The following is a 113063-nucleotide window of genomic DNA, read 5'->3' on the forward strand; positions in this document are numbered from 1 at the left end:
CACGATGCTCTGCGCCATCCCGTCGCTGCCGGTCAACATCGATCACTCCACCGACCAGCACCGCAGCATCGTGCGGGCCGTGCTGGCCGGCAACCCCGCCCGGGCGCGCCGCGCCATGGAACGCCACTGCGACGACACTGCCGCGCTGCTGCGCGGCTTCCTCGGCTGAGAGAGAAGGCACGCCATGACCGCGACCGAACCCGCCCGGACCAATCCCCGCATGCTCGACCTCGCCGCCCTACGGTCCGCCGTGGACGAGGGCACCATCGACACGGTCGTCGTCGCCTTCACCGACATGCAGGGCCGGCTGCAGGGCAAGCGGCTGCATGCGGCGTACTTCCTCGACTTCGCCCTCGAACACGGCACGGAGGGCTGCAACTACCTGCTTGCCGTCGATGTCGAGATGAACACCGTCGACGGGTACGCCATTTCGTCCTGGGAGCGGGGCTACGGCGATCTCGCCTTCGAACTCGACCTGAGCACCTTGCGCCGGCTGCCGCACGAGCCGGCCTCGGCGATGGTGCAGTGCGACCTGACCTGGCTGGACGGGCGGCCCGTGGAGCAGTCGCCGCGCCGGATCCTGCGCCGCCAGCTCGACCGGGCCGCCGCCCTCGGCTACACCGCGCTCGCCGGCACCGAGCTGGAGTTCGTGATCTTCCGGGACAGCTACGAGGAGGCGCAGCGGCGCGACTACCGCGAGCTGACGCCGGCCAACCTCTACAACATCGACTACTCCCTGCTCGGCACGGCGCGGGTGGAACCGCTGTTGCGCGCGATCCGCAATGCCACCTATGCGGCCGGGATGAACGTGGAGAGCGCCAAGGGCGAGTGCAATCTCGGCCAGCACGAGATCGGCTTCCTCTACGACGAGGCGATGGTCACCGCCGACAACCACAGCGTCTACAAGACGATGGCCAAGGAGATCGCCGCCCAGCACGGCCAGTCGATCACCTTCATGGCCAAGCCGAACGAGCGCGAGGGCAATTCCTGCCACATCCACCTGTCGCTGCGCGGGAAGGACGGCGAGCTGGTCTTCGACACCGGCGACGGCCCGACCCCGATCTATCGCAGCTTCATCGCCGGGATGCTCGCCACGATGCGCGACCACACCCTGCTGTATGCGCCGAACATCAACTCCTACAAGCGTTTCGCCGATGCCTCCTTCGCGCCGACGGCCATCGCCTGGGGCGAGGACAATCGCACCTGTGCGATCCGGACGGTCGGCCACCGCGGCTCGGCCCGGCTGGAGAACCGCGTACCCGGCGGCGACGTGAATCCCTACCTCGCGCTCGCCGCGATGCTGGCGAGCGGCCTCGACGGGATCGAGCAACAGCTCGAACTCGAGCCCGCCCTGGCGGGCAATGCCTATGCCGCGGGCCGCGAACGGGTGCCGGGCACCCTCGCCGAGGCCCGCGACGCCTTCGCCGGGTCCGCCGCGGCCCGGGCGGCATTCGGCGACGCGGTCGTCGACCACTACGTGAACATGGCCGATGTCGAGCTGGCGGCCTTCGGCGCCGCCGTCACCGACTGGGAGCTGCGCCGCGGCTTCGAACGCCTGTGACCGTCCGACCAACCCATTCGATGAGGAGCGCATGTCCACCCACCAGGTGATCAATCCCGCCACCGAGGAACTGGTCGCGGAGATCCCGTCGGCCGACGAGGCCGGCGCCGACCAGGCCGTCGCCGGCGCGGCGGCGGCCGCGCCCGCGTGGGCCGAGGTAGCGCCCGGCGAGCGGGCCCGGCTGCTGCGTTCCTTCGCCGCCGTCGTCGACGCGCATCTTGACGAGCTGGCCGAGCTCGAGGTGCGCAATGCCGGCCATACCCGGGGCAATGCGCGCTGGGAGGCCGGCAACGTCCGCGACGTGCTCAACTACTACGCGGGTACGCCGGAACGCCTGCTCGGCAAGCAGATCCCGGTGGCGGGCGGCGTCGACCTGACCTTCCACGAGCCGATCGGCGTGGTCGGGATCATCGTCCCCTGGAACTTCCCGATGCCCATCGCCGGCTGGGGTCTGGCGCCGGCGCTGGCGGCCGGCAACACCGTCGTCCTCAAGCCAGCCGAGCTGACCCCGCTGACCGCGATCCGGCTCGGCGAGCTGGCGCTGGAGGCCGGGATGCCCCCCGGGGTGCTCACCGTCGTGCCCGGCCAGGGCTCGGTCGTCGGCCGCCGCTTCGTCGAGCATCCGGACGTGGGCAAGATCGTCTTCACCGGTTCGACCGCCGTCGGCAAGTCGATCATGGCCGGCTGCGCCGACCGAGTGAAGCGGCTGACCCTGGAGCTCGGCGGCAAGAGCGCCAACATCATCTTCGCCGACGCCGATCTCTCCGCGGCGGCCGCGGCGGCACCCGGCGCGGTCTTCGACAATGCGGGGCAGGACTGCTGCGCACGGTCGCGGTTGCTGGTCCAGCGCAGCGTCTACGAGGAGTTTCTCGGCCTGCTCCGGCCGGCGATCGCGAACGTCCGGGTGGCCGACCCCGCGGCCGACGCCGGGGCGGACATGGGGCCGCTGATCTCCGCACAGCAGCGCGATCGCGTCCGCGCCTATCTCGATCATGCCCAGATCGACCAGCAGGCAGCCGTGCCCGACGGGCCCGGCTTCTGGGTGGCGCCCACGCTGGCCCGGGTGGACAGCACCGACGAGCCCATCTGGCGCGAGGAGGTCTTCGGCCCGGTCCTCTCGGTGCTGCCGTTCGACGACGAGGACGAGGCGATCGCGCTGGCCAACGACACCGAGTACGGCCTGTCCGGTTCGATCTACACCGGCGATGTCGGGCGCGCGCTGCGCGTCGCGCGCGGTGTACGCGCCGGCAATCTCAGCGTCAACTCCCACGCCTCGGTGCGCTACTGGACCCCGTTCGGCGGATACAAACAATCGGGGCTGGGCCGCGAGCTCGGGCCGGACGCCGCCCACGGATTCACCGAGGAGAAGAACGTCTTCATCGCCACCGACCGGAAGGATGATCATGAGTAGTGCCGCGACGGGCCGGGTGGCCGGAAAGGTGGCGGTGATCACCGGCGCCGCGTCCGGGATCGGCCGGGCCAGCGCCGAACGTCTTGCGGCAGAGGGCGCCCGCGTGGTGCTGGCCGATGTCGACGACGGCGCCGGCAAGGAGCTTGCCGAACGCCTGGGCGGCAGCTTCTGCCACACCGACGTCACCGATCCCGAGCAGGTTTCGGCGCTGTTCGATCATGCCCAGCAGACCTGGGGCAGCGTCGACATCGCGTTCAACAACGCGGGCATCTCCCCGCCCGAGGACGACTCGATCCTCGACACCGACCTCGAGGCGTGGAAGCGGGTGCAGGAGGTCAACCTGACCAGCGTGTACCTGTGCTGCAAGGCCGCGCTGCCGTACATGATCGAGCAGGGGCGCGGGTCGATCATCAACACCGCCTCGTTCGTCGCGGTGATGGGTGCCGCAACCTCACAGATCTCCTACTCGGCCTCCAAGGGCGGGGTGTTGTCGATGAGCCGTGAACTCGGCGTGCAGTTCGCGCGTCAGGGCGTGCGGGTGAATGCGCTGTGCCCCGGCCCGGTGAACACCCCGCTGCTGCGCGATCTGTTCGCCGCCGACCCCGAGCGAGCCGAGCGCCGGTTGGTGCATGTGCCCATGGGCCGCTTCGGCGAGCCGGAGGAGATGGCCAATGCCGTCCTCTTCCTGGCCTCCGACGAGGCCAGCTTCATCACCGCGAGCACGTTCCTGGTCGACGGCGGCATCTCCGCTGCCTATGTGACGCCACTGTGAGCGGCGTACCGCCCGTGATCGGGCTGACCAGCTACCGCGAACCGACCCGCTGGGGCGCCTGGCACGAGGTGGCCGACCTGCTGACCGGGAACTACAGCGCCACCGTGACCAAGGCCGGCGCGATACCCGTGCTGCTGCCCGCCTCGGACCCAACGGTCCTGGACCGGCTGGACGGCCTGGTGATCAGCGGCGGGCCCGATGTCGATCCCGCACGCTATGCGGCCCGGCCGCACCCGCGCGCGGGTGAGCCCAGAACCGTGCGAGATGCGTGGGAACTGGACCTGCTGGACGGGGCGGCCGCGCGTGGCATGCCGGTGCTCGGCGTGTGCCGCGGGATGCAGGTGATGGCCGTCCACGCCGGCGGGTCGCTCGACCAGCACGTGCCCGACCTGGTCGGCCACGAGCGGCACTCCCCCGGCCCGGACGCCTTCGGCGACACCGAAGTGGTGATCGACGCCGGGTCGCGCCTGGCGGAGGTGCTGGGCGAGGCCCGGACGATCGTGTCGTGTCACCACCACCAGTCGGTCGCCGCACACCCGGGACTGAACCCGGTCGCGCGGGCCGCGGACGGGTTGCTGGAGGCGATCGAGCATCCGGACCGGGAGTTCTGGCTCGGCATCCAGTGGCATCCCGAACATCGGGAGGAGGACGCCCTCTTCCGCGGCCTCGCGGCGGCCGCGCGGGCGTACCGTCACTCGAACGGTGCGGGATCGCCCGCCCCGTAGCGCGCGATCACCACCTCCTCGCCCGAGAGGTCGACGACCGTCGTCGGCTCCACGCCACAGTCACCGGAATCGACCACGGCGTCGAGCTGATTGCCGAGCTCGTCGTTGATCACCCAGCCCTCCGTCAGCGGGTCCTCCTCGCCGGGCAGCAGCAGCGTGCTGGAGATCATCGGCTCACCGAGCGCCTCGACCAGCGCGAGCGTCGTCGTGTGCTCGGGAATCCGGACGCCGACCGTGCGCTTCTTCGGGTGCAACATCTGCCGCGGCACCTCCCGGGTCGCCGGGAGGATGAAGGTGTACTTCCCCGGGGTGGCGGCCTTGACCGCCCGGAAGGTCGCATTGTCGAGCTGGACGAACTGCCCGAGCTGAGCGAAGTCCTTGCAGACCAGGGTGAAGTGGTGCTTGTCGTCGAGCTGGCGGATGGCCCGGATCCGGTTCAGCCCATCGGCATTGCCGAGCCGGCAGCCGAGCGCGAAGCAGGAGTCCGTCGGGTACGCCACCAGCCCGCCGTCGCGCACGATGTCGATCACCTGGCCGATCGCGCGTGGCTGCGGATTGTCGGGGTGCACGTCGAAATACCTCGCCATGTCCGGATCCTAGACCGCCGGACCGACGCCCGGCGGGGTGTCACATAGGGTGATCGGGTGGCGATATTCGACCTCACCCTGGCGGAATTGCGGCGGCGCACCAGCATGAAGTGGCGCCGCTACGGCCCGGACGTGTTGCCCGCCTGGGTCGCGGAGATGGACTGCCGCCCCGCGCCCGCCGTCCGGGAGACCCTGGTCGCGGCGATCGAGTCCGGCGACACCGGCTACCCGGAGGGCTCGGACTACCAGGCGGCCTACGCCGACTTCGCCGCGACGCGCTGGGGTTGGGACTTCGACCCGAATGACGCCGTAATCGTGCCGGACGTGATGCAGGGTGTGGCGAAGGTTGCCGAGCTGCTGACCCCGCCGGACACCGCGGTGGTGGTCAACAATCCCGTCTACAACTGCTTCTACGGCTATCTACCCTGGGCGAAGCGTCGGGTTCTCGAGGTTCCGCTGGGCGCCGACGGGCGGCTCGACCTCGACGCCCTGGCCGCCGCCTTCGCCGGGCCGGAGCGGCCATCGGCGTACCTGCTGTGCAATCCCCACAACCCGACCGGCACCGTGCACAGCCCCGCCGAGCTCACGCGCGTCGCCGAGCTCGCGGCCGAGCACGGCGTCGCAGTGATCAGCGACGAGATCCACGCGCCGCTGGTCCCGGCAGACGCCGGGTTCGTGCCCTACCTGTCGCTGCCCGCCACCGAGGACGCCGTGACGGTCACGTCGGCGTCGAAGGCCTGGAATCTGGCCGGGCTGAAGGCGGCCGTCGCGATCGGCGGTACGCGAGCGGCCGCGGCCCTGCGTACCCTGCCCAACGAGGTGACCGGCAGCGCCAGCCATCTCGGCATCCTCTCCCACGTCGCCGCGCTCGAGAAGGCCCGCGACTGGCTCGACGAGGCAATCGACGAGATCGCGGCGAATCGGGCACTCTTCTCCGAGCTGCTCGCGCGGGACGTGCCCGGGGCGGTGTATCGGCCGGGGGCGGCGACCTACCTGGCCTGGGTCGATGCGCGCAGGCTGGGCCTGGACCGTCCGGTGCAGCAGTTCCGGACCCGAGGCCAGGTCGCGCTCAGCGACGGAGCCGCGTTCGGCAGCGGCGGCGAAGGGTTCGTCCGGGTCAACCTCGCCACCTCGCCCGAGATCCTCACCGAGGTGGTGGCGCGGATGGGCCGCGCCGTCGCCCCGGCCTGACCGGCTGGCCTAGGCTCGCAGGCGTGCCCGACCGGAACTCCCTGTCCATCGGCGAGCTCGCCGAGCGATCCGGCCTCGCCCACTCGGCGCTGCGGTTCTACGAGCAGCACGGCCTGCTCAGCCCCGAACGCAATGCGGCGAACCAGCGCCGCTATCCGCGCAGCGAACTGCGCCGGATCGCGTTCATCCGCTCCGCCCAGCGCGTCGGGCTGACCCTGGGCGAGATCCGCACCGCGCTGGCGTCCCTGCCGAGCGGCCGCACGCCGACCCGCGCCGACTGGCGGCAACTGTCGGAGTCGTGGCGGCCGCGCCTGAACGAGCAGATCAGGCGGCTGGAGGAACTGCGGGACCGGCTGGACACCTGCATCGGCTGCGGCTGCCTGAGCCTGTCCACCTGCGCCCTGAGCAATCCCGAGGATCGCGCCCATGCCGACGGCCCCGGGGCCGTCTACATGGAACACCGCATCGAGCGCGGCTGAGCCGCCCCCGGCCGGACCGATAGGGTGCGGCCACCGAGTCCCCTGCTGGAAGGATCACGATGGTCGCCAAGGTTGCGTTTCTCACCGCCGGGGGCTTCGCACCCTGCCTGTCGGCGTCGCTGGGATACCTGATCCGGCGCTGGAGCGAGGTCTCGCCCGACACCGAACTGATCGCCTACCGCAATGGCTATCACGGCCTGCTCAGCGGCAACTCGGTGTCGATCACGCCGCAGGTCCGGGAGCGGGCCGAACTGCTGACCGAGTACGGGGGGTCGCCGATCGGGAACTCCCGGGTGAAGCTGACCAACGCCCAAGACCTGGTCAAGCGCGGCCTGGTGGCCGAAGGCCAGGACCCGCTGCAGGTGGCGGCCGACCGGCTGACCGCGGACGGCGTTGACGTGTTGCACACCATCGGCGGGGACGACACCAACACCACCGCCGCCGATCTCGCCCGCTTCCTGGCCGAGCAGGGCCACGACCTCACGGTGGTCGGCCTGCCCAAGACCATCGACAACGACGTGGTGCCGATCAAGCAGACCCTCGGGGCGTGGACCGCCGCCGAGATGGGTTCGCGGTTCGCCCAGAACGTGCTCGCCGAGCACAATGTCGGCCCGCGGATGTTGATCATCCACGAGGTGATGGGCCGCAACTGCGGCTGGCTGACCGCCGCCACCGCGAGGGCGTACCGCGATTGGCTGGATGGCCGGGAGTGGCTGCCCGAGATCGGGCTCTCCAAGGAAGCCTGGGACGTGCACGCGGTGTGGATCCCGGAGGCGCCGATCGATCTCGAGTCCGAGGTGGCCCGGTTGAAGTCGATCATGGACGAGCAGGGCAATGTGACGATCTTCTTGTCCGAGGGCGCAGGCCTGGACGCGATCGTGGCCGAGATGGAGGCCGCCGGCGAGGACGTGCCACGCGACCCGTTCGGACATGTGCGACTCGACGAGATAAACCCCGGCGCGTGGTTCGCCGACCGGTTGAAGAGCAAGCTCGGCGCGGAGAAGGTGCTGGTCCAGAAGTCGGGCTACTACTCGCGCTCGGCGGCGGCCAATGAGGCCGATCTGGCGCTGATCTCGCGGATGGCCGACACGGCCGTCGAGGCCGCGATCGCTGGCCGGCCCGGGGTGATCGGCGAGGACTACGAGCGCGGCGACGAGCTGCGGCCCATCGAGTTCGACCGGATCGCGGGCGGCAAGCCCTTCGACACCTCGACCGACTGGTACCTCGCCACCCTCGATGCCATCGGCCAACCGCGCCCGAGCTGAAGCCCGAGCGCGGCGACTCGCTCCGAGCGCCGCTCCGGGGTCACGAAGGAAGCCGCACATCTCTCCCGCAGGTGATGCCGCTCCGGGGCGCCCAAAGCGGGCATAACTACGGAAACAATCGGGGCGGACGGGTGGGATCGTCGCCCGGGGGGCCGGTCAGCGGCGGGCGATCTTGCTGACCACCGCGGTGATCAGGGCGCCGATGCCGAGGCCCGAGCCGATCCCGACGAGCCAGCCGCCCGCCATCCCGACCCGCACCCCGCGGGCGGCGACATCGGCGCGGACCAGTTCCTCGGATTCGCCCGGCTCGCCGTCGAAGGACACCGGCTTCGGATAGCTGGGCGGGGTCCAAGCCTGGGCGCTCGGGCGGCGTACCCGCGCGGCCCGGGGTTCGTCGACCTCGTCGTCGCGATTGCGCCCGGTCTCCTCCTCATACGCCTCCGGCGTGAGGATCGGGTCACCGCTCTCCTCCAGCGGTTCGTCCACCAACTGGTGCTCGCCCGCGACGGCCGGTTGGTTGGCAGTCGCGATCCAACCCGCCAACCGCAGGATCAACTGCGCGAACAGATTGAAGAACAGCATCAGGGCAATGACCGGCCCGAACAGGCTGGCCGTCGGGCTGTTGCTGAAGAGCTGGATCAGGTAACCGAGCAGGTACTGCAGGATCGCCAGGCCCACGGCGCCCGCGACGGAACCTCGCACCAACGCATTCCGCGGCGGCCGGTACTCCGGAAAGACCCGGAAGATGAACCAGAACAGCACGAAGCCGGCCACCAGCGATGCCGCGATCGGGACCAGCCGAACCAGCGCGCCGATGCCCGGTACGCCGTCCAGCCCGAGCAGATCGATCACCGTCGCGGCGAGTGCGGTGGCGACGCTGGAGAGCGCGAAGGTGATCAACAGCATCAGCAAGAAGATGATCAACGTGCCCAGATTCGCCAGCGTCTCGACCACGATGTTGCGCTTGTTCTCGGTCATGTCGAAGACCGGCCGCATCTGCGCCCGGATGGCGCTCTTGATGTTGCCGATCCAGTTCGCACCCGAGTACGCCCCGGCGAGCACCGCGAAGATGCCGACCGCGGCCCAGTTGTTGAAGGCATTCAGCACCGTCTCGCTGAGCTGACCGGCCATCGGCGCGCCGCTCATCGCCCGCGTGATCTGATCGGCGACGGCCTGCTGCAGCCCCTGATCCCGGCTGACGATGAACCCCGCCGTGGCAAACGCGAAAGAGATGATCGGCACCAGCGACAGCACCGAGAAATAGGTGATCGCCGCCGCGAACTGGGCGCCCAGGCGCGATCCGTAGCGCGCATTCGACCGCAACAGGTGCGCCACCCAGGGCCGGCGCTGCAGCTTCTCGATCCTGTCCGACACGACGCCTCCTCCGCCTCGTGGGCGACCTTAGCGGGTCGGGGAACGACAGGTACGCAGCACCGGGTTCGGCGCGCGCGCCGGACTCGCCCGCGAGCCGGCGGGCTCACCTCACTCGAAGGCCTCCGGCGGCGGGCAGGAGCAGACCAGGTTCCGATCGCCGAAGGCGCCGTCGATCCGCGCCACCGGCGGCCAGTACTTGTCGTGCCCGGCTCCCGCGATCGGGCCGCGGTGCAGCCCGGACGGGTACGCCGCGATCCGGCGCGGGTACGGGTGATCCCACTCGTCGGCACTCACCTGGTCGGCGGTGTGCGGGGCGTTGACCAGCGGATTGTCCTGCGCCGGCCACTCCCCCGACTCGACCCGGGTGATCTCGCCGCGAATGCTGATCATCGCCTCGCAGAACCGGTCCAGTTCGATCAGGTCCTCCGACTCGGTCGGTTCCACCATCAGCGTGCCCGCGACGGGGAAGCTCATCGTCGGGGCATGGAAGCCGTAGTCGATCAGCCGCTTGGCGACATCGTCGACGGTGATCCCGCTCGCCTTGGTCAGCGGCCGGAGATCGAGGATGCACTCGTGGGCCACCAGACCGCCGCGCCCGGCGTACAGCACCGGGTAGTGCTCGCGCAGCCGCGCGGCCACGTAGTTCGCCGCCAGCACCGCATGCTCGGTGGCCGACCGCAGCCCGTCGGCGCCCATCATCGCGATGTAGGCCCAACTGATCGGCAGGATGCCAGCCGACCCGTAGGGTGCGGCCGAGATCGGGCCCACTCCCGATTCCGGCCCGGCCTCGCTCGCCAACGGGTGATTGGGCAGGAACGGGGCCAGGTGCTCGCCCACGGCGACCGGTCCCACGCCCGGACCGCCGCCGCCGTGCGGGATGCAGAAGGTCTTGTGCAGATTCAGGTGGCTGACGTCGGCGCCGAACCGGCCGGGCAGCGCGTGCCCGAGCAGGGCGTTGAGGTTGGCGCCGTCGACATAGACCTGACCGCCCGCATCGTGCACCAGCGCGCACAACTCGGTGATCGTCTCCTCGTAGACGCCGTGCGTCGACGGGTAGGTGACCATGATCGCCGCCAGCTCGTCGCGGTGGGAGTCGATCTTGGCCCGAAGATCGGTCAGGTCGACCGAGCCGTCGGCGGTGGCGGCGACCACGACCACCCGCATCCCGGCCATGGCGGCGGAGGCCGCATTGGTTCCGTGCGCCGAGGACGGGATCAGGCAGACGACGCGTTGATCATCGCCCCGGGATCGGTGGTACGCCCGGATCGCGAGCAGGCCCGCCAACTCACCCTGGCTGCCGGCATTCGGCTGGACCGACACCTTCGCGTAGCCGGTAACCCGCGCCAGCCAGTCCTCCAGCTCGGTGATCAGCTCGCGATATCCCCGCGCATCCTCGGCCGGGGCGAAGGGATGGAGTTCGGCGTACCCGGGGTAGGAGATCGGCTCCATCTCCGCCGTCGCGTTGAGCTTCATCGTGCACGAACCCAGCGGGATCATCCCCCGGTCCAGCGCGAAATCGCGATCGGACAGCGCCCGCAGGTAGCGCAGCATGGAGGTCTCGCTGTGGTGGCTGTTGAACACCGGGTGGGTCAGGTACTCGGTGTCGCGCGTCTGTCCCGCAAGATCACCCAGCTCGCGCCCGGTCAGCTCGGCGCCGAAGGCCGCGGCGACCGCGGCCAGGTCGGCCTCTTCGGCGTCCTCACCGACGCTGATCCCGACATGATCGGCATCGATGCGCCGCAGGTGCACGCCGCCGTCGCGGGCGGCCGCGATGATCGCGTCCGCCCGGCCGGGCACCTCGACCAGCAGCGTGTCGAAGAACGAGCGGTGCACCGGCGGATGCCCCGCCGCATCGAGGGCCGCGGCCAGCCGTCGGGTCCGGTGCATGATCGTCTCGGCGATCCGGGCCAGGCCGCTCGGGCCGTGATAGACGGCGTACATGCCCGCCACCACCGCGAGCAGCACCTGCGCGGTGCAGATGTTGGAGGTGGCCTTCTCCCGCCGGATGTGCTGTTCGCGGGTCTGCAGCGCGAGCCGGTAGGCCGGCGTACCGGCCGCGTCCTTGGACACGCCGACCAGGCGTCCCGGCAGCGTGCGCTCGAGCTTGTCCCGGACGGCGATGTAGCCGGCATGGGGGCCGCCGTAGAACAGCGGTACGCCGAAGCGCTGCGTCGAGCCGACCGCGACATCGGCACCCCAGGTGGCGGGGGCCCGGGTCACCGTGAGAGCCAGCAGGTCGGCGGCGGCAATCACCAGCGCGCCGTTCTCGTGCGCCTTGTCGGCGATCGCGCCCAGCTCATCGGCGGCGCGGACCAGGCCGTCGGCGGTCGGCGTCTGGACGACGACGGCAAAGGCCTCGTTGGACTGCAGCGCCGCGACGAGATCGTCGGCGACCACGACGTCGATACCCATCGCCTCCGCGCGGGTACGCAGCACCGCCAGGCTCTGCGGCAGGATCCCGGCGTCGACCACGGCGACGCTGCCCTTGCGGACATTGCGGCGGGCGAGCTGGACGGCCTCGGCGACGGCGGTGCCCTCGTCCAACAGGCTCGCCCCGGCGGTCGGCAGGCCGGTCAGATCGGCGACGACGGTCTGGAAGTTGAGCAGTGCCTCGAGCCGGCCCTGGGAGATCTCGGGCTGATAGGGCGTGTAGGCGGTGTACCAGGCGGGGCTCTCCAGGACGTTGCGGCGAATCACGGGCGGAGTGATCGTGCCGTGATAGCCGAGGCCGATCATCGCGCGCAGCGGGTTGTTGAGCGCGGCGAGCTCGCGCATCCGGGCCAGCGCCTGCGCCTCGGTCAGCGGGTCGGGCAGGTCGAGCGCCTCATGCAGCCGGATCTTCGCCGGCAGCGCCCCGTCCACCAGGCCGGCCAACGAGTCGTGCCCCACCGCCCGCAGCATCGTCGCGCGCTGGTCGTCGTCGGGCCCGATGTGGCGGGCGGCGAAACCCGGATTGGCGCTGTCGGCGGCGGTGGTGTCGGCGACCTCGTCGATGGGCTGGTCGGCGAGTTGCTGGGCCACGGCGTACTCCTCGGTGCAGGCGGGATCCGGGCAGTGCTGCCCGCTCCCCCTCTGTCACCGGTGCTCCAGAGTTGCCAGCCCCGTTGCGGAGCGCCGACGCGGTCTCGGGTGCCTGAGAGGTTCCGGGGAGGTTGCCCCTTCGGCGCCGCCGCTGCGGTCTCTCCCGCGCCGGTTGTCGCGCCGCCAAGGTTACACGCGACGGCTGTGCACCGATGCCGGATCGGTGGCGCGTCCCGAGCGGTCAGTTGTGCACAGGTACGCGGCGGCCTCAGCCGGCGGCGCGGCGCTTGGCTGCCCGGCGCTTGGCGAGTTCGTCGCCCTCGAAAGCGACCATCGGCTCCTCGGACTCCTCCTCGGCCGCGGCGCGCTCGGCGGGCAGCTCGTGCAGGCTGCCCCGGACGTCCTTCCACACGCTGCCCAGGCCGATCGCGAACATCCCCTGGCCGCCGGCCAGCAGGTCGCGGATCTCGTGGTCCTCGGTGCACTCATAGACCGAGATTCCGTCGCTCATCAAGGTGACCTGCGACAGATCCTCGACGCCGCGGGCGCGCAGGTGGTCGATAGCGACCCGGATCTGCTGCAGCGCGATGCCGGCGTCGAGCAGGCGCTTGATCACCCGGAGCAGCAAGATGTCGCGGAAACTGTACAGGCGCTGGCTCCCGGAGCCGGACGCGCCGCGCACGCCGGGCTTGACCAGGCCGGTTCGCGCCCAGTAGTCGAGCTGTCGGTAGGTGATACCGGCCGCGCTGCAGGCGACCGGGCCGCGGTAGCCGATGTCGTCCGCGACGGGCGAGAAATCCCCGTCGAACAGCAACTCCTGCGCCTGCTCGGGCGCGTCGATCTCCAGGCCGGGCAGCGGCTCGTGTGTCTCGGACTGCTTGCTCACTGTCTGCTCCTGGGGAAGGGCTACCACGTTTCACGGCGTGGTAGTTACACCGTTGTCGGCCACGCTACGGCGCCACGGACGGAAGGGTCAACGACACGCCGGGAACCCTCGACTTCTTCTGCAGCCCCGACCCCGGGGAGGCTCAGTCCTGGCGGCCGCCGCCCTCGTCGGTGACGAAGTCGTCGGGGTTGACGTGGTCGAGGAACTCGCGGAACCGCTCGACCTCGTCGTCCTCCTCCTCGGGAACGTCGATCCCGGCCTCGTCCAGCACCTCCTCGGCGCAGTAGATCTCCGCGCCCGTGCGGACCGCCAGGGCAATCGCGTCCGAGGGCCGCGCGCTGATCTCGACGCCGCCGTCGAGGGCCAGCTCGGCGTAGAAGGTGCCGCCGCTCAGCTCGGTGATCCGGACCTCCACCAACCTGCGCTGCAGACCGGCCAGCACATCGACGAGCAGATCGTGCGTCATCGGCCGCGGCGGCACGATGCCCTCCTGCGCGTTCGCGATCGCCGACGCCTCGCTGGCGCCGATCCAGATGGTCAGATAGCGCTTGCCACCGACCTCTCGGAGCAACACCATCGGCGCGTTCTGCGGCATCTCGACGCGCACGCCGACCAGGTCCAGTTCCCGCATGTCGCCCAGCCTACGCCGAGCCTCCAGTCGCCCACGCCCGGGCGGTGCCCGCCCACCGGTCGGTCTCGGGGAGCCGCGCCGTCAGCGGTCCATCGCGGTACGCATCAGCGCCGCGTGGACATGGATCACGATGTTGGCCACCTCGTGCGCGGCCTGCCGGGACCCGCCCATCCGTCGCTGGTGCGGGGCGATCGCCTGCTCGATCACGCCGACCTCGCGCTCCGCGGCCATCTTGAAGGCGCGCAGGTGCCGGGCGTCGATCCCGAACTCCGCGAGCTTGCGCGCGGCCACGGCCACGGTCACGGCCTCACGGCCGTAGTGGTTCGTGCCGCGTCGCGGCAGGACGAGCATCTGCTTCTCCAACTCGATCAGCGCCGGCTCGCTCAGGCCGCTCGCCTCGAGCAGTTCCTCGCGGGACAGCCGGAGCTGGGGTCGGCGCTGGGCGGCGGGCCGCGGGCTCGGGTCGGCCTCGGTGTCGGCGGGCGCGGGCCGCTCGGCGGGAGCGGCCGCCAGCCGGGGTCGCGGGGTCTCCAACGCCGGCGGCTCCATCCCGCGATCCATCATGTCCAGATGCTCGCGGATCACCTTCAGCGGCAGATAGTGGTCCTTCTGCACGGTCAGGATGTAGCGCAACCGCTCCACATCGGTCTCGGTGTAGCGGCGATAGCCCGACTTGGCCCGCTCCGGCGAGACCAGCCCCTCCCCCTCCAGGAACCTGATCTTGGAGATGGTGATGTCGGGGAAGTCGTTCTTGAGCATGGCGAGCACCTGCCCGATGCTGCGCTTCTCTGCCGGCATCAGCCCACGCCGCGCGCGCTCGCGAAGTAGACCATCCGGAACTTGCCGATCTGCACCTCATCACCGGACTTCAGGGGCGCCTCGCCGTCGATCAGCGCGCGGTTCACGTAGGTGCCGTTGAGGCTTCCCTGGTCCTTGACGAGTACGCCGCCCTCGGTGCGCTGGAGCTCGGCATGGTGGCGGGAGACGGTGATGTCGTCGAAGAAGATGTCGGCATCGGGGTGCCGGCCGACGCTCGTGGTGTCGCGGTCGATCAGGAAGCGCGAACCCGATCCCGGGCCGCGGTGCACGATCAGCAGCGACGAACCCTGCGGCAGGTTCTCGATCGCCGCCTCGTCCTCCTCGGTGAGCTCGGCGAGCAGGCCCTCGTCGGCGATCTGGATGATGCGGGTGTTGTCGCCGCCGAGGGCGTCGACCTCGGTCTCGTCCGGGGCATCGGCGGGGCGCACCATCGGCTCACCACAGCGGGCGCAGAAGTTCGCCCCGTCCGGGTTGTTGTGTCCGCAGTGCGTGCAGTAAGGCATGGACTCCTTCTCCGTCCTACCCCGCGTGAGGTCTGGTCATCCTAGTGCCAGGACGCAATCAGGAGGCCACCGACTCGGCATAGGCATCCGCGTCCAGCAACTCCTCCAGCGCGGAGGTGTCTGCCACCTCGACCTCGAACAGCCAGCCGTCGCCGTACGGATCGTTGTTGACGGTCTCCGGCGCCGCGGCCAGCGTCTCGTTGACCGCCGTCACCACGCCGGCGACCGGGGTGAACAGATCGGACACGCTCTTGGTCGACTCGAGCTCCCCGACGGCATCGCCGACGGCGACCTCTTCGCCGGGTTCGGGAAGCTGGGCGAAGACGATGTCGCCGAGCTGCTCCGCGGCATAGCTGGTGATGCCGACCCGGACGATTCCGGAGTTGCCGGCCCGCGCCCACTCGTGGTCGTTGCTGTATCTCAGGTCCTCGGGGAAATCCGCCATGACCGACACCTCTTCCGCTGGGGCTGCTACCGGGCTGGGCGAGCGTACTGATTCTCGCTCGCGCTGTGCAAGGATTCCACGCGCACCTCGGACTCCCGGGTGATCGTGACGGTCCCGCCCACCTGGTCGCCCGTCACGGCACTCACCAGGCCGCCGCGGAACCGGGCCCCCTCCTCGAGGTTGTTCGGATCTCCGATCGCCTCGATCACGATCGGACGGGTGATCGCGGTGCCGCCGGATGTCGGGCCGTCCGGGCCCTGCCCGAAGGCGGTGGAGGCGACGACGCGGATCGAGTTGTTGATCTCGATCGCCTCCGCCCCGGCGTCGCGCAACTCCTGGACCGCGTCCACCAGTACGGCGTCGCTGACCGCGCCGCGCGGGTCGTCGATGACGATCCGGACGCCGGGTCCGACGGCGGGCAGCGTACCGGCCAGAATGCCCAGATTCTCCTCGCGCCGGGTCGCCTCCTCGCGCGCCACCCGCTCACGATCGGCGCCGGTGCGCAGCTCCTCGCGGGTCTGCTCGAGCTCGCGCAGGTCCTCGTCGAGGCGCCGGGACTCGGCGTTCAGCCCGTCCAGGATCTGCACCAGATCGGCCCGCCTGGCGGTCGCATAGGCGTCGTCGTCGTTACGCGCCCGCAACTGGACCATGACGCCGATCGCGACCAGGCACAAGACGAGGCCGACCACGACCTGCGCGCGGCTGGGCCGCAGCAGCGATCGCCAGTCGGCGGCCGGCTCGGCGTCCGCGGCCCGGGTCGGCGCCGCGTGTTCGGGGGTGTGCGGCGCGGTGTCGATCCGCGGCAGCCGCCGGGTCTCCGCGTTCTCCTCGGGCGCGCGCTCGGCCGGGGTGTCCTCAGGCATGGAACAGCGCCCGTCGAATGGCCGCGGCATTGGTGAAGATCCGGATGCCGAGCACCACGACCACCCCGGTCGAGAGCTGACTGCCGACCCCGATCTGGTCGCCGACCCAGACAATCAGCGCCGCGATCAGCACATTCGAGACGAAGGAGACCACGAAGACGCGATCGTTGAACTTGCCGTCCAGCCAGGCGCGGAAAGCGCCGAACAGGGCGTCCAGCGCGGCAACGATCGCGATGGGCAGATAGGGCTGCAGGTACGCCGGGAGGGTCGGCTGGAGCAGCGCTCCGATCAGGATGCCGAGCGCCAGTCCGACGATCGCGATCATCGTGCCACCTCCGCTCGTTCCAGGGGCGCCTGCGGGCTGCCCGGCAAGGTGAGCTCATCGGATCCGGTGAGCTCGTAGCGCATCTGGTAGTTGTCCTTGAGATAGTTCCACAGCACGCCGCCGGACGACTGTACCCAACGGCTCTGCAGGTTCCGCGGATCGCCGATCGCCTCGACCCGGTAGGGCCGGGTCAGGGACCGGTAGTCGACGGTGATCGCGTCGCCGGCCGCGCGGATCGCGGTACGCGAACCGAGCCGGTGCCCGTTGATCGCGATCGCCTCGGCGCCGGACAGCCACAAGCCGTTGACCAGCAGTTGCAGGTCCCGGTCCAGCACCCGGTTGCTGGTGCCCTGCGCGTCCGCCGGTGCGTCATCGACGGTGATCACGAGGCCCGGCCCCCGGACGTCGACCGTCTGCGCCGCCTCGCCGTAGCGTTCCAGCCGGTCGCGGGTGCGCGCGCCGGTGGCGTCGCCGGCCAGCGCCTGCTCGCGGGCGGCGTCGATCTCGTCGGTGAGCGTCCCGATCCGGGCCCGCTGGTCCGCCACGGTCTGCTCCTGCCGGGCGATCCGGTCGACCAGATCCAGCCGCTGTTGTTCGTCCGCCGGTGCCGCCCGCAGCGTCTGGGCCAGCGACAGCCCGATCATCGCGCCCGCGACGAGCAGGCAGCCGAAGACGATCAGCGCACCGCGGCGCCGCCCGGTCGTGGCCCCGGCGGACCTGCTCCCGCCGCTCGCCTCGGCGTACCCCGGTTCGATCGGCTGGTCGATGAGTTGGTTCAGCAGGTCCATCGAGGCGTCGCGGCGCCGGTCACGCGGTGGGCGTACCCGGCGGCGCAGGATCTGCGACCAGTTCGGCCCCATGTCCGCGCCTCCCTCAGTCGGTTCGCTCGCGCAGCAGCATGCGCGCCTGCGCCACATAGAGCAAACCGGCCCACCAGTACAGGCCCGTACCCCACAGCGCGAACGCCCAGCCGACGATCCGGGCGGCGACCGCCCACCCGTCGGGCACGATGGGCACCTCCCCGGAGCCGAGCAGCACCAGCGGGAAGGCGTACAGCAGGCAGAACGTCGCCGCCTTGCCCAGGAAGTGCACCGGTAGCGGCCGGTATCCGCGACCGCCGAGCAACGGGACGACGAGCACCAGCATCACGTCCCGCGCGATCAGGATCGCGACGAGCCACCACGGGATGACACCGCGCGCCGCCAACCCGACCACGATCGCGAGGATGTAGAGCCGATCCGCGATCGGGTCGAGCAGTTGGCCGAGCCTGGTCACCTGGCCCAGCCGGCGGGCGAGCCAGCCGTCCAGCCAGTCGGTCACGCCGGCGGCCGCCAGCACGGCCACCGCGAGCAGGTCGGCCCGGGGCACCAGCAGCACCCACAAGAACACGCCGACCCCGGCCAGCCGCACCATCGACAAGACATTCGGGGCGGTCCAGATCCGGTTGCTGACCTGGCGGCCGAGGCCATCGGTGTCCCCGTCGGGTGCGGGAAGCGGTGAGCCGCGGGACACCCGGCCAGCCTAGGCGATGCCGGCGGCGCGGGTGCGCATCCGGATCGCGGTTCGGTACGCCTGCAGGATCTGCGGGGCGACCTCCGACCAGTCGTAGCGGCGGGCGTGGGCGCGGCCCGCGGGCGGGGCGGGCGGCCGGTCGAGCGCCGAGACGACCGCGTCGGCGAGTGCGCGATGATCACCGGGCGGCACGGTCGCGCCGTGCGCCCGGCCGCCGCCCTCCGCCAGCACCGCACGAAATGCCGGCAGATCGGAGGCGACCACGCGGGCGCCGGCCGCCAGCGCCTCGACCAGGATCAGACCGAAGCTCTCCCGGGCGAGGTTCGGCGCGACGAAGACATCGGTGCCGCGCAGCAGTGCGCTGCGTTCGGCGTCGCTGATCAGTCCGGTACGCCGCACTCCCCCGGGCAGCTTAGTCCGGCCCGGGCCGGCGACGACGATCTCGGCATCGGGGCGGGCGGCGCGGATCCGCGGCAGCGCCCGCAGGAAGACCGGCAGGCCCTTGCGTTCCTCGTCCAGTCGCCCGAGCAGCGTGACCCGCGGCGCCCGGCCGGGCTCGGCCCGCGGGCCGGCGAAGTCGGCGACGCGTACCCCGTTGGGAATGATCATCGGATCGAGCCCCAGGTGGCGCCGGACGACGGACCGGGCGCTGGAGGAGACCGCCAGGCCGAGATCGATGCGGTCGATCATGGGTCCCAGCGCGCGTCCGGCGAGGCGCATCGCGGTGCTGCCCGGGGTGGCCGTGTGGAAGGTCGCGACGACCGGGACGGCCCGCGCCTCCCGCAGGGCCAGCAGCGCGACGCTCGGCGTGACGGGCTCGTGCACGTGCAGGACATCGACCCGTTCGCGGGCCAGCCAGGCGGCGACCCGCGCATAGCTGCGCGGGCCGAAGTTCACCCGGGCGACCGAGCCGTTGTAGCGCACCGGCACCCCGGCTCCGGCGCTGGCCACGAGCCGACGCAGCTCCGGGTCAGCCTCGGCGCCCAGGCGGCCCGGTGCCAGCACGCGCGGCTGGTGCCCGAGGCGGCGCAACTCGCGTGCCAGGCCGAGGACGTGGTTCTGCACCCCGCCCGGGGCCGCGAGCGAATAGGGACAGACCAGCCCGACCCGTAGCCCACTCATCTCGTCGAGCCGGTGTCGAAGAACGGTTGCATCACGTGCCAGTCTGCCGGGTGCGCGGCAACGAACCGGGAGAACCAGTCCGCGAGGTCCTGGGTCATCGCGGCCAGTCCGGTGCGGCCGGGCCGATGCTCGATCGGGTCGGAGAACTCGATCTTCATCCCGGCCGCCGTGTAGTGACAGCCCACGCCGAGCAGCACGGCGCCGGTCCGCCGGGCGACGAGCGCGGGGCCGGCCGGCATGATCACGCACCGCCCGTTCCAGCGCACGGCCACCCCGCCGGTGCCGAACTCGCGATCGGCCATCAGGCAGACCACCCGGCCGGCCCGGACGGCGCCGATCAGCGCGCGCACCGCTCCCGGGTCGTCGTGGGCGAGGATGTCGATGCCGAGTCCGGCGCGGATCCGGGTGAAGGCGGCGAACTCGGCCTCGCCGAGCCGTTCGGCGACCGAGCTGACGGGCAGGCCGGTGCTGGCGGCCCAGCCGCCGGCGAGATCCCAGTTGCCGCTGTGCGGCAGGGCGCAGACGACGCCCGGCCCGGCGTGCGCGAGCCGCAGCACGCGTTCGCCCTCGGGATCGGCGCTGACCCGGCCGGCGATCTGTTCGGGCCGCCAGGACGGCAGCGCGAGCACCTCCAGATAGGTACGCAGCCACGAGCGGATCGCCTGGCGACGCAGCCCGGGCCCCGGCGACTCGCCGGTCGCCAGCTCGATATTGGTCGCCCAGGTCCGCAGCGGCGCGATGTCGGAGCGCACCGCCCACTCGGCCCCCAGGTTCATGATCAGGTTCCGGACCGGGCGCGGCAGCCGGGGCACGATTCGCTCACCGGCGGCGAAGAGCCGGCGGTTGCGGGCATCGACCTGCTCGGGGGTGGCGGGCACGGGTCACTCCGCCAGGCTGCGCGCGGCCCGCCGCATCCGCAGCGCGACCGTCCAGCCGCCGAGCACCGCCAGCACGACCAGGGCCGCCGGCAGCGCCCAGGGCAGGCCGAGCCCGTGCGCCAGCATGCCGAGCAGGATGATCACGATCCGATCCGCGCGGGCGGCGGGCCCGCCGCCGCCGGTCCCGCCGAGCGATTCGGCGCGGGCCTTCAGGTACGAGATCAACTGGCCGGTGACCAGCACCGCCAACGCCAGCACGGCCCACGCCTGCTCACCGCGCAGCGCGAAGAAGATCACCACCGAACCGAAGATCGCCCCGTCGGCGACCCGGTCCAGGCTGGAGTCGAGGAAGGCCCCCCACCGGCCCACGCGATCATCCAACCGGGCCATCGCCCCGTCGATCGTGTCGGACAACGACAGCACGCCGATGATCAGTGCGCCCTGCCACAGCCAGCCCTGCGGGACCGTGATCAGCGCGGTGACGCAGACCGCGACCGTGCCGAGCCAGGTGACCACATCCGGCGCGACCCGCAGCGCCAGGAGCAGCCGGGCGATCGGGCGTACCAGACGATCGCCGAAGGCCCGTAGGTTCTCCAGCATCAGTCCGCCGCCCGCTCGGGGGGAGCGCCGAAGAGCCGCTGCCAGGCCTCGTGCAGCCGGGAGCGGGCGTCCTCCAGCAGCATCGGCAGCGGCTTGGTGTGCGCGATGATCGGCATGAAGTTCGCATCGCCGGCCCAGCGCGGCACCACGTGCTGGTGCAGGTGCGCCTGGATGCCTGCGCCGCCGACGACGCCCTGGTTGATGCCGAGGTTGAAGCCGGCGGGGCCCGAGACCTCCCGGGTGACGATCATGGCCTGCTGGGTGAGCCGGGCCAGCTCGTCGGTCTCGGCATCGGTCAGGTCGGGATAGTCGGCGACATGCCGATACGGGCAGACCAGGGTGTGCCCGGGCGAGTAGGGATAGAGGTTCATCACCACATAGCAGTGCGCGCCGCGGCCTACCACCAGCCCTTCGGCGTCCGGCAGCCGCGCCGCCCGGCAGAACGGGCACTCGCGTGGGCTGTCGTCGGCCGGCTTGTCCTGCCCGTCGATGTAGACCATCCGGTGCGGCGTCCACAGCCGGGCGAAGCCGTCCGGCTCGCCCGGCAGGGTCGCCGGATCCTCACCCGCGGCCGGGTTCAACTCTCCCACCCCCGGGCCTCAGACCTGGCACCGGTCGGCGATCGCGTCGGTGATCTCGGCGATCGCCTCGTCGACGGGTACGCCGTTGCGCTGGCTGCCGTCGCGGAACCGGAAGGACACCGCTCCCGCGTCGCGGTCCTCGCCGCCGGCGATCAACTGGAACGGGACCTTCGCCTTGGTCGCGTTCCTGATCTTCTTCTGCATCCGGTCGTCGGAGGTGTCAACCTCGACGCGTACGCCATGATCACGCAGGCGGGCGGCGACGTCTTGCAGGTAGCCGTCGAACTCGGCCGCGACCGGGATGCCGACCACCTGCACGGGCGCGAGCCAGGGCGGGAACGCGCCCGCGTAGTGCTCGACCAGCACGCCGATGAACCGCTCGATCGAGCCGAACTTCGCCGAGTGGATCATCACGGGCTGCCGGCGGGTGCCGTCGGCGTCGACGTATTCGAGGTTGAACCGGTCGGGCGAGGGCTGGTTGAAGTCGTACTGGATGGTCGACATCTGCCAGGTACGCCCGATCGCGTCGCGGGCCTGGATGCTGATCTTGGGCCCGTAGTAGGCGGCACCGCCCGGGTCGGGCACGAGCTCAAGGCCCGAGGCGGTGGCCACATCGGCCAGCACCTGCGTGGCGATCGCCCAGTCCTCGTCGGACCCGATGAACTTGTCGGGCTTGGAGTCGTCGCGGGTGGACAGCTCCAGGTAGAAGTCGTCCAGGCCGAAATCGCGCAGCAGGGCGAGCACGAAGTCCAGCAGGTGCTGCACCTCGGCCGGCGCCTGCTCGGGCGTGACATAGGAGTGCGAATCGTCCTGGGAGAAGCCGCGCACCCGGGTCAGCCCGTGGATCACGCCCGACTTCTCGTTGCGGTAGACGTGGCCGAACTCGAACAACCGGATCGGCAGGTCCCGGTAGGAGCGCTGCTGGGAGCGGTAGATCAGGTTGTGCATCGGGCAGTTCATCGCCTTCAGCCGGTAGTCCTGACCGTCCACGTCGAGCGGCGGGAACATGCCCTCGCCGTAGTAGGGCAGGTGGCCCGAGGTGTGGAACAGCTCCTCCTTGGCGATGTGCGGCGTACCGACGTAGTCGAAGCCCGCGTCGAGGTGGCGCTGCCGGACGTAGTCCTCCATCTCGCGCTTGATCACCCCGCCCTTGGCGTGGAAGACCGGCAGGCCGGAGCCGATCTCCTCGGGGAAGGAGAACAGGTCCAGCTCGCGGCCGAGCCGGCGGTGGTCGCGCTTGGCGGCCTCCTCCAGCCGGTGCTGGTACGCCTTGAGCTCCTCGCGGCTCGGCCAGGCGGTGCCATAGATGCGCTGCAGTTGCGGGTTCTTCTCGCTGCCGCGCCAGTACGCCGCGGCGGTGCGGGTCAGCGCGTACGCCGGGATGTAGCCGGTGTGCGGCACGTGCGGCCCGCGGCACAGGTCGGACCAGGCGCGTGAGTCGTCGCGATTCAGGTTGTCGTAGATGGTCAGTTGCCCCGTGCCGACCTCGACGGAGCTGCCGTCGTCGTCGGAGGTGGCGCCCTTCAGCCCGATCAGCTCGAGCTTGTACGGCTCGTCGGCCAGCTCCGCGCGCGCCTCGTCGTCGCTGACCTCGCGGCGGGCGAACCGCTGCCGCGCCTTGATGATCTTGGTCATCGACTTCTCCAGCCCCTTCAGGTCCTCGGGGGTGAAGGGTTCGGCGACGTCGAAGTCGTAGTAGAAGCCGTCGGTGATCGGCGGGCCGATGCCGAGCTTGGCGTCCGGATGGGCGTCCTGGACGGCCTGCGCGAGCACGTGCGCGGCGGAGTGCCGGACGATCGCCAGGCCCTCGGGCTCGTCGATCCGGATGGGCTCGACCCGCTCGCCCCCGGCGAGCTCGCGGGCGAGGTCGCGCTGCTCGCCGTCGACCCGCATGGCGACGATCGTCTTGTCGTCGCCGAACAGGTCGAGGCCGGTCGTCGTGGTGGTCAGCTCCCGGACGTCGTCGTCTCCGTCGCGTACCAGGGTGATCTGCACCGACACTGCGCTTCCTCTCTCGGGATCCCGCGGGCTGTTCCCACCGGCGTCGCAATGCCCCATCATGCCGCACCGGTGCGGGCGCGGTCGCCACGGTTTCCGGTGGGCCGAGAGCGGCTCAGCGACCGAACAGGCGGCCGAACAATCCCGTCGGGCGGCGGGGTGTCTTCGGGTCGTAGCCCGCGCCGGCACCGAGTCCGGTCGTCGGGAAGGCCGGGTCGGCGGGCTCCTCGCGGCCGGCTTCGTTGTTCACCGCGGCAGGCTGACGGCGCGCGGTGTCGCGCGGGCCGTGGTGGTCGAGAAATGGGTGAGGCCCCGCCAAGTATGAGTTGGCGGGGCCTCTGGGTGACCCGCGGTGAGGCTGCGGACCGCGCCGGGGGGAATCGGATCTGCAGCCCCCTCACGGGCCACACCCTCCGCCGAAGCTTCGGGTAGGACCAATTCCCGGTCCTTTGCAGTTCCTCCGAGGAGGAACGTGAGACATGTCTACGCCCCGCAATCGCAGTTCTGCAAGGGGTTTCGGGAAATTCGGAGGACGAATCCTGCCGTCCACAGGCTTTCCCACCGCGGACGGATGGTTGTCCACCGTTCGCGCGGGGTTGACCACAGGTTCATCCACAGGTCATCCGTTGGTACGCCGGAGTGGCAGCCTCTCGGCGTGGCGCCGTGCATCCCCGCCCCGAAGGTGGTCGCATGGTGTCGGCCCCGCTACGTATGAGGTTGCGGGGCCCCTTGTTTTCCCGGCTGCGGTTCGTTCGGGCCTCGGGCTCTCGGGCCGCCCCGCTCAGCGCAGCAGCTCGGCGATCTCGTCGTACCCGCGGCGCTCCGCGTGCTGCAGCGCGGTCACCCCATCGGCGTCGGGGATGGCCGGGTCGGCGCCCGCGTCGAGCAGGATCTTCACCACCTGCTGGTGCCGCTCTCCCCCGTCGCCGAGGATGACGGCCTCCAGCAGCGCGGTCCAGCCCAGGTCGTTGACATGGTCGAGGTCGACCTCGGTGCGGACCACGCGTCGCAGGTAGTCGACGTGGCCGCGCTCGGCGGCGGGGATCGGCGACAGTCCGCCGAACCGGTTGGTCGCGGTCAGGTCGGGATCGGCCGGCAGGAGAATTTCCAGCATCTGCACGCTGCCGGTCACCCCGGTCACCAGCCACGGCGTGTCCGAGCGGTCGTCGACCGCGTCCGGGTCGGCGCCGAGATAGGTCAGCAGCCGGGCCACCTGCGTGCTGTCGGCCGCGGCGGCGACGAGCAGCGGGGTCTGGCCACGGTCGTTGCGGGCCTCGAGCTCTGCGCCGCCGCGCAGGGCGAGCGCGGCCGCATCCGCGTCGTCACCGGCTGCCGCATCCAGCAGGCGGCGATTCGCCTCGGCCCGCGACACCCGGCCCTGGGATGTCGCCGCGTCGATCAGCTCGGCCTGGGCGTCCAGACCGCTCTCCCGGGCGAGCTCCAGCGGAGACCGATCGTCGCGCCGTGAGCGCAGGGTCACGTCGCCGCCGGCGGCGACCAGGACGCGAACGGTGTCGACGTAGTCGCGCTCGTCGCCGCGCGCTTCCCCGCCGGCCCGCTCGGCGAACACCAGCGCCTCGTGCAGCCCGGTCCAGCCGAGCCGGTTCACGTGATCGATGTCGACTCCACGCTGGATCAGCTCACCGACGATGTCGGCGTGACCGCGCTCTGCGGCGCGGATCAGGCCGGTGCCGCGGTAGGAGTCGAGGCTGGCGACGTCGGCGCCGTGGTCGAGGGTGAGGCGGAGCAGCTCGGAGAAGCCCTCGGAGGTGGCGATCAGGTACGCGCTCTGCTCGGTGGCGTCCTTGGCGTTGACGTCCGCGCCGCGCTCGATCAGGTCGCGGGCGGCATCCACGTCGTTCGCCCAGGCGGCTCGGATCAGATCGTCGTCGAGTGCCGGATCGCGCACGGCGCTGGCCTTCCTTGTCGGGGTCTGAGTCGAGGTCGGGGTCGGGGTCTCGGTGGTGGGCTGGGACGGGTCGCCCCGGTTGACCGACGGCGAGACGGTCGGCACCGCGGGGGCGGTCGGTTCCGGCCCGGCGCTGGGCGCGGCACACGCACCGAGCACCACGGCCACGGCAGCCACCGCGACCGGTGCCGGCCTCGGGCGCATCAGGTACCTCCGTGCAGATTGACCGCCGCCGCCCGGCTGGTCACGGCATGATCGCGGAGCAGGCCGGCCGCCACCTCCGCGTCGCCGGCCGCGATCGCATCGGTGATCGCCACGTGCTCGGCGTGGATCGCGCGGGGGTCGGTGTGTTGCCGCTGCAGCCAGCGCAGGCGGGGCCCGATCAGGGCGAGCAGCTCGGTGGTGACCCCGGGGCGCGCGCGGGCGCTCAGCACCTCGTGGAAGCGCGCGTTGCCGTCGATCGCCGCCGCGGTGTCGCCGTTGGCGATGGCCGTCGCGGTCTCGGCAAGGACGACGCGCAGCGCGGTGACGTCACCCTCGCTCGCCTCACGCGCGAGTCTGGTCACCAGCAGGGTTTCCAGGGCGGCGTTGGCGGCAACCAGCTCGTCGATCTCGTCGGCGGTGTAGGCCCGGACGGCGATACCGCCGGTCGCCCGCTGTTCGGCGTACCCGGCGGCGACCAGCTCGCGCAGCGCCTCGCGTACCGGCACGCGGGAGACGGCCAGCTCCGCGCCGAGCGTGCGCTCCACCAGCCGGTCCCCCGGGGACAGGTCGCCGGAGATGATCTTGTCCCGGATGGCATCCCGGGCCTCGGCCACGACGGCAGCGGTTCTCGGCACGACACCGATGGTATACCACCCGCTCCGAGCGCGTGATCTCTCATCTGGTTGCGGCAGGTTCTCAGATGCACCGTGCGGATACCTCGAGGTCGGGGCGATCACACTGGGCGTCCTGACCAAGATCGAGTTGGTGCGGGCCCAGGTCGGAGCCGGAGTTGCGTACCGCCCAAGAAAAAGAACCCCTGGCCTGACCAAGGGTTCTCTGCTGTGGGCGATACTGGGTTCGAACCAGTGACCTCTTCGGTGTGAACGAAGCGCGCTACCACTGCGCCAATCGCCCGGGCGAGCGCCAAGACTAGCGTACGTCCTCGGACTGCGGAAATCGCCGAGTGATCAACTCGCTGCCCGGCTGTTGCGGGTCAGGAGGTTCTGGGTGTTCCTCGTCGAGCAGTTCACGGACTCGTTCGGTGGTGCGTCGGGCTCGGCGGGTTGTGGTGAGGATTGCGATGACCACAACGAGTGCTCCGGCCGCGGTGATGACCCACCATCCGGGGCGAGAGGCCGCTGGTAGTGATGTGGCCACTGCGTGCAGGTTGATGCGGTTGACGACGACGGCACCCACGATGGCGACGCCGAGTGCCTGGCCCACCTGGCGGCCGGTTGATGCCACTGCAGACGCGACGGCCGCCTGGCTCTTCGGCATCCCGGCAACCGCAGCGTTGGTGATCGGCGCGTTGAGCATGCCGAACCCGATGCCGAACACGACGAAGGACGTCAGTAGCACCAACAGCGACGTGTGCTGATGCAGATGGGTGAGCAGCGCGGCGGAGATCGCCACGCAGCAGCCGCTGATCACCAGCGGGATCCGCGGGCCATGGCGTGCTGCCAGCCGACCCGACAGGGGGGCAACGATCAGCACCATCGCCGCGATCGGCAGCATCAACGCGCCAGCACTGGCGGGTGAAAGACCGCGGGCATCCTGCAGGTAGAACGTCACCACCCACAGGTAACCGGCGGTGCCGCCCATGCCGATCAGAGCGATGAGGACCGCACCGGAGAACGGTGCGCTGCGGAAGAACAGCGGGTCGACGACTGGCTCGGGGACGCGGCCCTCCCACCACACCAACGCGGCGGCACACACCAGGACGATCACTGCCAGGACGATGATCCGAGCCGATGCCCACCCCAGCGAGTTGCCCTCGATGATGGCGTACGTCAACGCCAGCAAGATCACGACGACCAGTGCTTGCCCGATCGCGTCAAACCGGCGTCGGGTTGGTGACTTGGACTCCGGAACGGCCCACGCGCACAGCCCGATCGCTATCACACCGATCGGGATGTTCACCCAGAAGATCGATCGCCAACCGGCGTGTTGGACCAGGAAACCGCCCAGCACCGGGCCGATCGCCATGCTCAGCCCGTAGACCCCGCTCCAGATACCGAAGGCGTGGGCTCGGCGACGGGCGTCGGGGTAGACCTGCGTGACGATTGCTATCGCGACGGGATTCATCATCGAGCCGCCCAGCGCCTGGACGACCCGGGACCCGATGAGCCAACCGATGGTGGGCGCCGCGGCGCACAACGCCGAGGCGATCGTGAAGACGGCCAGGCCTGTTTGCAACGTCAGCCGCCGTCCCCATCGGTCCGCTGTCGCACCCGCCGTCAGCAAGAAGGCGCCCAGGACCAGCTGATAGGCATCCACCGTCCACTGTGCGGCCGAGAACGAGGCGTGCATGTCTTGCCGGATCTGTGGCAGCCCGATCGTGACGATCGTATTGTCCACGCCGACGATCAGCAGGCTCAGACAACAGATACCGAGCACGAGACCGGGCCGCACGAGACGCGTGGTACGAGGCATGCCTTCATCGTCACCAGAGGCTGACCGGTTGGTCCAACAATGATTCTGCATCGGCATCGATACCGTTTGCGTATCGTCTACGATGAGATGTGCCCGAGACGCTCGACATCGTCACCATGCGTAGCCTGGTCGCCGTTGCCCAGTGCGGCGGCTTTCACAAGGCGGCTCGGGTTCTTCACCTCACTCAGGCTGCCGTCAGCCGACACGTTCAGCGGCTGGAGGACACCCTCAAGGTGCAGCTGGTGACCCGCGAAGGTCGGGCGATCCGATTCACCCAGGACGGCGAACGCTTCCTCACGCACGCGACACAAATCCTCGAAGCACACGACGCCGCCCTGGACGACTTCATCGACCGCACCCAGACCTTCACGATCGGGGCGATGGACCACGCCGTCGACATCCTCCTTCCGGCTCTGGTGCATCAGCTACGAGCAGCCCTGCCACGGAAGAACATCCAGCTACGACTCGGGCGCAGCGCGCGATTGCGCGACGCCGTCAACCGCAACCAGCTCGACGCGGCACTCGTTCTCGAAAGACTCACCAGCGACCCCACCGAGATCGGAGCGATTCCCACCCAATGGGTCGCCGGGCGAGAGCTCGCAACCGCCGAAGACCCCTCAAGGCGCCGCGTACCGCTCGTCCTGTTCGACCACGACTGCGGCCTGCGCCGCGGCGCGATAGACACCATCGCTGCAGCCGGCCTGCGCTACGACATCAGTGCAGAATCACCCGACCTGGCCGGGATTCAAGCGGCGGTACGCACCAACCTCGGCTACACCCTGTTACCCGCCCTCGGCCGGCTTCCCGACAGCATTTACGCGGCCTCCGGCTTGCCCGAGCCGCCCAGCGTCGTGATGAGAACACAAACAGCCACCCACGTCACAGACGCCGATGCCCGCACCATCCGCGACGTGGTCCAGGACGTGCTCGCCCTGCACCACGCCTGACTGATCACCGCTCGCCTGCCTCGCGCATACACCTAGCCGTCGACCTCCAGCCGCCGCGGACCCGGCCCCTCCTGGGACAGCTCGTCGTCGGGATTCAGCAGCTTGCAAGCGCTCATCGACAGGCAGCCACAACCGATGCAGCCGTTCAGTTCGCGTTCCAGGCGTTCGATCTGGTGGCGGCGTTGGGCCAGGGTCGCGCGCCAGACCTTCGACACCCGCCGCCAGTCGCGGGCGGTCGGCTGGCGATCCATCGGCAGCTCGCCGAACGCCTGCTGCACGTCGGCGAGCGGGATCCCCAGCCGTTTGGCGACCACGATCAGCGAGATCCGCCGCACCATGTGGCGGTGGTAGCGGCGCTGGTTGCCGACGGTACGCGTGGCGACGATCAACCCGAGCTGCTCGTAGTAGTGCAGCGCCGACTTCGCCACCCCGGTCCGCGCGGCGATCTCGCCGATGCTCAACAGGTCGCCGGGATGTGGATGCCCCTCCATGATCGAATCTTCGCGCTGTTCGGCCCTTGATCTCAAGTCAACTTGAGTTTCTAGGTTTGCTGCATGACCTCGGAATCCCCATCCGTCCACGCCCCACGCAGCGACTCCCCGCGCTTCGCCGATCTCTTCCGTGACGGCAATGCCGGCGCCGTCGGCATCCTCGCCGGCGGCTTCCTGCTGGCCGCGATCACGATGTTCGTCACCACGGCCCTGATGCCCTCGGTCGTCGCCGAGATCGGCGGCCGGGAGCTGTACGCCTGGCCGACGACGATCTATGTCGTCGTCTCGATCATCGGCGTGATGGGCGTCGGCCAGGCTCTGGCCAGGCTCGGGGCGGTCGGCGCGTACCTGCTCGCCTTCGCCACCTACCTCGTCGGTGGGATCGTCTGCACGCTCGCGCCGACGATGCCGGTGCTGCTCGCCGGCCGCGCCGTCGTCGGGCTGGGCGGCGGGCTGCTGTCCGGGCTCGGGTACGCCCTGGTCCGCACCGTGCTTCCGCAACGCCTGTGGGGAATGGCCACCGGGCTGATCTCGGCGATGTTCGGCGTCGGCACGCTCGTCGGGCCGGTCCTCGGCGGCCTCTTCGCCCAGTTCGACGCCTGGCGGCTGGCCTTCGCGATGATCGCGCTGGCCGGCCTTGCTCTCGGGTTCGTCGCGCCGCGGGCACTGCGCGGGCACGGTCGCACCGGGCAGGTCGAGCCGTTCCCGCTCGGCTCGGTCGCGCTGCTGACAGCCGCGGTGGCCGCGCTGAGCGTCGCCTCGATCACCGAGGGTGCGGCGCGGGTCGCGCTGCTCGCCGCGGCCGCGGTCCTGCTCGTCGCCTTCGTCGCCTGGGACCGCCGGGCCCGCTCCTCGGTACTGCCGGACTCCACCTATCGGCCGGGATCGCCGATGCGCTGGCTGATGCTGACCAATGCGATGCTGACCATTGCCGTCGTCAGCGAGGCCTTCACGCCGCTGTTCGGCCAGAGCATGGCCGGCCTCGCCCCGGTGGTCGCCGGCTTCTTCGGTGCCGCGGTCTCGGTCGGCTGGTCGTTCTTCGGCCTGCTCGGCGCCCGCGCCGCGACCCCGCGGTCGCGCTCGGCGCTGTTGATCATCGGGCCCGGCCTGTTGGCGGCGGGCTTCCTCGGCGCCGCGCTCACCCAGCGCGAGCCGGCGGGGCCCGGCCTGGCGATCGTCTGGTTCGTGTTGTTGGTGATCGCCGGCGCCGGCATCGGCTTCGGCTTCCCCGTGCTCAGCTACGCGACGATGAGCAATGTCACCGATGCGGCAGAGGCCGGCAAGGCGGCCGCCACCATCCCGTTGGTCGGCCTGGCCGCACAGAGCCTCGGGGCGGCCCTCGCCGGCGTCCTGGTCAACGCGGGCCTGCCGTCCATGCCGCAGGCCGCGATCAACCTCTTCGTCGGGCTGGCCGTCCTGGCGGCACTCGGCGTGGTGACGGCCCTGGCAGCGGTACGCCGCGGCGCCGTCGCCGAGTAGCCGCTCAGGCGGGATCGGGCTCGTCGACCGAACGGCGCGCGAACTCCTCGGCGATCGCGGCGGTCACCGGTCCGACCGGATAGCTGTGCTCGTCCCAGGCGACGATCGGGTGCACGTCGCGCAGCGAGCCGGTGAGGAAGACCTCGTCGGCCCGCTGCGCGGCGGCGAGGTCGATGTCCTCCTCCACCGCACCGGACTGCTCGATCACACAGGCCCGGGTGATGCCGGCCAGCGGACCCGCGGCCAGCGTCGGCGTGATCACGCGGTCGCCGAAGACGAGGAAGATGTTCGACCCGGACGCCTCGCAGACCTGGCCACGGGTGTTGCAGAACAGCGCCTCCCCGGCGCCGTGATCATGGGCGTACGCCAGAGCGCGAACATTGCCGGCGTACGACGTCGTCTTGATCCCCGACAGCGGGTCGTCGGGGTTGCGGGTCCAGGGCACGGTGACGATCCGCCCCGGTTCGCTGGTGCGCGCCGCCGGACCTGCTGCGACGACCAGCCGCGGCGGCCCGTACGCGGCATTGCTGCTGAGCGGGCCGATACCGCCCGTCCAGGTGATCCGGAGCCGCCCGAACTCGAAGTCCCGCCCCGCCAGGACGGCGGCGATACCCTCGCGTACCGCCGACTCCTCGGGCGTCGGCAGGCCGAGAACCTTGGCGGAGTTCTCCAACCGGCGGACGTGCCGGCCGATCGCGAACGCGCCCCACGGCTCGATCTTCAGGGTTTCGAAGACGCCGTCGCCGTCGACCAGCCCATGATCATCGGCGGGCACGGTCGCCTCGGCGGCATCGGCGTACAGCGTGCCGTCGATCCAGACACGCGGGCGGGCTTCACTCACCCGCCCATGCTGCCACGGCGACGACCGTCAGCGCGGCTCGAGCACGAAGATCGGGATCTTGCGATCGGTCTTGGTCTGGTACTCCGCATAGGGCGGGTACGCCGCGACGGATCGGTCCCACCAGGTTCGGTACTCCTCGGGGTCGTCCACCAGCCGCGCCCGCACCGGGAAGGTGTCGCTGCCGTCCATCAGCTCGATGTCGGGGTGGGCGACCAGGTTGTTGAACCACACCGGATTCTCCGGCGAACCGCCCTTGCTCGCCACGGCCGCGTAGTTTCCGTCGGCCTCGACCCGCATCACGGGCACCCGCCGAAGCTCGCCGGTCTTCGCTCCCTGCTGGTTCATCACCACGACGGCCATCCCCTTCACGCTGGCCGCCGCGGTGTCGCCCGCGGCGTCGATGTCCGCCAGTTGCTTGCGCACCCACTCCCACTGTCCCATGCACCCGACGCTAGCGCGCTGGTTTGTGCGCGGCCAGAGTCGTCGGCTAGTCTCTTCCACGCGCTGCTGCCGGAAACGGCACAGCGATGCGGACGTGGCTCAGTTGGTAGAGCATCACCTTGCCAAGGTGAGGGTCGCGGGTTCGAATCCCGTCGTCCGCTCGGAGCGGGTCTCAGCCCCGGTGGTCTCGACCAGGGTCTCAACCACCAAGGTTGGGCTCCTCACCTGGTGGAGTGGCCGAGAGGCGAGGCAACGGACTGCAAATCCGTCTACACGGGTTCAAATCCCGTCTCCACCTCGGGCGATTGGCGCAGGGGCTAGCGCGCTTCCCTGACACGGAAGAGGTCACTGGTTCGATTCCAGTATCGCCCACCACCCAGGGCTGCCGACCGGCGACGGTCGGCAGCCCCTCGCTCTCCCGGCCGGGGACGGAGCCCTGATGATCGAACCGCCGCGCCACTACCCCTCGTGGGTCGTCCCGACGGTCATCGGCGCCACGCTGGTCATCGCCGCGTACTGCGTGTTCCGGATCTTTGCCGCGACCGGCGACCCGGAGTTCTTCGGCTGGTCGGTCGCGCTGTGTCTGCTGTACGCCGTGGTCGGCTCCGCCCTCGCCACGCGACGCGATCCGGGCGGCGGGCGACCGCTCCGGTCCGTCCTGGCGGCGGGTGTCTGCGCCGGTGCGTTGCTGGCGGCGGTCTTCGTCGTCGGGGCGTTCGTCGTGCGCGCCGTTCCCGCACTGGCGGACGCCGTGCGAGCGGTCACCGGGCAGGCCGATCACACGCCGTTCGTGGCGGTGGTCGCGATCACGGCGCTGACGGGCGTCGCGGAGGAACTGTTCTTCCGCGGCGCCGTCTACGCCCGGCTCGCCCGCCGGCCGGTTCTGGTCAGCACCCTGGCCTATGCGGCGGTCACCGCCGGATCGCTGAACCCGATGATGATCTTCGCCGCGCTGGTGCTCGGCACGGTCACCGGCCTGCAGCGGCGCTCCAGCGGAGGGATCGTGCTTCCGGCGGTCACCCATGTGGTGTGGTCACTGACCATGCTGCTCGCGCTCCCCGCCGTCGTCGGCTGACCCGGTCAGCGCCGCCAGCCGCTCGCGCAGCGCCGCGAGCACCATCTGCCGATAGCCGAGCACGGGGCCGGGCACCAGGTCGGTGATGGCGTCGTCGGTCACGATCACCTCGTTGGAGACCGACTCCAGCAGGTTGCGACCCGTCACGGGGTCGACCCGGGTGATCAACGACAGCCAGAGCGCGGATGCCCGGGGCGTGGCCACCGGGGCGATGAACACCGGCAGCGGCCGCCGGTTCAGGATCCGCCCCAGCACCTGCATCATCCGGCGATAGGTGAGCACGTCGGCGCCGCCGATCTCATACGTGCGGCCCAGCGCCTCCTCCCGCTCCGCGACCCCGACGAGATAGCGCACGGCGTCGCCGATCCAGATCGGCTGCACCCGCGTGTTCACCCACCGCGGGGCGATCATCACCGGCAGCGCATCGACCAGCTCGCGCGTCATCTCCCACGAGATCCCGCCGTGGCCGACGATGATCGCCGCCCGCAGGGTGGTCACGGGTACGCCTGCCGCCGCCAGCAGCCGCTCCGCCTCGCGCCGCGAGCGCAGGTGCGGCGACAGGTCGTCGCGATCGCTGCCCAGGCCACCGAGGTAGACGATCTGGCGCACCCCGGCCCGGGCCGCGGCTGCACCGAAGTTCTCCGCGGCGCGGGCATCCTCGGTCTCGAAGTCCCGCGACCCGAGTCCGTGCACCAGGTAGTAGGCGACGTTCGCGCCGGCCATCGCGGCGGCCAGCGACCCGGCGTCGGCGACATCACCCGCCACCGGTCTGGCCGGCCCGGCGTACTCGTCGGGGTTGCGGGTCATCGCCCGCACATCGTGCCCGGCCTCCGCGAGGGCCGGCACCAGCCGCCGTCCCACGAAACCGGTCGCCCCTGCCACCAGGATCGATGCCACCGCCGCCTCCGTGCGTTGCGTGTCGTTGCCCGGACCGCGCGCCGGGACTGTCAGGATAGGAGCAATGAACGCGATCCCCGGCACGGACACCGTTCCGGGACGGCTCCGCAAGGTCGGTGTGCTGGCCTTCCGCGCCGGGTTTCGCTATCGCGTGATCGGCCTCGCGGCGGAGAGCGCGTTCTTCGCCCTGTTGTCGCTGCCGCCGATGCTGTTCGCGCTGGTCGGAGCGCTCGGCTTCGTCGCCGCACAGACCGACCCGTCGACGATCTTCGGGCTGCGCGACGACATTCTCGGTTTCGCGGGCCAGTTCCTGACCCGGACCAGCATCGAGTCGATCCTCGCCCCCACCATCGACGAGGTGATCAGCAGCCGGCGCTCCGATGTGGTGTCGATCGGCTTCCTGATCGCCCTGTGGACGGGATCGCGGGCGATCGCGGTCTTCGTCGAGACCGTCAGCCTGATGTATGGCTACCAGGGCAGGCGCAGCATCGTGCGGCAGCGGGCCCTCAGCTTTGCGCTGTTCTTGTTGTTGCTGGTGATCGGCATCGTGCTGATCCCGCTGATCCTCACCGGGCCTTCGCTGATCGGCGAGCTGTTGCCCGAGCGGGTTGCCTGGCTGGCCGGGCTCTACTGGCCCGTGGTGACGTTGCTCTCGATCGGGCTGGTCACCACGATGTTCTATCTCGCGGTGCCCGAACGCCACGCCTGGCACTCGCACCTGCCGGGCGCGTTGTGGACGATGGTGATGTGGCTGGTCGGCAGCCAGCTCCTGCGCCTGGTGCTCTCCTTCGCCAGCGACACCACCTCGATCTACGGGCCGCTCGCAGCGCCGATCGCCGTCTTGTTGTGGCTCTATCTGACCTCGCTGGCCGTGCTGATCGGCGCGGCCATCAACGCCTCCGTCGCCGAGGTCTTTCCCCGGTTTGCGGGGGTACGCCCGACTCCGCGACGGGCCGAGGACTCACTTCAGGCCGCTGCTGGCGATGCCGGTGACGATCTGGCGCTGGAGGAACAAGAAGATGATGATCACCGGAACCATCGAGACGACTGACATCGCCAGGATGTAGTTGAACGGCACGATCAGTTCGGCGTTGAACTGGGCCAACGCGACCGGGAGGGTGTAGTTGTCCTGCTGCTGGGAGATCACCAGCGGCCACAAGAAGTCGTTCCAGCGCCACATGATCGAGAAGATGGTGACCACCGCGATCGGCGGACCGCACAGCGGCAGCACGACCCGGGCGAAGATGCCGAACTCGCTCGCTCCGTCGACCCGCGCGGCCTCGATCAGATCGTCCGGTATCCCCAGCATGTACTGCCGGATCAGGAACACCCCGGTCGGCGTCGCCGCCGGCGGGATGATCAGGCCCCACAACGTGTTCACCAGCCCGAGCTGGTAGGCCATCTGGTAGACCGGGATCAGGATCACCTGCAGCGGGATCATGATCGTCGCCAGCACGAGCAGGAAGACGAAGTTGCGGCCGCGGAAGTTGTACTTGGCCAGGCCGTAGGCGCACATCGTGTTGATCACGACCGTCAACGCGGTGGCGGCGACCGTGACGATCACCGAGTTGCGCAGATAGGTCGCGAACGGGAATCGCTCCAGCGCCCCGGTGTAGTTCTCCAGGCTCCACTGCGCGGGCAGGATCACCGGCGGCCGCTGCGCCAGTTCGGTGGGGGTCTTGAAGCTCGACACGAAGGTCCAGACCAGCGGGCCGAGGATCAGCAGCGCGGTGGCGATCAGGATCACGTAACGCGCGATCGCCCAGCCCGTCGGCGGGCGGCGGCCGGTGCCGGTCCAGGTCGGCGCGGCCGGCCGCCCTGCGGCGACATCGGGCGGGTTCGTCGCCGGGGCGCTCATGCGATGCCCCGACGCCGCGCGTTGAGGAAGTTCAGCATGGTGAAGGCGAACACGCAGATGAACAACACCACCGAGCCGGCCGCGGCGATCCCGTAGCGGATGGGCGAGACGAAGGCCCGCTCGTAGACGAACTGCACCATCAGCATCGTCGCGCCGACCGGGCCACCGCCGGTCAGCGAGTAGATGTAGTCGAAGGACTGGAAGGCCGACATGGTGCCGAGGATCACCACCACCAGGGTCGTCGGGCGCAGCAGTGGCCAGGTGAGGTGCCGGAACTGTTGCCAGCGCGAGGCGCCGTCGACATGCGCCGCCTCGTAGACCGTCGGGTCGATTCCCTGCAGCCCGGACAACATGATCAGCGTGTAGAAGCCCAGGTGGATCCACAGCCCGACCGCGATGATCACCCCCATCGCGAGCGGTCCGTTGATCAGCCAACCCGGCTCGGGCAGGCCGAGCGTGCCGAGGACGATGTTCACCAGACCGTTCGTCCGGTCCAGCAGCCAGCGCCACAACAGCCCGATCACCACGGCCGAGAGCAGGCTCGGCAGGAAGAGCACGGCCCGGAAGAACCCCCGCCCGGGGAAGGCGTCGTTCAGCAGCACGGCGTACGCCGTGGCCAGCACTGTGGTCGCGATCACGAAGCAGATCACGTAGAAGACGGTCTGACCGGCCACCTGCCAGAACTCGGCATCGCTGACCAGCTCGGAGTAGTTGCTGGTCCCGACGAACCGGAAATTGCGCCCGTCGCGGGAGTCGTAGAGGGAGATGTTGACCATGTTGATCGCCGGCCAGATCGTGAACAGCAAGAAGATCACCAGGTTCGGCGCAATGAACAGGTACGGCGCGAGCGTACGCGCCGTGAACCGCCGCCGGCGTGCGACGGGCCGGCTCACCCGGCCGCGTCCTGCAGCGACTTCTCCGCGCCCTTGCGGAAGGCGGCCACGGCCTGGGCCGGATCCTGCTGCCCCGCCAACACGGCGGCGAGCACCTTGGTCATCTCGGTGCTGGTGGCGCTGAAGGCGGGCGAGAACGACGTGCCGAAGGTGTCGGGCGGGGTCTGCTGGACATCGGCGAGGAAGACCTGCATGTCGGCATCGCGGTTGCTGTATTCCACCCCGGACTCGATCAGGTCCTTGCGGGTCGGCAGGAAGTTGGCCTTGTCCGCCAGATAGCGCTGGGAGTCGGCGGAGTTCATGAACGCGATGAAGTCGGCGGCGAGCTGCTGGCGCGGGCTGGCCTTGAACGCCCCCATGAACTTGCCGCCCGGGAATCCGCCGCAGCGCTCCTGGCAGGGGTTCGGCACCGCCGCCCAGTCGAACTCGGCGGACTCGGCGAAGGCCGCGACCTGCCAGTTGCCCGAAACATAGATCGGCGCCTGCTGGGCGAGGAAGATCTCGTTCGCCGCGGTGTAGCGCGTACCGGCCTGCAACCACAGGTCGCGCGGCATCACGCCGTCGGCATTCAGCTCGGCGAACCTGGTCACGGCCGCGACGGCCGGCTCCTCGGCGAGCGCGACCTGCGTACCCGATTCGTCGAAGACGGTCGTCCCGTACTGGCTCATCATCGTGGAGAACCGGTGACCCGACACGTCCATGGCCAGACCGAACTCGGTGCCGGCGCCCTTCTTCACCTGCTCGGCCGCCTCGACGACCTCGTCCCACGACCGCCACGGCCGCTGCGCCGTCGGTGGCTCGACGCCGGCCTTCTCGAACAGGTCGAGATTGATCATCGGCCCGTTCAGCGTCAGGTCGCTGGGCACCGCGAGCAGCTCGCCGCCCGGCCCGGTGGCCGGTCCGGCCATGCCGTCGAGGTACTGCCCCGCGAGCTCCGGGCGCAGCGCGGTCAGATCGACCAGGTCGTCGCGGACCGGGGTGAGCGTGGTCAGGCGGGCAACGTCGGGGGGATTGCCACCGGAGAGCCTGGCCTGCAGCGTCTGCTCCAGATTGGCGTACGGGATCAGTTCGAGGTTCACCGTGGCCCCCGTCTCCTGCTCGAAGCGGGCGATCAGGTCGCGCGTCGCCTGCTCGTCCGGACCGTCGGTGAAGTACAGGTAGGTCAGCGTCTGGTCGCCCGTCTGCTCGGCCTCGCCCCCGGCGCCGCCGGGCGCACAGGCCGCCGTCGCCGCCAGCACCAGCGCCGCGCCGAGCCCGGCCGCCGTCCTGATCAGTCCTCGTCGCATCGCGTCGTCCTTCCGCATTGGGGGAGCCACACTGCCGCGCACAGTTTTGCCGATCCGGCCACGATTGACGAGACGCCGGCACGATATGTCGCCCAGCCGTGACCCGACGCCACGAGGTCGATGCTCAAGATGTGAGATTCAATCTCATACTTTGGTATCTCAGCTTGTGGACGCGTGTCCGAGCCGCGAGAGTGTCCGCATGAACGCACCGACTCTCGTCGTCCTGGCCGCCGGCAGCTCTGATTCTCAGGTCAACCAGGTAGCCCACGCCATGCGCGTCGGGCTGCAGGCGATGCGTCCCGAACTCGACGTCCGCGCTGCGTTCCTCGATCACTGTCCGCCGACCGGACCGCAGGTGGTCAGCCACCTGGCGCGCGCCGGCGTGCGCGAGATCGCCTTCGTTCCCGCACTGCTGTCCAGCCCGTTCGCCACCGACGAGCGCGTCGCGACGCTGGTACGCCGCACCCGCGCCACGCACCCGGAGATCCGCACCGCGGTCGCCGGGTCGATCGGCCCGGAGGCGAGCCTGTTGTCCCGGGTCGACGCGCAACTGCGGCAGGCGCTGCGCCGGGCCCGGGCCACCGAGCTCGACGGCCTGGTGCTGCTGGCCGAGGGCACCCCCGATTCCCGCGGAGCGGCGCTCGTCGCCCGCCGCGCCCGGCAGTGGGGCCAGCACCACAAGCTGCCCTGCGTACCCGTCTTCACCGATGCCGGCGCCGGCGCGATGGCGGAGGCGCTGCACTCGCTGTACGCCCAGGGGCGGCGCAACGTGGCCGTCGGCTCGCTCTGCCTGACCGCCGATGCGCACTGGGTGGAACGGGCCGAGCAGGCGCGGTCGGCCGGCGTCGTCGCGGTCGGCGATCCGCTCGGGGCCGACGAGACCGTCCTTGATCTGGCGCTGGCCCGCTACGCCGTGGCGGCGATGGAACTGGTCGACTTCGGTTTCGACGAGACCGCGGAGCCCGCGCGCCCGTCGCTCAGCGTGGTCGGTGCCTGAGGCCGCCTGAGCGGCCCCGGCGTCACATGGTCGCCGCGAGCAGCCTCTTCTGCTCGGCCACGTCGAAATCGGCGGGCGGCCAGCCGAGGTTCAGCCGCTCCAACTGCTCGGCGAGCAACTGGGCGGCCGCCCAGTTGCGGTACCACTTGCGATCGGCCGGGATGACGTACCAGGGCGCGACCTCGGTGTTGCAGTTGGCCAACGCGTCGGCATAGGCCGCCTGGTAGTCCGCCCAGCGGGAGCGGGCGACCAGGTCGCCCGGGTTGTACTTCCAGTACTTGTCCGGGTTGTCCAGCCGCTCCATCAGGCGCTCACCCTGCTTGGCATAGGACACGTTCAGGAAGCACTTGATGATCAAGGTGCCCTGCTCGGCCAACCGGGCCTCGAACTCGTTGATCCGGTCATAGCGCGAGCGCCATTCGGCCTCGTCCACGAGCTGCTCGACCCGGACCACCAGCACGTCCTCGTACTGGGAGCGGTCGAAGATCCCGACCTGGCCGGGCGACGGGAGCGCGCGCTCGATCCGCCACAAGAAGTCGTGGGACCGCTCCTCCTCGGTGGGCGCCTTGAAGCCGGTGATCCGGACGCCCTGGGGGTCCATCAGCCCGACCGCGTGCCGGATCACGCCGCCCTTGCCGGAGGTGTCCATGCCCTGCAGGATCATCAACACCCGCGGCGCGCTCTCCGGATCGGCCCGGCCGGCGGCGAACAGGCGCTCCTGGCGATCGTCCAGCACGGGCGCCAGCTCGGCCATCAGCTTCGGCTGGTCCGACTTGTCCTTGCCGGGGAACCCGTGGGTGGCGCGGGGGTCGAGCGCGGACAGGTCGACCGGCCCGGCCGGCAACCGCAGGAGGTCGGAGATCGGAGTCGTCATGGCGTCATCCTGCCGCACGCGGCGGTTCGGCGTACCTGTGCGAACTACCATCACCGGGTGGACCTGCCGCTGTCTCCCCCGCTGGCGCCGATGCTCGCGGCGCCGGCGACGACGATTCCGCCCGGGATGGCCTATGAGCCCAAGTGGGACGGATTTCGCGCGCTGGTCTTTCGTGATCACGACGAGGTACGCCTGATCAGCCGCTCGGGCCGCGACCTGACGCCCTACTTCCCCGATGTCGTCGAGGCCGTGCGCGCCGATGCGCCGCAGCGTTGCGTGCTCGACGGCGAACTCGTGGTGATCGACGGCGATGCCCTGCGCTTCACCCGACTGCTGGAGCGGTCGGGGGCGGCACCGCACCGGGTCGCCCAACTGGTACGCCTGCGCCCGGCATCCATGATCGTCTTCGACGTGCTTGCCGTGGACGATCTTGCGATGCTGCGGCTGCCCTATCGGGAGCGGCGCCCCGTCGCGGAGGCGCTGTTCGCCGACCTCTCCGGGCCGCTGTTCCTGAGCCCGATGACGACCGACCCCGACACCGCGCGCGAGTGGTTCGCGCGCTTCGAGGGCAATGGTCTGGACGGCGTGATCGCCAAGTCACCGGACGGCCCCTACCTGCCGGGCGTGCGCGCGATGACGAAGATCAAACATCGCCGCGACGCCGACACCGTGATCGGGGGGTTCCGCCTGCACAAGAACTCCGCGCCCGGCCGACCGCTGCTCGGCGTGCTGCACCTCGGCCTGCACGACGAGCGGGGGCGGCTGGCCTGGGTCGGTGCCTGCTCCGGTTTCTCCCGCGATGCCCGCGAGCGGCTGCTCGAGGTGTTGCTGCCGCTCGCGCTGACGCCGGGTACGCCGGCCCACGCCGAGCATCCCTGGGCCCCCCCGACGCTGCCCGGGGATGCTCGGCGCCCGCAACCCGGTCCGCGCAGCGGCGGCCCGGACGAGGCCACCTATCTGCTCGCGCCCGAACTCGTCTGCGAGGTCTCCTACGACCACCTCGAGGACGACCTGCGCTTTCGCAGCAGCCCGGCCTTCGTCCGGTTCCGCCCCGACCGGCTGCCCGCCGAGTGCACGTTCGCCCAGCTGGAGGCGCGTCCGAGCACCGACCTGCGCTCGGTGCTCGGCGCCGGACCGGTCACCAGATCGTGAATCCCCCGTCGATCACCAGATCGGCACCGTTGATCATCGCGGCCGCGTCGCTGGCCAGGAACGCCGCGGCGGCGGCGATCTCGGCGGGCACGGCGAACCGGCCGACCGGGATCTGCGCCTGGTGGGCGACCCCCTTGGGGTTGTCCCAGGCGGCGATCCCGAGCGGTGTCAGCACCACGGTCGGCGAGATCGCGTTCACCCGGACCCCGCGACCGGCCCACTCCAGGGCGAGGACGCGGGTGAGGCCGATCACTCCGAACTTCGAGGCCGAGTAGGCGACGTGTTCGGCGATCGCCACCCGCGCCGCCTGGGACGCGAGGTTGATGATCACGCCCCGGCCGCGGTCCAGCATGCCGGTGCCGACGGCCCGGCACATCCGGTAGCTCCCGCTGAGGTTCACCGCAATCGTGGTGTCCCAGTCCTCCTCCGGCAAGGATTCGGCCGGTGCCAGCCGGGCGATGCCCGCGGAGTTCACCAGGATGTCGATCCCCGACAGGCGCTCCTCGGCGATGCTCACCGCTCGGGTGACCGATTCGGTCGATGTCACATCGCAGGCCACCGCGCTCGCGCGACCGCCGGACTCCCCGATCGCGCCCGCGGCGGACTCGGCGGCCCGCTCGTCGACGTCCATGATCACCAGATCGGCACCCGAGTCGGCGAACCGCTGCGCGATCGCCGCGCCGATCCCCGAGGCCCCGCCCGTGACGACCGCGCTGCGACCGGTGAGGTCGACGCGGATGTCGTCGGCCGGAGCGGCGATCTCGGTGATCAGCCCGGAACCGGCGCTCACTGCCCGCCCGGTTCCTGGCCGGGGATGCCCTCGTAGGCGATGTTGCCGGTCTTCAGGTTCTCCGCGGTCAGCTCGGGGATCTGGGACAGGAACTCCTGTCGGTTGGTGACCACGTGTTCCATCGCCACGCCGACATTGTCCTTCGTGATCCGCGGCATGATGTAGACCGGCTTGGTGTTGATCTGCTCCCCGCGGGCGATCGCCGCGGCGACCGCGAGACCCGCGGACAGCTCGACCGTGCCGTTCTGCAGCATCGTGCCGATGAACTCACCGGACTCCACCGCCTTCAGCCCGTCCTCGATGCCGTCGATGCCGACGATCGGCGTATCGGTCGCACCGGCCTCCTTCAGGGCCTGCAGCGCGCCGAGTCCCATGTCGTCGTTCTGGGCGACGACTCCGTCGATCTGGTCGCCATAGGCCGAGATCCAGTTCTTGGTCTTGTTCACCGCCTCGTCGCGCTTCCAGTTGGCGGTGTCCTGGGCGAGGACCTTGATGTCGGGATTCTCGGCCAGCACGTTCTCGATACCGGTCTGCCGGTTGATCTGGCCCGACTGCCCGAGCGGGCCCTGCAGGATCACGATGTTGCCGCGCCCGCCGAGCGCGTCGGCCATCATCTGCATCTCGTTCTCCCCCGCGAGCACGTCGTCGGGTTGGACGTCGCCCGCGACATCGGGATTGTTCAGCGAGGCGTTGACCGGGATCACCGGGATTCCGGCCGCGTTGGCCGCGGCGACCTGCGGCTGCAGCGAGTCGGCCTGGACCGGGACCACGACGATCGCGTCGACGCCCGCGGCGATCAACTGGTCCATCTGGCTGGCCTGGGTGCTCACGTCGAGATTCGCCGAGTTCCACAACACCTCGATGTTGTTCGCCGCGGCATAGGCGTCCATGCCCTCCTTGCCGGCGGTGATGAACGAGCTCATGTCGTAGACGGTGACGCCGATCCGCAGCCGGTCGCCGCCCTCGCCGCCCTCACCCCCTTGGTTGCGCGTGGGGTCACCGGCGCCACAGGCCGCGGCCAGCAGCACCAGCGCGGCGGTGATCACCGCCACCAGTGGACGGGTGATCTGTCGGGTCCGTCGTCGCATCATGTCTCCTTCGTTGGTGGGCGTGTGGTGGGTACGGTCAGGTCCGGCGTTTGGCCGTCCAGACATCGACGGCAACCGCGAAGACGATCAGGACTCCCTTGATCACGTCCTGCCAGTACGCCGGGACCAGCAAGATGTCGAGGCCGTTGTTCAGGGTCTGGATCAGGATCAGGCCGAGCGCGGTGCCCCAGATCGATCCGCGGCCACCCATCAGGCTGGCACCGCCGATCACGACCGCGGCAATGGCATCGAGCTCATAGCCCTGGCCCAGATTGGGCGGGCCCGAGATCACCCGGGAGGCGAGCATCACCCCGGACAGGCCGGCGAGCACGCCGGAGATCACGTAGACGCTGAACAGGATTCCACGGACATTCACGCCGGCGATCTCGGCCGCATTGCGGTTCCCGCCCACGGCGTAGACGCGCATCCCGTACGACGTCCGTCGCATCACGAACGCCAGCACGAGAATCCCGGCGATCATCACCAGGACCGGGATCTGCAGCCCGAAGATCGTCGTGTTCGCGATCGCGCCGAACTCCGGCGGCAGGCCGTTGATCGGGGCGCCGCCACCGATCGCGTACGCGACCCCCGAACCGGCGGTCAACATGCCGAGGGTGGCGATGAACGGTGGCACGTTCACCACCGCGACGAAGAAGCCGTTGATCGCACCCGCGAGCAGCCCGACCAGGACGGCCGTCAGCACGGTCAGCAAGACCTGTCCCGGATTCGCCTTGGCAACGGCGGCGCCGGCCATCGCCGACACCGCGATCACGCTGCCGACGGACAGGTCGATACCGCCGGTCAGGATGACCAGGGTCTGGCCCAGCGCGATCAGCGCGAACGGCGCGGCGGCGATCAGGATCGTCTGCACGTTGTCGAGGCTGGAGAATCGCGCGCTGCGGTAGCTGAAGTAGCAGATCACCAGCAACACCACGATCAACATCGCGTTGCGCAGCAGCAGCCCGATCCACCACTGCCGGGAGAAGCGTCGCGCCTCCCCGCCCAGCTCGGTGCTGTCGGGCACCTGGTCGGGACCGGCGACCTGGCTGGTCGAATCGCTCATCGAACGTCCTCACTCCCGTGCTCGTCGTCGGTCGCCGCCCCGGTCGCGGCGGGCGGAGCTTCCTGATCACCCGTGGCGAGGGTGAAGATCCGGGCCTGGGCGTCGTCGGCACCGAGCGCCGCCCGATCCAGCTCGCCGGCGACCTGCCCGTCGGCGAGGACCAGGGCCCGGTGGGCGAGCCCCAGGATCTCGGGCATGTCGGACGACGCCATGATCACTGCGACCCCACCGGCGGCGAGGTCGGTGATGATGCGGTAGATCTCCGACCGCGCGCCGACGTCGACACCGCGGGTCGGCTCGTCGAGCAGCAAGACATCGATCTCTCCGGTCAGCCAGCGCGCGAACACGACCTTCTGCTGGTTTCCCCCGGACAACGTGCCGACCTCCTGGCCGAGGCCCCGCGAACGGAGCCGGACCGAGGTCATGGCCTGTTGGACGGCCTGGGTCCGCGCCCGCGGCCGCAGCACGCCGCCGCGCGTGAATCGGGCGAGGTGGGGCAGGCTGCCGTTGTCCAGCACCGACATGCCGAGGACGGCACCCGAGGCCTTGCGGTCCTCGGGGGACCATCGCCAAGCCGCGCCGGATCGCCGACCGCGGCGCGCCCCGAGCGAGGGTCTTCCCGTGCACCCGGATCACGCCCGCATCGCTTCGGCGTACCCCGAAGATCGCCTCCAGCAGCTCGGTGCGACCGGCGCCGACCAGCCCGGCCAGGCCGACGATCTCGCCGCGTCGCACCTGAAGGCTCACCGGCCCGCCGGCGCCGGTGACGTGCAGGCCGTCGATCTCGAGCACGACATCCTCGCCGGCGGGTGTGATGTCGGGGAACAGGGTGCCGAGTTCGCGACCGATCATGGCGGTCACGATGTCCTCGTCACTGACGGCCGCGATCGGCTGGTCCATGATCAGACTGCCGTCGCGCAGTACCACGACCCGGTCGGCCAGCGCCCGGATCTCCTCCATCTTGTGGGTGGTGTAGATCATCGCCACGCCCTGGGAGCGCAGCCGCCGGACCACGCGGTAGAGCTGCTCGACCTCTCGCTCGGAGATCGCCGACGTCGGCTCGTCCAGCAGCAGGACCCGGGCCCCGGTGTGGGTGGCCTTGACGATCTCGATGATCTGCTGGATGCCGACCGGCAGCCGGCGCATCGGCGCCGTGACGTCGATCTCGACGCCGAAGTCGGCGAGCGCGGAGCGGGCGGCCTTGATCATCGACCGCCGGTCCAGCAGGCCGAACCGGTGCAGCTCACGGCCGACGAAGAGATTCTCATAGACCGACTGCTCGGGGATCGAGGCAAGCTCCTGCGGGACGATCGCGACCCCGGCTCGGTGGGCGTCGGCGACGCTGCCGTGCAGTTCGTGCCCGTCGACGCTGACGCTCCCGCCGTCTGCCCGGTACTGACCGGAGGCGATCTTCAGCAGGGTCGACTTGCCCGCCCCGTTCTCACCGGCGAGTGCCGTGACGGTGCCGGGCTCGAGGTCGAGGCCGACGCCGGTCAGGACCGGCACGCCGCCGAACCCCTTGGTCACGTCCCGGACCGACAGCACCGGCGCCACGTCGCCTCCCCGCCTCATTGCGATCTGCTCATGTGAGCGCCCCATGTCCACATGAGTGCTCGTGCGTGGTGTCGACGCTAGATTGCACACTGGAGCGTGTCAAGGGCCTTATGATGCTCATATGAGCATGGGGGATGCGGCCCGGCCGACGGTCGCGATCGACGAGCAATTGCTGATGGCAGAGGTGGCGCGCCGCTACTTCTGGGAGGGCCGCACCCGCGTCCAGATCGCGACCGAGTTCGGGCTGTCCCGGTTCAAGGTGGCACGCCTGATCGAGGCGGCACTGCGTACCGGGATCGTGCGGATCGAGATCGCCATGCCGCAGGCGGTGGATGCCGAGCTCTCGGTGAAGCTGCGGGAGCGCTACGGGCTCGACCGGGCCCTCGTCACCACGACCGCGGGCACCTCACCGGAAGTCATCCGCGACGCGCTCGGCGCGGCCGCGGCGCGGCTGCTCGGTGACCTTGTCGGCGAGGGCGACGTGCTGGGCGTGACCTCGGGCCGGACGATCGACGCCACCGTGCGCCACCTGACCAGCCTCGCCGGGTGCGAGATCGTCCAACTGACCGGCATGAGCGGGAATCTGGACGAGAATTCCGTCGAGGTGCTGCGCCGGGTGGCGGCCGTCTCGGGCGGGGCCGCGCACAGCATGTACGCCCCGCTGACGGTGTCGACACCGGAGGCGGCGGCGGCCCTGCGCGCGGATCCCCGGGTGCGGCAGGCATATGCCAGGTTCGGCGACGTGACCATCGCCCTCGTCGCCGTCGGCTGCTGGAGCCCGGCGGACTCCCGGTTCCACGACGAGGTGAGCGACGCCCACCGCTCCGAACTGCTCGCCCGCGGAGTGATCGCCGATGTCGGCGGCGCGCTGATCGACGCCGCCGGACGACCGGTGACGGACTTCGACGACCGGGTGCTCGGTCTGACCGTCGATCAGCTCGCCGCGATCGACCAGGTGATCGTCGTCGGCGGCGGAGAGCGCAAGGCGCCCGCCATCCTTGCCACGCTGCGCGCGGGGATCGTGAACACCTTGATCACCGACGGCGGTGTCGCACGCTATCTGCTCGCCGACTGATCATTCCCCAACTCAGCCGGCGGCGCAGTCCGAGGTCGCCCGCGCACCGGGCCGGGCCTCCGAGGCGGCGGAGAAGGTGATCACCGCGGCCGCCGAGGCGCCGGGCTCGCGGACGGCGTACCCCTGCACGGTGACGGTCTCCCCCGGCGCGGCGGCGACGAACTCGTTCGGCACCACCGCGCGCCAATTGCTGCCGTCGGCGACATCCCCCGATACGCGGTAGACATCGTCGGCGAAGTCGGCATCGCGGGCCGCGCGGCCGGTGTTCGTCAGCGTGAACGTGCAGCGGACCACCTCGGTGTTCAGCGGTTCGGCCGCTGCCGCGCTGGCCGTGACCCCGCGGCGCTGGGGCCCGGCCCCCTCCAGCGAGCGCACGGCGAGGTCGTAGCTCAGCACGCCCCGCTCGTCGCGGCTCGTGCCCAGGACGTAGAACCGCAGGCCGTTGCGGCGGTCGGTGTACTCGGCGGCCGATCCGGACCCGGCACCGGCCTTGAACAGCCCGTCGTTGAGCTGGCGATGATCACCGCGGGTCATCGGCACCGGCGTACCGCTCGCGTCGACGTAGTCGGTCAGTCCGATGTCGTCGGGGTTCGCGTCGATCACCCACTTGCCGGGATTCGCCCAACGGTCGTCCTTGGTCTTGGCCAGCAGCACGCCCGAGTCGGCGGTGAAGGAGTCGCTGCCCATCCGGTCGACGACCTCCAGGGTGTAGGCGTCATAGCCGCCGCCGTCGCAGCGCCACTCGTTGCGCGGCCCGCCCGCCCCCTGCGAGACGCAGCTGGAACGGTCCCCGCCGTCGAGGCCGATGACCATTCCGGCCGCATCGTCGGGGCCCTGGACGGCGCGCGCCTGCACCCGGGTACGCACGATGCCCTTCGCGGTCAGCTCCGAGCGGTTGGTCCGGACCACCGCGTCCTTGTCCACCATCTGCAGGGTCATCTTGTCCCGCAGCATGAGCTGCGCGCCCATCACCGCGCCGCGGTCCGACGGCACGTGCCAGCGTTCGTGCTGCCCGCCCGGCCCGTTGAACGAGCCGCGACTCAACATGTCCCACACGCCGGACGCGTCGCGTCTCGGGTCGGCGGCATAGGGGTTGCCGTAGTTGTCGCCGATCGACAGGTTGTGACTGAGCTCGTGGGCATAGACCGCGGCGCCGGAGGACTCGGCCTCGATGGAGGTGGTGCCGCTGGCATTGGGCCACATCGACGCCGCGGACTTCCACGAGGTCCAGTCGACATAGCGGGTGTCGGCCCAGTTCGGGGCCTCCTTGCCGGTCTCGGCCGCCACGGCCTCGCGCCACTCCGGCGGCGGGCCGAGCTCGTCCGGGATGTCGGCGGGCGAGGCGTACCGCTTCTGGCCGAATTCCAGCCAGGTCGCCGATTCGTCCATCCCGGCGCCGACGTAGAACACGTTGTCGAACTCGCCGATGGGATCGTCCATCCCGGTGTCGGCGCTCCATTCGGCCAGCGCATCGCGGCGGAAGTCGCCGTTGCACTTCAGCGCCTTCGGGCACTGGGTCTCCGGCGGACCACCGGCGCTGAACCCGGCGAAGTGGTACTGGTAGGACTTCTTCGGCAGCCGGTACGGGCCGAACGGCACGAGTTCGACGCCGTAGCGGCCGGCAGAGGTCTCCATCCAGTACTCGTTCAGGGTGTGGCCACGATTCAGCTCCGAGGGCTTGTTCAGGAAGTCGGCATAGAACTGCGGCACGTCCTCGCGGGACAGGTCGCTGACCAGGTCCGGGTTGCCCCACGGTGTCGAGCCCTTCGGCTGGGTGACCTGGAACGGCTCGTCGGGGTAGTCGAGCAGCACGATCGCCGCGCGCCACTTCTTCACGGTCGGTTCCCGGTCCGGGTCGGACCAGTCGGTGCCCGGCGTGGCGACATAGTCGTCCCAGGTGAGCTGGTCGAGATCGGCGACCTGCTGCGGATCGATCGGCGCCACGCCGGGCGCGATCTCCGACGCCGGCTCGATGGCGATCTGCGGACCCCCGGGCAGGGCGTGCGCCGGGGCGGTGCCGGCCAGCAGGCCGGCGAGCGCGGCGACCGCGATCAGCCAGCGGATCGGGCGACGCGCGAACAGCCGCGGACCGGGTGACGATGCTCGGAACATCTGGGGGCCTCCGGGATCGGGTCCTTGCATGCTAGACATCCGACCTCATCCGCGCAGGCGTTTCGCACCGACGCACCGCCCAACTCCAATGCGGGCTGTCGTGCTCGTGATCCACTGGCGTCACTGACGCGGGCGGGCGGAACACGCCACGCGAGACGAGTCCGCGCAAGCCGCGTTCAATCCGACGGTTGCTCGACGGAGCGAATCCATTCTGCGGATTCGACAGCATTTGCAAACTCGCTGGTGAAATCACCACAAGGCGCTGAGGGTGCAGCGATGTGCCATGCCTGCTCGCCGCCATCAACCGCCACGAACAAGTCCAGCTTCGTGCTTCCGTCCGCCGGACACGCCACCGTTGGATTGGTCTCACGGTAGGACGGTAAAGCGAGCGCCTTCACCGCCACGGGGTCAGTTGACTCCATTTGTCGATAACCTTGCGCAGTCTCCGTATCGCCGGTGCACCACAGGACACGATCCACCTTCACTCCACGAGGCAAGCTACCCGCCGGGTTGTCCCGATCCCAGATACGCCAATCAGAATGTGGGGGACAGCGGGCATCGACCGCAGCCCCGGGCGGCAGAACACGGACAACTTGAGACTCCTGCAACCTTGAGCCGCACCCACTGAATGGAGTCCAGACGGCCAATACAGCCATCAGGGCAATCGATATTCTTCGCCAGCGGTAGCAAGTCATCGACAAGCCAGTACGCATTATGGGATCATTCCCGTCTTCAAATATGGCGGACCCACGACAGAATCCAGCACAACACATATGGCGTCGCTTGCCGAGAGGGTGGCGGCTGGTCAGGCGTCCTCGATTCGGTTGCCCTGCTCGTCCCAGTGCGCGGCGACCTTCTTGCTGGGCTGCACGCGCGGCGGCTCGCCCGGCTGCTTGGGATAGTCGGGCGGCCAGTTCAGCTCGCCGCCGGGCAGGTTTTCCCACAGCTCCAGCAGCGGCTCGATCGAGTACGCCGCATCGTCCATCCCCGCCCACGGGTCGCCGGCGGCGAGGTAGTCGGGAATCGTCGTCAGGTTGTACTCGCCCGGGTCCGTCACCTCGGCCAGGTGCTGCCAGGTCATCGGCGTGCTGACCGGGGCGCCGGGACGCGCGCGCAGGCTCCAGGCGCTGGCGATCGTCCGGTCGCGCAGGTTCTGGTTGTAATCCAGGAACAACCGGGCGCCCCGCTCTTCCTTCCACCAGGCGGTCGTCACGCCACCATCGCGGCGCTCCAGCTCGCGGCCGAGACCGATCGCGGCATGGCGTACCTCGTCGAAGCCCCAGCGCGGCTCGATCCGCACGTAGATGTGTACGCCGCGATTGCCGCTGGTCTTCGGATAGCCGCGCAGCCCCAGCTCCTCCAGTAGCTCGCGCGCGACGGCGGCGACCCGTTGGGCATCGGCGAATCCCGTGCCCTCCTGGGGATCGAGGTCGATCCGCAACTCGTCGGGATGATCGACATCGGGCCGGCGTACCGGCCAGGGGTGGAAGGTCAGCGCACCCATCTGCGCCGCCCAGACCAGCGACGCCGGCTCGGTCGGGCACAGCTCGTCGGCGGTACGCCCGCTCGGGAAGGTGATCTTGACGGTCTCGACGTAGTCGGGCGCCCCCTTCGGCAGCCGCTTCTGGTAGAAGCCGTCACCGTCGCGATCCTGCGGCCCGGTCGCCAGCCGCATTCCCTCCCGCCAGCCGTCCGGCCAGCGTTCCATCGCCGTCGGCCGCTCGCCGATGCTGCGCAGCATCACCTCACCGACCTCGGCGAAATAGCGGCAGACATCGAGCTTGGAGATGGCGGGGGTGCGCTCCGTCGCCTCGTAGACCACGCGGTCCGGGCTGGACACCCGGACCTCGCGTCCCCCGACGACGAGCTCCGCGGCGGGCGTCTTGGCCATGGGGCCAACCTAGTGCCGGGGCGTGGTCACCCGCGCTCGACCAGCCCGTGCCGGTAGGCGAAGATCGCGGCCTGGGTGCGATCGCGCAGCCCGAGCTTCGCCAGCACCCGCCCGACGTGAGTCTTCACCGTGACCTCCTCGACCGTCAGGGCCGCCGCAATCTCGGCATTGCTCAGCCCGTCGGCCACCAGCAACAACACCTCCCGCTCCCGCGGGGTGAGCTCCGCCAGCCCGGGCGGCGGGCGCCTCGGCAGGTCGCGGCGCGCCGGATCGGTGAAGTGCCGGATCAGCCGCCGGGTGGTCGCGGGCGAGACCACCGCGTCACCGCGGTGCACGTGCCGGATCGCCTGCAGCAGCTCGGCCAGCGGGGTGTCCTTGACGAGGAACCCGCTGGCGCCCGCCTGCAGCGCATCGAACACGTGCTCGTCGAGATCGAAGGTGGTCAGCACCAGGACCCGCGGCCCGTCGGCCCGTCGCGAGATCCGGGCGGTCGCCTCGATCCCGCTCATCCCCGGCATCCGGACGTCCATCAGCACCACATCGCAGGCGCATCGGTCCAGCAGCGCGAGCGCCTCCCGCCCGTCGGCGGCCTCGCCGACGATCCGGATCCCCGGCTGGCTGCCGAGTGCCATCCGCAGGCCCGTCCGGACCAGTTCCTGATCATCGACCAACAAGACCCGGACCGGGCTCATCCGGTCCCCCGCACCGGCAGCGCCGCCACCACCTCGAACCCACCGCCGGCGCGTGGCCCGGCGCGCAGCCGCCCGCCCAGGGCGCCGACCCGCTCCCGCATCCCGATCAATCCGTGACCGGTGTCCTCCCGGTCCGGCGCCGCCGGGCCGGTCCCGTCGTCGCGCACCATGATCGACAACTCGTCGCCGGTACGCCGCAGGCACACCTCGACCGCGCGCGCCGTCGGGGCGTGTTTGCGGACATTGGTCAGGGCCTCCTGCACGATCCGGTACGCGCCGAGCTGCAGACCCGCCGGCAGCTCCGCACTCCCGGCGGCGAGCGTCATCCGGACCGGTACGCCGAGCGCGACCGACTGTTCGACCAGCCCACGCAACTGCCCGATCCCCGGCAGCGGCGCGTGACCGGTCGGTTCGGTGCTGCGCAGGACGCCGAGCATCGAGCGCAACTCCTGCATGGCGCTGCGGCTGCTGTCCTCCAGGCTCCGCAGGGCCGACCTGGCCTGCCGGGGATCGGTGTCGATGCAGGAGGCGGCGCCCGCCGCGAGCAGGCCCACCGCGCTCAGGTTGTGCGAGACCACGTCGTGCAATTCGCGCGCGATCCTGATCCGTTCGGCCACCGCGGCGGCCTCCACCTGCGCGTGCCGCTCCTGCTCGGCCTGCTCGGCCCGCGCCCGCAGGCTCGCCAGGTGGTCGCTGTGGGTGCGGGCCAGCGTCCCGGCGAACCAGGCCACCAGCACCAGCCCCAGCAGGGACAGCAGGTCGCGCGGACCCAGGAAGTACTCCCCCAGGCGCGGCGCGACCGCGGCGATCACCCACCCCGCCACGGCCGCGGCGGCCGGGACCGACCACCGCCAGGACCGAAGCCGCGCGACGCCGTAGAGGCCGGCCAGCAACATCACGTCGGCGGCCAGCAGGCCGACGCCCACCAGCAACTGGAGCGCGGCCACCGCGACGATGGCGGCGAAGGCGGCGACCGGCCGGCGGCGACGCCAGAGATAGGGCAGGCACAGGCCGAGGGGGATCAGCAGGGCGGTACCCGCCCGGCCCCGCCCCGAATCCCTGGATGGGCAGGTCGTAGGCGAACACAGCGGACGCGACCAGGCCGTCGGTGATCATTCCCGGCCACCGCCCGGTCCGGTCCCGCGTTCTCGTCACCGCCTCCACCATCGCGATGCTAATCCCCGGGCGGCGGCGGGTGATCAAAGATCCTCCTTGGGTAGGAGGCCGAAGATCCTGCCCACGGGCGACGATCCGCGCGCGTGATCACAGCACGCTGGAGCCATGGACACCGTGACGACCGCGAACCTGACCAAGAGGTACGGCAAGCACACCGTGGTCGAGGGGCTCGACCTGCAGATCCCGGCCGGCTGTGTGTACGGCTTCCTCGGGCCGAACGGGTCAGGTAAGTCGACCACGATGAAGCTGTTGCTCTCCCTGGTCCGGCCGAGCGCGGGCGAGGTGCGCATCCTGGGCGAGCCGATGACCCGCCGGACCCGGCGCCGACAGCTCGCCCGGATCGGTTCGCTGATCGAGGCGCCGCCGGGATATACCCACCTCACCGGCGCCGAGAACCTGCGGCTGGTCCGACGCGCCCTCGGGCTGAGCGCCGACAAGATCGACTGGGCGGTGCGGACCGTGCGGCTGGATCGGCAACTGGACAAGAAGGTCGCCAACTACTCGCTCGGCATGAAGCAGCGCCTCGGCATCGCCATGGCACTGGCCCGGCAACCCAGTCTGCTGATCCTCGACGAACCGACCAACGGGCTCGACCCGGCGGGCATCGAGGAGATTCGGGAACTCCTCGGCAACCTCGCCCGCCGCGGTGTCACGGTGATGGTGTCGAGCCACCTGCTCGGCGAGATCGACAAGACCGCCGACCGGCTCGGCATCATCTCCCGCGGCCGGCTGGTCTTCCAGGGCACCCGCGCCGACCTGTTCGCCGCGGCCACCCCGGCGGTGTTGATCGACACCCCGGTTCCGGCGCGCGCCGAGGAAGCCCTGCGCGGCCGGATCGCCGCCTCCACACTCGCCGGCGGCATCCGGATCGAGGGCATCGACAACGCGGTCACCGCGCGCGTGGTGGCCGACCTGGTGCGGTCCGGCGTACCCATCCACGGCGTCCGCCGCGAGGAACAGTCCCTGGAGGACGTGTTCTTGAACCTGACCAGCGGCGGCCGGCTGTGAGCGCGATCACCGGGGCCCGGCGGTCGGCCGGCGTGGCGTCGCGGTCGGCGGTGCTGATCAACGAGCTGGCCAAGCTGCGCCACCTGCGCATCGGGATGCTCGCCGCCGTGCTCGTCGTCGCCCAGGCGGGCGTGGTCATGCTGACGACCGTGTCCAGCGCCGAGTTCGCCGACCCGGCCACCAGGGACTGGACCGTGGTGCTCGCCGGGCTCTCCCGGTCCGCGCCCCTGCTCTGCCCCCTGTTGATCGCCGTCATCGCCAGCCGGTTGATCGACATCGAGCACCGCGGCAACGGCTGGCTGATGAACCAGACCAGCGGCACGACCCCCGGCGCCCTGTGCCGGGCCAAGCTGATCATCGGCGCGAGCATCCTCGCCTGCGTCGCGATCGCCACCAACCTCACCATCCTTGGACTGGGGCGGCTTGCCGGCATCCGAACCGCGGTGCCGGCGGGGCTGTGGGCGGGGTACGCCGCCGCCTGCTCCCTGCTGATCAACATCGTCGTGCTCGCCGGCCACCTGCTGCTGGCCGCGAAGATCGGCAACCAGCTCGTCACCCTCGGCATCGGCCTCGTGGGCACGGTGATCGGAGTGTTCGCCACCGGCCTGCCGGTCTGGTTCGCCCACGCCACGCCGTGGGGCTACTACTCGCTGGCCGAGGCCGCGCGCTACCAGGACGGCCACCTGATCATCCGAACGCCGGACTACCTCGGCGTGCTCGTCATGTTCGTCGTCGCGGCCGCGCTGTTCGGCCTTCTCACCAATGCCTTCGACCGCAGGGAGGGCTGATCATGACCGCCGATCTGTTCGCCGGCGTCGCCACCGAGCTGGGCAAGCTCAGGCGCTCGCTCGGCTGGAGCGTCGTGGTCGGGCTGCCCGTGATCATGGTCTTCGCGGGCGCGTTCACCACCGTCGTCTCCGGCGAGCCGCTCGCCGACGGCTGGCACACCCTGTGGCTGCGGTCGCTCGTGTTCTATGGTCTGCTCCCGCTCACCCTCGGGCTCGCGATCCTGGCCTCGCTGGCCTGGCGCACGGAGCACCGCGACGGCAACTGGAACGCGCTGATGACCACGCCGGTCCCGTCCTGGCAGATCGTGTTGTCGAAGACTCTGGCCATCGGCGTGCTGGCGGCGGCCATGCAGGTGCTGCTGCTGCTCGTCGTGATCGCCGCCGGCACGCTGCTGTTCGGCCTGCCCGGCATGTTGCCGGCGCGCTACTTCGCCATCACCGCGGTCCTGATCATCGCCACGCTGCCGGTGGTCGCCCTCCAGTCGGCCCTGTCGCTGGCGATCCGGTCCTTCGCCGTCCCCGTGGCCATCGCCGCCGCCGGGGCGGGCGTCGCGGCCGTCGCGCTGATGGCGAAGCTGCCCGGCGTGGCGTACCTGCTGCCCTATGCGGTCACCGCGCGCAGCACCCAACTGGCCACCGGCACCTTCTGCGACAGCGGCCGGCTCACCGCCCCGACCGTGGTCGCGCTGCTGATCGCGAGCGTGCTGCTCACCGCTGCCGTGACCGTCCTCGCCGCCCGGTACCTCGACCGCCGCGATGTGCACGCCTGACGACGTGCGCCGCGGGACCGGTGGAATACGCTGGTCCCCTCCCGCGTTGCACCGACGGCACGGTTTGCCCGGACGGAAGGAGTTGATCATGACCAACACCCCGCAGGATGCCCCGAAGCTGAAGGTCCTGAAGACCGAGGACGAGTGGCGGGCCCAACTCAGCCCCGACGAGTACCACGTGCTCCGCGAGGCCGGCACCGAGCGTCCGTTCGTCGGCGAGTACACCGACACCAAGACCGAGGGCGTCTATCGCTGTCGCGCCTGCGGCGAGGAGCTGTTCCGCAGCGACACCAAGTTCGACTCCCACTGCGGCTGGCCGAGCTTCTACGCCCCGACCGGCAATGAGGCGATCCGCTACATCGAGGACAGCTCGCTGCCCGGCATGCCGCGCACGGAGGTACGCTGCGCCGCCTGCGACTCCCACCTCGGCCACGTCTTCTCCGGCGAGGGCTACGGCACCCCGACCGATCTGCGCTACTGCATCAACTCGCTGAGCATGACCCTGGAGCCGGCGCAGGGCTGAGTCCCGCGTCGGCGCCGCTGCGCCGCGAATGGGGAATCGGCGTCGACGCGGCTAGGCTGACCGCTCCGTACCTCCCACCCCCACCGGAGTCATGACGTCCAGCGCGCGCCCACTCACCCCGGCCGACCGTGCCGGCTCCTCCCGACCCTCGCTCCTCGGCCTGCTCGGCAACTGGCTGCGCGGCATCCTGATCGGCATGGCCGAACTGGTACCCGGCGTCTCCGGCGGCACGGTGGCCCTGGTCGTCGGCTGCTACGACGACCTGATCGGCTCGGCCGCGAAGGTGGTGCGCGGCTTCGTCTCGCTGATCCGCCCGCCGCACGGACAGACGCGGGGCGCGGCGTTCAGGTCCGAGCTGGGCGACGTGCGCTGGTCGCTGGTGATTCCGGCCCTGATCGGCATGGGCACCGCGATCGTCGCACTGTCCGGGATCATGCACGGTTTCGTCGAGGACTCCCCCGAACTGTCCCGGGCCCTCTTCGCCGGGATGGTGCTGGCCAGCCTGCTGGTGCCGATCTCGATGCTGCGCAGCCAGACCAGGGCGCCCGGCGGCGCGGGCCGACGCGTCCTGGAGTTCGCCGTGGTCGCGGCCGCAGCCGTTGCCCTGTTCCTGCTGCTCGGCCTGCGCGACCCCGCCCGGTCGGCGACCGAACCGCCGCTGCCCCTGGTCTTCCTCGCCGCCGCGATCGCCATCTGCGCCCTGGTCGTGCCGGGCGTCTCCGGTTCCTTCCTGCTGCTGGCGATGGGCCTGTACGCGCCGACCCTGGCCGCGGTCAGCGACCGCAACGCGAGCTATCTCGGTGTCTTCGCCTTGGGGGCGATCGTCGGCCTCGCCACCTTCGTCCAGGTGCTCAGTTGGCTGCTCCGCGAGCACCGGCGCTGGACCCTGCTGGTGATGCTCGGCCTGATGGCGGGTTCGCTCCGGGCGCTGTGGCCGTGGCAGGGCGCCGACGGTTCGTTCCGGGCGCCCGGGCCCGACCCGTGGCCGGCCGTCGGACTCTTCGTCCTGGGCGTGGCGGTGGTCCTGGTCCTGTGGCTGGTGGAGCGCCGGATGACCCCGCAACCGAAGCCGGCCCGCGCCGCCTGAGGGACTCCCGCTCGGGACTCCCCACTCAGGTGCTCAGGGCTCGCGCGTACCCTGGGCGAACACCTGCCGCCAGCTCGACGCGGTACGCCGCCACACCGAGCTGCGCAGCCGACTCTCCCCCGGTTCGACCGCGCGCCAGACCAGCAGCATCACATCCTGGCCGAGCGGGCGCGCCTCCAGCAGTTCCAGGCTCGCGTCGCAGGCCGGGTCCGCGGCCAGGGCATCGATCATGTCCGCCCGGTTCCACAGGCGGCCGGACGCGCCGATCTCGACCCACTCGGGCGCGAGCAGCGCGGCAAGGCGGCCCACGTCGCCGCGTACCGCCGGATCGAGCAGCTCGCGTTCCGCCGCCACCACCTGTTCGGTGTCGGTGGGCTCCAGCGCGAACAGCGCCTCGGGCTCGCTCTCGCCCGGCGCGTCGCCGACCGGGGCGGGCGTACCCGCGACCGGCTCGCCGCCGAATCCGGGGCCGGGGTCCGGGCGCCCACCGCGCTGGTACGCCGATGCGGCCGCCCGGGCTCGCTCGTCGGCCGCCTCGTTGAGCGCGTGCCCGGCATGGCCCTTCACCCACTGGAAGTCCACGGTGCGGCCGGTCATCGCGATGTCCAGCTCGCGCAGCAGCTCCTGGTTCAGTACCGGCTTGCCGTCGGCCTTCTTCCAGCCGCGGCGCTTCCAGTTCGCCATCCACTTGGTGATCGCGTTGATCACGTACTGGCTGTCGCAGAGCACCAGCAGCGGCTCGTCGCTGCCCGCGGTGGCCCGCAACAGGTCCAGCACCGCCATCAGCTCGCCCATGTTGTTGGTGCCGTGGGCCCAGCCGCCGGCGGCCCAGCGGTCGGTGTCGATGAACCAGCACCAGCCCGCGGGGCCGGGATTGCCCAACGCGGAACCGTCGGCGGCGGCAACGATCATCGGCGCGGACCCGCGGCGATCATGAGCCGGCCGCCGACCAGCTCGTCACGATGTCGGCGAGTTCGCGGCGCCGACCGGTGAAGAACGGCACCTCCTCGCGGGTGTGCCGGCGGGCCCGCGCCGCGCGCAGCGCCCGCATCAGGTCGACGATCCGGTGCAGCTCGTCGGCCTCGAAGGCCAGCATCCACTCGTAGTCGCCCAGCGCGAACGCGCTCACCGTGTTGGCGCGGACATCCGGATAGTCGCGGGCCAGCATCCCGTGCTCGCGGAGCATGTCGCGCCGCTCGTCGTCGGGCAGCAGGTACCACTCCAGCGACCGGACGAACGGGTAGACGCAGACGAAGTCCCTGGCCTGCTCGCCGGACATGAACGCCGGGACGTGGCCCTTGTTGAACTCGGCGGGCCGGTGCAGCGCGAGCTGGGACCAGACCGGCTCCAGGAACGCGCCCAGCTCGCTGGCCCGGAGCGCCAGGTAGGCGTCCTGCAGCGTCGCCGAGTCGGGCGCATGCCACCAGACCATCAGATCGGCATCGGCGCGCAGTCCCGCCACGTCGTACCAGCCCCGGATGTCCAGGTCGGCGCCCTCGGTGGCCCGCGCCACCCGCTCCAGCGCGTCGGCGGCGGCCTCGGCCGGCGGTGCCGCGCCGCGCGCGAACACCGACCACATGGTGTAGCGGATCGTCTCGTTGATCTCCCGCGCCTTCACCGCTCGCCCGCTCCTGCCTGTTCGGCCGCGCGTAGTTGCGCGGACTCCGCGTGGACCAGCTCGACGATACGCGTGAGCACCGCGGGGTCGGTCTGCGGTGGCACGCCGTGGCCCAGATTGAAGATGTGGCCGGGCGCGTGGGCGCCGCTGCGGATGACCCGGCGGACCCGCTCTGCCAGGACCGGCCAGGGTGCGCCGAGCAGCGCCGGGTCGAGATTGCCCTGGACGGCGTACCCGCCGCCGGTGCGTCGCGCCGCCTCGGCCAGCGGCACCCGCCAGTCCACGCCGATCACGTCCGCGCCGGCCGCGGCCATGTCGGACAACAGCTCGCCGGTGCCGACCCCGAAGTGGATCCGCGGTACGCCCGGGTGCTCGCGGCCGATCTGCGCCAGGATCGCCGCGGAGTGCGGTGCGACGTGCTCGCGATAGTCGGCCGGCGCCAGCGAGCCGACCCAGGAGTCGAAGAGCTGGACCGCCGCCGCGCCGGCGGCCGCCTGGGTGGCGAGAAAGGTCGCCGACATCCGGGCGAGCTTCTCGCACAACTCGGCCCAGACCCGGGGCTCGGCCGCCATCAGCGCCTTGGTCCGCGCGTGATCGCGGCTCGGACCGCCCTCCACCAGATAGCTGGCCAGCGTGAACGGTGCACCGGCGAAGCCGATCAGCGGCACCGATCCGAGCTGCTCGGTCAGCGCACCGACCGCCTCGGTGACGAAGCCGAGCGCGCCCGGGTCCAGCTCCGGCAGCGCCCGGACGGCGGCGAGATCGCGGATCGGCTCGGCGATCACCGGACCCGTCCCCGGCACGATGTCGAGGTCGATCCCGGCGGCGGCCAGCGGCACCATGATGTCGGAGAAGAAGATCGCCGCATCGACGCCGTGCCGGCGGACCGGCTGCAGGGTGATCTCGGCGACCAGCTCGGGCCGCCGGCAGCTCTCCAGCATCGTGGTGCCGTCGCGGACCGCGCGGTACTCGGGCAGGGAGCGCCCCGCCTGTCGCATGAACCACACGGGTACCGGTCCGTCGGTCTGTCGGCCGGTCGCGGCGCGGACCAGCGACGAGTCATCCCACTGCACGGGTGCATCCTGCCGCGCGCCCGCCAGCCCGTCGAACCGGCGCGTCGGGCGCACCGCCGCGGCCGACCTTGCCTAGGCTGGGGCAGGTGGCGGCGATCAACGGCAGTGAGGTGACGCCCGCGGCATTCCAGCGGGCCTGTGCGGAGCTTGCCCGGGCGACCTGGCGCGCCGAGGTGCGCATCGAGGACATGCCGGCGCCGCAGCGGATCGCTCCGCACGCCGTGGCGATCAGCGCCGATGTGGTCCGGCCGGACGCACCCGGCGGCGAGGAGGCCGACATCGCCAACGGCCGGCTGATCCTGCTGCACGATCCCGCGGGCAACGGCGCCTGGGACGGCACCTTCCGGCTGGTCACCTTCGCCCGGGCCGAGATCGACGCCGAGATGGTCGCCGATCCCATGATCAATCCGGTCGGCTGGTCCTGGCTGACCGAGCCGCTGGAGAGCCGCGACGTGCGATTCACCAACCCCAGCGGCACCGTGACCAGCGTGTCGAGCCAGTCCTTCGGGCAGCTCGGCGACGAAGAATCCCGTGCCGAGATGGAGATTCGCGCGTCCTGGACGCCGCTGCTCGATGACGGCGCGGGGCTCGCGCCGCACCTGGCCGCCTGGCAGGACCTGCTGTGCACCATGGCGGGCCTGCCCCCACTGCCGGAGGGCGTCGTGATGATCACCGACCGCCGCCGCGGGGCGCGGTGAGCACGGCTCCGGACGCACCGGGCGCGTCGACCGCCGACGAGGCCCCCACCGCCGCCGCCGAGCCCGACGACACGACCAAGCCCGACGACACGACCAAGCCCGACGACACGGCGGGCGAGGATGCCCCGCAGCTCCCGCTGCTGGCCGAGCCGGCCGACGGCGTACCCGCCGTCGTCGACACCGACGCCGCGTTCGCCGCCATGCTGGAATCGCTGGCGGGCGGCACCGGGCCGGTGGCGGTCGACGCCGAACGCGCACAGGCCTACCGCTACTCCGCGCGCGCCTACCTGCTGCAACTGCGCCGGGCCGGCTCGGGCACCCATCTGGTCGACCCGTTGCCGTTCGCCGAACGGGACTGGGCGGGGCTCGGCGGCGTGATCGGCGACGCGGAATGGGTGATCCATGCCGCCTCCCAGGACACCCCGTCCCTGGCCAAGCTCGGACTGGTGCCGTCGCGGCTGTTCGACACCGAGCTCGCCGGCCGGCTGCTGGGCAAGCCGCGGGTCGGTCTCGGCGCGCTGATCGAGGAGACCTTCGGGCTGCGGCTGGCGAAGGAACACTCGATGGCCGACTGGTCGGCGCGCCCACTGCCGGAGGCATGGCTGAACTACGCGGCCCTCGACGTCGAGCTGTTGGTCGAACTGCGGGACCGGCTGACCGAACAGCTCGCCGCGGCCGGACGCACGGTCTGGGCCGAGCAGGAGTTCGCCCACCTCGCCGCGCGGGCGGCCGTGCCGGCCGAACCGCGCACCGATCCGTGGCGACGCACGGCCGGGATCCATCAGTTGCGCACGCCCGCGCAGCTCGCCGTGGTACGCGAACTCTGGCTGACCCGCGACGAACTGGCGCGCCGCTACGACAAGGCGCCCGGCAAGATCGTCGCCGACAAGGCCATCACCGAGCTGGCCGCCGATCGCCGCCCCGGGCGCGCGGCGCTGCGCGGCGTCGACGGCTTCAAGCGCAGGATGGCCCGCCGGTTCGAGACGAACTGGCTGCAGGCGATCGAGCGTGCGCTGGCGCTGCCCCCCGCCGAGCGACCGCCCGTGAGGGTGAAGAGCGATGCATTGCCGCCGCCGCGCAGTTGGGCCCGCAGCCGCCCGGAGGCCTATACCCGTTGGCTGGCCGCCCGCGACGCGATCAATGCGCTGGCCGGCGACCTCGGCGTACCGGCCGAGAACCTGATCACTCCCGCACACTGGCGCCGGGTCGCCTGGGCCCCGCCCGAGCCCGCCGACGCCACCGCCATTGCCGCCCAACTGGAACAGCTCGGCGCGCGACCCTGGCAGCGCGACCTGGTTGCACCGGCGCTCGCCGCGGCCTTCGAACGGGCCGACTGAGGTGTCCGGACGCACCTACGCTGCGCTGCTCCGCGGCGTCAGCCCGATGAATGCGCCGTCCGCCGCATTGCGCGAGGCCTTCGAGGCGGCAGGCTTCGCCGACGTGCGCACGGTGATCACCAGCGGCAATGTCGTCTTCACCGCCGGCGCGCGACTGTCCCCGGCGACCATTCGCCGCCGGGCCGAGGACGCGCTGGAGGAGCGGCTGGGCCGCCGGTTCCTGACCATCCTGCGCCCGATCGAGGCCCTGCGCGGGCTGCTCGCCGCCGACCCGTGGCAACAGTGGCCGGTGCCGGACGGCGCGAAGCGGGTGGTCACCTTCTTCCTCGCGGAGCCGGAGACGGTGCCCGAGCTCCCGCTGGCCCGCGCCGGCGCCACGCTGTACGCCGTGCGCGGCGCCGAGGCGTACTGCGCCTACGTGCCGAGCGCGCGGGGCGGGGAATTCATGGGCGTCATCGAGCGGACACTCGGCAAGGACATCACCACGCGGACCTGGGACACCGTTCGCCGCATCGCACGCTGACTCCGGCGGATCGCCGGCACCGCTTCCACTCGGAAGTTACCAGCAGGTAATGTTGCCCGCATGCCACGTGAATCCCGCGATGTCGTCTTCGTCGACGGCGTGCGCACCCCCTTCGGCAAGGCCGGCTCCCTGTACGCCGAGACCCGTGCCGACGACCTGGTGGTGGACTGCGTACGCGAACTGCTCCGCCGCCACCCCGAGCTACCACCCGAACGGGTCGACGATGTCGCGATCGCCGCGACCACCCAGACCGGCGACCAGGGTCTGACCATCGGCCGCACGGTCGCGCTGTTGTCCGGACTGCCCCGGTCGGTCCCCGGTTACGCCATCGACCGGATGTGCGCGGGCGCGATGACCGCCGTCACCACCACCGCGGCCGGGATCGCGTTCGGCGCCTACGACGTCACGATCGCCGGCGGCGTGGAGCACATGGGCCACCACCCGATGGGCGAGGGCGTCGACCCGAACCCACGCTTCCTCGCCGAGCAGCTCGTCGATCCCGAGGCGTTGATCATGGGCAACACCGCCGAGAATCTCCATGATCGTTTTCCCGAGATCACCAAGGAGCGGGCGGACGCGTTCGCCGTCGCCTCGCAGCAACGGGTCGCGGAGGCGTACGCCGCCGGGGTGATCCAGCCGATGCTGGTGCCCGTCGCCGCGCGCAGCAGCGAGCTGGGCTGGGGGCTGGCGACCGCCGACGAGCCGCCCCGCCCCGACACCACCCTCGAGGGACTGTCCGGGCTGAAGACGCCGTTCCGCCCCCACGGACGGGTCACGCCGGGCAATGCCGCGGGCCTGAACGACGGCGCGACCGCCTGCCTGCTCGCCTCCGCCGATGCGGCACAAGAGCTCGGTCTGCCGGTCGCCATGCGGTTGGTGGGGTACGCCTTCGCGGGCGTCGACCCGGAGGTGATGGGTGTCGGGCCCGTGCCGTCGACCGAGAAGGCGCTCGCCCGGACCGGCCTGAGCATCGACGACATCGGCGCGTTCGAGATCAACGAGGCCTTCGCCGTGCAGGTGCTGGCCTTCCTCGATCACTTCGGCATCGCCGACGACGATCCCCGGGTGAACCCCTACGGCGGTGCCATCGCCCTGGGCCACCCGCTCGCCAGCTCGGGCGTACGGCTGATGATCCACCTGGCGAAGACGTTCGCCGACCGTCCCGACATCCGCTACGGCATCACCACCATGTGCGTCGGCCTCGGCATGGGCGGCACCGTGATCTGGGAGAACCCGCACTTCACCGGAGGCGACAAGTGAGCGAGAGCACCGTGACCGACGAGATCCTGTCCGGGCCGGCGCTGGACGACGCGCTTGCCCTGGCCGCCGAGCAGACCACCGACGAGGTCGTCACGCACGCCCTCAGTCGCGACGTCGCCCTGCCGGGCGGCGCCGGCACGCTGGTGTTGATCACCCTCGACAACGGATTGGACCACAACCGGCCGAACACCTTCGGCCCGGCCGGCCTGACCGAGCTGAACGCCGCCATCGACGCCGCCGCCGCGCGCACCGACATCGTCGGCATCGCCGTCACCGGCAAGCCGTTTATCCTGGCCGCCGGCGCCGACCTCTCCCAGGTCGGAAAGATCACCGACCGCGAGCAGGCGAAGCTCGTCGCCCGGATCGGGCACGGCGTGTTCGACAAGCTGCACGCGGTGGAGGTCCCGACGTTCTGCCTGATCAACGGGCTCGCCCTCGGCGGCGGCCTGGAGATCGCGCTGCACTGCGACTACCGGACGATCAACGCGGCCGCTCCGGCACTGGGTCTGCCCGAGTGCTTCCTCGGCCTGCTGCCCGGCTGGGGTGGGCTGTGGCTTCTCCCGCACCTGATCGGCGCGCCGGGCGCCACCAAGGTGATCATCGAGAATGCGCTGAGCCAGAACCGGATGTTGAAGGCGCCGCAGGCCCACCAGCTCGGCATCGCCGACGCGATGTTCGAGGGCGCGGACTTCCTGGAGCGTTCGCTGGACTGGGTTGCCCGGGTGATCACCGGCGAGGTGACCGTGCAGCGGCGCGCCGTGGACACCGGCCAGGAGTGGTCCGACGCGGTCGCGAAGGCGCGGGCGTTCGCCGACTCCAAGGTCGGCGGCGTGGCCCCCGCCCCCTACCGTGCGCTGGACATCCTGGCGGCCAACGCGACCCGGGATCGGGCCGCCGGGTTCGCCGCCGAGGACGACGGGCTGGCCGATCTGATCATGGGCGACGAGCTGCGCGCGGGGCTGTACGCCTTCGATCTCGTCCAGAAGCGCGCCAAGCGCCCCGCCGGGGCCCCGGACAAGGCGCTGGCCCGCAAGATCACCAAGGTCGGCATCGTCGGAGCCGGGCTGATGGCGAGCCAGTTGGCGATGTTGTTCGCGCGGCGGCTCGGCGTACCCGTCGTGATGTCCGATCTCGACCAGCAGCGGGTGGACAAGGGCGTCGGCTATGTGCACGGCGAGATCGACAAGCTGCACGCCAAGGGCCGCCTGAACCCGGACAAGGTCAACCGTTACAAGGCGTTGATCTCCGGCACCACCGACACGGGCGATTTCGCCGACTGCGACTTCGTGATCGAGGCGGTCTTCGAAGAGCTCGGGCTGAAGCAGCAGATCTTCGCCGACCTGGAGAAGATGGTCTCCGCCGAATGCGTGCTGGCCACCAACACCTCCTCGCTGTCGATCACCGAAATGGCGTCTGGCCTGAGCCATCCCGAGCGGGTCGTCGGCTTCCACTTCTTCAATCCGGTCGCGATCTTGCCGCTGCTGGAGATCATCCGCGGGCGCGACACCGACGACGCGACGCTGGCCACCGCCTTCGCCGTGGCCAAGCAGTTGAAGAAGAACGCCGTCCTGGTTGCCGACGCGCCGGCGTTCGTCGTCAACCGGGTGCTCACCCGGATGCTGTCGGAGATCACCGCGACCCTGGACGAGGGCACCGACTTCGAGGTCGCCGACCGCGCGCTCGCGCCGCTCGGCCTGCCGATGTCGCCGTTCGTGCTGCTGCAACTGGTCGGCCCGGCCGTTGCGCTGCACGTCAACGAGACCCTGAACGCGGCATTCGGCGATCGGTTCCCGGTCTCGCAGAATCTCCGGGGACTCGTCGAGGCCAAGCGGTCCGGCATCTACGACTACGACGACCAGGGCCGGCCCTTCGTCTCCGACGAGACGCGCGCCCTGTTCACGGTCGGCGACCAGCCGAGCACGGAGGAGCAGGTCCGCACGCGGGTCGAGGACGCGCTGGCCGACGAGATCAGACGAATGCTGGACGAGGAGGTCGTCGCGGACGCCCGCGACATCGACCTGTGCCTGATCCTCGGCGCGGGCTATCCCTTCCACCTGGGCGGGATCACGCCGTACCTGGACCGCTCCGGGGCGGCCGAGCGCGCGACCGGGCGGCGGTTCGCCGAGCCCGGGGTGGCCTCCCTCGCCTGAGCCGGCGGACGGCGTCCATGATCCGGACGCCGTCCGCGGCCGGACGCGGGAGTCCTACGTTTCCAACTGGCTCAGTGGCGCACTGGGTGCCGGACGTCCCAGGAGTCGGAACAGATGAGAACGAAGCAGGGTCTGGTCGTCGTCGCCGCGGCGCTCGCACTGGCGCTCCCGCTCGGCGCCTGCGCGGCCACGGCGGAGGACAGCCCGACGGCTCCGCAGGCGGATCTGACCACCCTGCGGGACGAGGTGATCCCGGCCACCGATCCGGGCCGCAGCCCCGCCAACGCGAACCGCCGCACCGACACGTTCGTCTCGATGATCCTCAAGCCCGGCGGGGTCTTCCTGCCCGGCTTCTACGAGAACGGCTGGGACGGCAACGCGATCGTGCCGATCTTCGCCTCCCTCGTCGTGCGCGACGAGTCCGGTCAGCCCAAGCCCGACCTGGCGGAATCCTGGGAGATCTCGCCGGACAACCTCACCTACACCTACCACCTGCGGGACGGGCTGACGTTCAGCGACGGCTCGCCGCTGACCGCCGATGACGTCGCGTTCACCCTGACGGTGCTCAACGACCCCGCGTACTCCGGCTACATCGACTTCTCCGACATCGTGATCGCCGGCACGGACGAGTTCCGCAACGGCGACGCTCCCGGCCTGTCCGGGATCACGGTCATCGACCCGCGCACGATCACGATCACCACCGAAAGGCCCAATCCGCTCGCCCTGACCATCCTCGGCGGTCCGGTGATCTCGAAGGCCCATTACGGCAAGGGGTACGCCAAGGGCAAGCTCGACTACCTGCGCGACCTGTACGCCAAGCCGCTCGGCGCCGGGCCCTACCAGCTCGACCGGTTCGTCGAGGGCCAGGAGGTCCGGTACACGGCCAACCCGCACTACTACGGCGGCCAGCCCCCGATCGCGCACCTGATCTACAAGGTGTTGCCCAGCACCGACGCGGCGCTGCAGAACTTCCAGAACGGCGACATCGACCAGGGCGGGTTCGGCAGCGATCCGGCGGTCATCGACGAGCTGAAGGAGCTCGGCTACGCCACGATCAACACCCGGGTGATCCCCGACATCGGCCAGATCTGGGTGAACAACTCGAACCCGGCGCTCGCCCCGACGCAGGCCCGCCAGGCGCTCAACTACGGCCTCGACCGGCAACAGATCGTCGACGCCAGGTTCAAGGGGCTCGGCCAGGTGGCCGACACCTACGCGGCGCCGCCGCTGTGGTCGTACACGACCGAGGGTGTGACCCGCTACGACTTCGACCCGGACCGGGCCGGCCAGTTGCTGGACGAGCTGGGCTGGGTCCGGGGCGCGGACGGGATCCGGGAGAAGGACGGCAAGAAGCTGACGCTGTCCTACATCACCACCAAGCCGGACGATCCGGTGATCCCGATCGGCGAACAGAACTACACCGCGCTCGGCATCGATTTCGTCCCCGAGGTGCTCGACTCCAACACGGCGTTCGCGCGCTTCAACTCGGGCGACTACGACCTGGCCGGGTTCCGCACGGAGGGGCTCGCCGACCCGGACGATGCCGTGCGCGAGTTCGGCACCAACGACCCGAACATCAACCTTTCCCGCTACCGCAATCCCGAGGTCACGCGGCTGGTCGCCGCGGGGGTCGGCACCTTCGACGAGGCCGAGCGCAAGAAGATCTATGCCGAGCTCTACCAGCGCCTCAGCGAGGACCCGCCGACCATCCTGCTCGACTACCGCAAGTCGATCTCGGCGTACAACGCGCGGGTGGAGGGCGCGGACGCCTTCCGGACCGGCGGCGAGGACGCGGCGCAGGCGCTCGCCAAGTTGAAGATCAGGTCGAGCTGAGCGCGCCCGGCCCGACCGCTCGGCGATGATCGGCTACCTGACCAGGCGCCTCGCCACGATGCTGGCGCTGCTGTTCGGCGTGTCCGTGCTGGTGTTCTGGCTGTTCGCGCTGATGCCGGGCGATCACTTCTCCGGCAACCGATCGCTCACCCCGCAGCGGGTCGCGGAGCTGCGGGCGCTCTACGGGCTCGACCAGCCGGTCGTCGTGCGCTACGGCATCTGGCTGCGCAACCTGTTCCGCGGCGACCTCGGCTACTCCCTGGAGTACAACCGGCCGGTCGCCGAGGTGCTCGCGCCGCTGCTGTGGAACTCGTTCCTGGTGGCCTTCGCCGCGTTCGTGCTCACCTGGCTGATCGCGCTGGTCACCGGCGTGCTCGCGGCGACCCGGCAGTACTCGTGGTTCGACCGGCTGGTCACCGTCGCGCTGTTCGCCTCGCTGTCGGTGCCGTCGTTCTTCCTCGGGCTGATGATGATCAAGATCTTGGCCATCGACCTGCAACTGTTCCCGGCCGGCGGGATGCTGGACACCGGCAGTCTGACCAGCGGGCCCGCGCGGGTCGTCGAGATCGTGCACCACCTGGCGCTGCCCGTCGCGATCCTGACCTTCCTCGGCGCGGGATCGCTGACCCGCTACTTCCGCTCCGGCATGCTCGAGGTGCTGCGCGCCGACTTCATCCGCACCGCCCGGGCGAAGGGTCTCGGCGAGCGGGCCGTGGTGTTCTCCCACGCCCTGCGCAATGCGCTGCTGCCGGCCATCACCCTGCTGGCCTTCGAGCTGCCCGCCCTGTTCTCCGGGGCGATCATCACCGAACAGATCTTCAACTGGCCCGGCGTCGGCCGGCTGCAGATCGAGTCGGTGCAGACCCGCGACTACGACGTGCTGATGACACTCACCATGCTGCTCGCGCTGCTCACGGTCGTGGGCAGCTTCCTCGCCGACGTGTTGTACGCCGTGGCCGACCCGCGGATCCGGCTCGTGGCAAAGGTGCGGCACGGATGACCGAACAGCACCTGCCCCTGCTCGCCACCGCGCCGGCCCCCGCCGGCGCTCGCCCGCCGCGGCCGGTCCGCTCACGTTCGCTGTGGTCGCAGGCCATCGGGCGATTGCTGCGGACCCCCATCGCCGTCGTCGCGCTCGCCGTCCTGGTTCTGATGTTGTTGTTCTGCTTCGTCGGGCCGCTGATCTCTCCCTACACCGGCGACGAGATCAATCTGCGGATCGCCGAGCACGTCCCCACGATGGACCACTGGCTGGGCACCGACGACTACGGCCGCGATGTCGCCACCAGGCTGATGCTCGCGGGGCGGATCTCACTGACCATCGGCCTGGCGTCCATGCTGCTCTCGCTGGTGCTCGGCGCGGTGCTGGGGATCGTGTCCGGCTATTTCCGCGGCGTGCTCGACCTGGTGTTGATGCGGCTCGCCGACCTGCTGATGGCCCTGCCCGGGCTGCCGCTGCTGATCGTGCTGGCCGCCTTGTTGTCGGAGTTCAAGGTCGCACCGGAGACCCGGATCTACCTGGTGACCGTGCTGCTCAGCCTGATCGGCTGGCCGAGCATCGCCCGGCTGGTGCGGGGACAGGTGTTGTCGCTGCGCGAGGAGCCGTACCTGCGGGCCGCCGAGGTGCTCGGGCTGAGCACCCGCTCCAAGCTGTTCCATCACCTGCTGCCGAACGTATTGCCACTGCTGATCGTGGTCGCCACCCTCAGCGTCGCCTCCGGCATCCTGAGCGAGTCGGCGCTGAGCTTTCTCGGGCTCGGGGTGATGGCCCCGAGCGCCTCCTGGGGAAACATGATCACCGCGGCGAACAATCTGATCGACTTCCGGCAGCACTGGTGGCTGTGGGTGCCGCCCGGGATGGCGCTGTTGATCACGGTGGCGGCGATCAACGTGCTCGGCGACCGGTTGCGCGACGCGTTCGACCCGCGGAGTGGGGGTGGCTCGCGTGGCCGATGAGGAACCCCTGCTGACGGTGCGCGGGCTGCGAACGGAGTTCCCCGCGCCCGGCGGGACGCGCGCAGTCGTCGACGATGTCGGCTTCACCGTGCGCCGTGGCGAGGTGGTCGGCCTGGTCGGCGAGTCCGGCTCCGGCAAGAGCGTCACCGCGATGTCGCTGATGCGGCTGGTCGCCGAGCCGGGCCGGATCGCGGGCGGGAGCGTCCGCTTCGCCGGCCGCGATGTGCTCGCGTTGCGGCGCAGCGGACTGCAACGCCTGCGCGGCGGCGACATCGGGATGATCTTCCAGGAGCCGATGCACTCGATGAATCCGGTGTTCACCATCGGCCGGCAGGTGATCGAGACGTTGCGCGCGCACGAATCGATCGGCCGCCGCGAGGCCTATGACCGGGCCGTCGAATGGCTCGATCGCGTCGGATTGGCGCGTCCCGACCGGCTGATGCGCAGCTACCCGCACGAGCTGTCCGGCGGGATGCTGCAGCGGGCGATGATCGCGATGGCACTGTGCTGTCGCCCGCGGCTGCTGATCGCCGACGAGCCGACGACCGCGCTGGACGTCACCATCCAGGCGCAGCTCCTCGACCTGCTGCTCGACCTGCGCGACGAGACCGGGATGGCGATGCTGTTCATCACCCACGACCTCGGCGTCGTGGCCCAGGTCGCCGACTCGGTCCTGGTGATGTACGGCGGACGGATCGTGGAGCGCGGCGACGTGTTCTCGATCTTCGACGATCCGCAACATCCCTACACCGACGCTCTGCTGCGGACCAAGCCGGTGCTCGGTCAACGGCTGGACCGCCTGCCGACGATCTCCGAACAGGTACGCGAGGCGACGCTGCGCGGCCCGGCCGCCGAGGAGCCCGCGTCGTGACCGGCTCCGACGCCCCGCTGATCGAGGTCACCGACCTCGTCAAGCACTTCGGCGATCGCGGGTTCGGCCGCCGCCGCGACCAACTCGTCCGGGCGGTGGACGGGGTCAGCCTCACCGTCGCCGACGGGGAGCTGGTGGGGCTGGTCGGCGAATCCGGCAGCGGCAAGACCACCCTCGGCCAGACGGTGCTGCGGATGCACGAGCCGACCTCGGGCTCGGTGCGGTTCCGCGGGACCGACCTGTCCGGGCTGTCGCGCCGCGAGCTCACCCGGCTGCGGCCCCGGATGCAGTACATCTTCCAGGATCCGTTCAGCGCCCTGAATCCGCGGCTGCAGATCGCGGACGCGATCGGCGAACCGCTGCTGCGGCACGGCCGCGCCACCCGCGACGACGTGCGGGATCGGGTACGCGAGGTACTGGCGCTGTGCGAGATGGGCCCGGACAGCCTGGACCGCTTCCCGCACGAGTTCTCCGGCGGCCAGCGGCAGCGGATCGTGATCGCCCGCGCGATGGCGCTCGAACCGGAGTTCGTGGTCGCCGACGAGCCCGTCTCGGCGCTCGACGTGTCGATCCAGGCCCAGATCATCAACCTGTTCAGCGACCTGCGCGAACAGCGCGGCACCGCGTTCTTGTTCATCTCCCACGATCTCGGCGTGGTCGATCACCTGTGTAATCGGGTCGCGATCATGTACCGCGGCGTGATCGTCGAGTCCGGCACCCGCGACCAGTTGTTCGACGACCCGGCCCACCCCTACACCCGCGAACTGCTGGCCGCAGTGCCGACCCCGGATCCGCGGCGGCGCCGGCGCGGTGAGCGTCGCCCGCGCCGCGAGTGGGACCTGCCCGCCGCGCCCGGTGCGCCCGCCTGGCGCGATGTCCCGCTCACCGACCTCGGCGACGGGCACCTCGTCGCGCTGCCCGAGCTCAGTTGACCCGCGCGTCGGCGGCCGGCCGGGCGCCCTCGGCCCACCGGAAGTAGGAGGCCGGCGGCAGCCGCACCAGCCCGACCTGGATCACCAGGCCCGCCACCAGCACCGGCAACAGGACGAACCCGAGCAGATCGCCGGGCGGGCCCGCGTCCGGCGGGCCGGTGCTCACGAGCGCGGCGACCAGCGCGACCCCGAGCACTGCCGCGCCGACGACCTGGGCCGACGCGCCGACCGCGATCAGCACCCGCGCCGGCAGCCCCGGCCCCAGCCGGGGACCGGTCCACAGGAACAGGTCGCGCACCATCCAGCCCGCGATGTAGGCCACCGCTCCGCCGCCGGCGGCCGCCAGCAGCGGGTGGGCGAGATCGGGATAAACGCCGTTGACCATGCCGATCACGGCGATCACCCACGCCTCGGTGCCCAGGAAGACCGAGCCGAGGCGGGTCAGCCGGGCGGCGCCACCCGGGGCGGGCGCGCTCAGGCAGACCAGGATCGTCCGCCCCTCGGCGAGCACGGCCAGCACCACGGCCGCGGCGACGATCACACTCGTCATGATGCGACGACCGTCGTCGGATGACCGCGCAGGACCCGGCGGAAGACCAGCCACGCCACCGCCAGCGTGCCCGCGGAGAGCACCGCGAAGACCACCGCGAGGGTCAGCATGGCCGGCGTACCGATCGGACTGGCCGCCTCCTGCACGGTGACCCGCCCCACGATGAACCACGGCTGGCGGGAGAGCTCGCGATAGATCCAGCCGATCAGCAGGACCGGCATCGGCACCCACAGCCCGATCCGCAACAGGGCCAGCCATCGTTTGCCGCGGAAGATCGCCCCGTTCAGGGTGAGTGGCCCCAGCACGAACCAGGTCAGCAACCAGATCGCCAGCCCGGTCAGGATCATCACGCCGACGAGCGCGTGCAGCCAGTCCGGCTCATCGGTCGGTACGCCCTCGGGGCGAGCCGCGTCGAACTGCGCGAACCCGGCGACGGCCAACGGCGGACTGGCCAGCGCCGCGATCCCGACCCCGATCCGGATCAGTCGGCGACCGGGCACGCTGAGCGGGTCCGTGCGCAGCCAGTTCGCCCCGAAGGTCGCACACCAGAAGGCGCCGATGATCAACGAACTGGCGGCGATGTGGATCAGCGGCCAAACCGCGGCCGGCCGGTCCACCAGTGCCCAGAAGGCGGCGGGCGTGAGCTGCGGCGTCGGGATCGGGTCGTGCAGATAGGAGTTCGCGGTGACGATGAAGATCATCGACGCGTACGCCGTGATCGTGATCCCCCAGAAGACGGCTGACTGCAGCCAGAGCGGGATGATCTTGCGCCCGGCCAGCCAGACGCCGAGCAGCGTGGACTCCAGGAAGAATGCGACGACCGTCTCCAGTGCGAGCAGGCCGGCGATCGGCCCATACTCGTCGGTCCCCGGGCCGGTCCACAGCATCGCCATCTGCAGCTCCATCACCAGCCCGGCGACGATGCCGATGCCGTAGTTGGCCACATAGATCCGGGCGAGCAGGTCGATGATCGGCGTGGGTTGCCGACGGCCGCGGAGCGCGGAGAGCGTCGACAGCACCGCGATGATCGGGGTCAGGCCGAGGGTGGTGGCGACGAACAGGTAGTGCACCGATGCCGTGGTCGCGAACAGCAGTCGGGCGATGGTCAGCTCAGCCACGGGCGAGTGGGTCCGGGTTGCGCGTCATGACGTCCATCCTGCGCCCGGCAACACCGGCCACAACAGCGGACATGATCAACAGTTGCGCAGCCCGGAAGCGATGCCGGGCATTGATCCGGATCAACCCCGGTTCGTTCCGCGGTCCGACCCGGCGGCGCTGCTCAGACGAGTCCGCCGGCGTGGGCCAGCACGACCAGCGCCACCCGATCGCGGCAGTCCAGCCGGGTCAACAGCTTGCTGACATAGGTACGCGCGGTGCCCGGACTCAGCGACAGTTGTGCGGCGATCTCGTCGTTGGACAGGCCGCGCCCGACCCAGGCCAGCATGTCGCGCTCGCGCCCGCTGAGCCCGGCGATCCGCCGCTCGGCCTCGGCCGCGCGGGCACGCCCGGCGAGGGCTCGTCGGACCACCAACCGGGTGGCGGCAGGATCGAGCACCGCCTCCCCGGCGTGCGCCCGGCGTACCGCTGCGTGCAGCTCGGCCGGCTCGAGGTCCTTGCGCATGAATCCCGCGGCGCCCGCCTCCAGCGAGTCGAACAGCAACTCGTCGCTGTCGAAGGTGGTCAACATGATCACCGGCACTGCGGCTGTGTCGTCGCGGGCGCGGAGCGCCTGCAGCGCCCCGATTCCGTCGAGCACCGGCATCCGGATGTCCATCAGCACGACATCGATCCGCCCGCCGTCGGCCGCACGCAGCGCCTCCAGCGCCTCCACTCCGTTCGCGGCTTCCGCGGTGACCACGATTCGATCGCCGCGGTCGTCCCCCTCCGCACCGAGCTCGAGCAGCGCCCGGATGCCGGCCCGGACCATCGCCTGGTCGTCGACCACCAGTACGCCGATCTCGCTCACCGATCAATCCTCACACGGATAGCTGGCCGCCACCTCGAACCGGTCCGGCTCCGCCGAGATCGTCACCTCGCCGTTGACCAGGATCGCCCGTTCGCGCATCCCCGTGATCCCGGACCCGGGTTGCCAGTCCGCCGCCGCTCCCCCGTCGTCGACCACCCCGACCCGCAGCCGGCCGGGCTCGCGAACGATGGCGATGTCGACCCGCCGGGCGCGCGAGTGCCGCTGGACGTTGGTCAGTGCCTCCTGGACCAGCCGGGTCGCGCTGGCCTCGACCAGCGCGCCGACCGATCTGAGCTCTCCGCTCCGGGTCAGGGAAACCTCGGTCCCGGCTTCGCGCAGCGCCTCGATCGCCACCTCCACATCGGCGAATCGCGGCACCGGAAGCCTGGACCGCTCCAGCGGTGAGCGGAGGATCGCCACGACCTGGTCGACATCGCGGCGGGCGCCGCGCGCGACGCTTCTGATCATGTCCAGGGCGGCCCGGGCGCGCTCGCCGTCGGTGCCCAGCACCGCCCGGGCGATGCTCGCCTGCTGCGCGATGATCACCAGCGCGTGGCCCATCCCGTCATGGATGTCGCGGCTGACCCCGCGCCGCTCGGCCTCCACCCGTGCCTCCACCTCGCGCTCGTGCACGGTACGCTCCAGCGCGATCCGCCGCCCGAGCTCTGCGTGCCACCGGTTGCGGAAGAGCAGCGCATCGCCGACGGCGAGGCCGCCGACCAACACCGCGGCGTCGGTCAGCAACTGGTTGCCGAGGATCTGTGATCCCTGACCGAGCGCGAACAGGCGTACCCCGAAGGCCACCAGCAACAGGCCGGCGCCGACGATCGCGGCCGCCCGGACCCGGCCGCGCTCGGCGGCATTCACCACGGCCGGCACCAGCAGGATCGCGAACCCGATCGGCGGCCGGCCGGTGGCGTAGTAGCCGAAGAGCAGCGCCGCGGAGATCACGAGCGCCGCGACGGGCCAGCGCCGGCCGGCAAGGAGCAGCACAGCTCCCATGCCCGGGGCCAGCAGCCAGGCGGCCCAGGTGATCGGCAGGTCGCCCGGCCGGGCCGAGACACTGACCAGGTTGATCGCCGTGAAGATCGTCCCCGCCGCGACCAGCGCGATCGTCAGCCAGCGGGCCTGGGGCGCCGCCGCGGCCCTCCCCCGCACCCGGTACGCCCGCTCAGCGCAGGGGCGCGACGGGATCGGAGTCGCTGCTGCTGATCGCCTCGACGGCGTACCTGGCGATCTCCTGCGGATTCAGCCCGCAGTCCTCCAGCAGCTCATCGCGCGAGGCGTGATCATGGAACTGCTGGGGGATCCCGAACTCGCGCAGCGGGACCGTCACGCCGGCGCGGCGCAGCTCCTGGGCCAGACGCGACCCGAGCCCGCCGACCTCGCCACCGTCCTCGATGCTGATCACCAGATCGTGGCGGGCGGCCTCGGTGATCAGCGCCCGGTTCACCGGCAGCGCCCGGACCGGATCGATCACGGTGGTGCCGATGCCCTGATCGGTCAGCCGCGATGCGACCTCGGTCGCCACCCGGCACATCGGGCCGTAGGCCACGACCAGCACCCGGGCGTCGGCCCCGCGTACCAACACGTCCATGCCCTCGTGCTGCTCCACCGCCGGCAGCTCCTCCGGCACGCCACCGCGCGGGAACCTGATCATGGTCGGCGCGTCGGCGATCTCCGCCGCCGCCTCCAGCGCGCCGGTCAGGCGGACCGCATCCCGGGGCGCCCACAGCGAGAGCCCGGGCACCAGGCCGGCGATCGAGGTGTCCCACATGCCGTGGTGGCTCGGCCCGTCGGGGCCGGTGATCCCGGCCCGGTCGAGGACGAAGGTCACCCCCTGGCGGTGCAGCGCGACGTCCATCAGCAGTTGGTCGAAGGCGCGGTTCAGGAAGGTCGAGTAGATGGCCACCACCGGGTGCAGGCCGGCGCTGGCCAGGCCCGCGGCCGAGGTCACCGCGTGCTGCTCGGCGATGCCGACGTCGAAGGTCCGCTCGGGGAACTCGTCGGCGAAGCGGTGCAGTCCGGTCGGATAGAGCATCGCCGCGGTCACCGCGACGACGTCCGCGCGGCGCCGGCCCAGGTCGAGCATCGCGTCGGCGAAGACGCTCGTCCAGCTCTGCGTCGTCTTCGACGACAACGGCGCACCGGTCACGGCGTCGATCTGCCCGATCGAGTGGAACTGGTCCTCCACATGGTCCTCGGCGGCCTTGAACCCGCGACCCTTCTGGGTCCGGACGTGCACGATCACCGGGCCGCCGAAGCCCTTTGCCTGCTGCAGCGCCTGCTCGACCGCGCCGATGTCGTGGCCGTCGATCGGCCCGACGTACTTCATGTCCAGGTCGGCGAACAGGCCCTGCGGCGCGAGCACATCCTTCAGTCCGGCCTTCATGCCGTGCAGCCACTCATAGGCGGTCCGGCCGATCCACGGCGTACCCGAGATGCTGCGGCGGACCAGGTCCAGGACGTCTTCGTAGCGGCGGTCGGTACGCACCGCGCCGAGCGCCTGCGCGATCCCGCCGACCGTCGGGGTGTAGGACCGGCCGTTGTCATTGGCCACGATGATCAGTGGCAGGTCGGGATCGGCGGAGATGTTGTTCATCGCCTCCCAGGCCATCCCTCCGGTGAGCGCCCCGTCGCCGACGACCGCGACCACGGTGCGATCCTCGCCGCGCAGCCGGAAACCCTTCGCCATCCCCTCGGCCCAGGACAGTCCGGCCGAGGCGTGCGAGTTCTCGACCCAGTCGTGCGGGCTCTCCGCCCGGCTGGGATAGCCGGCCATGCCGCCGCGCTGGCGCAGGGTCGGCAGGTCTCCCGTCCGGCCGGTGAGCATCTTGTGCACATAGGCCTGGTGCCCGACGTCGAAGACGATCGGATCGTTCGGGGAGTCGAACACCCGGTGCAGGGCGATGGTCAGCTCGACCACGCCGAGATTCGGCCCGAGGTGGCCGCCGGTCCGGCTGACCGCATGGATCAGCGTGCCGCGAATCTCCTCCGCGAGCCGCTCGAGCTCGCGACCGTCGAGGTCGCGCAGGTCCTGCGGTCCGCGGATGCGATCGAGAAACGACATGACGACCAGTCTAGGAGCGCTCGCCACGCTCCGTGTGCAGTACGCATCGAACGACGGTCCCCGATCCGTTCCCGATGCCCACGAGCGGCGCGACCGACATCAGCGGAAGGCCGACTCCCCGGTCAACGCCTGCCCGATCACCAGCGTGTGCATCTCCGGGGTGCCCTCGTAGGTCAGCACGGACTCGAGGTTGTTGGCGTGCCGCATCACCGGATATTCCAGCGAGATGCCGTTGGCGCCGAGGATGGTACGCGCGGTGCGGCAGACCTCGATGGCCGCGCTGACGTTGTTCAGCTTGCCGACGCTGACCTGTTCCGGGCGGAGCCCGACCTCGTCCTTGCGGCGTCCCAGGTGCAGCGCGAGCAGCGTACCGGTCCAGACGGCGAGCGCCATGTCGGCGAGCTTGGCCTGGGTGAGCTGGAAGCCGGCGATCGGCCGGTCGAACTGGCGGCGCTGCTTGGCGTAGTCCACCGCGGATTCCAGCGCGCTGCGCGCCGCGCCCATCGCGCCCCAGACGATCCCGTAGCGGGCCTCGCTGAGGCAGGACAGCGGGCCCTTCAGCCCGCGTACCTCCGGCAGCACCGCCGAGTCCGGCAGCCGCACGTCGGACAGCACGATCTCGCCGGTGACCGACGCCCGCAGGGAGAGCTTGTGCTTGATCTCGGGCGCGCTGAAGCCGGGCGTGTCGGTCGGCACCACGAAGCCGCGGATGCCGCCGTCGGCCTCCCCGGCGTTGGCCCAGACCACCGCGACGTCGGCGATCGGCGCGTTGGTGATCCACATCTTCGCGCCGTTCAGTACCCAGTCGCTGCCGTCGCGCCGCGCGCGGGTGGTCATCCCCGCCGGGTCCGACCCGTGGTCGGGCTCGGTCAACCCGAAGCAGCCGATCGCCTCGCCCGCGGCCATCCGCGGCAGCCACTCGTTCTTCTGCTCCTCGCTGCCGAACCGCCAGATCGCGAACATGGCCAGCGAGCCCTGCACCGACACCAGCGAGCGCAGGCCCGAGTCGATCGCCTCCAGCTCCAGGCACGCCAATCCGTAGTCCACCGCGCTGGCACCGGCGCAGCCGTAGCCCTCCAGGTGCATCCCGAGTACGCCGAGCGCGCCCAGCTCCTTGGCCAACTGACGCGCCTCCGGCAGCTCGCCCCGCTCGTACCACTCCGCGATGTCCGGCAGGACCCGCTGCTCGCCGAAGCCGCGGACGCTGGCCGCGATCGCGCGCTCGCTCTCGCTGAGCTGCGAGGCGAGGTCGATCAGGTCCAACGGGTCGGTGGTAGTCCTGCTGCTCACGAGGGTGCTCCTTCTGCGTCATGCCCGGCTGCGTCGTGCCCCGGCGGGTGCGGTGCCCGGTCGGGGTCAGCCTACGGGGGCGCGGATCGCGCGGGCCGGTGGCTAAGCTCGGCCCGTGACCCTCATCGTGCAGGTCTCCGACACCCACTTCGACAACAGTCCCGCCACCGCGCAGCGCAATGCGCGGGTCTGGGACTACCTCGAGGCGCTGCCGTTCGATCCCGAGCTGGTGCTGCACACGGGCGATGTCACCGATCACGGGCTGTCCAACGAGTACCGGGAGGCGGCGCGCCGGGTCGCCGGGCGGCACCGGGTGGCGGCGATCCCCGGCAACCACGACCGGCGTACCGACTTCGCCGAGGGGCTGCCCGGCCTGACCGCCGATTCCGATCCGGCCGGCCCGCTCGACCTCGCGGTCGAGCTGGCGGAGCTGACGGTGATCGCGTTGGACTCGACCGTCCCGTCGGCCGACGGCGAGCGAATCGACCACGGCCATCTGGCGGAGTCCTCGCTGATCTGGCTGGACCGCCAGCTCGCTGCCCGCCCCGCCGGGCGGACCGCGCTGGTCGCGCTGCATCATCCGCCGGTCGCGCTCGGGCACCCGACCATGGACGCGATCCGCCTGGACAATCCGGACGATCTGGCCGACGTGCTGAACGCGCACCGCGACATCGCCGGCATCGTCTGCGGGCACGCGCACACCGCCACGGCGGCCACCTTCGCGGGGCTGCCGGTGCGGATCGCGCCCGGTGTGGCGTCCACGATCACGCTGGAGGGCGAGCCCGGGGAGCTGCTGAACCGCGATCTGCCGCCGGGCTTCGCGTTCCACGAGGTACGCCCGGACGGCACGTTGATCACCCAGTTCCGCCATCCGTGAGCGCGTCCGATGGACCTCTTCTGCAAGATCATCGCCGGCGATGAACCCGCCGAGATCATCGCCCGCGACGAGCACACCATCGCGTTCCTGGACCACCGGCCCGTGTTCGCCGGCCACACGCTGATCTGTCCGGTACGCCACATCGACACCCTGCTGGAGCTGCCGCCGGCCGAGATGGAGCCGCTGCTCGCCGCGGGCCAGCGCATCGCCCGCGCGCTCGGCGACGGGCTCGGCGCGCAGGGTACGTTCGTCGCGATGAACAACGTGGTCAGCCAGTCGGTGCCGCACCTGCACCTGCATGTGGTGCCGCGCACCAAGGGGGACGGGCTGCGCGGGTTCTTCTGGCCCCGCACCAGGTACGCCGACGGCGAGGCCGCGGAGGTCGCCGCCCGGATCCGGGCCGCGCTGCCGGGAGCGGAATGACCCGGCGCCCGCGGGCGCTCGCCGCGCTCGCCGCGGCCGTCGGGCTGGCCCTGATCCTGCTCGGGTTCGCGATCCGGCCGCCCGCGCCCGGCCCGCCCCCCGACAATGCGCCCGCGCCCGAGGTGAGCATCGAACACGACGGCGGCCGACCGGACGGGGAGTCCGGCGGCGAGACCGGGTCGGAGCGGTCGGCGCCGACGCTGGATGAGCGGCTCTACTCGGCCGGCGCATTGCCCGCCGTCGACTGCCCGCGGCCCGCGGTCGGCGATACGTCGGCAGACGGGTTGCGCGAGTTCGCCGAGAATGCCGTCGACCGCTGCCTGATGCCCGCATGGTCGCCCGCGCTGCGGCGGGTCGGCGTACGGCTCGATCGGCCGGTGATCAAGATCGTCACCACCGCCGAGGCGAGTTCCCCGTGCGGCCCGATGAGCAGCAAGAACCTCGTGCTCGCGTTCTACTGCACCGACAACGCGACGATCTATCTGTTCACCGACGGGGCGCGGCGCTATGCCGAGCGGGCGGACTGGCTGCCGATGGCGGTGCTGGCCCACGAGTTCGGACACCACGTGCAGCAGGCCACCAACAGTTGGCCGGTCGACGACGCCGCCTCGACCGGGGCATTGCGGCGTACCGAACTGCAGGCCGAGTGCCTGGCCGGCGTCTGGTTCGCCGAGGGCAAGGACAATATTCGCGACTTCACCCTCGGGCCCGTGCTGGGCCGCTACGTCGGCAACGAGACCCACGGTTCGGTGGAGAGCCGGCGGCGCTGGTTCCGCGCCGGATTCGAGTCCGGCGACCCCGACGCCTGCCGCACCTACACGGCGCCCGCCGACCGGGTGGGCTGAGGCCATCCGCGGCATGTGCGGCAGCAGAGGGCCAACCCCGCCGTCGTGTCGTCAGTTATCGCCCTCCACACGCCCCACCGGGCGGCGATACCTCACGGCGAGATCGCCGAGCGGGCGGGTGGACCCGGCACACCCGGTGGCCTAGCGTGCTGGTCATGGACGCACTCGAGAGCATCATCGGCGATGTCGGCGACACCTTCTGGACGTGGCTGGTTCTGCCGGTCGTGGTGCTGCTCGGCATCTACTTCACCGTACGCACGGGGGTCGCGCAGATCCGGTTGCTCCCGGCGATGATCAAGACGCTCGGCAACAAGACCCCGCCGGACGCCTCGGGCAAGGCGCAGTCCATCAGCTCCTTCCAGGCCTTCACGGTCTCGGCCGCGTCGCGGGTCGGGGTCGGCAACATCGCCGGCGTCGGCACGGCGATCGCGCTCGGCGGCCCGGGCGCGGTGTTCTGGATGTGGCTGATGGCGGCGATCGGCGCCGCATCGGCGATCATCGAGTCCACGCTGGCGCAGGTCTACAAGGTCAAGGACGAGCCGTTCGGCTTCCGGGGCGGTCCCGCCTACTACATGGAGAAGGGCATCGGCAGCCGAGCGATGGGAATCGCCTTCGCGATCGTGCTGGTGATCTGCTTCCCGTTCGCGTTCAGCTCGTTGCAGGCCAACACCATCGCCGACGCGGTCACCTCCGCGGCCGGCGTCGAGGGGATGGGGATCAACCTGGGCATCGGCCTGGCGCTGGTCGTGATGACCGGCCTGGTGATCTTCGGCGGCCTGCGCCGGATCGCCAACATCACCGACAAGATCGTGCCGGTGATGGCGCTGCTCTATCTGGGCGTCGGGATCGTCATCGTCGCGATGAACATCGAGAACGTGCCGGGCATGGTGGTCGCCATCGTCCGGGACGCGTTCACCCCGAACTCCGTGACCGGCGCGGCCGTCGGCACGGTGATCCTGCTCGGCGTGAAGCGGGGCATGTTCTCCAACGAGGCCGGCCTCGGCTCGGCACCGAATGCCGGCGCGAGCGCCGCGGTCACCCATCCGGTGAAGCAGGGCCTGGTGCAGTCGCTCGGCGTCTACTTCGACACCATGATCGTCTGCTCGATCACGGCGTTCATCATCCTCTCCGCCACCCCGGATCTGAGGGGTGCCGGCGAGGGCATCGCGCTGACCCAGAATGCGATGATCAACAACCTCGGACCCTGGGCCGGCGTGTTGCTCGCGGTGATCATCTTCCTGCTGGCGTTCAGCTCGATCCTCGGCAACTACTACTACGGCCAGTCCAACATCGAGTTCATCACCGGCGAGAACCGCTTTGCCCTGACCGCCTACCGGATCCTGGCGCTGCTGGCCGTCCTCGGCGGTGCGCTCGCCTCCGCGTCGCTGGTCTGGACCATCGCCGACCAGATCATGGGCGTGATGGCCCTGATCAACCTGATCGCGCTCGCGCTGCTCTCCGGGGTCGCGTTCAAGCTGCTGAAGTCCTACACGGATCAGTACCGGCGCGGCGAGGACCCGATCTTCACCGTGCAGGAGTTCCAGCCCAAGGGCGACGTCTGGTTCTGGCAGGACGAGGAGCAGGTCACCGGCTACCCGCCCAAGGGCGCTCCGGTCCGCCGACGCTGACCCGCCACCCCCTCGTGTTGTCAGTGGTCCTCGCCCGGATCCCGTCCGCCCGAGGCCTCCTCGATCCGGCGTACCTGCTCGGCGGTCAGCTGCACCTCAGCGGCGCCGAGGTTCTCCTCCAGATGCCGGATTGAGGTGGTACCCGGGATCGGCAGCACGTTGGGCGCCCGGTGCAGCAGCCAGGCGAGAGCCACCTGGGAGCCGCTGGCCCCCAGCTCACGCGCGATCTGATCAAGGACACTGCCGGCCCGCGCCAGATCCCCGATGGCCAGCGGAAAGTACGGCAGGAAAGCGATTCCGAGGTCGGCCGCGTGATCGATCACCGGGTCACTGGTGCGCGCGGAGAGGTTGTATGCGTTCTGCACCGACGCGATCGGCGCGGTCGTTCGTGCCTCGTCGAGCTCAGGAACGCTCACCTCGGACAGGCCCAGGTGGCGAATCTTTCCGGCGATCCGGAGCTCGTCGAGCGCGCCGACCTGCTCGGCGACCGGGTACGCCGGGTCGAGGCGATGCAGCTGCAACAGGTCGATCGTCTCGACCCGCAGCCGGCGCAGGCTCAGCTCCACCTGTTGTCTGAGATACGCCGGGTTGCCCGCCGGCACCCACTCGGTCGGCGAGGGCCGGGTGATGCCCACCTTGGTGGCGATCGACACGTCCTCGGGATAGGGGTGCAGGGCCTTCGCGATCAGCTCCTCGTTCTCACCCAGTGCGTAGGCGTCGGCGGTGTCGATCAGCTGGACGCCGAGCTCCACTGCCCGCCGCAGCAGGGTGATCGCGTCGGCCGGGTCGGCGGCGGCTCGCCAGATCTGGGCGCCGGCCTGGGTGCCGTCACCGGTGGCGTCGGTGAGCCGCATCGCGCCGAGCCCGATCCGGCGTACCCGAAGATGGCCGCCGATCCGGAAGAACTCATCGACGGGCTGTGTTGCATCATCAATAGCGGTCATGAAACCGAGGCTAGGAGCTGACGTCAGCGTCAGGTGCAAGCCGGTTCGGAGAGGATCTTTCGATGACAGATCGGCACAACCGAACGATCAGCATCGGTGAGCTGGCCGCGCACACCGGGCTCAGCGTCCGAGCCGTGCGCTACTACGAGCAGCACGGCCTGCTGCCCGCGGTCCGCACCAGCGCCGGTCACCGCCGCTTCGACCCGGAAGCGGCCGAGACGGTACGCCGGATCCGCCTCTTCCGGGATGCCGGCCTGCCGCTCGCGATCGTGGCCCGGGTGCTGCCCTGCTTCGAAGGCGGCGACCGACTGGCCTCCTGCGTCGCCGACTATCTCGACGAGCACATGGATTCCTTGGCTCGGCGGATGGAAGAACTGGACGAGCAACGCGGCACCCTGCAGAGACTGCAGGAGCTCGTCGTCGCCTAGGTGTATCTGTCGCCCGCGGCGGCCGTGGCCACACCCTCCTTGTCGTCAGTTGTCGCCGCCCGGACGCACTGCCGGGCGGCGACAACTGACGAAGGGATCGCGGGCGGCGATCAGCCCTTGTTCTTCAGCGAGCGCAGCACGTACTGCATGATCCCGCCGTTGCGGTAGTAGTCCGCCTCGCCGGGGGTGTCGATGCGTACCACCGCGTCGAAGGCGGTCTCCTTGCCCTCCGGCGAGGTCGCGACGACCTTGACGGTCTCGGGGGTACGCCCCTCGTTCAGCTCGGTGATCCCCGAGATGTCGAAGGTCTCCTCGCCGGTCAGGCCGAGCGACTCCGCGCTCTCCCCCTCCGGGAACTGCAGCGGCAGCACACCCATGCCGATCAGGTTCGACCGGTGGATGCGCTCGTAGGACTCAGTGATCACCGCCTTCACCCCGAGCAGCGCGGTGCCCTTGGCGGCCCAGTCGCGCGACGAGCCCGAGCCGTACTCCTTGCCGCCGAGCACCACCAGCGGCGTACCGGCCGCCTGGTAGTTCTCCGACGCCTCGAACACGGTGGTCACCGGCGCGTCGGCCTGGCTGAAGTCGCGCGTCACGCCGCCCTCGGTGCCCGGCGCGAGCTGGTTGCGCAGCCGGATGTTGGCGAAGGTGCCGCGGATCATCACCTCGTGATTGCCGCGCCGCGACCCGTAGGAGTTGAAGTCGCGCCGCTCGACGCCGTGCTCGGTCAGGTACTTGCCCGCCGGGCTGTCCGTCTTGATCGCACCGGCCGGCGAGATGTGGTCGGTGGTCACGGAGTCGCCGAGCTTGAGCAGCACCCGGGCACCGGAGATGTCGGTCACCGGCTGCGGCTCGGCCTGCATGCCCTCGAAGTACGGTGGGCGCCGGACATAGGTGGAGTCGGCGTCCCACTCGAAGATTTTGCCCTCGGGCGTCGGCAGGCTGCGCCACTCGTCGTCGCCGGCGAACACATCGGCGTACCCCTTGGTGAACATCTGCGCGTTGATCGCGCCGCCGACGACCTCGTCGACCTCGGCCTGGCTCGGCCAGACATCCTTCAGGTAGACGGGGTTGCCCTGCTCGTCGGTGCCCAGCGGGTCGTTGAACAGGTCGATGTCCATCGTGCCGGCCAGCGCGTACGCCACGACCAGCGGCGGGCTGGCCAGGTAGTTCATCTTCACGTCGGGGTTGATCCGGCCCTCGAAGTTCCGGTTGCCCGAGAGCACCGAGGTGACGGCAAGATCGTTGTTGTTCACGGCATCGCTGACCTCGGGGATCAGCGGCCCGGAGTTGCCGATGCAGGTGGTGCAGCCGTAGCCGACCAGGTTGAAGCCGAGCTTGTCCAGATAGGGCGTGAGACCGGCCTTGTCGTAGTACTCCATGACGACCTTCGAGCCGGGCGCCAGCGTCGTCTTCACCCACGGCTTGCGGGTCAGGCCCTTCTCGATCGCCTTCTTCGCCACCAGCGCGGCGCCGACCATGACGCTCGGGTTCGAGGTGTTGGTGCACGAGGTGATCGCGGCAATCGTCACCGCACCATGATCGATCTCGAAGCTCGATCCGTCCTCCAGCGTGACCGTGGTCGGCTTGCGCGGGCGGTCCAGCTCGGCCGAGGTGTCGTACTCGACGGGCTTGGCCGAGTCGTCGACGTGCTCGTCGCCCGGGCCGTTCTCGGTCGGGTCGGAGGCGATGAAGCTGCCGTCCACGCCGACGTCGTAGCCCTTGACCTGCTGCGGTTGATCATCGTCGACGTAGTCGCCGATCACCTCGCGGAACGCGCTCTTGGCATCGGCGAGCAGGATCCGGTCCTGCGGGCGCTTGGGGCCGGCGATCGACGGCACGACGGTGGCCAGGTCGAGCTCCAGGTACTCCGAGTACTCGGCCTCGCGCTCCGGGTCGTGCCACAGTCCCTGGGTCTTGGCATAGCTCTCGACCAGGGCGATCTGATCTTCGTCGCGGCCGGTCAGGCGCAGGTAGTCGGTGGTGTGGTCATCGATCGGCCAGACGGCGATGGTCGAGCCGAACTCCGGGCTCATGTTGCCGATGGTGGCGCGATTGGCCAGCGGCACGGCGCCGACGCCGGCGCCGTAGAACTCGACGAACTTGCCGACCACGCCGTGCTCGCGCAGCATCTCGGTGATCGTCAGCACCAGGTCGGTCGCGGTCGCGCCCTCCGGCAGCTCGCCGGTCAGCTTGAAGCCGACCACGCGCGGGATCAGCATCGACACCGGCTGGCCGAGCATCGCGGCCTCCGCCTCGATGCCGCCCACGCCCCAACCGACGACGCCGAGGCCGTTGACCATCGTGGTGTGGGAATCCGTGCCCACACAGGTGTCCGGGTACGCCTGCAGCACGCCGTCGACCGTGCGCGGATAGACCACCTTGGCCAGGTGCTCGATGTTGACCTGGTGCACGATGCCGGTGCCGGGCGGAACGACCTTGAAGTCGTCGAAGGCGGTCTGGCCCCAGCGCAGGAACTGGTAGCGCTCGCGGTTGCGGCCGTACTCGATCTCGACGTTGCGCTCGAAGGCATCCGGGCGACCGAAGACGTCGGCGATCACGGAGTGGTCGATCACCAGCTCGGCCGGCGAGAGGGGGTTGACCTTGGCCGGATCGCCGCCGAGATCGGCGATCGCCTCGCGCATGGTGGCGAGGTCGACGATGCACGGTACGCCGGTGAAGTCCTGCATGATCACCCTGGCCGGGGTGAACTGGATCTCCTTGCTGGGCTTGGCCTTCGGGTCCCACGAGCCCAGCGCGCGGATGTCGTCGGCGGTGATGTTGGCGCCGTCCTCGGTGCGCAGCAGGTTCTCCAGCAGGACCTTCAGGCTGTAGGGCAGCTTGTCCGCACCCTCGACGGCGTCCAGCCGGTAGATCTGGTAGCTGGTGCCGTTGACGTCCAGCCGATCCTCGGCCCCGAAACTGTTCACGCTCATTGTGCAACTCCCGGCTCGGAAACTCTCTCGACGTCAAGATACCACGGTATTCGGGCGGCTCGACGGTTCGCCGGTCAGTCTGCCGCAGGCCCGGCGTACCGACCCATGCAGGGCACCCTCACTCGCCCCGCGGCGGATCGGCGTCGATCGCGCGCCGAACGGCCTGCTCCTCGGCGTCGCTCAGCCCCGCCGCCCGCTCGTCCGTGCGTGTCTCCTCGTGGGCCAGCGCGGCGGCCAGCGTGTCGCGCAGTGGTCGGCAGGCGAGGCCCGCGGCCCGGGCGCGCGCGGTGTCCAGGGTGGCGAACCCGCGCATGGCCGGATCGTCGATCCACAGCGGCAGCGACAGCGGCCCCATCCAAGCGGCGACGCCGAGCGCGGCGAGCCGGTCCGGCGCGACGGGTCGGGCCGGCGTCGCACCGCCGGCGACCAGCGCGGCGGTGCGCAGGACCTCGGCCAGGTCGGTGGTCGGCCCCGTCACATTGAAGGTGCCGTCGAGCCGGCGCTCGGCCGCCGAGACCAGCCAGCCCGCCAGGTCGCGCACGTCGATCATCGCGCACGGGCACGCCGGATCGTCCGGGACGATCACGTCCGGCCCGCTCGGGTGCGCGAACCGCCACGGCCAGTAGCCCGACCGTCCCGACCAGTCCTCCGGGCCGCCGATCAGCCCGACCCGCGCGATCGTCGCCGGAGTCGGCCCTGCCCGCACCGCCTCCTCGCACGCGACCTTGGCGTTCCCGTAGGACTCCATCGACTCCATCACGTCCCCGGTCAGGGCAGGCAGGGTCGCGGCGGACTCGTCGCGATCGAGCTCGCTCGCGTCGGCATAGACATTGGCCGAGGAGACGAAGACCCAGTGCCCCGCGGTCAGGGCGCCGACCGCGCGGCGCACCTGCCCGGGCTGGCGGGACACGTCGATGACCGCGTCCCAGCCCTCCCCCGCCACGGGCGCGAGGCCGGCCGGGTCGTCGCGGTCCCCGGCCACGAAGCGCGCCCCGGGCGCGACCGAGGCGCTCCCCCGCGCCAGGCAGGTCACCGCGTGCCCGCGCGTGATCGCGTCGGTGGCGACCGCGCGGCCGAGCATCGCCGTGCCGCCCAGAATCAGCATCTTCACCGGGTCAGCCAAGCCGGTCCGGGCCGCCCGCGCCAGCCCCTCTGCCCACGGCGAAAAGCGCGCCGTCACCTGCGCGCGGACGCGGCCATCTCCGCTCGCCACGCCTCGTGCAGAGCGGTCAGGCGCTCACGGACGCGCGGATACGTCTCCGACAGGTCGGTCCGCTCGCCCGGATCCCGACCCAGGTGATGCAGCGCCACGCCCGGCTCGATGCCCGCGTGCTCCACGGTGTTGATCGCATCGACGTGCGCGCCGACATCGATGGAGCGCAGCTTCCACTCGCCCTCGCGGACCGCCCATTGAAAGCCGGTGTCGAAGTGCAACACCTCGTGCCCGGCGCCCTCGCCGCGCAGCACGGGGGCAAGATCGATTCCGTCGGTCTCGGGCACCTGCTCGCCGGTGAGTCCGGCCGCGGCGGCGAAGGTGGGCAACAGGTCCAGGCTGCTGACCAGTTCCGCGCACGCGCCGCCCGCCGGTACGCCGCCGCCCGCCCAGCGGACCAGGAACGGGACGCGGACGCCGCCCTCGTAGAGGGAGTACTTGCCGCCCGCGAGCGGCGCATTCTCGGCAAAGTTGCAGGTCGAGCCGCCATTGTCGGTGAGGTAGACGACCAGCGTGTCCTCGGCGACGCCGAGGGTGTCGAGTTGATCAAGCAGGAGGCCGATCTCCTCATCCATGATCGCCAGCTGAGCGGCATAGTAGGCGCGGCCGTTCGGATCGTTCGGCCAGATCGCCCCGTCGTACCAGTCGAGATAGTCGTCGACGGCCGGATCAAGATCGGCGAAGGGCGGCAATCCCCTCTCCCGCAGCACCTCCGCGGGGAGCTGGCCGTTGAAGTTGTGCACCGCGTTGAAGGCAACCATGGCGAAGAAGGGCCGCTGGTCGGCGACCGCGCGGCCGATGAAGCCACGGGTACGCTCGCCGAGCTCGCGGGTCAGATGCCGCTCGATCTCGGCCTCGGTCTCGCCCGATTCGTCGGCGGCCAGCAGCGGGCCGACGCCGTGGCGCCACGCGGCCGGGCCGTAGCGTTCCTCCGCCGCGCGCGAGTGGTGCAGGTAGTGCAGCCGGCCCATCGACTGGCCGGCGAGCCCGTAGAGCGACTCGTCGAAGCCGTGGTTGGGCGGGCAGGCGCGATCGCCCCGGCGTTCCTGGCCGTAGTGCACCTTGCCGAAGTAGCCGCACCGGTAGCCCGCCCCACCCAGCACCTCGGCGATGCTCGGTCGGTCGTCCCCGAACGAGGACGTGTCGAACCAGTACGCACCCCATCGTTGCTGGTGGACGCCTGCCATCAGCCCCGCCCGCGACGGGCTGCAGATCGGTGCGGTCACATAACCCTGGGTACAGGTCGTGCCGTCCGCCGCCAGGCGATCCAGGTGCGGAGTGACGATGTCGTCGCGCAGGCCGAGGGTGCTGCGGTCGGCGTACCCGTGATCGTCGGAGAGGATCAGGACGATGTTCGGCGCCACGGCACTCATGCGGCGCGCTCATCGACGCGACGGACCAGCCAGGTCTCGCCGTCGATCTCATGCGCGATGTATCCCTGCTCGCGCCACCAACCAGGGCGCGCCGCCGACCCGTCCATGCGGATCCGGACCTCGGCGTAGCCGTCGATCCGGGCCCGCTCGGCGACGGCCCGCAACAACACCTCGCCCGCACGCTCGCCGAACCCGCCCTCGCCCAGCACCAGCCGGTCGAGGACCAGCTCGTGCTCGCCGCCGGAGACGACCACGACGCCCACCGCCCGACCCTCGCGTTCGGCGAGCCAGCACTCCCGCTCGGCGAGCAGCGGTGCGAACTCGGCCGCCGCGCGCGGGCGCGTCCGTCGCGACCCGGCGGAGACCAGGTCGGCGATGAGCTCGAGGTCGTGCGCGCTGGCGAGCCGGAGCCGGATGCCGTCGCCGTCGGGGCGGGCGGCCGAGGCGATGATCGAGTCCAGCACGCCGGGGAATCGCTCGGCGAGCTCGGGGGCGCGCAACTGCACGAAGCGCTGCCGGCCGCGCAGCGAGGTACGCGTGATCCCCGCCTCGCGCAGCACCCGGTAGTGGTGCGACAGCGTCGACTTGTGCACGGCGAGGTCGGCATTGATCGCCCCGCAGGACTCCACGCCGACCCGGCTCAGCCGCTCCACGATCGACAGCCGCACGGGGTCGGCGACGGCGGCGAGCAGCTCGGGCAACTCGACATCGCCCGCGTCGGGGTGGAAGAGCTCTTCGGGGACCACGCCCCGAGCCTACCCGACGTTTGTTGCATGATCTTCCAATCATTCGCTAGTTTGATGCTCATCCAACTTTTCGGAGAAGCCATGTCGGATCAGCCCCGCCCACCGCTGCTGCTGCTCGCGCTCGTCACGTTCGTCGTCGGCACCGACGGCTTCGTGATCGCCGGGCTGCTGCCCCAGATCGCCGCCGACCTGCACGTCACGCCGGCGCTGGCCGGGCAGCTCGTCACCGCATTCGCGCTCACCTTCGCCGTCGCGGCGGTGGTGCTGAGCGCGGTCACCGGCGCCTGGGACCGCGGGCGGGTGATGATCATCGGGCTCTGCGTGCTGGCGGCCGCCAGCATGGGAACCGCGCTCGCGCCGAACTTCCCGCTCGCACTGCTCGGCCGGATCGTCACCGCGCTGGGGGCCTCCGTGCTCACCTCCGCGGCGGCCAGCGCGACCGCAGCGCTCGTCGCGCCCGAGCGCCGGGGCCGGGCGCTCTCCGTGGTGATGGGCGGGCTGATCTCGGCGTCGGCGATCGGCGTACCGCTCGGCCTGGTGATCGGCCTGGCGGGCTGGCGGTTCACCCTGGTGGCGATCGCCGTGCTGGCGCTTGGGGTCGCGCTGGCGATCGCCCGCCGGCTCCCGCCGGTGCGGCTGCCCGCGGCCTCCCTGGCGAGCCGCATCGCGCCGCTCGGCCGCCCCGCGGTGTTGCGGGTGGCCGGGGCCACGTCGCTGCTGCTCTGCTCGATGTATGCGACCAGCACCTACGCGGCCGTCCTGCTCGGCCCGACCCACCCCGAACCCTGGACGATCGTCGCCGTGCTGACCGGCTTCGGCATCGCCGCCGTGATCGGCAATGCCATCGCCGGGCGGGCGGCGGACCACCGCCCGGCGTGGGTCGTGATCGGGGTGGTCGCGGGCTGCGTGATCGCCGCGCAGGCACTCGGCACGCTCACGCTCGCCTCCGGGCCCGGCTCGACCGCCTTCCTCGTCGCGCTCGGCCTGTTCGGCGGCGCGATCACCGTCCCCCAACAGCTCCGGCTGCTGCGCCTCGATCCGGCGGCCGCCCCGGCCATGCTGGCGCTGAACTCGACCGCGATCTACCTCGGGGCCGCCGCCGGGGGCGCGCTCGGGGGCCTCGCCCTGACCTGGTCGCCGCCCGCGGTGCTCGGCGCCGCGGCACTCAGCGCGGCGGCCGGTCTGCTGCTGATCATCGCCGACCGGCCGTGGCGCGACGAGGCGCCGCGCGGAGCAACCGCGCCGGCGGCCAGCGGCCGGGCGGCCTGAGACCGATCAGGCCGGGCCGGGTTCGAGGATGGCGACGGCCTCGATGTGCTGGGTCTGCGGGAACAGGTCGAACGCGCGCAGGCTGCGCACCCGCCAGCCGCCTGCGAGCAGGTAGCCCAGGTCGCGCCCCAGCGCGGCGGGATCGCAGGCCACATAGGCGATCGCGCGCGGCCGGCGGGCCACCGCCCGCTCCAGCACGCGCCGGCCGGCACCCTTGCGCGGCGGGTCGAGCACGACCAGGTCGGTGCGCGCGGGCAGCCGGTCGAGGACCCGTTCCACCGGCCCGGCGCTGAACCGGACACCCTCGAGATCAGCGAGGTTGCGCCGCGCCGCCTCGACGGCGTCGCGCGCGTACTCCACGCCCCACACCCGGACGCCGCGCGCCGCCAGGGCGCCCGCGAACAGGCCCACCCCGCAGTACAGGTCGAACGCCCGCTCCCCCGCACGGGGTTCCAGTCCTTCCAGCACGGCGGACACCAGCGTGTCGGCCGCGGCCGGGTGCACCTGCCAGAAACCGTCGGCGGCGACCCGCCAGTCGCGCCCCGCGGCGCGCTCCACGACCTCGGCGGGCCCGGTCGGTACGCCGTCGACGATCAGCACCGGGTCGGGCGCGGCGATCCGGCAGCCGCCCTCGGGCAATGGCACCACGTCGTGCGAACGGTGCCGCCGCATCCCGGTCCGGCCGTCATCGCCGGTCACCAGCCCCAGCCGGGTACGCCACCCCCAGCGCGGCTCGACCGCCTCGACCTCGCCGGGCCAGGCGTACCCGCCGAGGCGCTGCAACTGCTCGCGTACCACCGCGGTCTTCCAGGCCACCTGGCCGACGGCCGAGACATGCTGCAGATCGCAACCGCCGCAGCCGCCCGGCCCGGCCACCGGACAGGCCGGCGAAACACGTTCGGGATCCGCCTCGAGCACCTCCACCGCATCCGCGCGCCAGAACCGGTCGTGGGAATCGTCGGTGATCGCGACCCGGACCAGCTCGCCCGGCAGCGCATGCCGGACGAAGATCACCCGGCCATCCACCCGGGCGACACAGTGCCCCCCGTGGGCGACCGGGCCCACCCGGACCGGGCCGACGATCTCTCCCGGCGCGGCCGTCATTTCTGGCTGGGATCGTCGTTTCCGACGGTCCCGGTGAGCCGGAACGCCATCGGGTCCTCCCGGGCGAGCCGATCGCGGCGGCCGCTGGAGGACTCCAACTGGTAGGGCACGGAGGTGATCATCACGCCCGGGGTGAAGAGCAGCCGCGCGCGCAGGAAGAAGGCGGTCTGGTTGTGCAGCACCCGCTCCCACCAGCGCCCGACCACGTACTCGGGGATGTAGACGTTCACGACGTCACGAGGGCTCTCGGTCCGGATGCCGTTGACGAAGTTCAGCACCGGATTGACCATCTCGCGGAAGGGCGAGGCGACCACCTTCAGCGGCATCCCCACCCCGGTGGCCTCCCACTCCCGCACCAGTGCCTCGGTCTCGTCCGGGTCGATCGCGACGGTGATCGCCTCCAGCGTGCTGGGCCGAGACGCCTTGGCGAAGGCCAGCGCGCGCATGGTCGGCTTGTGCACCTTGGAGACCAGCACCACGGCGTGCACCCGGCTCGGCAGCAGGCGCTCGTCGTCGCTGGTGATCGCCAGCTCGCGGGCGGTGGCCGCGTAGTGGCGGTTGATCCCCTTCATCATCGCGAAGATCACCAACATGGCGATGATGGCGATGTAGGCGCCGTGGGTGAACTTCGAGATCAGCACCACGACGAGCACGGTGCCGGTGCACACACAGCCGACCAGGCTGATCACCCTCGAACGCATCACGGTGCGTCGCTCGCCCGGGCCGAGGTCACCCCGCAGTTGCCTGTTCCAGTGCCGCACCATCCCGAACTGGCTGAGCGTGAACGACACGAACACCCCGACCACGTAGAGCTGGATCAGCGCGGTGACGCTGGCATTGAAGACGAGTACCAAGACGATGGCCAGCACCGCCAACGCGACGATCCCGTTGCTGTAGGCCAGCCGGTCGCCGCGGGTGTGCAACTGTCGGGGCAGGAACCCGTCGCGGGCCAGGATCGAGCCGAGCACGGGGAATCCGTTGAACGCGGTGTTGGCGGCCAGGAACAAGATCACCATGGTCGCGGCGATGACGAAGTAGAAGGCCGGCCGGAAGTCGGCGAAGATCGCATCGGCGAGTTGGGCGATCGCGGTGTGGGCCTCGAAGTCGATCGGTACGCCGTCGCGCGCGAAGGTCGAGTTGCCGTCCTCGATCAGCTTCAGCCCTGTCAGATTGGCCAGCGTGATCACACCGAGCATCATCGACACCGCGACCAGCCCCAGCAGCCCGAGCGTGGTGGCGGCATTGCGGCTCTTCGGCTTCCGGAATGCGGGCACCCCGTTGGAGATCGCCTCGACACCGGTCAGCGCGGCACAACCCGAGGAGAACGCCCGCATCAACAGCACCGCCATCGCGATGCCGGCGAACGGGACGTAGTCGGGCTCGCCGATCACCTGCAGATCGGTCGTCTCCACCGAGATGTCGTGGCCGAGCGCCAGGATCCGGAACAGGCCGATGCCGACCATGCCCAACACCGCCACCATGAAGGCATAGGTCGGGATCGCGAACAAGGTGCCGGATTCGCGTACCCCGCGTAGGTTGATCGCGGCCAGCACGCCGATCAGCACCGCGGCCAGAATCCCCTCGTGGCCGGCGATCCACGGAAAGATCGCCCGAGCGTTCTGGACGCCGGAGGACACCGACACCGCGACGGTCAGCACATAGTCGACGAGCAGCGCCGAGGCCACGCCGAGGCCGGCATTCGCGCCGAGATTCTCCGTGGCCACCTCGTAGTCCCCGCCGCCCGAGGGATAGGCGCGGACGTTCTGCCGGTAGGACGTGATCACGATCAGCATCACCGCCGCGACGACGATGGCGACCGGCCAGGAGAAGGCGAAGCCCGCCAGGCCGGCGAGCGAGAGGGTGAGCAGGATCTCGTCCGGGGCGTAGGCCACCGAGCTCAGGGCGTCGGAGGCGAACACCGGCAGCGCGACCCGCTTCGGAAGCAACGTCTGGTGCAACTGGTCGCTCGGCAGCTTGCGGCCGACCAGGACCCGCTTGCCGACATCGGACAGGTTCACGGGTGGTCACCCTAGACCCGCGCGCCAACATCTCCGATTCGCCGCGGTGGACACGAGACACCGTCCTCGCCCACGATGAACATCGTGCACATCGTCATCATGGGCTGCGGCCGGGTGGGATCCGGACTCGCGCTCGCGCTGGAGAAGCGCGGCCACTCGGTCGCGGTGATCGATCAGAACGTCGACGCCTTCCGCCGGCTCGGCCCGGAGTTCGGCGGCCGGACGGTGAAGGGCGTCGGATTCGACCGGGCCGTGCTCACCCAGGCCGGGATCGAGCAGGCGGACGCGTTCGCGGCGGTGTCCAGCGGAGACAATTCCAACATCCTGTCCGCCCGCGTGGTACGCGAGATCTACGGCGTCGACAATGTCGTCGCCCGGATCTATGACCCCGGGCGCGCCGCCGTCTACGAACGTCTCGGCATCCCGACGGTGGCCACCGTGAAGTGGACGACCGACCAGGTTCTGCGCCGGCTGCTGCCCGAGGGGTCCGAGCCGGTCTGGCGCGACCCCACCGGCGCGGTCCGGCTGATCCAGGTGCACGCGAATCCCGCCTGGGTCGGCCACACGGTCGGCCAGATGGCCGACGCGGCGCGGTGCCAACTGCCGTTCCTGCAGCGGATGGGCAGCGCGCTGGTTCCGGAACGGTCGACCCACTTCCAGGACGGCGATCTCGTCTATGCGGCCGTCACCCGGGACCGAGTCGCGGAGGTCGAGTCCGTCCTCGAGGCCGAGCCGCCGCGCGACTGAGGCCGGCGTACCCACAGATGCAGATGATCAGCCCATTCGAGACGAGGACGAGCCGATGCGCGTGACGATTGCCGGGGCCGGGAATGTCGGCCGTTCGATCGCGACCGAGCTGACCGAGAACGGCCATCAGGTGTTGCTGATCGAGAAGGATCCGCATGCCTTCAAGACCGACTCGGTGCCCGGCGCGGAATGGCTGCTCGCCGACGCCTGCGAGCTGTCCTCGCTGGAGGAGGCCGGGCTGGAGTCCTGCGACGTGTCCATCGCGGCGACCGGGGACGACAAGGCCAATCTGGTGCACGCGCTGCTGGCCAAGACCGAGTTCAGCGTTCCGCGGACGGTCGGCCGGGTGAACCATCCCCGCAACGAGTGGATGTTCGACGACGAGTGGGGCGTGGACGTCGCCGTCTCCACGCCCCGGCTGATGTCGGCGCTGGTCGAGGAGGCGGTGGCGGTCGGCGACCTGGTCCGGCTGCTGACCTTCCGTCAGTCCAATACCGATCTGGTCGAGATGACCCTGCCGGCCGACAGCCCCTGTATCGGGCGACGGGTCGGCGACCTGGAGTGGCCGGCGGACGCGGTCCTCGTCGCCGTCATCCGCGACGGACGAGCGATGGCCCCCGAGCGCGAGGGGGCGCTCGAGGGCGGGGACGAGTTGTTGTTCGTCACGGCCCAGGAGGACGAGAGCGCCCTGGCCCGCATGCTGGCCCCGAAGCTCGGCGACATCGACTGAACGGCGCCGGGCCGGTACGCCGGCTCAGTTCGGGGTGCTGATGATCTCGTAGCTCGGGTTGTACAGCACCCGGCCGGTCTGCTGGCAGCTCACCCGACCGGTGACCCGGAGCACGGTGCCGGCCTCGATCCCGCGGATCTCGCGGCGGCCCATCCAGACCAGCCGGGCCTGGCCCGAACCATCGTCGAGATCGGCGACCAGCCGTGGCGTACCGCCTGCCGGCGCGAGCGTCAGGCAGGACACCGTCCCGGTGAGGACGACCTCCTGACGGTCGGTGCAGTCGGCGACCGGCGTCGCGCCGTCGCGCGCGGCAGCCTCGCGACGGTCCTGCGCGACCAACTCGTCGTTGGAGGATGTGAAGCGGCGCAGCGCCCGGGTCAGCGGATTCCCGGAGCGACGCCTGGACGTGGTTTCAGCATTCATGACAGCGGCCTCCTCGGGCCGACGGTGGTGATCAACCTGCGGGTTGGTCGGCGGGCGGACCCATCCCTTCCGGGATCGTCATCAACAAGACCTCACCGGAGCGTTGCGGTCCGTCGCCGCGGCGGACCACGACATCGCGGAAGGCGTCGTAGAACGGCAGCACCGGGTCCTCCTCGAGCGCTTCGCTGAGCGCGGCTTCTCCATAGAGTACTCCGCGCAGGGCCCAGCGCGGCCCCTGTGCCATCCAGGTCCGGGTGGGCTGGACGGCGTCCTGACCGTCCGGGCCCTTGGCCGGCATCAGCCGGCGTACCTCGGTGCCGAACGGACCTTCCACCAGCGTCACCTGACCGCCGGCCTGCTCTGTCTCGGCGATCAACTGGGTGCGGGTGTCGGCCCACAGGCCGCCGCTGCGGGGGGCTGCGAAGACGGTCAGGTCCAGGGCGGAATTGCCCGAGACCAGCATCGCCGAGACGATGCGCCGGGTGCCTTCGACGACGTTGAGGCGCAGTTCGGCGCCTTCGAACGGGGTGATGATCAAGGAGCCGAGGTCGAGCCGGCTGACCTCGTCGTCCTCCAGATCGACCTCGGTGATGTCGAAGGGTCCCTCATCGCGGAACTCGCCGCGATCCAGCGTGGCCCACTCGTCCTCGTCGTGCTCGCGGTCGACCGGCTCCTCGTCCGGGTCGGCCTCGCTCTCGTCGGCCTCGTTCTCGTCGGCATCGGTGTCGTCGGCATCGGTGTCGTCGGCATCGGTGTCGTCGGCCTCGGTGTCCGCATCGGTATCGGTGTCGGTGTCGTCACGCTGATCGACGTCGTCACCTTCCGCCTCGGTGGTCACCGACTCGTCGTCGGCGACCTCCTCGGCTTCTTCCCTGCGCTTCTTGCGGCCAAAGATCATGAACCCTCCCGGTTCTTCTCTACCCATGTGGCGACCCCGCCGGTGGAGCCGTAGCCGCCGGCCCCGCGCTCGGAGTCGGCCAACTCCTCGGTGATCACGAACTCCGCCCGGCCGACCCGTTGCACGACCAGTTGGGCGATCCGGTCCCCGCGGGCAATCGTGATCGGTTCGGTCCGATCGGTGTTCAGCAGGCAGACCTTGATCTCGCCCCGGTAGCCGGCGTCAATCGTGCCCGGGGTGTTCACCACCGACAGGCCGTGGCGGGCCGCGAGACCTGAGCGGGGATGGACGAACCCGGCCCATCCCGGCGGGATCGCGAGAGCAATCCCGGTGCCCACCAGCCGACGCTCCCCCGGCGCCAGTTCGACATCTTCGACCGTGACGAGATCGGCGCCGGCATCCAGCGGGCGCGCATAGTCCGGGACCATGGCGATCGGGTCGAGCAGCCGGATCCCGACCCTGACGACTTCCTCCGCGGGTGACACGTGGCCACCCTAGCCACTGGCGGGCGTACCGATCGAACCGTCCGGTCGGGCCGGATCGGATGCCGGTCGCGGCGTACCGGCTGCGGGCCGGGCGGCGCGGATGGCGCTCGCCAACCGGCCGGCGTCGCGGGTGCCGATCAGCCAGTACGGGTGCGGATCGGCGGGGTCCCGCACGGGCAGCTCGACCGCCTCGGGCAGCCAGGGCCGCGTCACCAGCCAGGCCCGCACGGCCGCCCGGGGCCCGAGCCGCTCGCGGGCCGCGGGCCGGTCGAGCGCGATCGGCTCGCCGGCGTAGGACCATTCGAGCAACGAGCGCCCGGCGCGCACCCCGGCGTCGTCGACCGTCACCCGGCGCGCACCCCAGCCGCCGAGGGCGAGGGCGATCGGTACGCCGGTGAGCACCGCGCCGGCAAGGCCGGCCCACCAGGGCAGGTACGCCCCGATCGCGATCACCAGCGTCGCCCAGAGCGCCGCGGCGACCAGCCACCACCAGATGGGCGCCCACTGACGCTCGGTGTACGGCCCGGTGGGTTCCACACTCGTCCTCTCCGGCGCTACCCCTAGGATGAAACTGCGCGACACGATACGCCGGTCCGCGCGACCGCAGCCAATGCGCGATTGCGCCCGGCACACGAGCGAAGGAGACCCATGGAACCGTCCAAGGCGATCTTGTGGAAGATCTACGCCGGCCTGCTGGGCGCCGCCACCACCTTCGTGGCGCAGAAGGCGGTCAGTGGCGCGTGGAAGGCGGTCACCGGCGACGAACCGCCGTCGCCCAGCGATCCCGATGCCCCGCTCGGCCAAGCCGTCATCTGGGCGCTGTCGAGCGCGATCGGCATCGGTGTCACCCAGTTGTTGATCAATCGGTTCACGGCCCGGCGCTGGCGCGCCGCGATGGGCGACGACAACCCGCCCCAGGTCGGCCGGATCCGGCTGAACATCTGACAGCGGGCCCCTTCACCTGCCACCGGCACCGGCCTCACTGATCCGCCGGGGTGTAGGTCACGAGCACGATGCCGCCCGCGAGCGGTTCGGCGCTGGACACGTGCCAGGTACGCCGAACCGTGGAGCGGAACAGGGGCATGCCGCTGCCCAGGGTGATCGGGTTGACCTTGAGCTGAATCTCATCGATCTCGTCGAGAAGTTGGCCGGCGACGTCGCTGCCACCGCAGAGCCAGATGTCGTCGCCCGCATCGCGCTTGAGCTGGGAAACCTGGGTGCCGAGGTCGCCGGACAGCGCCTCGACGGTGGGGTCCTCGGGCAGAGCGTGATGGGTCACCACCAACTGACGCAGGTGCGGGTAGGCGCTGGTGAGCCCGGCCTGCAGTGCTGGCTCATGGGTGCTGCGCCCCAGGATCACGGTGTCGAAGCGGCGAGCCGATCCCGTCACCCCCAGTGGGCCGCGAAGATGCTGGGGACATGTCTCGGGATACCGGGAGAACAGGTCATCCAGGGTTTCCTGGCAGACCGGGAAGGCCGAGGTGTCCCCGGTCGAGTCGGCGATGTAGCCGTCGATGCTGGTGGCGATGTAGTAGACGAGTTTTCTCATGGGACTCCAATCACAACGGATGTTGTGGTTGAGTTAATCACAACACCCGTACTGGTTGCCCTAGGTTTGTGCCATGGTCGCCAATCCCGCCCGACGCTCGCAGCTTGCCCAGGCGGCGGTAGCAATCCTGGGCAGCGAGGGCCCACGCGCACTGACCCACCGTGCCGTGGACAGGAAGGCCGAGCTCCCTCCGGGCACCTGCGCAAACTACTTCCCCAGCAAGGCCGAGTTGCTGCTGGCCATGACGCAACGGGTCTTCGAGTTGCTCGCACCCGATCCGGACAGGCTTGATCAACTCGCAGACCTCCCGGCCGCAGAAGCACCAGCCCGGTACGCCGAGTACGTCACCGAGCGTCTCCTCGAGCACCCCTACGTGGCGGCGGCCCTGATCGAACTACGACTGGAAGCCACCCGCTCCGACGACGTTCGAGCGGTACTGGAGCCCGTCCTGCATCAAGGCTTCGCGACGGATGTGGCGTTCCACCGGGCTCGCGGGCTGCCCGGCGGCCGCGAGCAAGTGCTGTGGCTTCACCACCTGGTCAACGGTGCCGTGCTGGACGCCATCACCATTCCCGTGCACCCCGGGTCGAAGGTCGGCGAGGTCGTGGCCCGAGCCGCCAGCAAGCTCACGGCCTGAACCGGACCCCCCGCGACACGACCGACATCTCCGACCAGCGCAGCGATCCACCGAGATGTGTTCGGGCACGACGACGGGCCGCGGGGGCGGCTGGGGTTGTTGATCACTGAAGAACGCGCCGAGATGCTGCCGATCAGCCGTCGGGCCCGGGTGGTGGCAGGTCCGGCCGCGACTGTGGTGGTTGTCCGGGGTGGGTGCCGCTGGGGTCGCGGGTGAGGGTCCAGCCGTGGGGGCTGGTCCAGGTGTAGCTGCCGTCGGGGTTGCGGTGGTAGGTCCAGCCGGTGTGGGTTTTCAGTCGGTGGTGTCGGCGGCACAGGGGTGCGAGGTTGTCGGTGTGGGTGGGGCCGTTCGGCCAGGGGGTGATGTGGTCGATGTCGGCGCGGAGGCTGTTCTTGGCACACCACGGGAACACGCAGGTCGGGTCGCGCAGGAGGACGTGTTCGCGGATCCGGTCGGGGACCTGGTAGCGCTCGGAGCTGACGGGCTGGTTGAGGTCGATCACGGGTTTCACGATCACCCGGGTGCCGGGCGCGCGGCACCAGTGGCGGACCTGCTCGGCCGTGACCGGGGAGTTGGTGGTGCCGAGCCGCCCGAGTGGCCCGAACGGCCCGGCGGTGTCGTGGTGGGCGACGGTGTCGCAGTCGACGGTGGTGTCGTGGTGGACGGTCAGGTGGGCGTAGATGGTGAGGGTTCGTGGTGCCGGGCCCGCAGCTTCCGGATCCGGGCCGGTCGAGTTCTGGCTGGCGCTGTCGGGCGCAGGTTCGGGCGGTGCGGGGTCGAGGAGCGGTTGTCGGCGGGCCAGGTCGCCCAGGGCCCGGGCTCGGCGGGCCTGTAGCGGCGCATCCGAGCCCCACGCGGTCAGCGCCTGCGCGCCGGCGGCGAGGGCGAGCCCGTCGGGCAGCTCGAGGGTGCCGGTCAGGTGGGCGCGGCCATCCACGCTGGTGGTGTCGCACTCGACCTGCACGAACAGATCCGCCTCCCCGACGCCGTCATCCGGATCAGCGACACCGTCACCCGAAGGCTCGCCATGGATGGCGACGGCGGTCGCGATCAGCCGGGCGAGCTGGGTGGGCCCGATCCGTCCGGCGGCGGCGGCGACCTGCCGGTCCACGAACCCCGCGCCCGCGCGCGACAGACCGCGAGTGGCCTCCGCCACGGTCCGGGCCCGCCACGCCGGCACCCGCAACGCCTGCACGCCCGCCCACAACATCGGCAGCCGGAACCGCAACTCCAGGGCGTCGCCGATCAGCCGCTGCCCGGCCTCGGTCGTGATCCCGAGCACGGCGGCGAACTCGGCGATGCAGGCCGGATCCACCCCCGGCGCGCCGTCTCCGGCCAACGTGATCAGCGTGTCCTCACCCCACGACCACAAGGTCGCCGGCTGATCATCCAGCTCCGGGTGCAGGATCGCCCACTCCACCGCCGCGACCAGGATCTCCGCCTCCGCCCGCAACTGATCTTGGCGCAGACCTGCAGCAACGCCGAGCAACTCACCCGCCGTCACCACGCCTGTGCCCCGATCCATGACACCCACCCTAGAGACCAGGTCTGACAATCCCGGGCCACCGAGAACCCGTTGTCCACAACGCATTCCGCGTGCCCCGCGCAGCGTCCCCGGATCCGGAACCAGCACTCCGGAAGCCGGGTCGGACCCAGCCGGGTACGCAAGAGCCGGGCGCCCGCGATGCGGTGCCCGGCTCCTCCTGCGTGATCAGATCCGCGCGTGCTCAGCCTGCGCAGTCGACGCAGTAGGCCATCCCGTTCTTCTCCTCGGCGAGCTGGCTGCGGTGGCGGACCAGGAAGCAGCTCGCACAGGTGAACTCGTCGGACTGGCGCGGCAGCACCCGGACCGTCAGCTCCTCGTGCGACAGATCGGCGCCCGGCAGCTCGAACGACTCGGCCGCCTCGACCTCGTCCTCGTCGACCTTGCCGGAGTTCTTGTCGTTGCGGCGGTTCTTGAGCTCCTCGATCGAGTCCTCGCTCATCTCCTCGTCGCTCTTGCGCGGTGCGTCGTAGTCGGTCGCCATGACCTCTCCTCTCGCGAGTTCTCGTCCCGGACAGTGGCCCCTTCGGCCGCTGCGGGCGATGGTCCCAACGCACCGGACCCGCGGGCTATTCCGCCGAAAGCGGGACATGTGTACCACAACCGGACCCGGCAGGACAGCCGGGCCGGTCCGGGCGGTGCGCGGCCCGATCAGATCGCCGGGGTGCCCGGGTGCCGCAGGTTGACGCAACAGCTCTCCGGGCAGACCACGCGGCCGGCCTCGGCCCCCTCGATGACCGCCGGTTCGACGGCCTCGCCGCGCGCCAGGGCGGCCCGCTCGAGCGCGATGTCGGCGAGCGCCGCGACGAATGCCGGGTCGGTGCCGGCGGTGGCGGCCCGGGCGAACTCCAGGCCCAGGTCGTCGGCCGTGGCCGCCGCCTCGTGGTCCAGGTCGTAGACGACCTCCATGTGGTCGGAGACGAAGCCGATCGGGGCGACGACGACGGCCCGCACCCCGTCGGCCGCGAGCTTGGCCAGCTGATCGTTGATGTCGGGCTCCAGCCAGGGCTGCTGCGGGGGGCCGGAGCGGGAGCAGTACGCGAGGTCCCAGCCCACGCCGGGCGCCGCTTCGGCGGCGACGGCTCCGGCCACCGCGCGGTGCCACGCCACATACCCGCCCTCCGCTGGCCGCGGCTGCGGCCCGGCCGCGCGGGCCATCGCATCCGGGATGGAGTGCGTGACGAAGAGCAGCCGGGTCGCCTCGGGCGGTGTCGCGATGCCCGCCAGCGCCCGGCGTACCGCCGCGACGTTCGCGGCCACGAAACCGGGATGGGTCGCATAGTTGCGCACCCGCTCGACGATCAGCGCGTCGCCGGCGGCCGCTGCGAGATTCTCCCGGTACTGCCGGCACGACGACCACGACGGGTACGCCGAGGTGGTGACGGCCAACACCCGCCGGTGCCCGTCGCGGGCCAGCGCCGGCAACACGTCGTCCAACAGCGGATGCCAGTTGCGGTTCCCGAGCACGACGGGCAGGGCGCTCCCCCGGCCGGCCAGCTCGCTGCGCAGCGCCGTCAGCAGCTCGTCGGTGCGGGCATTGATCGGGCTGCGACCGCCGAACAGGGCGTAGTGTTCGCCGACCTCGGCCAGCCGCTCGTCCGGGATCCCGCGGCCGGCCGTGACCCGCCGCAGGAAGGGCAGCACATCGTCGGGACCGTCCGGGCCGCCGAAGGAGACCAGGACGACGGCGTCGTAGGGGGCGAGTGGATCGGCGGTGGGCGAATCGGGAGCGGGCGACAAAGCTTCGGACACCCGGCCATCCTGACACGGCACACCGCCCGCCTCCCCCGCGCAGCCAGCCGAGCCCGGTACGTTGGGACTCTGACCGGTCCGGCTCACCGGCCCGGCCCCGCAGACCCGGTCCGGCCCGCAGGCGTCGGCCGCACGACCCACGGAGGGACACGAGGGTGGAGATCGGACTTACCCCCCGCGAGATCCAGTCGCGGATCCGCGCGGGTGCGTCCCTCGAGGAAGTGGCCGAGGCCGCCGGGGCACCCTCCGACAAGATTCGCGGGTTCGCCGCTCCGGTGCTGGCCGAGCGTGAGCACGTCGCCGCGCTGGCACTTGCCGCCCCCGTCCGGCGGCGCGGCGAGGGCTCGGCCCACCGCACCCTGAACGTGGCGGTGACGGACAAGCTCGGCAGCCGCGGGGTGCGGGCCGAGCAGATCGACTGGGACGCCTGGCGGCGCGAGGACCGCCGCTGGACGCTGGTCGCGCGCTACGAGTTGGGCGCTGCGCCGCGGGAGGCGGTCTTCTACTTCAATCAGCAGAATCGGTTCTCGGTCCCGGCCAACGACGATGCCCGCTGGCTGACCGGCGAGCTGTCCGCGCTGCCCGGCGCCCCCGACGATCCGACCGAGCCCACGGTCGACCTGAACGACGAGCTGGCCCTCGTCCGCGCCCTGCGCGAACCCGAGTCCGACGATCCGGTACGCCTGCCCGGCGACGACGCCGATCCGCCGCCGGTGCGGCTGCTGCACCCGCCCGCCGGCGACGAGGCCGACGAGCCCACCCGGCGGATCGAGTTGGGCCCGGAGGCGGGCCCGCCGGCGCCGCCCGACCTGCCGCTCCCGCGCAGCCAGCCGACGCCCCAAGACATCGGCCAGGAGATCGAGGCCGAGCTCGCCAATTACGACAACGGGCCGGCCACCGGCGGCCTCGACCTGCTCTACGACTTTCTCGACCGCCCGGGCGACCGGCAGGACTATGCCGGGCTGGCGCCCGAGGAACCCGAGCAGCCGTCCCTGGACTTCGACGCCGGGCCGGACGAGCCGGTTCGAGATGAGCCGGCGCGAGACGAGCCCGCCCAGGACGAGCCGGTTCAGGACGAGCCGGTTCAGGACGAGCGGGTGCAGGACGAGCCCGTTCAGGACAAGCCGGGGCCGGACGCACCCGAGCACCGCGACCCGACCGGTGGCGACGACGCCGCCCCGTCGGACACGGCCCGGGACACGTCGGGCAAGCCCACGCCCGAGAAGTCCCCGACGGAGGCGTCCGACGAGGCGGCCGAGGAGACCGTGCGCGTCCCGCGTACCCGCAAGAAGCGCAGCAAGCGCGCCGCCGTGCCGAGCTGGGACGAGATCATGTTCGGCGGCCCGGGCAACGACGAAGAATGAACCTGCGGTCGCCGATCGGGCGACCGCGACAAGGGACACGACAGGAGCGCGACGTGAGCATGTTCGACAACCTCAAGGGCAAGGCCGATCAACTGCGCGAGAAGGCCGAGGGCTTCATCGACGAGAACGCCGACAAGATCAAGGACGGCATCGAGAAGGCCGGCGACTTCGTCGACGAGAAGACCGGTGGCCGGTTCTCCGAGCAGGTCGACAACGTGCAGACCGGCGCGGCGAACCTGGTGGACAAGGCGTCGACGGACGACATCCCGGCGGCGACCGATCCGATCGCCACCGACCCCGTGCAACCCGGCACCGGCCCCGCGCCGCGGGACACCCCGCCCGCCGGCTGACCCGGACGAGCCGTCGGCGCCGCCTCACTCCCCGCCGGTGGCCACCGGACGGGCGGGATCGGCGATCCAGTCGCTCCACGACCCGGCGTAGAGGCGTACCCCCGCGATGCCGGCGAGCCGCAGCGCAGCCAGGGTGCGGGCCGCAGTGACGCCGGAACCGCAGTAGACGACGTCCCCGGGTGCCACCCTCGCCAACCGCTCGGACAGCGCTGGCTCCGGCAGGAAGCGTCCGTCCGCCTCGTGCAGTCCCGCATCGGGCAGATTCCGCGCTCCCGGCACGTGCCCGGCGACCGGATCCATCGGCTCGACCTCGCCGCGGTAACGCTCCGCCGCCCGCACGTCCCACACGTTGTGCCCCGCGGCGAGCACGCCGGCGATGTCGTCGGCCCCGACCACCTCCGGCCAGTCGTCGCCGGCCGCCGTGAAATCGCCCGGTTCGACGGGCGGCGTCTCCCCCGTCTCGATCTCGCCACCGCTCCCGACCCAGGCGGCGTACCCGCCGTCGAGCAGTGAGACGTCGAGATGACCGGCACCGGTCAACATCCACCACAGCCGCGCCGCGGCCAGCCCGTCACCGCCGTCGATCACCACGACCGGACGGTCCGCCGAGACACCGTGCGCGCGCATCGCCGCCGCGAAGTCCGCGATCCGCGGCAGCGGGTGGCGCCCGGCCCCGAGGTCGTGGTCGGTCAGTTCCGTCTCGAGATCGACGTAGCGCGATCCGGGCAGGTGGCCGGCCGCGAACTCGGCGCGACCGGGTCCGCCCGCCAGCGACCAGCGCGCATCGAGCACCTGCGGCGTCGCTGCACCGCCGAGACGGCGCCGGAGTTCGTCAGCGGTGATCAGCACGCTCGGCCTCCTCCAACAGCTCGGTGATCCGGACCCCCAGCGCGAGATCGGCCGGGTGCGGTTCGCCCGTGGCGAGGGCGCGGGCGGCGAGTGCGAATGCCTCGCTCGGTTCGGTACGCCACGGCGGCATCTCCGCGATGCCGGCGCGACCCCAGAAGCCGTTCGCATTGCCGGCGGCCGCCGGCGGCGAGAACAGCGACAGCGTGGCAACCGAGGTCGCTCCGCCACGATGCACCGCGAGCAGGTTCACCACGTCGGCGACGCCGCGATTCATGATCAACTCCTCGACATCGCCGAGCACGGTGATCATGGTGGACAGCGCGTGCGGTCCGAGATCCCACAGGGCGCCACGCTCGCGGCGCCAGGTCGATTCCGCATACGGGCTCCCCGGCTGATCGATCGCGGAGATCATCCGCAGCCAGCCGCCGGACCAGCCACCGGTGGCGGCGAGTTCGTCGAGCCAGGCCCGCTGTTCGGGCAGGAACAGCCGGGTGAAGAAGACGAGGGCGCGCACGCCGGATCGCTCGACGGCGTCGGCCACCGCGCGGGCGTCGGCGGCGCTCAGCGCGACCGGTTTGTCGAGCAGCAGATGCCTGCCCGCCTCGGCCGCCCGCACCGCAAGGCCCGCCTGGACGTCGGGCGGTACGGCGATGGCCACCGCGTCCACGTCGGCGAGCAACCCGTCCAGGTCGGGGTAGCTGCGAACCCCCAGATCCGCCGCCAGCGCCGTGGCACGTTCCGGGTTGCGGCCCCAGACGCCGGCGAAGTCCACCTCGGGGGCCGCGGCCAGGCCCGCCGCGTGTGTTTCCCGCGCCCAGTGCCCGGTGCCGATCAGGCCGACCCGCAGGCGCTTCGGCGTACCCAACTCAGTCATGGCGACACCCTGTCATGCCGGTTCCGCCCCGACACCCTCAGTCCTCGCCGAACGGCAGCGGTTCGGGGCTCAGCGTGGCCTGCGCGACCGCGCGGGTCATCCGGCGCCGATGGTGCTGGCGGCACAGCACCTCGTAACTGAGCACCTGATCGCCGACCGCGGTCGGCTCCTCGGTGTCGCCGACCACCACCTGACTGCCCTCGGTGACCATCCGCCCGTCGACCACCCGCGCGTTGTGGGTGGCGCGGCGCCCGCACCAGCACAACGGCTGGACCTGCAGGGTCTCCACCCGGTCGGCGAGCTCGACCAGCCGCCGCGATCCCGGGAACATCCGGGTCTGGAAGTCGGTCAGGATGCCGAAGGCGAACACGTCGAGCTGCAGATCGTCCACCACCCGGGCCAGTTGGTCGATCTGCTCGGCCGAGTAGAACTGGCACTCGTCGCAGACCAGGAAGTCCAGGCGCTGACCGGATGTCAGCGCCGACACGACGTGGCGGAAGAAGTCGAACCCCGGGCCGACCTCGCGGGCCGGGCTGGCCAGCCCGAGACGCGACGACACGAGCGACTCCCCCGCCCGGTCGTGGCTGGTGAACAGCTCGCCCGCCCGCCCGGCGACCCGCTGCGTGTGATGTACCTGCAGCGCCAGGGTCGACTTGCCGCAGTCCATCGGGCCGGTGAAGAAGACGAGTTCTGCCACGTGGGCCCATTCTGCCGTCTCCCGCACCGCTGGGCTCTCAACGCCGCGGGGTCACCTGCCGCTCGGCGCCGTTCACCCGAACCGTGACCGGCGAGGCGTCCGCGGCCCGGTCGGCGGTCACCGTGAAGTCGGTCACCCGACCGCCTCGCCACGTGCAGTCCACGCGATGGCCGCCGCGCGCCCGCAGTCCGCGGAACGAGCCGTCGGCCCAGGCCTTCGGCAGTGCCGGGAGCAGCTCGATCACTCCCGTGTGGCTCTGCAGCAACATCTCCGGGATCGCGCCGGTGATGCCGAGATTGCCGTCGATCTGGAACGGCGGGTGGGTGCAGAAGAAGTTCGACAAGGTGTTGAACCGCAACAGGCCCCGGATCATGGTGCGGGCCTTCTCCGCCTGGCGCAGCCGGGCGAACAGCGCGACCCGCCATGGCCAGGTCCACGATCGCCGGCTGTCTCCGGTGACCGAGTCCTCGGTGAACGGCTGTCCCTCGCGTACGCCACAGCGCGCATCGAGCGAGACCAGGGCCGCGGCGGCCAGCTCCGGAGTCGTGTCCGGGGTGATCTGGCGACCGGGGTAGACCGCGAAGAGGTGCGAGGTGTGCCGATGCACGTCGGCCGGATCGTCACGGTCGGTCTGCCACTCCTGCAACTGTCCCCAACGGCCGATCTTGTTCGGCGCCAGCTTCTCCTGCAGCTTCGCCACCCGCGCCCGGTAGTCGGGATCCAGACCGAGGACCTCCGACGCCTCGCGGTAGTTCTGGAACAGGTCCCAGATGATCTGCTGGTCATACATCACCCCGTCCTCGCGCGGGCCGTGCTCGGGCGACCAGCCGTCCGGGGCGTACAGCAGACCGTCGTCCTTGGTGATCAGGCGGTCCTCCCAGAATTCGCAGACCTCCTTGAGCAGCGGGTACGCCAGGTCGCGCAGGTAGGCCTCGTCGCGGCCGAACGCATAGTGCTCCCACAGGTGCTGGGCGTACCAGGCGCTGGCCACGGTGTTCCACTCCCAGGAGTTGCCGCCGAAGATGCTCTGCGAGGTCCGGGCCGTCCAGCCGCGAACCTCCCCGAAGGCATTGCGGGTCGCGACCCGGCTCGGCACGGCCACCTGGCGGATGTACTCGACAAGCGCGACGTGGCTGTCCGCCAGCGCCGTGGTCTCCGCGCCCCAGTAGTTCATCTGCAGATTGATGTTGGTGTGGTAGTCCGATGCCCACGGCGGCTCGTTGCTGTTGTTCCACAGGCCCTGCAGATTGGCGGGCAGGCCGCCGGGCTGCGAGCTCGAACCGAGCAGGTAACGGCCGTAGCCGAACAACTGCTGCTCCAGGGCCGGGTCGTCCTCACCGTCGTCGTAGCGGGCCAGTCGCACATCGGTCGGCTGGGCGAGGACCTCGTCGGCCGTGCTGCCCCAGTCCACGGCGACCCGCTCTGCGCGTTCGGTCGCCTCCTCGGCGTGCTCTGCCCACAATTCGTCGAACGTGCGGCCGGCCAGGTCGGTGAGCGCGGCGTCAATCCGTGGGAGCGGGTCCTCCCCGCGCCAGTCGTCGGCCGCGCTCATCCGGTAGTTGGTGCGGGCATCCAGCAGCAGCGTGACGGTGGTTGCGCCGGCCAGTCGCAGTCGGTCGCGATCGGCGCTCACGGTCCCGTCGGTGTCGGTGATCTGGATCCGGCAGGCGAACTTCAGTTCGTTGGCCATCTCCCCCGCGAAGCCGAGCGCGCGGGCGTCGGCATCGGCGGCGGTCTCGGCGCCCTGGGCGGAGGAGAGCGCGAACACGGCGTCGAGCGCGCCTGCGGTGTCGGTGCGATAGCGCAGTACCAGGACATCGGCCGGCCGGCTCGCGAAACACTCCCGGATCACGGTTGCCTTCGACGTCCGGAACGCCGTGGTCTGTACGGCGGCCCGCGGGTCGAGGCTGCGGCGGTAGTCGCCGAAGACCACCGCCGTGGCGGAGTCGATCCCGTCACCGGTCAGCCCGATGCCGGCGAGCTCGAGGCGCTGGCTGCGAGGCTCGGTGGTGAACACGAAGCGGTAGCTGCGGTACGCCCTCGGCTGCGCGACGGTGAACTCGACCGCCTCGCCGCGGTCGGCAAGGGCGCCGGCGCGTTCGTCGAGCACCGTCCAGGCGTACCCGTCGGCCGAGCCCTCCAGACGCCAGCCGACCGGGTCGAACCGCGACCGACCGCGCACGGTGCCCGGCGTGAGCGAGTAGCGGCGCACCGTCGCCGTGGCCTGCAGATCGACCTGCCAGATCACCTCGGGCGCCCGGGCCGGGCGCCACAGCGTCTTGGTGCCACCGGTCAGGGCGCGCAACGGGTCGGCGTGACCGGAGCTGATCACGCCCGGCGTGCGCACGAACAGCCGCGCGGCGCCCGACTCGGCTCCGAACCGGGCGGTGAACTCGCCGAAGTCTCGATAGCAACCGAACCCACGCACGCTGAGGTCGAAGGCGGAGTCGGGCTGGCCGGCGAGCGCATTGTCGTAATTGTTCAGCCCGCCCCACAGGCTCTGCTCGTTGAACTGCATCCGCTCGTTCGCGGGGTCACCGAACAGCATGGCGCCGAGTCGCGCATTGCCGATGGGCAGCGCCTCGGACTGCCAGTCGAGCCCCGGTCGCGCGTACCACAGCGCACCTTCGGGCACGGCCGGTAGCTTGCCCGCGGCCAGCGGGCCGGTGGGCGAGGGTGCGGCGTGGGCCGGTAGGACGCGCAGCGCCGGCGCGGCCGCCGAGACGAGGACGAATGCCCCGCCGGCCTGTAGCAGTCGACGGCGGGTGGGGTCGTGGGGACGAGACATCAGACACTCCCGGGGGGATCATGCGGGGACTGGGGCCATCTGCGGACTCGTCGGCGGACGACGCTGACCGCTGGGCCAATCCTCCCACAAAAAGATCGGATGTCTAGGGCACGCCGGCGCTGTCAGGGCTGCAGCAGCGGCACCAGCATCTCGGCCGCGGTCAGCGAGCCGTGCATCCCGACCAGACCGAACTCGCCCGGCATCTCGCGGGTCATCACCGCCCAGTTGCCCGCCATCGCCACCAGCACGTCACCGAAGCGCGCCGCCACTCGCGGGTCGAGCTCGCCCAGCCAGCCGTCCTCGACGGCCTCGTCGCGGGTGCGTACCCAGGCGCGTTCGCCCAATCGGCGCGCCCAGCGCTCCCCCACCTCGACCGCGGAGACACCCTGGTCGAGATAGATCTGGCGAAACCGGCCCTCGCCGGCCAGCCGGTGCACCCCGTCGAGCAGGCCGGGCTCATCCTGGACCAGCAGCCGGTTCTCCGCCGGCACGTCGACCATCCCGTGATCTCCGGTGATGATCAGACGCACGTCCTCGGGAAGCTCGGCCCGCAGCCACGAGGCCCAGCGATCGATCCGGATCAGGCACTCCAGCCACTCCTCGGACTGCCAACCGTAGGCATGCCCGCAATGATCGAGCTCGCGTTCGTAGGCATAGACCAAGGTCTGCGGGGCCCGGGTCGCGGCGGCGGCCACGGCCTCGATCCGCTGCGCGGAGTCCGCGTCCTCGGCGACGCCGACGAAATCGCCGCCGCGCAGGCCCGCAACGGTGAGCACGCTGTTCTCGAACCTGCTCGGCAGCACCGAGGAGACGGCGACCCCGGAGGCCGCGAGGCGCTGCAACTCCGTCTCGCGCGGCTGCAGTTCCAACGGGCCGAGCGCCGACTCCCAGAACAGCGGCGCGACGACCTCGCGCTCCTCGGGCAGCCAGAAGGTGAATCCGGCAACGCCGTGCTCGCCCGGCGGCAGGCCCGTGCCGAGGCTGGTCAGGCTGGTCACCGTCGTGCTGGGCACCGCCGCGGTGATCACCTGGCCCCCGCGACGCAGCGCGCCGGCGAGGAATGGTGCACGCGAGGCGACCTGTTCGAGCTGTTCGGTGCCGAGCCCGTCGATCAGCAGCACCACGAAGCGCTCGCCCGGACCGATCCCGACCCGATCCTCGCCGCCGTGGCCGAGTTGGTGGGCGATGCTGGGCAGCAGATCCGCGAGGGTACGCGTGCCGTAGTGCGGGACCACGGGCAGCTCGGTCGGGACGGAGGTTGTCTCGTCGCGGCTCACCGGGTGGCCGACCCCCCGAGGCCCCCGGATTGTTCGACCGGGCCGGAGACGGAGCGCACGCCGCCGACCCCGGTCCGCTGCTGCAGCAGGGTGCCCAGGTGGATCAGATCGTTGACCGGGCCCTGACCGTCGGCGGCGACACTCATCCGCACCATCAGGTCCTCCGTCGTCGAGGTGCCGGTGTAGCCGTGGTCGGCCTCGCAGTTCGGGTCCGAGCAGCCGGCCGGTTCGAGGTCGATCCGGTTCATCACGCCCCAGCCCACGGTCAGCCAGGCCTCGGCCGTGGAGGCGCCGGGACGATAGCTCTCCGGAGCGGTGACCACGCGCGTCACGGTGACGCTGCCGATCCGGTCCAGCCGCACCGACTCCGTCGAGGAGGCGGCCTGCGCATTCGGGCCCTCACCGGGCTGCTCGTCGGTGTGACCCACCAACAACCGCGTGGGCGTCAGCACCAGGATGGTCAGGTGGCGCCGGATCTCGTCGCGGTTGAAGGTCGGCTCGTGGTGCACCACGAACGCATCGATCGGTTCGTCACCGAGGGCCAGCAGCACCGTGTCCTCGACGAGATCGGGGAAGTACCCGCAGGCGTCGATCTCGGCGCGCAGGGCGGCCCGGGATCCGGCTCGTTGCAACGAAGTCACCGATCCATTCTCACACGCTCGGCGCCCGGTCACTGGCCGCGCCCCGGTCCGGGCCTCAGCCGAGGCGCCGGGACCGGGCGTCGCGTTCGTCGGCCGTCGGCGCGAGGGTGATCCGCGCGCCGGCGACGGCGACCTGGTGGGTCGAGGCGATCACCGGGCTCAGGGTGCACTGCGCGACCTGCGGCAGATCCGCGGCCAACTGGGCCAACCGGTGCAGCACGTCCTCCACCCCCGCGACGTCGACGCCGGCCGCCCCGTGCCGGCCGAACAGCACCGGCGCCGCCCGCAGGTCGCGGACCATCGCCCGCGCATCCTGGGTGGTCAGCGGCGGTACGCGATAGCTGGTGTCGCCGAGCAGCTCCTCGGCGATGCCCGCAACGCCGACCGAGATGATCGGCCCGAACGAGGGATCCTCGCGGCTCCGCAGCACCAGCGAGGTGCCCGGGGGCATCATCGCCTGGACGACCGGCCGGGCGATCTCGGTCCAGTCCGGCGCGCCCTCGGCGGCGTCGGTGGTGACCAACTGGGCGGTGACTTTCGCCAGGTCGCGCCAGGCCTCGGCCATCTCGTCGGGGTCATCGATGTTGCGATGGACGGCGGCGAGGTCGCGCTGCCCGCGGACGGCGGGCGAGGACGCCTTCAACACCACGCTCCAGCCGAGGTCGCGGGCGCGCTCGTCGGCGTCGGCGAGCGAGGAGACCGGGTAGCTCGGCACCGGGTTGATCCCATAGGCCCGCAGGATCGCGGTCGCCTCCTCCGGGGTGCACTCGCGCCCGTCGGGCGCCTCGCGCAGCACCGCCGAGATGACCCGGCGAGCGGCGGGCACGTCGTGATCGAGCAGCGGCACCGCGCCCGCGTCGCGGTCGCGCCAGCGGGCGTACGCCGTGGCCGCCGCGAGCCCGGCGAGCGCGTCGACATAGCTGCTGAACACCGGCAGTTGTCCGCGGCCGTCCGGCCGGTCATCGGCGGGGACGCTCTCGTCGAAGTCGACGAAGACGCCGAGCAGCGGCTTGTCGGTCCGCCCGGCCAGGCCGCCCAGGGCCTCTCGCACCCCGCCGCCGAGCACCCCGAACGGATCGACCGTGGCGACCAGCACGGCATCGCTGTCCTCGGCGCCCAGCGCCTGTTCCGCCGCGTCGACATAACCCTGCGGCGTGGTGTCGCGCGGCACCAGCACCGGATCGTCGGCGATCAGGCCCGACCGCTCGGCGAACCGTCCCATGTGCCGCAGCAGCGAGGGCGAGTTGCTGATCAGGCGTACCCGCTCACCGCGCGGGAGCGGCTGCCGGGCGAGGATCAGGGCGACGGCGAGCATCTGGTCGCGCCGCTCGGAGACGATCACTCCGGACTGTCGGAACAGCGCATCGATCGCCTCCGAGGGAGCGGCGGCGAGGCCACCGCGGGCGCCCTCGTGACTGGCCCGCTGGGACCGTCCCGGCGCGAACAGCACCACCGGCTTGCGCCGGGCGAGCCGGCGCACGATCCGGGAGAACTTGCGCGGGTTGCCGATCCGGTCCACCGACAACACGCAGACCGCCGTGTCGTCGTCGTCCTGCCAGTACTGCATCACGTCGTTGACCGAGAC

Annotated in this window: 111 protein-coding genes, 4 tRNA genes, 1 pseudogene and 1 riboswitch (2 of these 117 only partly in view); of the genes and pseudogenes, 45 read left to right on the plus strand and 71 right to left on the minus strand. The window is 70.9% G+C overall.

What is annotated here, in order from left to right:
- The 5 genes in view from ACXDC7_RS11265 to ACXDC7_RS11285 are tightly spaced (at most 31 nt apart) and all read left to right on the plus strand, a layout consistent with a single transcriptional unit that may run on beyond the window.
- Positions 1–169, plus strand: partial view of a FadR/GntR family transcriptional regulator gene (locus ACXDC7_RS11265; RefSeq protein ID WP_459222196.1) — the end only. It extends 608 nt beyond the left edge of the window; 169 of the gene's 777 nt are visible here — the last part of the coding sequence; the start codon falls outside the window, past its left edge; its stop codon occupies positions 167–169.
- Between the two features lie 15 nt (positions 170–184).
- Complete coding sequence (locus ACXDC7_RS11270) at positions 185–1561, plus strand: glutamine synthetase family protein (protein WP_459222197.1); 1377 nt, start codon at positions 185–187, stop codon at positions 1559–1561.
- Between the two features lie 31 nt (positions 1562–1592).
- The gene (locus ACXDC7_RS11275) at positions 1593–2972 is read left to right on the plus strand and encodes an aldehyde dehydrogenase family protein (protein ID WP_459222198.1); all 1380 of its coding nucleotides are present in this window, start codon (positions 1593–1595) and stop codon (positions 2970–2972) included.
- Positions 2965–3744, plus strand: a complete 780-nt coding sequence (locus ACXDC7_RS11280) for a 3-oxoacyl-ACP reductase (RefSeq protein ID WP_179446282.1) — start codon at positions 2965–2967, stop codon at positions 3742–3744. Before ACXDC7_RS11275 ends, ACXDC7_RS11280 begins: the two co-directional genes overlap by 8 nt.
- Complete coding sequence (locus ACXDC7_RS11285; RefSeq protein ID WP_459222199.1) at positions 3741–4469, plus strand: gamma-glutamyl-gamma-aminobutyrate hydrolase family protein; 729 nt, start codon at positions 3741–3743, stop codon at positions 4467–4469. Before ACXDC7_RS11280 ends, ACXDC7_RS11285 begins: the two co-directional genes overlap by 4 nt.
- Here ACXDC7_RS11285 and ACXDC7_RS11290 read toward each other — a convergent pair.
- Entirely contained in the window at positions 4436–5056 is a 621-nt protein-coding gene (locus tag ACXDC7_RS11290; RefSeq protein WP_179446280.1) for an L-threonylcarbamoyladenylate synthase, read from the minus strand. The two genes, ACXDC7_RS11285 and ACXDC7_RS11290, sit on opposite strands and share 34 nt — an antisense overlap.
- A 57-nt stretch (positions 5057–5113) precedes the next feature.
- Here ACXDC7_RS11290 and ACXDC7_RS11295 point away from each other — a divergent pair, with 57 nt between their 5' ends.
- From ACXDC7_RS11295 to ACXDC7_RS11305, 3 genes are read left to right on the plus strand one after another with little or no spacing between them, the layout of a single operon-like run.
- The gene (locus tag ACXDC7_RS11295) at positions 5114–6247 is read left to right on the plus strand and encodes a MalY/PatB family protein (RefSeq protein WP_459222200.1); all 1134 of its coding nucleotides are present in this window, start codon (positions 5114–5116) and stop codon (positions 6245–6247) included.
- A 23-nt stretch (positions 6248–6270) separates the two neighbouring features.
- Complete coding sequence (soxR, locus tag ACXDC7_RS11300; RefSeq protein WP_179446279.1) at positions 6271–6726, plus strand: redox-sensitive transcriptional activator SoxR; 456 nt, start codon at positions 6271–6273, stop codon at positions 6724–6726.
- A 59-nt stretch (positions 6727–6785) separates the two neighbouring features.
- Complete coding sequence (locus tag ACXDC7_RS11305) at positions 6786–7991, plus strand: pyrophosphate--fructose-6-phosphate 1-phosphotransferase (RefSeq protein WP_179446278.1); 1206 nt, start codon at positions 6786–6788, stop codon at positions 7989–7991.
- 156 nt (positions 7992–8147) lie between these two features.
- Here ACXDC7_RS11305 and ACXDC7_RS11310 read toward each other — a convergent pair whose 3' ends face one another.
- The 21 genes from ACXDC7_RS11310 to ACXDC7_RS11410 form a co-directional block, all read right to left on the minus strand.
- A complete protein-coding gene (locus tag ACXDC7_RS11310; RefSeq protein WP_459222201.1) occupies positions 8148–9365 on the minus strand; it encodes a YhjD/YihY/BrkB family envelope integrity protein in 1218 nt (405 codons plus the stop codon).
- Between the two features lie 108 nt (positions 9366–9473).
- Complete coding sequence (gene gcvP / locus ACXDC7_RS11315) at positions 9474–12266, minus strand: aminomethyl-transferring glycine dehydrogenase (protein ID WP_459222826.1); 2793 nt, start codon at positions 12264–12266, stop codon at positions 9474–9476.
- A 209-nt stretch (positions 12267–12475) separates the two neighbouring features.
- Positions 12476–12562, minus strand: a riboswitch (glycine riboswitch).
- Between the two features lie 92 nt (positions 12563–12654).
- Positions 12655–13272, minus strand: coding sequence for a MerR family transcriptional regulator (locus ACXDC7_RS11320; protein ID WP_425487411.1), 618 nt, complete (start codon positions 13270–13272; stop codon positions 12655–12657).
- Between the two features lie 142 nt (positions 13273–13414).
- Positions 13415–13903, minus strand: coding sequence for a bifunctional nuclease family protein (locus ACXDC7_RS11325; protein WP_179446276.1), 489 nt, complete (start codon positions 13901–13903; stop codon positions 13415–13417).
- Between the two features lie 81 nt (positions 13904–13984).
- Complete coding sequence (gene ftsR / locus ACXDC7_RS11330; RefSeq protein ID WP_179446275.1) at positions 13985–14701, minus strand: transcriptional regulator FtsR; 717 nt, start codon at positions 14699–14701, stop codon at positions 13985–13987.
- Positions 14701–15225 carry an FHA domain-containing protein gene (locus tag ACXDC7_RS11335; RefSeq protein ID WP_179446274.1) on the minus strand — a complete coding sequence of 175 codons (525 nt, stop codon included), beginning with the start codon at positions 15223–15225 and terminating at the stop codon, positions 14701–14703. The genes ftsR and ACXDC7_RS11335 overlap by 1 nt, the downstream gene beginning before the upstream one ends.
- Positions 15226–15283: 58 nt before the next feature.
- Positions 15284–15670: a glycine cleavage system protein GcvH gene (gene gcvH / locus ACXDC7_RS11340; protein WP_179446273.1), complete on the minus strand. Its 387-nt coding sequence runs from the start codon at positions 15668–15670 to the stop codon at positions 15284–15286.
- 26 nt (positions 15671–15696) lie between these two features.
- On the minus strand, positions 15697–16533 hold the full coding sequence (locus ACXDC7_RS11345) for a DUF881 domain-containing protein (RefSeq protein WP_179446272.1): 837 nt from the start codon (positions 16531–16533) through the stop codon (positions 15697–15699).
- Positions 16526–16858, minus strand: a complete 333-nt coding sequence (locus ACXDC7_RS11350) for a small basic family protein (protein ID WP_179446271.1) — start codon at positions 16856–16858, stop codon at positions 16526–16528. Before ACXDC7_RS11350 ends, ACXDC7_RS11345 begins: the two co-directional genes overlap by 8 nt.
- Positions 16855–17718 (minus strand): DUF881 domain-containing protein, encoded by an 864-nt coding sequence (locus ACXDC7_RS11355; protein ID WP_179446270.1) that lies wholly within the window; start codon positions 17716–17718, stop codon positions 16855–16857. Before ACXDC7_RS11355 ends, ACXDC7_RS11350 begins: the two co-directional genes overlap by 4 nt.
- A 13-nt stretch (positions 17719–17731) precedes the next feature.
- A complete protein-coding gene (locus ACXDC7_RS11360) occupies positions 17732–18298 on the minus strand; it encodes a CDP-alcohol phosphatidyltransferase family protein (protein ID WP_343046029.1) in 567 nt (188 codons plus the stop codon).
- Between the two features lie 81 nt (positions 18299–18379).
- Positions 18380–19492 (minus strand): glycosyltransferase family 4 protein, encoded by a 1113-nt coding sequence (locus ACXDC7_RS11365; RefSeq protein WP_459222202.1) that lies wholly within the window; start codon positions 19490–19492, stop codon positions 18380–18382.
- Complete coding sequence (locus ACXDC7_RS11370) at positions 19489–20370, minus strand: phosphatidylinositol mannoside acyltransferase (protein ID WP_459222203.1); 882 nt, start codon at positions 20368–20370, stop codon at positions 19489–19491. Before ACXDC7_RS11370 ends, ACXDC7_RS11365 begins: the two co-directional genes overlap by 4 nt.
- 3 nt (positions 20371–20373) lie before the next feature.
- On the minus strand, positions 20374–20970 hold the full coding sequence (gene pgsA / locus ACXDC7_RS11375; RefSeq protein WP_179446267.1) for a phosphatidylinositol phosphate synthase: 597 nt from the start codon (positions 20968–20970) through the stop codon (positions 20374–20376).
- Entirely contained in the window at positions 20970–21551 is a 582-nt protein-coding gene (locus ACXDC7_RS11380; protein ID WP_459222827.1) for an HIT family protein, read from the minus strand. The genes pgsA and ACXDC7_RS11380 overlap by 1 nt, the downstream gene beginning before the upstream one ends.
- 18 nt (positions 21552–21569) lie before the next feature.
- On the minus strand, positions 21570–23609 hold the full coding sequence (gene thrS / locus ACXDC7_RS11385) for a threonine--tRNA ligase (protein WP_459222828.1): 2040 nt from the start codon (positions 23607–23609) through the stop codon (positions 21570–21572).
- Between the two features lie 55 nt (positions 23610–23664).
- Positions 23665–23799, minus strand: a complete 135-nt coding sequence (locus ACXDC7_RS11390) for a hypothetical protein (protein WP_459222204.1) — start codon at positions 23797–23799, stop codon at positions 23665–23667.
- A 531-nt stretch (positions 23800–24330) separates the two neighbouring features.
- Positions 24331–25662 (minus strand): ankyrin repeat domain-containing protein, encoded by a 1332-nt coding sequence (locus tag ACXDC7_RS11395; protein WP_459222205.1) that lies wholly within the window; start codon positions 25660–25662, stop codon positions 24331–24333.
- The gene (locus tag ACXDC7_RS11400; protein WP_459222206.1) at positions 25662–26297 is read right to left on the minus strand and encodes a GntR family transcriptional regulator; all 636 of its coding nucleotides are present in this window, start codon (positions 26295–26297) and stop codon (positions 25662–25664) included. The genes ACXDC7_RS11395 and ACXDC7_RS11400 overlap by 1 nt, the downstream gene beginning before the upstream one ends.
- Positions 26298–26505: 208 nt before the next feature.
- Positions 26506–26577, minus strand: a tRNA-Val gene (locus ACXDC7_RS11405).
- A 15-nt stretch (positions 26578–26592) separates the two neighbouring features.
- Complete coding sequence (locus tag ACXDC7_RS11410; protein WP_459222207.1) at positions 26593–28095, minus strand: DHA2 family efflux MFS transporter permease subunit; 1503 nt, start codon at positions 28093–28095, stop codon at positions 26593–26595.
- An 89-nt stretch (positions 28096–28184) separates the two neighbouring features.
- Between ACXDC7_RS11410 and ACXDC7_RS11415 the strand changes: the two genes are divergently transcribed.
- Complete coding sequence (locus ACXDC7_RS11415) at positions 28185–29042, plus strand: LysR family transcriptional regulator (RefSeq protein WP_459222208.1); 858 nt, start codon at positions 28185–28187, stop codon at positions 29040–29042.
- Between the two features lie 32 nt (positions 29043–29074).
- Here the strand turns inward: ACXDC7_RS11415 and soxR (ACXDC7_RS11420) are convergent, their stop codons facing one another.
- Positions 29075–29533, minus strand: coding sequence for a redox-sensitive transcriptional activator SoxR (gene soxR / locus ACXDC7_RS11420; RefSeq protein ID WP_459222209.1), 459 nt, complete (start codon positions 29531–29533; stop codon positions 29075–29077).
- 63 nt (positions 29534–29596) lie between these two features.
- On the opposite strand from soxR (ACXDC7_RS11420), the gene ACXDC7_RS11425 reads away from it, so the two are divergent.
- Positions 29597–31012, plus strand: a complete 1416-nt coding sequence (locus ACXDC7_RS11425; RefSeq protein ID WP_459222210.1) for an MFS transporter — start codon at positions 29597–29599, stop codon at positions 31010–31012.
- A gap of 4 nt (positions 31013–31016) precedes the next feature.
- On the opposite strand, the gene ACXDC7_RS11430 is transcribed toward ACXDC7_RS11425, so the two are convergent.
- The gene (locus tag ACXDC7_RS11430; RefSeq protein WP_459222211.1) at positions 31017–31853 is read right to left on the minus strand and encodes an aminotransferase class IV; all 837 of its coding nucleotides are present in this window, start codon (positions 31851–31853) and stop codon (positions 31017–31019) included.
- A gap of 27 nt (positions 31854–31880) precedes the next feature.
- Positions 31881–32294, minus strand: coding sequence for a nitroreductase family deazaflavin-dependent oxidoreductase (locus ACXDC7_RS11435; protein ID WP_179446259.1), 414 nt, complete (start codon positions 32292–32294; stop codon positions 31881–31883).
- Positions 32295–32382: 88 nt separating this feature from the next.
- On the opposite strand from ACXDC7_RS11435, the gene ACXDC7_RS11440 reads away from it, so the two are divergent.
- The 4 genes from ACXDC7_RS11440 (at position 32383) to ACXDC7_RS11455 (ending at position 33369) form a co-directional block, all read left to right on the plus strand.
- Positions 32383–32455: transfer RNA gene (locus ACXDC7_RS11440), tRNA-Gly, on the plus strand.
- 66 nt (positions 32456–32521) lie between these two features.
- Positions 32522–32592 (plus strand) — tRNA-Cys (locus ACXDC7_RS11445).
- A 1-nt stretch (position 32593) separates the two neighbouring features.
- Positions 32594–32669 (plus strand) — tRNA-Val (locus ACXDC7_RS11450).
- 64 nt (positions 32670–32733) lie between these two features.
- On the plus strand, positions 32734–33369 hold the full coding sequence (locus ACXDC7_RS11455; RefSeq protein WP_459222212.1) for a CPBP family intramembrane glutamic endopeptidase: 636 nt from the start codon (positions 32734–32736) through the stop codon (positions 33367–33369).
- On the opposite strand, the gene ACXDC7_RS11460 is transcribed toward ACXDC7_RS11455, so the two are convergent.
- Entirely contained in the window at positions 33328–34266 is a 939-nt protein-coding gene (locus tag ACXDC7_RS11460; protein WP_459222213.1) for an NAD(P)H-binding protein, read from the minus strand. The two genes, ACXDC7_RS11455 and ACXDC7_RS11460, sit on opposite strands and share 42 nt — an antisense overlap.
- 64 nt (positions 34267–34330) lie before the next feature.
- On the opposite strand from ACXDC7_RS11460, the gene ACXDC7_RS11465 reads away from it, so the two are divergent.
- Positions 34331–35317, plus strand: coding sequence for a YihY/virulence factor BrkB family protein (locus ACXDC7_RS11465; protein WP_179446256.1), 987 nt, complete (start codon positions 34331–34333; stop codon positions 35315–35317).
- Here ACXDC7_RS11465 and ACXDC7_RS11470 read toward each other — a convergent pair.
- The 3 genes from ACXDC7_RS11470 to ACXDC7_RS11480 are packed head-to-tail and all read right to left on the minus strand — an operon-like array spanning position 35228 to position 38303.
- Positions 35228–36124 carry a carbohydrate ABC transporter permease gene (locus tag ACXDC7_RS11470; protein ID WP_179446255.1) on the minus strand — a complete coding sequence of 299 codons (897 nt, stop codon included), beginning with the start codon at positions 36122–36124 and terminating at the stop codon, positions 35228–35230. The genes ACXDC7_RS11465 and ACXDC7_RS11470 overlap by 90 nt on opposite strands.
- The gene (locus tag ACXDC7_RS11475; RefSeq protein WP_218843906.1) at positions 36121–37017 is read right to left on the minus strand and encodes an ABC transporter permease subunit; all 897 of its coding nucleotides are present in this window, start codon (positions 37015–37017) and stop codon (positions 36121–36123) included. The genes ACXDC7_RS11470 and ACXDC7_RS11475 overlap by 4 nt, the downstream gene beginning before the upstream one ends.
- Positions 37014–38303 carry an ABC transporter substrate-binding protein gene (locus ACXDC7_RS11480; protein WP_179446254.1) on the minus strand — a complete coding sequence of 430 codons (1290 nt, stop codon included), beginning with the start codon at positions 38301–38303 and terminating at the stop codon, positions 37014–37016. Before ACXDC7_RS11480 ends, ACXDC7_RS11475 begins: the two co-directional genes overlap by 4 nt.
- Positions 38304–38502: 199 nt before the next feature.
- Here ACXDC7_RS11480 and ACXDC7_RS11485 point away from each other — a divergent pair, with 199 nt between their 5' ends.
- A complete protein-coding gene (locus tag ACXDC7_RS11485; RefSeq protein WP_179446253.1) occupies positions 38503–39300 on the plus strand; it encodes a sirohydrochlorin chelatase in 798 nt (265 codons plus the stop codon).
- Positions 39301–39322: 22 nt separating this feature from the next.
- Here ACXDC7_RS11485 and ACXDC7_RS11490 read toward each other — a convergent pair whose 3' ends face one another.
- Positions 39323–40174: a PPK2 family polyphosphate kinase gene (locus ACXDC7_RS11490; protein ID WP_179446252.1), complete on the minus strand. Its 852-nt coding sequence runs from the start codon at positions 40172–40174 to the stop codon at positions 39323–39325.
- Positions 40175–40231: 57 nt separating this feature from the next.
- Between ACXDC7_RS11490 and ACXDC7_RS11495 the strand changes: the two genes are divergently transcribed.
- Positions 40232–41326: an ATP-dependent DNA ligase gene (locus tag ACXDC7_RS11495; RefSeq protein ID WP_459222214.1), complete on the plus strand. Its 1095-nt coding sequence runs from the start codon at positions 40232–40234 to the stop codon at positions 41324–41326.
- On the opposite strand, the gene ACXDC7_RS11500 is transcribed toward ACXDC7_RS11495, so the two are convergent.
- From ACXDC7_RS11500 to ACXDC7_RS11520, 5 genes and pseudogenes are all read right to left on the minus strand, one after another.
- On the minus strand, positions 41313–42116 hold the full coding sequence (locus tag ACXDC7_RS11500) for a GolD/DthD family dehydrogenase (RefSeq protein WP_343046000.1): 804 nt from the start codon (positions 42114–42116) through the stop codon (positions 41313–41315). The genes ACXDC7_RS11495 and ACXDC7_RS11500 overlap by 14 nt on opposite strands.
- The gene (locus ACXDC7_RS11505) at positions 42113–43204 is read right to left on the minus strand and encodes a substrate-binding domain-containing protein (RefSeq protein WP_179446669.1); all 1092 of its coding nucleotides are present in this window, start codon (positions 43202–43204) and stop codon (positions 42113–42115) included. Before ACXDC7_RS11505 ends, ACXDC7_RS11500 begins: the two co-directional genes overlap by 4 nt.
- 37 nt (positions 43205–43241) lie before the next feature.
- On the minus strand, positions 43242–44267 hold the full coding sequence (locus ACXDC7_RS11510) for an ABC transporter permease (protein ID WP_179446250.1): 1026 nt from the start codon (positions 44265–44267) through the stop codon (positions 43242–43244).
- On the minus strand, positions 44264–44791 hold the full coding sequence (locus ACXDC7_RS11515) for an ATP-binding cassette domain-containing protein (RefSeq protein ID WP_459222215.1): 528 nt from the start codon (positions 44789–44791) through the stop codon (positions 44264–44266). Before ACXDC7_RS11515 ends, ACXDC7_RS11510 begins: the two co-directional genes overlap by 4 nt.
- 88 nt (positions 44792–44879) lie before the next feature.
- Positions 44880–45866 (minus strand): annotated as a pseudogene (locus ACXDC7_RS11520) (sugar ABC transporter ATP-binding protein); the annotation flags it as partial.
- 76 nt (positions 45867–45942) lie between these two features.
- Here ACXDC7_RS11520 and ACXDC7_RS11525 point away from each other — a divergent pair.
- Positions 45943–46896, plus strand: a complete 954-nt coding sequence (locus ACXDC7_RS11525) for a sugar-binding transcriptional regulator (RefSeq protein ID WP_179446248.1) — start codon at positions 45943–45945, stop codon at positions 46894–46896.
- Positions 46897–46908: 12 nt separating this feature from the next.
- On the opposite strand, the gene ACXDC7_RS11530 is transcribed toward ACXDC7_RS11525, so the two are convergent.
- The 5 genes from ACXDC7_RS11530 to ACXDC7_RS11550 all read right to left on the minus strand — a co-directional run bounded on the left by ACXDC7_RS11530 (position 46909) and on the right by ACXDC7_RS11550 (position 52679).
- Positions 46909–49008 carry an immune inhibitor A domain-containing protein gene (locus ACXDC7_RS11530; protein WP_459222216.1) on the minus strand — a complete coding sequence of 700 codons (2100 nt, stop codon included), beginning with the start codon at positions 49006–49008 and terminating at the stop codon, positions 46909–46911.
- A gap of 176 nt (positions 49009–49184) precedes the next feature.
- Positions 49185–49493 (minus strand): hypothetical protein, encoded by a 309-nt coding sequence (locus ACXDC7_RS11535; protein ID WP_459222217.1) that lies wholly within the window; start codon positions 49491–49493, stop codon positions 49185–49187.
- A gap of 320 nt (positions 49494–49813) precedes the next feature.
- Positions 49814–50899 (minus strand): DNA polymerase domain-containing protein, encoded by a 1086-nt coding sequence (locus tag ACXDC7_RS11540; protein ID WP_459222218.1) that lies wholly within the window; start codon positions 50897–50899, stop codon positions 49814–49816.
- A gap of 26 nt (positions 50900–50925) precedes the next feature.
- On the minus strand, positions 50926–51591 hold the full coding sequence (locus tag ACXDC7_RS11545; protein WP_459222219.1) for a response regulator: 666 nt from the start codon (positions 51589–51591) through the stop codon (positions 50926–50928).
- Positions 51588–52679, minus strand: coding sequence for a sensor histidine kinase (locus ACXDC7_RS11550; RefSeq protein ID WP_459222829.1), 1092 nt, complete (start codon positions 52677–52679; stop codon positions 51588–51590). Before ACXDC7_RS11550 ends, ACXDC7_RS11545 begins: the two co-directional genes overlap by 4 nt.
- A gap of 193 nt (positions 52680–52872) precedes the next feature.
- Between ACXDC7_RS11550 and ACXDC7_RS11555 the strand changes: the two genes are divergently transcribed.
- The 5 genes from ACXDC7_RS11555 to ACXDC7_RS11575 all read left to right on the plus strand — a co-directional run bounded on the left by ACXDC7_RS11555 (position 52873) and on the right by ACXDC7_RS11575 (position 56943).
- The gene (locus ACXDC7_RS11555) at positions 52873–53775 is read left to right on the plus strand and encodes an ABC transporter ATP-binding protein (RefSeq protein WP_179446243.1); all 903 of its coding nucleotides are present in this window, start codon (positions 52873–52875) and stop codon (positions 53773–53775) included.
- Positions 53772–54563, plus strand: coding sequence for an ABC transporter permease (locus ACXDC7_RS11560; RefSeq protein WP_459222220.1), 792 nt, complete (start codon positions 53772–53774; stop codon positions 54561–54563). Before ACXDC7_RS11555 ends, ACXDC7_RS11560 begins: the two co-directional genes overlap by 4 nt.
- A 2-nt stretch (positions 54564–54565) precedes the next feature.
- Positions 54566–55333 (plus strand): ABC transporter permease, encoded by a 768-nt coding sequence (locus ACXDC7_RS11565; RefSeq protein WP_459222221.1) that lies wholly within the window; start codon positions 54566–54568, stop codon positions 55331–55333.
- Between the two features lie 88 nt (positions 55334–55421).
- The gene (gene msrB, locus ACXDC7_RS11570) at positions 55422–55856 is read left to right on the plus strand and encodes a peptide-methionine (R)-S-oxide reductase MsrB (RefSeq protein ID WP_459222222.1); all 435 of its coding nucleotides are present in this window, start codon (positions 55422–55424) and stop codon (positions 55854–55856) included.
- A 91-nt stretch (positions 55857–55947) separates the two neighbouring features.
- Complete coding sequence (locus ACXDC7_RS11575; protein ID WP_459222223.1) at positions 55948–56943, plus strand: DUF368 domain-containing protein; 996 nt, start codon at positions 55948–55950, stop codon at positions 56941–56943.
- Positions 56944–56976: 33 nt separating this feature from the next.
- Here the strand turns inward: ACXDC7_RS11575 and ACXDC7_RS11580 are convergent, their stop codons facing one another.
- From ACXDC7_RS11580 to hemE, 3 genes are read right to left on the minus strand one after another with little or no spacing between them, the layout of a single operon-like run.
- Positions 56977–57855, minus strand: coding sequence for an RNase H family protein (locus tag ACXDC7_RS11580; protein ID WP_459222224.1), 879 nt, complete (start codon positions 57853–57855; stop codon positions 56977–56979).
- Between the two features lie 19 nt (positions 57856–57874).
- Positions 57875–58561, minus strand: coding sequence for a hydrogen peroxide-dependent heme synthase (gene hemQ, locus ACXDC7_RS11585; RefSeq protein ID WP_343045998.1), 687 nt, complete (start codon positions 58559–58561; stop codon positions 57875–57877).
- The gene (gene hemE / locus ACXDC7_RS11590; protein WP_459222225.1) at positions 58558–59634 is read right to left on the minus strand and encodes a uroporphyrinogen decarboxylase; all 1077 of its coding nucleotides are present in this window, start codon (positions 59632–59634) and stop codon (positions 58558–58560) included. The genes hemQ and hemE overlap by 4 nt, the downstream gene beginning before the upstream one ends.
- Positions 59635–59720: 86 nt before the next feature.
- Here hemE and ACXDC7_RS11595 point away from each other — a divergent pair, with 86 nt between their 5' ends.
- From ACXDC7_RS11595 to ACXDC7_RS11640, 10 genes are all read left to right on the plus strand, one after another.
- Positions 59721–60332, plus strand: coding sequence for a DUF3000 family protein (locus ACXDC7_RS11595; protein ID WP_179446237.1), 612 nt, complete (start codon positions 59721–59723; stop codon positions 60330–60332).
- Positions 60329–61669, plus strand: a complete 1341-nt coding sequence (locus ACXDC7_RS11600; protein ID WP_459222226.1) for an HRDC domain-containing protein — start codon at positions 60329–60331, stop codon at positions 61667–61669. Before ACXDC7_RS11595 ends, ACXDC7_RS11600 begins: the two co-directional genes overlap by 4 nt.
- Position 61670: 1 nt before the next feature.
- Positions 61671–62192, plus strand: coding sequence for a DUF1697 domain-containing protein (locus ACXDC7_RS11605; RefSeq protein ID WP_459222227.1), 522 nt, complete (start codon positions 61671–61673; stop codon positions 62190–62192).
- A gap of 60 nt (positions 62193–62252) precedes the next feature.
- A complete protein-coding gene (locus ACXDC7_RS11610) occupies positions 62253–63452 on the plus strand; it encodes a thiolase family protein (RefSeq protein ID WP_459222228.1) in 1200 nt (399 codons plus the stop codon).
- A complete protein-coding gene (locus ACXDC7_RS11615; protein WP_459222229.1) occupies positions 63449–65602 on the plus strand; it encodes a 3-hydroxyacyl-CoA dehydrogenase NAD-binding domain-containing protein in 2154 nt (717 codons plus the stop codon). The genes ACXDC7_RS11610 and ACXDC7_RS11615 overlap by 4 nt, the downstream gene beginning before the upstream one ends.
- Positions 65603–65716: 114 nt before the next feature.
- Entirely contained in the window at positions 65717–67435 is a 1719-nt protein-coding gene (locus tag ACXDC7_RS11620; protein ID WP_459222230.1) for an ABC transporter substrate-binding protein, read from the plus strand.
- A 25-nt stretch (positions 67436–67460) separates the two neighbouring features.
- Positions 67461–68435 (plus strand): ABC transporter permease, encoded by a 975-nt coding sequence (locus tag ACXDC7_RS11625; RefSeq protein WP_179446230.1) that lies wholly within the window; start codon positions 67461–67463, stop codon positions 68433–68435.
- Positions 68432–69391: an ABC transporter permease gene (locus tag ACXDC7_RS11630; RefSeq protein WP_459222231.1), complete on the plus strand. Its 960-nt coding sequence runs from the start codon at positions 68432–68434 to the stop codon at positions 69389–69391. The genes ACXDC7_RS11625 and ACXDC7_RS11630 overlap by 4 nt, the downstream gene beginning before the upstream one ends.
- Positions 69381–70262 carry an ABC transporter ATP-binding protein gene (locus ACXDC7_RS11635; RefSeq protein WP_459222232.1) on the plus strand — a complete coding sequence of 294 codons (882 nt, stop codon included), beginning with the start codon at positions 69381–69383 and terminating at the stop codon, positions 70260–70262. Before ACXDC7_RS11630 ends, ACXDC7_RS11635 begins: the two co-directional genes overlap by 11 nt.
- Positions 70259–71194 carry an ABC transporter ATP-binding protein gene (locus ACXDC7_RS11640; protein ID WP_459222233.1) on the plus strand — a complete coding sequence of 312 codons (936 nt, stop codon included), beginning with the start codon at positions 70259–70261 and terminating at the stop codon, positions 71192–71194. The genes ACXDC7_RS11635 and ACXDC7_RS11640 overlap by 4 nt, the downstream gene beginning before the upstream one ends.
- Here ACXDC7_RS11640 and ACXDC7_RS11645 read toward each other — a convergent pair.
- The 6 genes from ACXDC7_RS11645 to ACXDC7_RS11670 form a co-directional block, all read right to left on the minus strand.
- Complete coding sequence (locus ACXDC7_RS11645; protein ID WP_459222234.1) at positions 71187–71744, minus strand: hypothetical protein; 558 nt, start codon at positions 71742–71744, stop codon at positions 71187–71189. The two genes, ACXDC7_RS11640 and ACXDC7_RS11645, sit on opposite strands and share 8 nt — an antisense overlap.
- On the minus strand, positions 71741–72862 hold the full coding sequence (locus tag ACXDC7_RS11650; RefSeq protein ID WP_459222235.1) for a cytochrome ubiquinol oxidase subunit I: 1122 nt from the start codon (positions 72860–72862) through the stop codon (positions 71741–71743). Before ACXDC7_RS11650 ends, ACXDC7_RS11645 begins: the two co-directional genes overlap by 4 nt.
- A gap of 161 nt (positions 72863–73023) precedes the next feature.
- Entirely contained in the window at positions 73024–73710 is a 687-nt protein-coding gene (locus tag ACXDC7_RS11655; RefSeq protein ID WP_459222236.1) for a response regulator transcription factor, read from the minus strand.
- A 3-nt stretch (positions 73711–73713) separates the two neighbouring features.
- Positions 73714–74868, minus strand: coding sequence for a sensor histidine kinase (locus tag ACXDC7_RS11660; protein ID WP_459222237.1), 1155 nt, complete (start codon positions 74866–74868; stop codon positions 73714–73716).
- A gap of 13 nt (positions 74869–74881) precedes the next feature.
- Positions 74882–76780 (minus strand): 1-deoxy-D-xylulose-5-phosphate synthase, encoded by a 1899-nt coding sequence (gene dxs / locus ACXDC7_RS11665; RefSeq protein WP_179446224.1) that lies wholly within the window; start codon positions 76778–76780, stop codon positions 74882–74884.
- 99 nt (positions 76781–76879) lie between these two features.
- Positions 76880–78070 (minus strand): acyl-CoA dehydrogenase family protein, encoded by a 1191-nt coding sequence (locus tag ACXDC7_RS11670; RefSeq protein WP_459222238.1) that lies wholly within the window; start codon positions 78068–78070, stop codon positions 76880–76882.
- A 115-nt stretch (positions 78071–78185) separates the two neighbouring features.
- Between ACXDC7_RS11670 and ACXDC7_RS11675 the strand changes: the two genes are divergently transcribed.
- From ACXDC7_RS11675 to ACXDC7_RS11690, 4 genes are all read left to right on the plus strand, one after another.
- A complete protein-coding gene (locus ACXDC7_RS11675) occupies positions 78186–78947 on the plus strand; it encodes a metallophosphoesterase (protein WP_459222239.1) in 762 nt (253 codons plus the stop codon).
- 9 nt (positions 78948–78956) lie between these two features.
- Positions 78957–79370: an HIT family protein gene (locus ACXDC7_RS11680; RefSeq protein ID WP_179446221.1), complete on the plus strand. Its 414-nt coding sequence runs from the start codon at positions 78957–78959 to the stop codon at positions 79368–79370.
- Entirely contained in the window at positions 79367–80215 is an 849-nt protein-coding gene (locus ACXDC7_RS11685; protein WP_459222240.1) for a neutral zinc metallopeptidase, read from the plus strand. The genes ACXDC7_RS11680 and ACXDC7_RS11685 overlap by 4 nt, the downstream gene beginning before the upstream one ends.
- 155 nt (positions 80216–80370) lie before the next feature.
- Entirely contained in the window at positions 80371–81843 is a 1473-nt protein-coding gene (locus ACXDC7_RS11690; RefSeq protein ID WP_459222241.1) for an alanine/glycine:cation symporter family protein, read from the plus strand.
- A gap of 20 nt (positions 81844–81863) precedes the next feature.
- Here ACXDC7_RS11690 and ACXDC7_RS11695 read toward each other — a convergent pair whose 3' ends face one another.
- On the minus strand, positions 81864–82787 hold the full coding sequence (locus ACXDC7_RS11695; protein WP_459222242.1) for an aldo/keto reductase: 924 nt from the start codon (positions 82785–82787) through the stop codon (positions 81864–81866).
- 62 nt (positions 82788–82849) lie between these two features.
- Here ACXDC7_RS11695 and ACXDC7_RS11700 point away from each other — a divergent pair, with 62 nt between their 5' ends.
- Complete coding sequence (locus ACXDC7_RS11700; protein WP_459222243.1) at positions 82850–83215, plus strand: MerR family transcriptional regulator; 366 nt, start codon at positions 82850–82852, stop codon at positions 83213–83215.
- 110 nt (positions 83216–83325) lie between these two features.
- On the opposite strand, the gene ACXDC7_RS11705 is transcribed toward ACXDC7_RS11700, so the two are convergent.
- The 4 genes from ACXDC7_RS11705 to ACXDC7_RS11720 all read right to left on the minus strand — a co-directional run bounded on the left by ACXDC7_RS11705 (position 83326) and on the right by ACXDC7_RS11720 (position 89483).
- Complete coding sequence (locus tag ACXDC7_RS11705) at positions 83326–86151, minus strand: aconitate hydratase (protein WP_459222244.1); 2826 nt, start codon at positions 86149–86151, stop codon at positions 83326–83328.
- Between the two features lie 118 nt (positions 86152–86269).
- Entirely contained in the window at positions 86270–87256 is a 987-nt protein-coding gene (locus tag ACXDC7_RS11710; RefSeq protein ID WP_459222830.1) for an NAD-dependent epimerase/dehydratase family protein, read from the minus strand.
- A 71-nt stretch (positions 87257–87327) separates the two neighbouring features.
- Positions 87328–88737: a sulfatase family protein gene (locus ACXDC7_RS11715; protein ID WP_459222245.1), complete on the minus strand. Its 1410-nt coding sequence runs from the start codon at positions 88735–88737 to the stop codon at positions 87328–87330.
- Positions 88734–89483, minus strand: coding sequence for an ArsR/SmtB family transcription factor (locus ACXDC7_RS11720; RefSeq protein ID WP_459222246.1), 750 nt, complete (start codon positions 89481–89483; stop codon positions 88734–88736). The genes ACXDC7_RS11715 and ACXDC7_RS11720 overlap by 4 nt, the downstream gene beginning before the upstream one ends.
- A gap of 81 nt (positions 89484–89564) precedes the next feature.
- Here ACXDC7_RS11720 and ACXDC7_RS11725 point away from each other — a divergent pair, with 81 nt between their 5' ends.
- Positions 89565–90752 carry an MFS transporter gene (locus tag ACXDC7_RS11725; protein ID WP_459222247.1) on the plus strand — a complete coding sequence of 396 codons (1188 nt, stop codon included), beginning with the start codon at positions 89565–89567 and terminating at the stop codon, positions 90750–90752.
- A 6-nt stretch (positions 90753–90758) separates the two neighbouring features.
- Here ACXDC7_RS11725 and ACXDC7_RS11730 read toward each other — a convergent pair whose 3' ends face one another.
- The gene (locus tag ACXDC7_RS11730) at positions 90759–91856 is read right to left on the minus strand and encodes a class I SAM-dependent RNA methyltransferase (RefSeq protein ID WP_459222248.1); all 1098 of its coding nucleotides are present in this window, start codon (positions 91854–91856) and stop codon (positions 90759–90761) included.
- Positions 91853–93874, minus strand: coding sequence for an amino acid permease (locus ACXDC7_RS11735; RefSeq protein WP_179446214.1), 2022 nt, complete (start codon positions 93872–93874; stop codon positions 91853–91855). Before ACXDC7_RS11735 ends, ACXDC7_RS11730 begins: the two co-directional genes overlap by 4 nt.
- Before the next feature lie 75 nt (positions 93875–93949).
- On the opposite strand from ACXDC7_RS11735, the gene ACXDC7_RS11740 reads away from it, so the two are divergent.
- Positions 93950–94621 (plus strand): potassium channel family protein, encoded by a 672-nt coding sequence (locus ACXDC7_RS11740; protein ID WP_459222249.1) that lies wholly within the window; start codon positions 93950–93952, stop codon positions 94619–94621.
- Between the two features lie 55 nt (positions 94622–94676).
- Entirely contained in the window at positions 94677–95351 is a 675-nt protein-coding gene (locus ACXDC7_RS11745) for a potassium channel family protein (RefSeq protein ID WP_179446212.1), read from the plus strand.
- Positions 95352–95375: 24 nt separating this feature from the next.
- Here ACXDC7_RS11745 and ACXDC7_RS11750 read toward each other — a convergent pair whose 3' ends face one another.
- The 4 genes from ACXDC7_RS11750 to ACXDC7_RS11765 are packed head-to-tail and all read right to left on the minus strand — an operon-like array spanning position 95376 to position 97694.
- Positions 95376–95774, minus strand: coding sequence for an OB-fold nucleic acid binding domain-containing protein (locus ACXDC7_RS11750; RefSeq protein ID WP_246292665.1), 399 nt, complete (start codon positions 95772–95774; stop codon positions 95376–95378).
- A gap of 31 nt (positions 95775–95805) precedes the next feature.
- Positions 95806–96672 (minus strand): DUF3710 domain-containing protein, encoded by an 867-nt coding sequence (locus tag ACXDC7_RS11755; protein ID WP_459222250.1) that lies wholly within the window; start codon positions 96670–96672, stop codon positions 95806–95808.
- On the minus strand, positions 96669–97157 hold the full coding sequence (gene dut, locus ACXDC7_RS11760) for a dUTP diphosphatase (RefSeq protein ID WP_343045993.1): 489 nt from the start codon (positions 97155–97157) through the stop codon (positions 96669–96671). The genes ACXDC7_RS11755 and dut overlap by 4 nt, the downstream gene beginning before the upstream one ends.
- Positions 97158–97166: 9 nt before the next feature.
- Positions 97167–97694 carry a DUF3093 domain-containing protein gene (locus ACXDC7_RS11765; RefSeq protein WP_459222251.1) on the minus strand — a complete coding sequence of 176 codons (528 nt, stop codon included), beginning with the start codon at positions 97692–97694 and terminating at the stop codon, positions 97167–97169.
- A 111-nt stretch (positions 97695–97805) separates the two neighbouring features.
- Between ACXDC7_RS11765 and ACXDC7_RS11770 the strand changes: the two genes are divergently transcribed.
- Positions 97806–98102 (plus strand): DUF4235 domain-containing protein, encoded by a 297-nt coding sequence (locus ACXDC7_RS11770; protein WP_179446209.1) that lies wholly within the window; start codon positions 97806–97808, stop codon positions 98100–98102.
- Positions 98103–98136: 34 nt separating this feature from the next.
- Here the strand turns inward: ACXDC7_RS11770 and ACXDC7_RS11775 are convergent, their stop codons facing one another.
- Positions 98137–98706, minus strand: a complete 570-nt coding sequence (locus tag ACXDC7_RS11775; protein ID WP_459222252.1) for a dihydrofolate reductase family protein — start codon at positions 98704–98706, stop codon at positions 98137–98139.
- A gap of 73 nt (positions 98707–98779) precedes the next feature.
- Here ACXDC7_RS11775 and ACXDC7_RS11780 point away from each other — a divergent pair, with 73 nt between their 5' ends.
- Positions 98780–99343 carry a TetR/AcrR family transcriptional regulator gene (locus ACXDC7_RS11780; RefSeq protein WP_179446207.1) on the plus strand — a complete coding sequence of 188 codons (564 nt, stop codon included), beginning with the start codon at positions 98780–98782 and terminating at the stop codon, positions 99341–99343.
- Positions 99344–99476: 133 nt separating this feature from the next.
- Here ACXDC7_RS11780 and ACXDC7_RS11785 read toward each other — a convergent pair whose 3' ends face one another.
- The 3 genes from ACXDC7_RS11785 to ACXDC7_RS11795 form a co-directional block, all read right to left on the minus strand.
- On the minus strand, positions 99477–100868 hold the full coding sequence (locus tag ACXDC7_RS11785) for an HNH endonuclease signature motif containing protein (protein ID WP_459222253.1): 1392 nt from the start codon (positions 100866–100868) through the stop codon (positions 99477–99479).
- A 202-nt stretch (positions 100869–101070) separates the two neighbouring features.
- A complete protein-coding gene (locus tag ACXDC7_RS11790; protein WP_179446205.1) occupies positions 101071–101370 on the minus strand; it encodes a DUF4193 domain-containing protein in 300 nt (99 codons plus the stop codon).
- 167 nt (positions 101371–101537) lie between these two features.
- Complete coding sequence (locus ACXDC7_RS11795; protein ID WP_343045992.1) at positions 101538–102638, minus strand: ferrochelatase; 1101 nt, start codon at positions 102636–102638, stop codon at positions 101538–101540.
- Between ACXDC7_RS11795 and sepH the strand changes: the two genes are divergently transcribed.
- On the plus strand, positions 102590–104002 hold the full coding sequence (sepH, locus tag ACXDC7_RS11800; protein ID WP_459222254.1) for a septation protein SepH: 1413 nt from the start codon (positions 102590–102592) through the stop codon (positions 104000–104002). The two genes, ACXDC7_RS11795 and sepH, sit on opposite strands and share 49 nt — an antisense overlap.
- A 59-nt stretch (positions 104003–104061) precedes the next feature.
- Positions 104062–104352, plus strand: coding sequence for an antitoxin (locus tag ACXDC7_RS11805; RefSeq protein ID WP_459222831.1), 291 nt, complete (start codon positions 104062–104064; stop codon positions 104350–104352).
- Positions 104353–104376: 24 nt separating this feature from the next.
- On the opposite strand, the gene ACXDC7_RS11810 is transcribed toward ACXDC7_RS11805, so the two are convergent.
- From ACXDC7_RS11810 to ACXDC7_RS11840, 7 genes are all read right to left on the minus strand, one after another.
- A complete protein-coding gene (locus ACXDC7_RS11810; RefSeq protein ID WP_459222255.1) occupies positions 104377–105201 on the minus strand; it encodes a sulfurtransferase in 825 nt (274 codons plus the stop codon).
- On the minus strand, positions 105185–106075 hold the full coding sequence (locus ACXDC7_RS11815; protein ID WP_459222256.1) for a Gfo/Idh/MocA family protein: 891 nt from the start codon (positions 106073–106075) through the stop codon (positions 105185–105187). Before ACXDC7_RS11815 ends, ACXDC7_RS11810 begins: the two co-directional genes overlap by 17 nt.
- A gap of 37 nt (positions 106076–106112) precedes the next feature.
- The gene (locus ACXDC7_RS11820; RefSeq protein ID WP_459222257.1) at positions 106113–106772 is read right to left on the minus strand and encodes a thymidine kinase; all 660 of its coding nucleotides are present in this window, start codon (positions 106770–106772) and stop codon (positions 106113–106115) included.
- 37 nt (positions 106773–106809) lie between these two features.
- Positions 106810–109560: a glycosyl hydrolase family 95 catalytic domain-containing protein gene (locus tag ACXDC7_RS11825; RefSeq protein WP_459222258.1), complete on the minus strand. Its 2751-nt coding sequence runs from the start codon at positions 109558–109560 to the stop codon at positions 106810–106812.
- Positions 109561–109682: 122 nt separating this feature from the next.
- A complete protein-coding gene (locus ACXDC7_RS11830; RefSeq protein ID WP_459222259.1) occupies positions 109683–110837 on the minus strand; it encodes an alkaline phosphatase family protein in 1155 nt (384 codons plus the stop codon).
- The gene (locus ACXDC7_RS11835) at positions 110834–111478 is read right to left on the minus strand and encodes a DUF5998 family protein (protein WP_179446200.1); all 645 of its coding nucleotides are present in this window, start codon (positions 111476–111478) and stop codon (positions 110834–110836) included. The genes ACXDC7_RS11830 and ACXDC7_RS11835 overlap by 4 nt, the downstream gene beginning before the upstream one ends.
- A gap of 55 nt (positions 111479–111533) precedes the next feature.
- On the minus strand, positions 111534–113063 hold the 3' portion of the coding sequence (locus tag ACXDC7_RS11840; protein WP_459222260.1) for a GNAT family N-acetyltransferase. 1167 nt of this gene lie beyond the right edge of the window; 1530 of the gene's 2697 nt are visible here — the last part of the coding sequence; the start codon falls outside the window, past its right edge — the gene reads right to left on this strand; the stop codon is at positions 111534–111536.

This window comes from Naumannella huperziae (assembly GCF_054073625.1).

Coding starts and splice junctions, on each gene's coding strand:
- ACXDC7_RS11270 (WP_459222197.1), top strand. CDS start 185: ATGACCGCGACCGAACCCGCCCGGACCAATCCCCGCATGCTCGACCTC.
- ACXDC7_RS11275 (WP_459222198.1), top strand. CDS start 1,593: ATGTCCACCCACCAGGTGATCAATCCCGCCACCGAGGAACTGGTCGCG.
- ACXDC7_RS11280 (WP_179446282.1), top strand. CDS start 2,965: ATGAGTAGTGCCGCGACGGGCCGGGTGGCCGGAAAGGTGGCGGTGATC.
- ACXDC7_RS11290 (WP_179446280.1), bottom strand. CDS start 5,056: ATGGCGAGGTATTTCGACGTGCACCCCGACAATCCGCAGCCACGCGCG.
- ACXDC7_RS11305 (WP_179446278.1), top strand. CDS start 6,786: ATGGTCGCCAAGGTTGCGTTTCTCACCGCCGGGGGCTTCGCACCCTGC.
- gcvP (WP_459222826.1), bottom strand. CDS start 12,266: ATGCTGCGGGCGGTGGGGCACGACTCGTTGGCCGGCCTGGTGGACGGG.
- ACXDC7_RS11325 (WP_179446276.1), bottom strand. CDS start 13,903: ATGCGGGAACTGGACCTGGTCGGCGTGCGCGTCGAGATGCCGCAGAAC.
- ftsR (WP_179446275.1), bottom strand. CDS start 14,701: ATGCCGGCAGAGAAGCGCAGCATCGGGCAGGTGCTCGCCATGCTCAAG.
- ACXDC7_RS11335 (WP_179446274.1), bottom strand. CDS start 15,225: ATGCCTTACTGCACGCACTGCGGACACAACAACCCGGACGGGGCGAAC.
- gcvH (WP_179446273.1), bottom strand. CDS start 15,670: ATGGCGGATTTCCCCGAGGACCTGAGATACAGCAACGACCACGAGTGG.
- ACXDC7_RS11345 (WP_179446272.1), bottom strand. CDS start 16,533: ATGCCTGAGGACACCCCGGCCGAGCGCGCGCCCGAGGAGAACGCGGAG.
- ACXDC7_RS11350 (WP_179446271.1), bottom strand. CDS start 16,858: ATGATCGCGATCGTCGGACTGGCGCTCGGCATCCTGATCGGAGCGCTG.
- ACXDC7_RS11355 (WP_179446270.1), bottom strand. CDS start 17,718: ATGGGGCCGAACTGGTCGCAGATCCTGCGCCGCCGGGTACGCCCACCG.
- ACXDC7_RS11365 (WP_459222202.1), bottom strand. CDS start 19,492: ATGAGTGGGCTACGGGTCGGGCTGGTCTGTCCCTATTCGCTCGCGGCC.
- pgsA (WP_179446267.1), bottom strand. CDS start 20,970: ATGCTGGAGAACCTACGGGCCTTCGGCGATCGTCTGGTACGCCCGATC.
- thrS (WP_459222828.1), bottom strand. CDS start 23,609: ATGGGGCATTGCGACGCCGGTGGGAACAGCCCGCGGGATCCCGAGAGA.
- ACXDC7_RS11395 (WP_459222205.1), bottom strand. CDS start 25,662: ATGCGCCCGAGGCCGGCACCGGTCGCGGTGGCTGCCGTGGCCGTGGTG.
- ACXDC7_RS11410 (WP_459222207.1), bottom strand. CDS start 28,095: ATGCCTCGTACCACGCGTCTCGTGCGGCCCGGTCTCGTGCTCGGTATC.
- soxR (WP_459222209.1), bottom strand. CDS start 29,533: ATGGAGGGGCATCCACATCCCGGCGACCTGTTGAGCATCGGCGAGATC.
- ACXDC7_RS11425 (WP_459222210.1), top strand. CDS start 29,597: ATGACCTCGGAATCCCCATCCGTCCACGCCCCACGCAGCGACTCCCCG.
- ACXDC7_RS11435 (WP_179446259.1), bottom strand. CDS start 32,294: ATGGGACAGTGGGAGTGGGTGCGCAAGCAACTGGCGGACATCGACGCC.
- ACXDC7_RS11455 (WP_459222212.1), top strand. CDS start 32,734: ATGATCGAACCGCCGCGCCACTACCCCTCGTGGGTCGTCCCGACGGTC.
- ACXDC7_RS11465 (WP_179446256.1), top strand. CDS start 34,331: ATGAACGCGATCCCCGGCACGGACACCGTTCCGGGACGGCTCCGCAAG.
- ACXDC7_RS11470 (WP_179446255.1), bottom strand. CDS start 36,124: ATGAGCGCCCCGGCGACGAACCCGCCCGATGTCGCCGCAGGGCGGCCG.
- ACXDC7_RS11480 (WP_179446254.1), bottom strand. CDS start 38,303: ATGCGACGAGGACTGATCAGGACGGCGGCCGGGCTCGGCGCGGCGCTG.
- ACXDC7_RS11485 (WP_179446253.1), top strand. CDS start 38,503: ATGAACGCACCGACTCTCGTCGTCCTGGCCGCCGGCAGCTCTGATTCT.
- ACXDC7_RS11490 (WP_179446252.1), bottom strand. CDS start 40,174: ATGACGACTCCGATCTCCGACCTCCTGCGGTTGCCGGCCGGGCCGGTC.
- ACXDC7_RS11505 (WP_179446669.1), bottom strand. CDS start 43,204: ATGCGACGACGGACCCGACAGATCACCCGTCCACTGGTGGCGGTGATC.
- ACXDC7_RS11510 (WP_179446250.1), bottom strand. CDS start 44,267: ATGAGCGATTCGACCAGCCAGGTCGCCGGTCCCGACCAGGTGCCCGAC.
- ACXDC7_RS11515 (WP_459222215.1), bottom strand. CDS start 44,791: ATGTCGGTGCTGGACAACGGCAGCCTGCCCCACCTCGCCCGATTCACG.
- ACXDC7_RS11525 (WP_179446248.1), top strand. CDS start 45,943: ATGAGCATGGGGGATGCGGCCCGGCCGACGGTCGCGATCGACGAGCAA.
- ACXDC7_RS11530 (WP_459222216.1), bottom strand. CDS start 49,008: ATGTTCCGAGCATCGTCACCCGGTCCGCGGCTGTTCGCGCGTCGCCCG.
- ACXDC7_RS11540 (WP_459222218.1), bottom strand. CDS start 50,899: ATGGCCAAGACGCCCGCCGCGGAGCTCGTCGTCGGGGGACGCGAGGTC.
- ACXDC7_RS11545 (WP_459222219.1), bottom strand. CDS start 51,591: ATGAGCCCGGTCCGGGTCTTGTTGGTCGATGATCAGGAACTGGTCCGG.
- ACXDC7_RS11555 (WP_179446243.1), top strand. CDS start 52,873: ATGGACACCGTGACGACCGCGAACCTGACCAAGAGGTACGGCAAGCAC.
- ACXDC7_RS11565 (WP_459222221.1), top strand. CDS start 54,566: ATGACCGCCGATCTGTTCGCCGGCGTCGCCACCGAGCTGGGCAAGCTC.
- msrB (WP_459222222.1), top strand. CDS start 55,422: ATGACCAACACCCCGCAGGATGCCCCGAAGCTGAAGGTCCTGAAGACC.
- ACXDC7_RS11575 (WP_459222223.1), top strand. CDS start 55,948: ATGACGTCCAGCGCGCGCCCACTCACCCCGGCCGACCGTGCCGGCTCC.
- ACXDC7_RS11580 (WP_459222224.1), bottom strand. CDS start 57,855: ATGATCGTTGCCGCCGCCGACGGTTCCGCGTTGGGCAATCCCGGCCCC.
- ACXDC7_RS11610 (WP_459222228.1), top strand. CDS start 62,253: ATGCCACGTGAATCCCGCGATGTCGTCTTCGTCGACGGCGTGCGCACC.
- ACXDC7_RS11620 (WP_459222230.1), top strand. CDS start 65,717: ATGAGAACGAAGCAGGGTCTGGTCGTCGTCGCCGCGGCGCTCGCACTG.
- ACXDC7_RS11625 (WP_179446230.1), top strand. CDS start 67,461: ATGATCGGCTACCTGACCAGGCGCCTCGCCACGATGCTGGCGCTGCTG.
- ACXDC7_RS11630 (WP_459222231.1), top strand. CDS start 68,432: ATGACCGAACAGCACCTGCCCCTGCTCGCCACCGCGCCGGCCCCCGCC.
- ACXDC7_RS11645 (WP_459222234.1), bottom strand. CDS start 71,744: ATGACGAGTGTGATCGTCGCCGCGGCCGTGGTGCTGGCCGTGCTCGCC.
- dxs (WP_179446224.1), bottom strand. CDS start 76,780: ATGTCGTTTCTCGATCGCATCCGCGGACCGCAGGACCTGCGCGACCTC.
- ACXDC7_RS11680 (WP_179446221.1), top strand. CDS start 78,957: ATGGACCTCTTCTGCAAGATCATCGCCGGCGATGAACCCGCCGAGATC.
- ACXDC7_RS11685 (WP_459222240.1), top strand. CDS start 79,367: ATGACCCGGCGCCCGCGGGCGCTCGCCGCGCTCGCCGCGGCCGTCGGG.
- ACXDC7_RS11690 (WP_459222241.1), top strand. CDS start 80,371: ATGGACGCACTCGAGAGCATCATCGGCGATGTCGGCGACACCTTCTGG.
- ACXDC7_RS11695 (WP_459222242.1), bottom strand. CDS start 82,787: ATGACCGCTATTGATGATGCAACACAGCCCGTCGATGAGTTCTTCCGG.
- ACXDC7_RS11700 (WP_459222243.1), top strand. CDS start 82,850: ATGACAGATCGGCACAACCGAACGATCAGCATCGGTGAGCTGGCCGCG.
- ACXDC7_RS11705 (WP_459222244.1), bottom strand. CDS start 86,151: ATGAGCGTGAACAGTTTCGGGGCCGAGGATCGGCTGGACGTCAACGGC.
- ACXDC7_RS11710 (WP_459222830.1), bottom strand. CDS start 87,256: ATGCTGATTCTGGGCGGCACGGCGATGCTCGGCCGCGCGGTCGCCACC.
- ACXDC7_RS11715 (WP_459222245.1), bottom strand. CDS start 88,737: ATGAGTGCCGTGGCGCCGAACATCGTCCTGATCCTCTCCGACGATCAC.
- ACXDC7_RS11725 (WP_459222247.1), top strand. CDS start 89,565: ATGTCGGATCAGCCCCGCCCACCGCTGCTGCTGCTCGCGCTCGTCACG.
- ACXDC7_RS11730 (WP_459222248.1), bottom strand. CDS start 91,856: ATGACGGCCGCGCCGGGAGAGATCGTCGGCCCGGTCCGGGTGGGCCCG.
- ACXDC7_RS11740 (WP_459222249.1), top strand. CDS start 93,950: ATGAACATCGTGCACATCGTCATCATGGGCTGCGGCCGGGTGGGATCC.
- ACXDC7_RS11745 (WP_179446212.1), top strand. CDS start 94,677: ATGCGCGTGACGATTGCCGGGGCCGGGAATGTCGGCCGTTCGATCGCG.
- ACXDC7_RS11750 (WP_246292665.1), bottom strand. CDS start 95,774: ATGAATGCTGAAACCACGTCCAGGCGTCGCTCCGGGAATCCGCTGACC.
- ACXDC7_RS11755 (WP_459222250.1), bottom strand. CDS start 96,672: ATGATCTTTGGCCGCAAGAAGCGCAGGGAAGAAGCCGAGGAGGTCGCC.
- ACXDC7_RS11770 (WP_179446209.1), top strand. CDS start 97,806: ATGGAACCGTCCAAGGCGATCTTGTGGAAGATCTACGCCGGCCTGCTG.
- ACXDC7_RS11775 (WP_459222252.1), bottom strand. CDS start 98,706: ATGAGAAAACTCGTCTACTACATCGCCACCAGCATCGACGGCTACATC.
- ACXDC7_RS11780 (WP_179446207.1), top strand. CDS start 98,780: ATGGTCGCCAATCCCGCCCGACGCTCGCAGCTTGCCCAGGCGGCGGTA.
- ACXDC7_RS11785 (WP_459222253.1), bottom strand. CDS start 100,868: ATGGATCGGGGCACAGGCGTGGTGACGGCGGGTGAGTTGCTCGGCGTT.
- ACXDC7_RS11790 (WP_179446205.1), bottom strand. CDS start 101,370: ATGGCGACCGACTACGACGCACCGCGCAAGAGCGACGAGGAGATGAGC.
- ACXDC7_RS11805 (WP_459222831.1), top strand. CDS start 104,062: ATGTTCGACAACCTCAAGGGCAAGGCCGATCAACTGCGCGAGAAGGCC.
- ACXDC7_RS11815 (WP_459222256.1), bottom strand. CDS start 106,075: ATGACTGAGTTGGGTACGCCGAAGCGCCTGCGGGTCGGCCTGATCGGC.
- ACXDC7_RS11825 (WP_459222258.1), bottom strand. CDS start 109,560: ATGTCTCGTCCCCACGACCCCACCCGCCGTCGACTGCTACAGGCCGGC.